The sequence below is a fragment of the Streptomyces sp. NPDC037273 genome (genome assembly GCF_055603625.1).
Genome location: NZ_JBVJVO010000007.1, coordinates 1 through 114,069 on the forward strand (window position 1 = coordinate 1; position 114,069 = coordinate 114,069).

Annotated in this window: 96 protein-coding genes, 3 tRNA genes and 1 pseudogene (1 of these 100 only partly in view); 55 read left to right on the forward strand and 45 right to left on the reverse strand. The window is 72.7% G+C overall.

The annotated features are described in order from the left end of the window. Window positions 1-124: 124 nt before the first annotated feature. From ACZ7G1_RS19700 to ACZ7G1_RS19710, 3 genes and pseudogenes are all read left to right on the forward strand, one after another. Window positions 125-1,480 (forward strand): annotated as a pseudogene (locus tag ACZ7G1_RS19700) (GAF domain-containing sensor histidine kinase); the annotation flags it as partial. 112 nt (window positions 1,481-1,592) lie between these two features. Then, a complete protein-coding gene (locus ACZ7G1_RS19705) occupies window positions 1,593-2,777 on the forward strand; it encodes a nitrate/nitrite transporter (RefSeq protein ID WP_470873370.1) in 1,185 nt (394 codons plus the stop codon). A 59-nt stretch (window positions 2,778-2,836) separates the two neighbouring features. Further along, window positions 2,837-4,306, forward strand: coding sequence for an acyl-CoA synthetase (locus ACZ7G1_RS19710; protein ID WP_470873278.1), 1,470 nt, complete (start codon window positions 2,837-2,839; stop codon window positions 4,304-4,306). Window positions 4,307-4,369: 63 nt separating this feature from the next. Here the strand turns inward: ACZ7G1_RS19710 and ACZ7G1_RS19715 are convergent, their stop codons facing one another. From ACZ7G1_RS19715 to ACZ7G1_RS19730, 4 genes are all read right to left on the reverse strand, one after another. Then, complete coding sequence (locus ACZ7G1_RS19715; protein WP_470873276.1) at window positions 4,370-8,053, reverse strand: S8 family serine peptidase; 3,684 nt, start codon at window positions 8,051-8,053, stop codon at window positions 4,370-4,372. Window positions 8,054-8,206: 153 nt separating this feature from the next. After that, window positions 8,207-9,469 (reverse strand): MFS transporter, encoded by a 1,263-nt coding sequence (locus ACZ7G1_RS19720; RefSeq protein WP_470873274.1) that lies wholly within the window; start codon window positions 9,467-9,469, stop codon window positions 8,207-8,209. Beyond that, window positions 9,466-9,912, reverse strand: coding sequence for a GNAT family N-acetyltransferase (locus ACZ7G1_RS19725; protein WP_470873272.1), 447 nt, complete (start codon window positions 9,910-9,912; stop codon window positions 9,466-9,468). Before ACZ7G1_RS19725 ends, ACZ7G1_RS19720 begins: the two co-directional genes overlap by 4 nt. 93 nt (window positions 9,913-10,005) lie before the next feature. Beyond that, window positions 10,006-10,488: a MarR family winged helix-turn-helix transcriptional regulator gene (locus ACZ7G1_RS19730; RefSeq protein WP_470873270.1), complete on the reverse strand. Its 483-nt coding sequence runs from the start codon at window positions 10,486-10,488 to the stop codon at window positions 10,006-10,008. Window positions 10,489-10,635: 147 nt separating this feature from the next. On the opposite strand from ACZ7G1_RS19730, the gene ACZ7G1_RS19735 reads away from it, so the two are divergent. From ACZ7G1_RS19735 to fxsT, 4 genes are all read left to right on the forward strand, one after another. Next, the gene (locus ACZ7G1_RS19735) at window positions 10,636-11,052 is read left to right on the forward strand and encodes an organic hydroperoxide resistance protein (protein WP_351191498.1); all 417 of its coding nucleotides are present in this window, start codon (window positions 10,636-10,638) and stop codon (window positions 11,050-11,052) included. 221 nt (window positions 11,053-11,273) lie between these two features. Further along, window positions 11,274-12,734 carry a VMAP-C domain-containing protein gene (locus tag ACZ7G1_RS19740; RefSeq protein ID WP_470873369.1) on the forward strand — a complete coding sequence of 487 codons (1,461 nt, stop codon included), beginning with the start codon at window positions 11,274-11,276 and terminating at the stop codon, window positions 12,732-12,734. Further along, window positions 12,731-13,825 (forward strand): AAA family ATPase, encoded by a 1,095-nt coding sequence (locus tag ACZ7G1_RS19745; RefSeq protein ID WP_470873268.1) that lies wholly within the window; start codon window positions 12,731-12,733, stop codon window positions 13,823-13,825. The genes ACZ7G1_RS19740 and ACZ7G1_RS19745 overlap by 4 nt, the downstream gene beginning before the upstream one ends. Further along, a complete protein-coding gene (gene fxsT / locus ACZ7G1_RS19750) occupies window positions 13,825-18,312 on the forward strand; it encodes an FxSxx-COOH system tetratricopeptide repeat protein (protein WP_470873266.1) in 4,488 nt (1,495 codons plus the stop codon). Before ACZ7G1_RS19745 ends, fxsT begins: the two co-directional genes overlap by 1 nt. Before the next feature lie 77 nt (window positions 18,313-18,389). Here fxsT and ACZ7G1_RS19755 read toward each other — a convergent pair whose 3' ends face one another. After that, window positions 18,390-19,736, reverse strand: coding sequence for a cation:proton antiporter (locus ACZ7G1_RS19755; protein WP_470873264.1), 1,347 nt, complete (start codon window positions 19,734-19,736; stop codon window positions 18,390-18,392). A gap of 124 nt (window positions 19,737-19,860) precedes the next feature. Between ACZ7G1_RS19755 and ACZ7G1_RS19760 the strand changes: the two genes are divergently transcribed. The 5 genes from ACZ7G1_RS19760 (at window position 19,861) to ACZ7G1_RS19780 (ending at window position 26,626) form a co-directional block, all read left to right on the forward strand. Continuing rightward, complete coding sequence (locus ACZ7G1_RS19760) at window positions 19,861-21,078, forward strand: RBBP9/YdeN family alpha/beta hydrolase (RefSeq protein WP_470873262.1); 1,218 nt, start codon at window positions 19,861-19,863, stop codon at window positions 21,076-21,078. Further along, a complete protein-coding gene (locus ACZ7G1_RS19765) occupies window positions 21,075-22,166 on the forward strand; it encodes an effector-associated domain 2-containing protein (RefSeq protein ID WP_470873260.1) in 1,092 nt (363 codons plus the stop codon). The genes ACZ7G1_RS19760 and ACZ7G1_RS19765 overlap by 4 nt, the downstream gene beginning before the upstream one ends. Before the next feature lie 98 nt (window positions 22,167-22,264). Then, entirely contained in the window at window positions 22,265-22,453 is a 189-nt protein-coding gene (locus tag ACZ7G1_RS19770) for a hypothetical protein (RefSeq protein ID WP_470873258.1), read from the forward strand. Between the two features lie 21 nt (window positions 22,454-22,474). Beyond that, entirely contained in the window at window positions 22,475-24,310 is a 1,836-nt protein-coding gene (locus ACZ7G1_RS19775) for an HEXXH motif domain-containing protein (protein WP_470873257.1), read from the forward strand. Between the two features lie 258 nt (window positions 24,311-24,568). Then, a complete protein-coding gene (locus tag ACZ7G1_RS19780; protein WP_470873255.1) occupies window positions 24,569-26,626 on the forward strand; it encodes a phosphocholine-specific phospholipase C in 2,058 nt (685 codons plus the stop codon). A gap of 61 nt (window positions 26,627-26,687) precedes the next feature. Here the strand turns inward: ACZ7G1_RS19780 and ACZ7G1_RS19785 are convergent, their stop codons facing one another. From ACZ7G1_RS19785 to ACZ7G1_RS19805, 5 genes are all read right to left on the reverse strand, one after another. Next, window positions 26,688-27,089: a hypothetical protein gene (locus ACZ7G1_RS19785; RefSeq protein WP_470873250.1), complete on the reverse strand. Its 402-nt coding sequence runs from the start codon at window positions 27,087-27,089 to the stop codon at window positions 26,688-26,690. Window positions 27,090-27,106: 17 nt separating this feature from the next. After that, window positions 27,107-27,703, reverse strand: a complete 597-nt coding sequence (locus ACZ7G1_RS19790; protein ID WP_470873249.1) for a BLIP family protein — start codon at window positions 27,701-27,703, stop codon at window positions 27,107-27,109. Between the two features lie 96 nt (window positions 27,704-27,799). Then, complete coding sequence (locus ACZ7G1_RS19795) at window positions 27,800-28,798, reverse strand: MBL fold metallo-hydrolase (protein WP_470873248.1); 999 nt, start codon at window positions 28,796-28,798, stop codon at window positions 27,800-27,802. A 214-nt stretch (window positions 28,799-29,012) separates the two neighbouring features. Continuing rightward, window positions 29,013-29,804 (reverse strand): AfsR/SARP family transcriptional regulator, encoded by a 792-nt coding sequence (locus ACZ7G1_RS19800; protein WP_470873247.1) that lies wholly within the window; start codon window positions 29,802-29,804, stop codon window positions 29,013-29,015. Window positions 29,805-29,996: 192 nt separating this feature from the next. Further along, window positions 29,997-31,649 carry a penicillin-binding transpeptidase domain-containing protein gene (locus tag ACZ7G1_RS19805; RefSeq protein WP_470873245.1) on the reverse strand — a complete coding sequence of 551 codons (1,653 nt, stop codon included), beginning with the start codon at window positions 31,647-31,649 and terminating at the stop codon, window positions 29,997-29,999. A gap of 431 nt (window positions 31,650-32,080) precedes the next feature. On the opposite strand from ACZ7G1_RS19805, the gene ACZ7G1_RS19810 reads away from it, so the two are divergent. From ACZ7G1_RS19810 to ACZ7G1_RS19835, 6 genes are all read left to right on the forward strand, one after another. After that, the gene (locus ACZ7G1_RS19810) at window positions 32,081-33,802 is read left to right on the forward strand and encodes a thiamine pyrophosphate-binding protein (protein ID WP_470873243.1); all 1,722 of its coding nucleotides are present in this window, start codon (window positions 32,081-32,083) and stop codon (window positions 33,800-33,802) included. A 2-nt stretch (window positions 33,803-33,804) separates the two neighbouring features. Further along, window positions 33,805-35,337 (forward strand): asparagine synthase-related protein, encoded by a 1,533-nt coding sequence (locus ACZ7G1_RS19815; RefSeq protein ID WP_470873241.1) that lies wholly within the window; start codon window positions 33,805-33,807, stop codon window positions 35,335-35,337. Between the two features lie 78 nt (window positions 35,338-35,415). Beyond that, window positions 35,416-36,357 carry an agmatinase gene (speB, locus tag ACZ7G1_RS19820; protein WP_470873239.1) on the forward strand — a complete coding sequence of 314 codons (942 nt, stop codon included), beginning with the start codon at window positions 35,416-35,418 and terminating at the stop codon, window positions 36,355-36,357. Between the two features lie 18 nt (window positions 36,358-36,375). Continuing rightward, entirely contained in the window at window positions 36,376-37,353 is a 978-nt protein-coding gene (gene cs1, locus ACZ7G1_RS19825) for a clavaminate synthase Cs1 (protein WP_470873237.1), read from the forward strand. 158 nt (window positions 37,354-37,511) lie between these two features. Then, window positions 37,512-38,693 carry a bifunctional glutamate N-acetyltransferase/amino-acid acetyltransferase ArgJ gene (gene argJ, locus ACZ7G1_RS19830; RefSeq protein WP_470873235.1) on the forward strand — a complete coding sequence of 394 codons (1,182 nt, stop codon included), beginning with the start codon at window positions 37,512-37,514 and terminating at the stop codon, window positions 38,691-38,693. Window positions 38,694-38,850: 157 nt separating this feature from the next. Beyond that, window positions 38,851-40,536, forward strand: coding sequence for an ABC transporter substrate-binding protein (locus ACZ7G1_RS19835; RefSeq protein WP_470873234.1), 1,686 nt, complete (start codon window positions 38,851-38,853; stop codon window positions 40,534-40,536). Here the strand turns inward: ACZ7G1_RS19835 and ACZ7G1_RS19840 are convergent. Both ACZ7G1_RS19840 and ACZ7G1_RS19845 read right to left on the reverse strand, forming a co-directional pair. Further along, complete coding sequence (locus tag ACZ7G1_RS19840) at window positions 40,512-41,927, reverse strand: LysR family transcriptional regulator (RefSeq protein ID WP_470873232.1); 1,416 nt, start codon at window positions 41,925-41,927, stop codon at window positions 40,512-40,514. The two genes, ACZ7G1_RS19835 and ACZ7G1_RS19840, sit on opposite strands and share 25 nt — an antisense overlap. A gap of 156 nt (window positions 41,928-42,083) precedes the next feature. Further along, a complete protein-coding gene (locus tag ACZ7G1_RS19845; RefSeq protein ID WP_470873230.1) occupies window positions 42,084-42,824 on the reverse strand; it encodes an SDR family NAD(P)-dependent oxidoreductase in 741 nt (246 codons plus the stop codon). A gap of 271 nt (window positions 42,825-43,095) precedes the next feature. Here ACZ7G1_RS19845 and ACZ7G1_RS19850 point away from each other — a divergent pair, with 271 nt between their 5' ends. The 4 genes from ACZ7G1_RS19850 to ACZ7G1_RS19865 are packed head-to-tail and all read left to right on the forward strand — an operon-like array spanning window position 43,096 to window position 46,804. Continuing rightward, the gene (locus tag ACZ7G1_RS19850; RefSeq protein ID WP_470873229.1) at window positions 43,096-44,271 is read left to right on the forward strand and encodes a cytochrome P450; all 1,176 of its coding nucleotides are present in this window, start codon (window positions 43,096-43,098) and stop codon (window positions 44,269-44,271) included. Then, window positions 44,268-44,483 (forward strand): ferredoxin, encoded by a 216-nt coding sequence (locus ACZ7G1_RS19855; RefSeq protein ID WP_470873228.1) that lies wholly within the window; start codon window positions 44,268-44,270, stop codon window positions 44,481-44,483. Before ACZ7G1_RS19850 ends, ACZ7G1_RS19855 begins: the two co-directional genes overlap by 4 nt. A gap of 6 nt (window positions 44,484-44,489) precedes the next feature. Then, complete coding sequence (locus ACZ7G1_RS19860) at window positions 44,490-45,833, forward strand: serine hydrolase (RefSeq protein ID WP_470873226.1); 1,344 nt, start codon at window positions 44,490-44,492, stop codon at window positions 45,831-45,833. Then, window positions 45,830-46,804, forward strand: a complete 975-nt coding sequence (locus ACZ7G1_RS19865) for an EamA family transporter (RefSeq protein ID WP_470873224.1) — start codon at window positions 45,830-45,832, stop codon at window positions 46,802-46,804. The genes ACZ7G1_RS19860 and ACZ7G1_RS19865 overlap by 4 nt, the downstream gene beginning before the upstream one ends. Here ACZ7G1_RS19865 and ACZ7G1_RS19870 read toward each other — a convergent pair. From ACZ7G1_RS19870 to ACZ7G1_RS19900, 7 genes are all read right to left on the reverse strand, one after another. Beyond that, window positions 46,759-47,775, reverse strand: coding sequence for a GNAT family N-acetyltransferase (locus tag ACZ7G1_RS19870; RefSeq protein ID WP_470873222.1), 1,017 nt, complete (start codon window positions 47,773-47,775; stop codon window positions 46,759-46,761). The two genes, ACZ7G1_RS19865 and ACZ7G1_RS19870, sit on opposite strands and share 46 nt — an antisense overlap. A gap of 232 nt (window positions 47,776-48,007) precedes the next feature. Beyond that, window positions 48,008-49,690, reverse strand: coding sequence for an ABC transporter substrate-binding protein (locus ACZ7G1_RS19875; RefSeq protein ID WP_470873221.1), 1,683 nt, complete (start codon window positions 49,688-49,690; stop codon window positions 48,008-48,010). After that, on the reverse strand, window positions 49,687-50,802 hold the full coding sequence (locus tag ACZ7G1_RS19880) for a GNAT family N-acetyltransferase (RefSeq protein WP_470873220.1): 1,116 nt from the start codon (window positions 50,800-50,802) through the stop codon (window positions 49,687-49,689). The genes ACZ7G1_RS19875 and ACZ7G1_RS19880 overlap by 4 nt, the downstream gene beginning before the upstream one ends. Continuing rightward, entirely contained in the window at window positions 50,799-52,127 is a 1,329-nt protein-coding gene (locus tag ACZ7G1_RS19885; protein ID WP_470873218.1) for an ATP-grasp domain-containing protein, read from the reverse strand. The genes ACZ7G1_RS19880 and ACZ7G1_RS19885 overlap by 4 nt, the downstream gene beginning before the upstream one ends. A gap of 274 nt (window positions 52,128-52,401) precedes the next feature. After that, window positions 52,402-52,478 (reverse strand) — tRNA-Ile (locus tag ACZ7G1_RS19890). 162 nt (window positions 52,479-52,640) lie between these two features. Further along, a tRNA-Asn gene (locus tag ACZ7G1_RS19895) sits at window positions 52,641-52,716 on the reverse strand. 5 nt (window positions 52,717-52,721) lie between these two features. Continuing rightward, window positions 52,722-52,794: transfer RNA gene (locus ACZ7G1_RS19900), tRNA-Asn, on the reverse strand. A gap of 135 nt (window positions 52,795-52,929) precedes the next feature. Here ACZ7G1_RS19900 and ACZ7G1_RS19905 point away from each other — a divergent pair. The 4 genes from ACZ7G1_RS19905 to ACZ7G1_RS19920 all read left to right on the forward strand — a co-directional run bounded on the left by ACZ7G1_RS19905 (window position 52,930) and on the right by ACZ7G1_RS19920 (window position 58,521). Further along, window positions 52,930-53,241, forward strand: a complete 312-nt coding sequence (locus ACZ7G1_RS19905; protein ID WP_470873217.1) for a YtxH domain-containing protein — start codon at window positions 52,930-52,932, stop codon at window positions 53,239-53,241. Between the two features lie 50 nt (window positions 53,242-53,291). Next, complete coding sequence (locus ACZ7G1_RS19910) at window positions 53,292-54,731, forward strand: FGGY family carbohydrate kinase (protein WP_470873216.1); 1,440 nt, start codon at window positions 53,292-53,294, stop codon at window positions 54,729-54,731. A 116-nt stretch (window positions 54,732-54,847) separates the two neighbouring features. Beyond that, window positions 54,848-56,581 (forward strand): ABC transporter ATP-binding protein, encoded by a 1,734-nt coding sequence (locus tag ACZ7G1_RS19915; RefSeq protein WP_470873215.1) that lies wholly within the window; start codon window positions 54,848-54,850, stop codon window positions 56,579-56,581. Further along, window positions 56,581-58,521, forward strand: coding sequence for an ABC transporter ATP-binding protein (locus ACZ7G1_RS19920; RefSeq protein ID WP_470873213.1), 1,941 nt, complete (start codon window positions 56,581-56,583; stop codon window positions 58,519-58,521). Before ACZ7G1_RS19915 ends, ACZ7G1_RS19920 begins: the two co-directional genes overlap by 1 nt. A 76-nt stretch (window positions 58,522-58,597) precedes the next feature. On the opposite strand, the gene ACZ7G1_RS19925 is transcribed toward ACZ7G1_RS19920, so the two are convergent. The 6 genes from ACZ7G1_RS19925 to ACZ7G1_RS19950 all read right to left on the reverse strand — a co-directional run bounded on the left by ACZ7G1_RS19925 (window position 58,598) and on the right by ACZ7G1_RS19950 (window position 65,910). Further along, window positions 58,598-59,548 (reverse strand): RNA polymerase sigma factor, encoded by a 951-nt coding sequence (locus ACZ7G1_RS19925; RefSeq protein WP_470873367.1) that lies wholly within the window; start codon window positions 59,546-59,548, stop codon window positions 58,598-58,600. A 168-nt stretch (window positions 59,549-59,716) separates the two neighbouring features. Then, window positions 59,717-61,606, reverse strand: coding sequence for a DNA primase (gene dnaG, locus ACZ7G1_RS19930; RefSeq protein ID WP_470873211.1), 1,890 nt, complete (start codon window positions 61,604-61,606; stop codon window positions 59,717-59,719). 17 nt (window positions 61,607-61,623) lie between these two features. Further along, the gene (locus ACZ7G1_RS19935; protein WP_470873209.1) at window positions 61,624-62,883 is read right to left on the reverse strand and encodes an NAD(P)/FAD-dependent oxidoreductase; all 1,260 of its coding nucleotides are present in this window, start codon (window positions 62,881-62,883) and stop codon (window positions 61,624-61,626) included. Window positions 62,884-63,029: 146 nt separating this feature from the next. Beyond that, the gene (locus ACZ7G1_RS19940; protein WP_470873207.1) at window positions 63,030-64,346 is read right to left on the reverse strand and encodes a deoxyguanosinetriphosphate triphosphohydrolase; all 1,317 of its coding nucleotides are present in this window, start codon (window positions 64,344-64,346) and stop codon (window positions 63,030-63,032) included. 35 nt (window positions 64,347-64,381) lie between these two features. Continuing rightward, entirely contained in the window at window positions 64,382-65,119 is a 738-nt protein-coding gene (locus ACZ7G1_RS19945; RefSeq protein WP_470873205.1) for a sirohydrochlorin chelatase, read from the reverse strand. An 89-nt stretch (window positions 65,120-65,208) separates the two neighbouring features. Beyond that, window positions 65,209-65,910: a hypothetical protein gene (locus ACZ7G1_RS19950; protein WP_470873203.1), complete on the reverse strand. Its 702-nt coding sequence runs from the start codon at window positions 65,908-65,910 to the stop codon at window positions 65,209-65,211. Window positions 65,911-65,985: 75 nt separating this feature from the next. On the opposite strand from ACZ7G1_RS19950, the gene ACZ7G1_RS19955 reads away from it, so the two are divergent. The 3 genes from ACZ7G1_RS19955 to ACZ7G1_RS19965 all read left to right on the forward strand — a co-directional run bounded on the left by ACZ7G1_RS19955 (window position 65,986) and on the right by ACZ7G1_RS19965 (window position 69,626). Then, window positions 65,986-66,708 (forward strand): aquaporin, encoded by a 723-nt coding sequence (locus tag ACZ7G1_RS19955; RefSeq protein ID WP_470873201.1) that lies wholly within the window; start codon window positions 65,986-65,988, stop codon window positions 66,706-66,708. Window positions 66,709-66,746: 38 nt separating this feature from the next. Beyond that, window positions 66,747-67,430 (forward strand): SanA/YdcF family protein, encoded by a 684-nt coding sequence (locus ACZ7G1_RS19960; protein WP_470873199.1) that lies wholly within the window; start codon window positions 66,747-66,749, stop codon window positions 67,428-67,430. Window positions 67,431-67,544: 114 nt separating this feature from the next. Beyond that, a complete protein-coding gene (locus tag ACZ7G1_RS19965) occupies window positions 67,545-69,626 on the forward strand; it encodes a molybdopterin oxidoreductase family protein (protein ID WP_470873198.1) in 2,082 nt (693 codons plus the stop codon). A gap of 3 nt (window positions 69,627-69,629) precedes the next feature. Here the strand turns inward: ACZ7G1_RS19965 and cutA are convergent, their stop codons facing one another. The 4 genes from cutA to ACZ7G1_RS19985 are packed head-to-tail and all read right to left on the reverse strand — an operon-like array spanning window position 69,630 to window position 74,621. Continuing rightward, a complete protein-coding gene (gene cutA, locus ACZ7G1_RS19970) occupies window positions 69,630-70,358 on the reverse strand; it encodes a divalent cation tolerance protein CutA (RefSeq protein ID WP_470873197.1) in 729 nt (242 codons plus the stop codon). Continuing rightward, window positions 70,355-72,223: an ABC transporter ATP-binding protein gene (locus ACZ7G1_RS19975; RefSeq protein WP_470873195.1), complete on the reverse strand. Its 1,869-nt coding sequence runs from the start codon at window positions 72,221-72,223 to the stop codon at window positions 70,355-70,357. The genes cutA and ACZ7G1_RS19975 overlap by 4 nt, the downstream gene beginning before the upstream one ends. Window positions 72,224-72,260: 37 nt before the next feature. Further along, on the reverse strand, window positions 72,261-73,994 hold the full coding sequence (locus tag ACZ7G1_RS19980; RefSeq protein ID WP_470873193.1) for an ABC transporter ATP-binding protein: 1,734 nt from the start codon (window positions 73,992-73,994) through the stop codon (window positions 72,261-72,263). A 12-nt stretch (window positions 73,995-74,006) separates the two neighbouring features. Further along, a complete protein-coding gene (locus ACZ7G1_RS19985; protein WP_470873191.1) occupies window positions 74,007-74,621 on the reverse strand; it encodes an NADPH-dependent FMN reductase in 615 nt (204 codons plus the stop codon). A gap of 67 nt (window positions 74,622-74,688) precedes the next feature. Between ACZ7G1_RS19985 and ACZ7G1_RS19990 the strand changes: the two genes are divergently transcribed. The 3 genes from ACZ7G1_RS19990 (at window position 74,689) to ACZ7G1_RS20000 (ending at window position 76,937) form a co-directional block, all read left to right on the forward strand. Next, entirely contained in the window at window positions 74,689-75,450 is a 762-nt protein-coding gene (locus tag ACZ7G1_RS19990) for an aminotransferase class IV (RefSeq protein ID WP_470873189.1), read from the forward strand. Window positions 75,451-75,718: 268 nt separating this feature from the next. Next, the gene (locus tag ACZ7G1_RS19995; protein WP_470873188.1) at window positions 75,719-76,231 is read left to right on the forward strand and encodes a hypothetical protein; all 513 of its coding nucleotides are present in this window, start codon (window positions 75,719-75,721) and stop codon (window positions 76,229-76,231) included. A gap of 88 nt (window positions 76,232-76,319) precedes the next feature. Then, the gene (locus ACZ7G1_RS20000; protein ID WP_470873186.1) at window positions 76,320-76,937 is read left to right on the forward strand and encodes a class F sortase; all 618 of its coding nucleotides are present in this window, start codon (window positions 76,320-76,322) and stop codon (window positions 76,935-76,937) included. Between the two features lie 16 nt (window positions 76,938-76,953). Here the strand turns inward: ACZ7G1_RS20000 and ACZ7G1_RS20005 are convergent, their stop codons facing one another. From ACZ7G1_RS20005 to ACZ7G1_RS20015, 3 genes are read right to left on the reverse strand one after another with little or no spacing between them, the layout of a single operon-like run. Then, window positions 76,954-77,739: a sulfite exporter TauE/SafE family protein gene (locus ACZ7G1_RS20005; protein WP_470873184.1), complete on the reverse strand. Its 786-nt coding sequence runs from the start codon at window positions 77,737-77,739 to the stop codon at window positions 76,954-76,956. Window positions 77,740-77,785: 46 nt separating this feature from the next. After that, window positions 77,786-77,965, reverse strand: coding sequence for a hypothetical protein (locus ACZ7G1_RS20010; protein ID WP_470873182.1), 180 nt, complete (start codon window positions 77,963-77,965; stop codon window positions 77,786-77,788). Beyond that, window positions 77,958-79,406 (reverse strand): ferredoxin reductase family protein, encoded by a 1,449-nt coding sequence (locus ACZ7G1_RS20015; RefSeq protein ID WP_470873181.1) that lies wholly within the window; start codon window positions 79,404-79,406, stop codon window positions 77,958-77,960. Before ACZ7G1_RS20015 ends, ACZ7G1_RS20010 begins: the two co-directional genes overlap by 8 nt. A gap of 197 nt (window positions 79,407-79,603) precedes the next feature. Between ACZ7G1_RS20015 and ACZ7G1_RS20020 the strand changes: the two genes are divergently transcribed. The 6 genes from ACZ7G1_RS20020 to ACZ7G1_RS20045 all read left to right on the forward strand — a co-directional run bounded on the left by ACZ7G1_RS20020 (window position 79,604) and on the right by ACZ7G1_RS20045 (window position 86,555). Beyond that, the gene (locus tag ACZ7G1_RS20020) at window positions 79,604-80,797 is read left to right on the forward strand and encodes an NAD(P)/FAD-dependent oxidoreductase (protein WP_470873180.1); all 1,194 of its coding nucleotides are present in this window, start codon (window positions 79,604-79,606) and stop codon (window positions 80,795-80,797) included. After that, window positions 80,797-83,337, forward strand: a complete 2,541-nt coding sequence (nirB, locus tag ACZ7G1_RS20025) for a nitrite reductase large subunit NirB (protein WP_470873178.1) — start codon at window positions 80,797-80,799, stop codon at window positions 83,335-83,337. Before ACZ7G1_RS20020 ends, nirB begins: the two co-directional genes overlap by 1 nt. Beyond that, complete coding sequence (nirD, locus tag ACZ7G1_RS20030) at window positions 83,337-83,690, forward strand: nitrite reductase small subunit NirD (protein ID WP_470873176.1); 354 nt, start codon at window positions 83,337-83,339, stop codon at window positions 83,688-83,690. Before nirB ends, nirD begins: the two co-directional genes overlap by 1 nt. Window positions 83,691-83,733: 43 nt before the next feature. After that, window positions 83,734-84,318 (forward strand): TetR/AcrR family transcriptional regulator, encoded by a 585-nt coding sequence (locus tag ACZ7G1_RS20035; RefSeq protein WP_470873174.1) that lies wholly within the window; start codon window positions 83,734-83,736, stop codon window positions 84,316-84,318. Window positions 84,319-84,405: 87 nt separating this feature from the next. Continuing rightward, complete coding sequence (locus tag ACZ7G1_RS20040) at window positions 84,406-85,770, forward strand: MFS transporter (protein ID WP_470873172.1); 1,365 nt, start codon at window positions 84,406-84,408, stop codon at window positions 85,768-85,770. A gap of 23 nt (window positions 85,771-85,793) precedes the next feature. Continuing rightward, window positions 85,794-86,555, forward strand: a complete 762-nt coding sequence (locus tag ACZ7G1_RS20045) for an SDR family NAD(P)-dependent oxidoreductase (RefSeq protein WP_470873170.1) — start codon at window positions 85,794-85,796, stop codon at window positions 86,553-86,555. A gap of 12 nt (window positions 86,556-86,567) precedes the next feature. On the opposite strand, the gene ACZ7G1_RS20050 is transcribed toward ACZ7G1_RS20045, so the two are convergent. Both ACZ7G1_RS20050 and ACZ7G1_RS20055 read right to left on the reverse strand, forming a co-directional pair. Further along, on the reverse strand, window positions 86,568-86,981 hold the full coding sequence (locus ACZ7G1_RS20050; RefSeq protein WP_470873168.1) for a VOC family protein: 414 nt from the start codon (window positions 86,979-86,981) through the stop codon (window positions 86,568-86,570). An 89-nt stretch (window positions 86,982-87,070) separates the two neighbouring features. Continuing rightward, the gene (locus tag ACZ7G1_RS20055) at window positions 87,071-87,520 is read right to left on the reverse strand and encodes a group III truncated hemoglobin (RefSeq protein WP_470873166.1); all 450 of its coding nucleotides are present in this window, start codon (window positions 87,518-87,520) and stop codon (window positions 87,071-87,073) included. A gap of 184 nt (window positions 87,521-87,704) precedes the next feature. Here ACZ7G1_RS20055 and ACZ7G1_RS20060 point away from each other — a divergent pair, with 184 nt between their 5' ends. Continuing rightward, complete coding sequence (locus ACZ7G1_RS20060; protein WP_470873164.1) at window positions 87,705-88,862, forward strand: alkaline phosphatase PhoX; 1,158 nt, start codon at window positions 87,705-87,707, stop codon at window positions 88,860-88,862. 76 nt (window positions 88,863-88,938) lie between these two features. Here the strand turns inward: ACZ7G1_RS20060 and ACZ7G1_RS20065 are convergent, their stop codons facing one another. The 4 genes from ACZ7G1_RS20065 to ACZ7G1_RS20080 form a co-directional block, all read right to left on the reverse strand. Next, entirely contained in the window at window positions 88,939-89,970 is a 1,032-nt protein-coding gene (locus ACZ7G1_RS20065) for an ArsR/SmtB family transcription factor (protein WP_470873162.1), read from the reverse strand. Between the two features lie 590 nt (window positions 89,971-90,560). Continuing rightward, window positions 90,561-93,272, reverse strand: a complete 2,712-nt coding sequence (ppdK, locus tag ACZ7G1_RS20070; protein ID WP_470873160.1) for a pyruvate, phosphate dikinase — start codon at window positions 93,270-93,272, stop codon at window positions 90,561-90,563. Between the two features lie 357 nt (window positions 93,273-93,629). Further along, entirely contained in the window at window positions 93,630-94,766 is a 1,137-nt protein-coding gene (gene dusB / locus ACZ7G1_RS20075) for a tRNA dihydrouridine synthase DusB (RefSeq protein WP_470873158.1), read from the reverse strand. Window positions 94,767-94,809: 43 nt separating this feature from the next. Beyond that, window positions 94,810-95,691 (reverse strand): MmyB family transcriptional regulator, encoded by an 882-nt coding sequence (locus ACZ7G1_RS20080; RefSeq protein WP_470873365.1) that lies wholly within the window; start codon window positions 95,689-95,691, stop codon window positions 94,810-94,812. Between the two features lie 113 nt (window positions 95,692-95,804). Here ACZ7G1_RS20080 and ACZ7G1_RS20085 point away from each other — a divergent pair, with 113 nt between their 5' ends. From ACZ7G1_RS20085 to ACZ7G1_RS20100, 4 genes are all read left to right on the forward strand, one after another. Beyond that, entirely contained in the window at window positions 95,805-97,277 is a 1,473-nt protein-coding gene (locus ACZ7G1_RS20085) for an MFS transporter (protein WP_470873156.1), read from the forward strand. A gap of 63 nt (window positions 97,278-97,340) precedes the next feature. Then, window positions 97,341-98,369: an aldo/keto reductase gene (locus tag ACZ7G1_RS20090; RefSeq protein ID WP_470873154.1), complete on the forward strand. Its 1,029-nt coding sequence runs from the start codon at window positions 97,341-97,343 to the stop codon at window positions 98,367-98,369. A 16-nt stretch (window positions 98,370-98,385) separates the two neighbouring features. Next, window positions 98,386-98,979, forward strand: a complete 594-nt coding sequence (locus ACZ7G1_RS20095; protein ID WP_470873152.1) for a TetR/AcrR family transcriptional regulator — start codon at window positions 98,386-98,388, stop codon at window positions 98,977-98,979. Window positions 98,980-99,097: 118 nt separating this feature from the next. After that, window positions 99,098-99,799 (forward strand): VC0807 family protein, encoded by a 702-nt coding sequence (locus ACZ7G1_RS20100; protein WP_470873150.1) that lies wholly within the window; start codon window positions 99,098-99,100, stop codon window positions 99,797-99,799. A gap of 88 nt (window positions 99,800-99,887) precedes the next feature. On the opposite strand, the gene ACZ7G1_RS20105 is transcribed toward ACZ7G1_RS20100, so the two are convergent. Then, window positions 99,888-101,270: a glycine--tRNA ligase gene (locus tag ACZ7G1_RS20105; protein WP_470873148.1), complete on the reverse strand. Its 1,383-nt coding sequence runs from the start codon at window positions 101,268-101,270 to the stop codon at window positions 99,888-99,890. A 165-nt stretch (window positions 101,271-101,435) separates the two neighbouring features. On the opposite strand from ACZ7G1_RS20105, the gene ACZ7G1_RS20110 reads away from it, so the two are divergent. The 4 genes from ACZ7G1_RS20110 (at window position 101,436) to ACZ7G1_RS20125 (ending at window position 104,595) form a co-directional block, all read left to right on the forward strand. Then, complete coding sequence (locus ACZ7G1_RS20110) at window positions 101,436-102,416, forward strand: metal ABC transporter substrate-binding protein (protein ID WP_470873146.1); 981 nt, start codon at window positions 101,436-101,438, stop codon at window positions 102,414-102,416. Window positions 102,417-102,442: 26 nt separating this feature from the next. Then, a complete protein-coding gene (locus ACZ7G1_RS20115) occupies window positions 102,443-103,207 on the forward strand; it encodes a metal ABC transporter ATP-binding protein (RefSeq protein ID WP_470873145.1) in 765 nt (254 codons plus the stop codon). 2 nt (window positions 103,208-103,209) lie between these two features. After that, window positions 103,210-104,103, forward strand: a complete 894-nt coding sequence (locus ACZ7G1_RS20120; RefSeq protein WP_470873143.1) for a metal ABC transporter permease — start codon at window positions 103,210-103,212, stop codon at window positions 104,101-104,103. Between the two features lie 81 nt (window positions 104,104-104,184). Beyond that, window positions 104,185-104,595 carry a Fur family transcriptional regulator gene (locus ACZ7G1_RS20125; protein ID WP_055643557.1) on the forward strand — a complete coding sequence of 137 codons (411 nt, stop codon included), beginning with the start codon at window positions 104,185-104,187 and terminating at the stop codon, window positions 104,593-104,595. Between the two features lie 73 nt (window positions 104,596-104,668). Here the strand turns inward: ACZ7G1_RS20125 and ACZ7G1_RS20130 are convergent, their stop codons facing one another. From ACZ7G1_RS20130 to recO, 4 genes are all read right to left on the reverse strand, one after another. Then, window positions 104,669-105,181, reverse strand: coding sequence for a YcxB family protein (locus tag ACZ7G1_RS20130; protein ID WP_470873142.1), 513 nt, complete (start codon window positions 105,179-105,181; stop codon window positions 104,669-104,671). 28 nt (window positions 105,182-105,209) lie between these two features. After that, window positions 105,210-106,034, reverse strand: a complete 825-nt coding sequence (locus ACZ7G1_RS20135) for an isoprenyl transferase (RefSeq protein ID WP_470873140.1) — start codon at window positions 106,032-106,034, stop codon at window positions 105,210-105,212. A 75-nt stretch (window positions 106,035-106,109) separates the two neighbouring features. Beyond that, complete coding sequence (locus ACZ7G1_RS20140; RefSeq protein WP_470873138.1) at window positions 106,110-107,546, reverse strand: RodZ domain-containing protein; 1,437 nt, start codon at window positions 107,544-107,546, stop codon at window positions 106,110-106,112. 131 nt (window positions 107,547-107,677) lie between these two features. Further along, window positions 107,678-108,427 (reverse strand): DNA repair protein RecO, encoded by a 750-nt coding sequence (recO, locus tag ACZ7G1_RS20145; protein WP_470873136.1) that lies wholly within the window; start codon window positions 108,425-108,427, stop codon window positions 107,678-107,680. Window positions 108,428-108,582: 155 nt separating this feature from the next. Between recO and ACZ7G1_RS20150 the strand changes: the two genes are divergently transcribed. Together ACZ7G1_RS20150 and ACZ7G1_RS20155 are read left to right on the forward strand one after the other, a co-directional pair. After that, the gene (locus tag ACZ7G1_RS20150) at window positions 108,583-109,056 is read left to right on the forward strand and encodes a carboxymuconolactone decarboxylase family protein (protein ID WP_470873134.1); all 474 of its coding nucleotides are present in this window, start codon (window positions 108,583-108,585) and stop codon (window positions 109,054-109,056) included. Between the two features lie 100 nt (window positions 109,057-109,156). Then, window positions 109,157-110,119 carry an RNA polymerase sigma-70 factor gene (locus ACZ7G1_RS20155; protein ID WP_470873132.1) on the forward strand — a complete coding sequence of 321 codons (963 nt, stop codon included), beginning with the start codon at window positions 109,157-109,159 and terminating at the stop codon, window positions 110,117-110,119. 80 nt (window positions 110,120-110,199) lie between these two features. On the opposite strand, the gene ACZ7G1_RS20160 is transcribed toward ACZ7G1_RS20155, so the two are convergent. Both ACZ7G1_RS20160 and ACZ7G1_RS20165 read right to left on the reverse strand, forming a co-directional pair. Beyond that, entirely contained in the window at window positions 110,200-110,415 is a 216-nt protein-coding gene (locus tag ACZ7G1_RS20160; protein WP_470873130.1) for a hypothetical protein, read from the reverse strand. Continuing rightward, the gene (locus tag ACZ7G1_RS20165) at window positions 110,412-110,633 is read right to left on the reverse strand and encodes a hypothetical protein (RefSeq protein WP_470873128.1); all 222 of its coding nucleotides are present in this window, start codon (window positions 110,631-110,633) and stop codon (window positions 110,412-110,414) included. Before ACZ7G1_RS20165 ends, ACZ7G1_RS20160 begins: the two co-directional genes overlap by 4 nt. A gap of 132 nt (window positions 110,634-110,765) precedes the next feature. On the opposite strand from ACZ7G1_RS20165, the gene ACZ7G1_RS20170 reads away from it, so the two are divergent. From ACZ7G1_RS20170 to ACZ7G1_RS20195, 6 genes are all read left to right on the forward strand, one after another. Beyond that, window positions 110,766-111,599 carry a helix-turn-helix domain-containing protein gene (locus tag ACZ7G1_RS20170; RefSeq protein WP_470873127.1) on the forward strand — a complete coding sequence of 278 codons (834 nt, stop codon included), beginning with the start codon at window positions 110,766-110,768 and terminating at the stop codon, window positions 111,597-111,599. Beyond that, the gene (locus ACZ7G1_RS20175; RefSeq protein ID WP_470873125.1) at window positions 111,581-111,850 is read left to right on the forward strand and encodes a DUF397 domain-containing protein; all 270 of its coding nucleotides are present in this window, start codon (window positions 111,581-111,583) and stop codon (window positions 111,848-111,850) included. Before ACZ7G1_RS20170 ends, ACZ7G1_RS20175 begins: the two co-directional genes overlap by 19 nt. Continuing rightward, window positions 111,847-112,137, forward strand: coding sequence for a hypothetical protein (locus ACZ7G1_RS20180; protein WP_470873123.1), 291 nt, complete (start codon window positions 111,847-111,849; stop codon window positions 112,135-112,137). The genes ACZ7G1_RS20175 and ACZ7G1_RS20180 overlap by 4 nt, the downstream gene beginning before the upstream one ends. Beyond that, the gene (locus ACZ7G1_RS20185) at window positions 112,134-112,358 is read left to right on the forward strand and encodes a hypothetical protein (RefSeq protein WP_470873121.1); all 225 of its coding nucleotides are present in this window, start codon (window positions 112,134-112,136) and stop codon (window positions 112,356-112,358) included. The genes ACZ7G1_RS20180 and ACZ7G1_RS20185 overlap by 4 nt, the downstream gene beginning before the upstream one ends. A 24-nt stretch (window positions 112,359-112,382) precedes the next feature. Next, window positions 112,383-113,186 (forward strand): hypothetical protein, encoded by an 804-nt coding sequence (locus ACZ7G1_RS20190; RefSeq protein WP_470873119.1) that lies wholly within the window; start codon window positions 112,383-112,385, stop codon window positions 113,184-113,186. A gap of 98 nt (window positions 113,187-113,284) precedes the next feature. Further along, a protein-coding gene (locus ACZ7G1_RS20195; RefSeq protein ID WP_470873117.1) for a hypothetical protein crosses the window boundary here: on the forward strand, window positions 113,285-114,069 show its 5' portion. The gene runs 28 nt beyond the window's last position; only the first 785 of its 813 coding nucleotides appear in the window; the start codon lies at window positions 113,285-113,287; its stop codon lies off the right edge, out of view.

Sequence of the window (114,069 nt, forward strand, 5' to 3'; positions counted from 1 at the left end):
TCGCCGACACCTGCCGTGCCCTGCCCTTCCACTCCACGCACCATGCCGCCCCCCCCCCCCCCCACCCCCACACCCCCCCCCCCCCCCCCCCCCCCCCCCCCCCTCCCCCCTCCCTCCCCCCCCCCCCCCCCGCCACCGGATCACCGAGCTCTTCACCTCCGGCATGACGGACGAGGAGCGGCGGCGCATCGGCCGGCTCCCCGACGGCCGCACCGGGCTCCTCGGCGTCCTCGTCCAGGAGCCCCAGTCGCTGCGGCTCGACGATCTGACGGCCGATCCGCGCTCCGCGGGCGTGCCCGAGGGCCACCCCGCGATGCACTCCTTCCTCGGGGTCCCGATCCGGGTCCACACCGAGGTGTTCGGGAACCTCTACCTGACCGAGAAGCGCGGCGGCTTCACCGAGGAGGACCTCGCCCTGCTCCGGGTCCTCGCCTCCCAGGCGGGCATCGCCATCGGCAACGCCCGGCTGTACGAGACCGCGCGCCAGCGGGAGCGGTGGATCGAGGGGGCCGCCGCCGTGACGACGGCGCTGCTCACCGGCGAGTCCGCCGAGGACGCCCTGACGACCGTCGCCGAGCGGGCCCGCATCCTCGCCGGCGCCTCGGCCGGTGTGGTCCTCCAGCCGACCGAGGAGGGCGGGATGGAGATCGTCGCCGCCTCGACCACCGACGACCCCGGCGACCTGGTCGGCACGACGATCGTGCCGGGCTCCCCCGTCCTGGTCCAGCTGCTCGGCGGGGAGCCGGTGTTCATCGAGGACTCGGCGACCGATCCGCGGATGACCACGGCCGTCCGGTCGCGTTTCGGCCCGTCGATGATGCTGCCGCTGCAGAGCGGCGGGAAGCTCATCGGCACCCTCGCCCTGCCCCGGCGGCGCGGCGACCCGCCGTACTCGGCGGTGGACCGGCTCCTGGCCTCCCAGTTCGCCTCGCAGGCGGCCCTCGCGCTGGTCCTCGCGGACGCGCGGCACGACCGCGAGCGGCTCGCCGTGTACGAGGACCGGGACCGGATCGCGCGGGACCTGCACGACCTGGTCGTCCAGCGGCTCTTCGCCACCGAGATGATGCTGGAGTCCACCCGGCGCCGGGCGTCCGGCTCGTCGGACGAGAGCGCGCTGCTCGGCCGGGCGGTGGACGAGCTGGACTCGACGATCCAGGAGGTCCGTACGACCATCTTCGCCCTCCAGCAGCCGCCCGCCGACGCGCCCGCCTCCTTCCGGGGCCGCGTCCTGCGCGAGACCGGCGGCGCCTCGGCCCTCCTCGGCTTCCAGCCCTCGGTGCACTTCTCCGGCGCCGTCGACACGCTCGCCGACGAGGAACAGGCCGCGAAGCTGCTCTCCACCCTCCGCGGCGCCCTGGCGGCGGCGCACCGGCGCTCCGGCGTCACCGCCATCACCGTCGAGGTCTCGGCCGGCCCGGACGGGCTGCGCCTGCGCGTCGAGGACGACGGCACCCCGCCGACGACGGTGACCTGGCCGTGAGGAACCCCCGGAAGGAGCAGTCCGGCGCGCCGAGGCCCCCCTCCGGATCTTGACTGGGGTGGTGGACACCGACACCAAGCCCCCGACCGCGGCGGCCTACCGCAATCTGGTGATGGCCACCGTCGGCTTCGCGCTCACCTTCTGGGCGTGGGACCTGATCGCGCCCCTGGCGAGCTGGTACGGCGACCGGCTCGAACTCAGCTCGTTCCAGCAGTCGCTGCTCGTCGCGATCCCCGTCCTGGTCGGCTCGGTGGGCCGGGTCCCGGCGGGCGCGCTGACCGACAAGTACGGCGCGAAGCTGATGTTCCCGCTGGTCTCGGCGCTGACGATCATCCCCGTGCTGCTGCTGATCGTGGTGAAGGACAGCTACGGCCTGATGCTGGTCGTCGGCTTCCTCCTGGGCCTCGGCGGCACGACGTTCGCCATCGGCATCCCGCTGGTCAACTCCTGGTTCCCGCCCGCCAAGCGCGGTCTGGCGCTCGGCGTGTTCGGCATGGGCATGGGCGGTGTGGCGCTCTCCGGGTACTTCACGCCGCGGATCGCGAAGCACGGCGAGAACCTGCCGTTCATCGTGGTGGCGATCGCGCTCGCGGTGTACGCGGTGCTCGCCTCCTTCCTGATCACCGACCGGCCCGACCGCCCGGTGCCCACCGCGTCCCTCGCGAGCCGGCTCGGCTCGGCGGGGCGGCTGCGGGTGACCTGGGAACTGTCGGCGCTGTACGCGATCGGCTTCGGCGGCATCGTCGCGTTCGGCGTCTACCTGCCGACGTACCTCAAGACCTGGTACGAGCTCGACCCCACCGACGCGGGCACCAAGGCGGCCGGCTTCGCCCTGGTCACCGTCGTCTTCCGGCCGATCGGCGGCTGGCTGTCGGACCGCGTCCACCCGGCGCTCGTCACCGCGGCCGCGCTCGGCGTCGTCGCCCTCCTGGCCATCGTCCAGGCCTTCGACCCGCCGCTGAACCCGGGCGGCACCACCGCCCTGCTCATCATGGCGGCCGGTCTCGGCACCGCGAGCGGCTCGGTCTTCGCCCTCGTCTCCCAGGTCACCCCGCAGGCCAAGGTCGGCAGCGTCACCGGAATCGTCGGCGCGATGGGCGGGCTCGGCGGCTTCCTCCCGCCGCTCGTGATGGGCGCGATCTACAGCGCCAAGGGCTCGTACTCGATCGGCTTCATGCTCCTCTCGGACCTGGCGCTGGCGGGCTGCGTGTACGCGTACGGGCGGATGCGCGGCATCCGGCCGGGCGGCGAGGAGCCCGAGCCCGAGGCGACGAAGGTCACCGTCGGCAGGTCCTGACGCCCCGGCAGAATGCCTCCCGGCGACCTTCGCCCTCGACGACCCGAGGAGTCCGACCGGTGAGTGCGTTCTTCCCGGCCCTGGCGGCCGGAACCGATCCCGAACGGCCCGCGCTGAGGTTCGGCGCGGAGACCCTGACGTACGGCGGCCTCGCCCGGGCCGCCGGGGCGCTGGCCGGCCGGCTCGCCGGAACCTCCCGGGTCGCGGTCTGGGCCACGCCGAGCGCGCACACGGCGGTCGCGGTGGTCGGCGCGCTCCTCGCGGGCGTCCCCGCCGTACCGCTGAACCCGCGCACGGGCGAGCGGGAGCTGGCGCACATCCTCGGCGACAGCACGCCGTCCGCCGTGCTCGCCGGGCCCGCCGACGTGCTGCCGGCCGGGCTCGCGGGGCTCGACCGGATCGACGTGGACCTGGCCGCGGGCGGCTCCGGGCCGGTGCCGGCCGCCGTGGAGGGCACCGGCCACGACCCCGAGGCCCCCGCGCTGATCGTCTACACCTCCGGCACCACCGGCCCCCCGAAGGGCGTGCTGCTGTCCCGCCGGGCCGTCGCCGCCTCGCTCGACGCCCTGGCCGGCGTCTGGTCGTGGACGGCGGACGACGTCCTGGTGCACGCGCTGCCGCTGTTCCACGTGCACGGGCTCGTGCTCGGTGTCCTCGGACCGCTGCGGCGGGGCGGGGAGGTGCGGCACCTGGGGGCGTTCTCGGTGGAGGGCGTGGCCCGGGAGCTGGGGGCCGGCGGCGGGACGATGCTGTTCGGGGTGCCGACGATGTACCACCGGCTCGCGGACGCGCTCGACGGGGACGAGCCGCTCGTGGCGGCGCTCGCGGGCGCCCGGCTGCTCGTGTCGGGCTCGGCGGCGCTGCCGGTGCACGACCACGAGCGGATCGCGGCGGCGACGGGGCGGACGGTCGTGGAGCGGTACGGGATGACCGAGACGCTCATGAGCACCAGCGTCGTGCCGGGCGGCGAGCCCCGCCCGGGGACGGTCGGGATTCCGCTCGCGGGGGTGGCGCTGCGGCTGGTGGACGAGGACGGTTCCGTCATCGTGGAGCTCGACGGGGAGACCGTGGGCGAGGTCCAGGTGCACGGCCCGAACCTGTTCTCCGGCTACCTCGGCCGGCCGGACGCGACGGCGGCGGCCTTCGACGGCGAGTGGTTCCGCACCGGCGACATGGCCGTCCGCGAGGCGGACGGATCGGTGCGGCTGGTGGGCCGCAAGGCGACCGACCTGATCAAGAGCGGCGGCTACAAGATCGGGGCGGGCGAGATCGAGAACGCGCTCCTCGACCACCCGGGCGTCCGCGAGGCGGCCGTGACGGGCGAGCCCGACGCGGACCTGGGCGAGCGGATCGTGGCCTGGGTGGTGCCGAAGGACGGCGAGAAGCCCCCGGCGGAGGCGGAGCTCGCCGACCACGTGGCCGCGCTGCTCGCCCCGCACAAGCGCCCCCGCGTGGTGCGCTACCTGGACGCGCTCCCCCGCAACGACATGGGCAAGGTCCTGAAGAAGTCGCTGCCGGGCGCCCGTTGAGGCCGGACGCGGGAAAGCCGGGCCCCTTCCCGGCGAGGAGGGGGCCCGGCTTTCCCGCGCGTACTACTTCACGCCCACCGCCCGGATCAGCTCCTGGGTGACGGAGCCGCCCCGGTCGTCGGTCGCGCCGGCCCGCAGCGAGACGGAGCCCGCGCCGGCCGGGACGCGGAGCTCACCGGTCCAGGAGGCGCCGCGCCCGGACTTCCTGAGCGCGACCTTCGTCCAGGTGGCGCCCTCGTCGTAGGAGACCTCCAGGGTGCCGCCGGTGACGGTGCCGGTGCCGGCCGCGCGCTCCACGTACTCGGCGGAGATGCCGACGGGCATCCGGGCGCCGGCGCGGACGTCGCCGTGGAGGTCGGTGTCCAGGTCGAAGCCGAGGTTGAGCAGCGGCAGGTAGGTGACGCGGTCGTCCGGGGTCTCGGCCGAGCGGAAGGTCCACTCGCTGTGGCCCTTGGTGGCGAGCCGCCAGCGGTCGGCGTCGAGCGCGGTGTCGGTGACCACCTTGTAGGTCGCCTCCTCCGCCGGGGCGTCCCAGGCGTAGGCGCCGGAGCTCTTCTTCCGGTCGACGCGGACGCCGTTGACGTACACCTCGGTGTACTGGGTCATGGTGTCGTCGCCCCAGACGTTGCCGAAGCCGGTGTGGTCGCTGCCGGAGTCGCCCCAGCCGGGGGTGTTGAAGCGGAGGTCGTTTCCGGTGCGCTGCTGGCCCCAGCCGAGGCCGGTGCCGAGCCAGGGGTGCCAGACGGGGCCGAACCAGTCGAGGTCGGTGCGGCTGCCGCCCCGGTACGAGGGGGTTCCGCCGCGCTCCTCGAGGGAGTCGCCGAGGTCGACGGACTCGTGCCAGCGCTGGCCGGTGCCGGTGGAGACGTACTCGGTGCGCTCGGCGGGGAAGGCGATCCACTCCTTGAAGCCGAAGCCGATGGGGAAGGTGTCGGTGATCGAGTAGCGGAACTCGCCGCCGAGCTCCGCGCGCTTGGTCGGCGCGTGGAAGGTGGAGCGGATCGTGGCGAGTTCGTCCGCGCCGGGCCGGAAGACGAGGTCGGTGCCGATGGCGCCGGGGTGGCCCTCGGAGAGGTCGTAGGTGTACGGGGTGAAGCGGGTGCCGGTCAGGTCGGCGCGCAGGCCGCGGGCGGCGCCCGCGGCGAGCCGGCGCGCGTCGGCGGTGTTCACGGTGGCGACGGCGAGCGGCCGGTCCTCGTAGTCGGCGGTGCCGAACCACTTCATGAGGCGGCCCGGCCGGTCGTCGGTGACGAACAGGGCCTTGGCGCCGGCGTCCTGGGCGGTCTGGGCGAGCAGGGCCGGGTCGGCGCCGTCGGTGAGCCGGACGAGGACGGCCTTGCCGGTGACGTCCTTGCCGCCGTACTCGGCGGGGGTGCCGGTGCCCGCGTCGACGAGGCCGAGGCGGTGGCGTCCTTCGAGGAGGGTGCCGCCCGCCTGCGGGGTGGCGCCGGAGAGCCGGACGCCGTCGACGGCCGTCTCCAGGAGGGGCTTGCCGAGGCGCCAGACCGTCCGGTACTCGAAGGTGCCGGTGGCGGGCCTGCGGGTGGGCGCGGCGAAGATCGAGTCGTACGCCGCGGGGACCTGGACGGCTCCGCCGTAGGAGGCGCCGTTGGCCTCGCGGTCGAACTCCATCAGGAGCTGGCGGGTCTCGGTGCGCTTGTCGACCTCGGCGCGGATCTCCCGGAGCCGGCGGCCGTCGAGGGTGATCTCGCGGTCGCGGTCGAGGGTGATCTCGGGTTCGGTGAGGAAGCCGAGGCCGAGGGAGTCCGCGCCGTGCGAGCCGCGCACGTCGAGGAAGGTGTCGACGGTGTACGTGCCGGGCTTGAGGCGCAGTTCGAGCGTGCCGGACTCGCCGACGGCGGCCGGGAACGGGTCCGTGTCCTCGGCGAGCCGCTGGACGCCGAGGTGGGCGGGGACGGGGGCGCCGTCGCGGTCCTTGACGTGGACGGTGAGGGTGTAGCGCTCCTCCTCCTTGGTGAGGCCGAGCGCGGTGTGCGCGACGGGCGTGCCGCCGGCGGTGGCGGTGATCCGGCCGGAGGAGACGCCGACGGGCGCCGCGGTGCCGTCGCCGGTGACGGTGGTGCTCGCGGTGCCGTGGGCGGGGACGGTGAGGGCGGTGTCGGCGAGGGTCGCGACTCCGGCGGGCATGCCGTCGACGGCGAGGTTCAACTCGACCGGCCGGTCGGACGCGTTGGTGTAGGTGACGGTCCTGGTGACCGGCTTGTTCTCCGCGTAGGGCCAGGAGACGTAGCCGAGGTCGGCGGAGCCGGTGGCGGTGAGGTCCGCGGTGATCGCGGCGGCCACGTCGACGCGGCCCGCGCCGAGTTCGTACGCGGTGGCGTCGAGCGTCTTCGACGAGGACATCAGGGCGTCCTTGAGCCGGGCGCCGGTCCAGTCGGGGTGCCGCTCGGCGAGCAGCGCGGCGACGCCGGCGACGTGCGGGGTCGCCATCGACGTACCGCTCATGGAGGTGTAGAGGCCGCTGCCCGCCACGAGCTGGGAGCGGGCGGCGAGGATGCTCACGCCGGGTGCCGACACGTCGGGCTTGAGTGCCTGGTCGCCGTGGCGGGGGCCCTGGCTGGTGAAGTAGGCGGCGCGGTCCTGGGAGTCGACGGCGCCGACGGTCAGCGCGGAGTCGGCGGCGCCGGGCGAGCCGATGGAGCCGGGGGCGCCGGAGTTGCCGGCGGCGATGACGAAGAGGGCGCCGGTCTCGGCGGAGAGCGTGTCGACGGCCTGGGCCATCGGGTCGGTGCCGTCGCTGGGTTCGCGGGAGCCGAGGCTCATCGACACGATCTTCGCGTCGATGTCCTTGGCGGCCCACTCCATGCCGGCGATGATCTGCGACTCGGTACCGGAGCCCTCGTCGCTGAGGACCTTGCCGACGGCGAGGGTGGCGCCGGGGGCGACGCCCCGCTCCTTGCCGCCGGAGCCGGCTCCGCTGCCGCCGACGGTGGAGGTGACGTGGGTGCCGTGCCCGTCGCGGTCGGCGACCTCCTGGCCCTCGATGAAGGACTTCGTCTCGGCGATCCGGCCCACCAGGTCGGGGTGGGCGAGGTCGGCGCCGGTGTCGAGGACGGCGACCTTGACACCCTTGCCGGTGAGCCCGGCCTCCCAGGCCTTCGGGGTGCCGATCTGCGCGTTGGACTCGGCCATCGCGGCCTTCACGCGGCCGTCCAGCCACACCTTGGCGGGGGCGGCGGCCCGGGCCGTGGCGGGGGCGGTGAAGCCGCGCCAGAAGGCGGCCGGGTCGGTGGCGGTGACGGCGGCGCCGCCGATGCTGGGCAGGGCGCGGACGGTCTCGGTGCCGCGCGGGGCGGCGGCGGTCCTGGCGCTCCTGGCTCCGTACGTGACGATGAGGGGCAGTTCGCCGGTGACGCCCTGCTCGACGAGGCCGGTGACGTCGAAGAGCCGAGGGTCGAGCGTGCCGGAGTCGAGGTAGGGGCGGGCCTCGTCGGGGACGACCGTGACCCGGCCGCCGGAGATCCGGGTGCGGACGGCTCCGGTGGCGCCCTGCGCCCGGTCGACGGTGACGGTCCGCTGTCCGCCGCCGAGTTCGGTGAGGGTGACGCGGTCTCCGGTGACCAGGGTGACGGTGCTGCTCGTCGCGGACGCCCTGAAGGTGTCCGGCACGGCGGAGGCGGTGGTCCCGGCGGCGGCGGTCTGCCCGGCCGAGAGCATCACGAGGGCCGCGCCCGCGGCGAGCAGCCCGGCCCTCCCTCTGTCGAAGGGTGTGGTCCTCGACGTCATCGCTCGTACTCCTCGCGGACCCGGGGTCGGGGGTGTTCCGGGTGCCGCGAGGAGTCTTGGCCTGTGGGGCGGGAGTTGACCCCTGCTCCTCCTGGCGGTTATGTGCCGTGGCGGCCAACCGCCAGGAGGGAACGGGATGTTAGGGGTGAGGGGTCACGGAGTCGGATCGAGCGCGTCATAGCGGCGGAATCCGCGCCCGTACAGGGCGAGGACTCCGACCGCGAGGACGCACGCGATGCCGCCGCCGGTGATCGCGACCGCGGGGGAGGTCAGGTCGGCGACCGAGCCGGCGAGGAAGTCACCGAGCCTCGGGCCGCCCGCGACCACCACGATGAAGACGCCCTGGAGCCGGCCGCGCATCTCGTCGGGCGCCGCGACCTGCATCATCGTGTTCCGGAAGATCATCGAGACGGTGTCGGAGTAGCCGGCGACGGCGAGCAGGAGCAGCCCGAGCCACAGGTTCCGAGTGAGCCCGAAGACGGCGATCGCGGTGCCCCAGCAGGCCACCGCGAGCAGGATCGCCTGCCCGTGGTGGCGGATGCGGCCCTGCCAGCCGGAGAGGACGCCGCCGAGGAGCGCCCCGCAGGCGGGCGCGGCGACCAGGAGGCCGGTGGTCTTGGCGTCGCCGCCGTACCAGAGGACGGCGACGGCGGGGAACAGGGCGCGGGGGTGGGCGAGGATCATGGCGCAGAAGTCCGAGAAGAACGTCATGCGCAGGTTGGGGCGGGTGGCGAGGAAGCGCAGCCCGTCGAGGACCGAGGCCCTCTTGGTCCCCGTCCGGTCCGGGAGCATCGAGGGCAGCCGCCACATCGCGTACAGGCTCGCGGAGAAGGCGACGGCGTCCACGAGGTACGCGGCCTGGTAGCCGGCGAGGCCGACGATCAGGCCGCCGAGGCTGGGGCCGACGAGCATGCCGAAGGTCATGACCATCGAGTTGAGCGCGTTGGCGGCGCGCAGCTGCTCGGCCGGCAGGAGCCGGGGGATCATCGAGGAGCGGGCGGGCGAGTTGAGCGCGGCGCACACCGCCTGCAGGGCGACGATCCCGTACAGGAACCACACCACGTGGAAGCCCGCGATCGCGGCGCCGGCGAGGGCGATGGACAGGACGGCCGAGCCGCAGGCGCTGACCAGGCCGAGCTTGCGGCGGTCGACGGTGTCGGCGATCGCCCCGCCGTACAGGCCGAACGCGACCAGCGGGACGAGCGAGAAGAGCCCGACGAGGCCGACGGAGAACGGCGAGCCGGTGATGTCGTACACCTGGAGGGAGACGGCGAGCGACGTCATGCCCTGGCCGACCCAGGAGACGGTGCTGCCGAACCAGAGGCGGCGGTAGTCCGCGGAGGTCCGCAGCGGGGTGAGATCGGCGAAGACCCTGCGACGAGTCTTCTCTTCCTTCTGTTCCTCGGCCGTGGTCACGCGATGTCGTACCGCAGCTCGGGGCGCTCCCAGTGGATGCGGCCGGAGGGCGGGACGGCGCCGGTGCGGACGGCTCCGGTCCGCAGGTAGAACTCCTCGGCGGGCGGATGCGCGACGACCCGCACGGCGGTGAGCCCGGCGGCCCTCGCCTGGCCGGTCATGTGCTCCATGAGGAGCCGGCCGATCCCGAGGCCCTGGGCGGCGTCGGCGACGAAGGCGAGGTCGAGCTCCTCCTCGTCGACGAGGAGCGCGTAGAAGCCGAGGACCTTGTCGGTCCCGTCGACGGCGACGAAGACGGGGTGGTGCTCGATGTACGCACCACCCACCTGGTAGCCGTCGACCATGGCGGCGTAGTCCCCGCGGTAGGCGCGGGAGCCCCGGACCAGCCGGGTCAGCCGTCGGGAGTCGTCGGCGGTGGCACGCCGGATGGTGATGTCGGACATGGGGCGAGTATAGGACCGGACCTCGGTGATGATCCTTACAATTCCGTGAAGCGCGGCGCCCGACCCAGCCGCGCCCGGCCAGCCGCGCCCCGCTCAGCCGCAGGCGCCCAGGGCCTCCGGGTCGACGGCGTCGAGCCGGACGGCCAGCGCGTCGAGCCGTTCCCGCAGGTCGCGGATCTCGCCGACCTCCATGCCGGTGGCGGCGGCGATCTTCCGGGGCACGCCGAGGGCCTTCTCGCGCAGGGCGGACCCCTCGGCGGTGAGCCGGACGGTGACGGACCGCTCGTCCTGGGGGCTGCGGCGGCGCTCGACGTATCCGGCCGCCTCCAGGCGCTTGAGCAGCGGCGACAGGGTGCCGGAGTCGAGCCGCAGCCGCTCGCCGATCCCCTTCACGGGCAGCTCGCGGTGCTCCCAGAGCACGAGCATGACGAGGTACTGGGGGTAGGTGAGCCCGAGCTCCTTGAGCGCCTCGCGGTAGACGCCGTTGAAGGCGCGGGTGGCCGCGTGCAGCGAGAAGCAGATCTGGTGGTCGAGCCGGAGGAAGTCGTCGTCCGGGATCGTGTCGAGCGTCTCCATGCCTCCAGGATACGCGAGACCCCTCACGCACGATTGAGTTGTGCACAACTGAATCGTGCGCTATCAATAGAGAGCGCCACCTCGGCGCCCCACCAACGACCGGGCCCACCCAGGACCGGGACTCACCCCAGGACAGGACGGAAGACCATGGACGCGATCTACACCGCAGTCGCCACCGCCAACGGCCGCGAGGGCCGCGCCGTCAGCTCCGACGGCCACATCGACCTCCCCCTCGCCCACCCGCAGGCCCTCGGCGGCAACGGTCAGGGCACCAACCCCGAGCAGCTCTTCGCCGCCGGGTACGCGGCCTGCTTCGCCAGCGCCATGGGTGTCGTGGCCCGCCAGGAGAAGATCGACATCTCCGAGGCCTCCGTCACCGCCGAGGTCTCCATCGGCAAGGACCCCGCCGACGGCGGCTTCGGCCTCGCCGTCGTGATGCGCGCCGAGTTCCCCGACCACCTCCAGGGTGAGGCCGGCCTCACCCTCCTGAAGAAGACCCACGCCTTCTGCCCCTACTCGAAGGCCACCCGCGGCAACATCGAGGTCGAGCTGGTCGTCGAGTAGGCGGCCGATCGACCGCGCCCGGCGGAACGTGACCGAGGAACCCGGCCCACGGGGTGGCGACGCGTCAGCACCCCGGCATACCCTGGACCGTGGGCGGCGGCGCCCGGACTACCCATGCCCGATCAGGAGTTGGGACCAGCGGAGCCGTGACGGGGGGGCTTTTGTTCCATGGCAGCCATGGCGCTCATGCACCGGAATTCACGCATGAGCTGGTGGACCAGATGTGTGCGGTGACGGGCCTCGACGCTCCCAACGAGCGCGGCCTGCTCATCAGCATGCTGGCAAGCCGGTTACCCGAACTGGGCAACATCCGGCAGCACGGCCGGACCCGTTCGGACGTCCTGGAGATCGTCCAGGCCTGCCTGCGGGAGCCGCGCGGACTGCCCGAACTCATCGACGTCCTGCACGTCTACGCTCCCGGCTCCCCGCCCGTGCGGCGGATCCGGGAGCTCGTCGCCACCCCGCCGGTCCTCGCGGTCCTGCCCGAACCGGAGTTACGCGAAGTCCGGACGCTCCTCGCCGGACTCCCCCACCTCGACGCACACGGACTGCTGTACGCGGCAGCCGGCGACGTCCCCCTCCCGCACCCCCCGGTGGCCACCCTCGGCGAGGCCTTCGACTTCCTGTCCAGGGTCAACGCCCGCCCCGACGGCCTGCTCCCCCTGATGGTCCTCGTCGAGCACGTGATCGCCGCCCTCGCCGGGGCCGACGCCGACCAGCAGGTCCTCACCGGACTGCGCAAGTGGAACGGCTCCCAGGCCGCCCGGCTCGGCCTCGCGGCCCAACTCGAAGCCGTGCGTACGGAGACCTCGGGGGACCCGACGGCACAACCAGCTCCGGCCTGTCTCGTTGTCCAGTTGGACAGATACGGAATGGACCCGAACCGGTACCTGCTCTCGCACTGGCGTCAGATACGCCCGGGTCCCTGGCGGCCCCAGCGCGGAGAGGACGAGGTGGTGTCCTTGGGCGAGGTGGAGGCCACCGTGGAGCGGCTGGTCTTCGAGGCCGAGAAGGACTGGGCGGGACGGCCCGGCAATCCGGTGCTCGAATTCATCCTCCCGATGCACCTGCTCAACCGGCCCATGGAGTGGCTGCCGATGGCGTCGGACTCGCCCTTCGCCCCCGCCCTCTGCCTGAGCTATCCGGTGGTGCTGCGCAGCCTGGAGCGCATGCGGGCGCCGCACTTCCACCGCCGCTGGCACAACCGCTGGCAGGCGGTCCTCGACGCGCAGGACACCGTCTGCCACTGGGACACGGCGGGCCGCCGCGGCCACGACCCCGTCCAGTGGAACAGCAGGCTCACCGCCGACGAACGGCTGGTCTCCGTCGCCCTCAACGCCCCGCCGCTGCCCGGCCCCGACGGCAGCCTGGCCTCCCTGGAGACCGCGCTGCGCGCCGGGGTGCCGATGGCGGTCTGGGACCGCCGCAGGACGGGGGCGTCCGGCGATTTCCGCCGCAGGACGAAGAAGCTCATGAAGGGCAGGGCCATCGAGCTGCCGCAGCGGGTCCAGCGGTTGCGCAACGAGGCCGCCACCGCCGCCGCGGCCCAGCGGGACGAGCACGTGGGACGGCATATCGCGATCCTCTTCGACGATCCCCATCGCATCGTCGACTGGTCCGGATCGCCGGGGACCGCCACCGCGCGCGTACGGGGCGGACACGACGACGAGGGGGAGACATGAGCGGTGTCCATCATCCGGTCGAGAACAGCCGGAACGGAGGGCACGTCACCAGCCGCAGCTGGTGGATCTACCGGGGCACGGGACAGCCGCTGACCGACATCCGCCTCGGCGACATCCTGCCGCCACCGCCGGGCTGGCGGGACTTCGACGGCGGCCCGGTGCTGCCGCCGGTGCCGGCGGAGAGCGCCGAGACCGACCGCAGGCTCGGCGCCGTGGGCCGCGCCACGCCGCGGCAGGACGCGCACGACATCGACATGATCAACACGGCCCTGCTGCTGCGCAGGCCCCTGCTCGTCACCGGCCGCCCCGGCATCGGGAAGTCCACCCTGGCCTATCTCGTCGCGCGCGAACTGGGCCTGGGCCGCGTCCTGCACTGGGGCATCACCTCCCGCAGCACCCTGCGCTCCGGGCTCTACGAGTACGACGCGATCGGCCGCGCCCAGGCCTCCCTCGGCCGTGACCGCGCCGGGCTGCCGGCGCCGGCCGGGGAACCGGACGAGGCCGGGAGCCGGCCGAAGATCGGGGACTTCGTGCGGCTCGGCCCGCTGGGCACCGCCCTCCTGCCGTACGAACTGCCCCGGGTGCTGCTCGTCGACGAGCTCGACAAGAGCGACATCGACCTGCCGAGCGACCTGCTGCACGTCCTGGAGAACGGCTCGTACGAGATCCCCGAACTGGTCCGCGCCCGCCACCAGGAGGGCGCGGCCGAGGTGTTCACGGACGACCCCGACCAGCGGGTCACGGTGACCGACGGACGGGTGCGGTGCCGGGCCTTCCCCTTCATCGTGATCACCAGCAACGGCGAGCGGCAGTTCCCGCCGGCGTTCCTGCGCCGCTGTGTGCGGCTCGACGTCTCCCCGCCCCGCGAGGACCAGCTGGCCGCCATGATCGCCACCCACTTCCGGGACCAGGGCGGGCGGCACGACGCCATGATCCGGGCGTTCATGGAGCGCAGCAGGGAGAACGGCGGGCTGGCCACGGACCAGCTGCTCAACGCCGTGTTCCTCCGGTCGGTGGGGGCCAGGGAGGACGAGGAGGCCTGGAGCGAACTGCTCGACGCGCTCTGGCGTGAGCTCTCGGGATCACCCTGATGGACGACGACTCCCCTTCGTATCCGGAGGCCTTCGAAGTCGCGGAGGCACTGTGGCTGCACGCGTACCAGACGCTCGCGGCCCGGCTGCCCCCGTCGACCGAACCGCCCCGCTCCCGGCCGGCGCCCCCGCCCGGGCTCCCCGGCCTGTCCGAGGACGCGTGGCCCCACCCGGACACCCCCCTGCGGTCCGAGCAGCCGCCGTACACGTCCCCCACCCCGACCGACCCCACCACGGGCTCCCCCGGCGGCGGTTCCGGGGAGTCGCCGCGCGGCACCTCGTACCGGGTGCCGTTCCGGCTGCTGCCCGGGGGCGCCGTGCTCGGCGACGCGCCCGGGACGGCGGAGGAGGTCCAGGAGGGGTACGTCAAGGCCGAACCGCTGCCGGAGCTGCGCGACGCCCCGGGGATCGCCCGGCGGCTGCGGCCGCTGAAGAAGCTGGTGCCCTCGGCGTACGACATCGAGCTCGACGAGGAGGCCACCGCCGAGCACGCCGCGGAGGACGGCCTGTGGCTGCCCTACACCCGGCCGGCCGGCGAGCGCCGCTTCGACCTCGTCCTCGTCGTCGACGACCACGCGACGATGGCGATCTGGGAGCAGACGATCGCCGAGTTCACCACCCTGGTCGGGCAGTTGGGGGCCTTCCGGGACGTACGGGTCCGCCGGCTCGCGGTCCGCGACACCCCGGACGGGGAGGAGGCCGTGCTGCGCGGCCCGCACCCCGGGCACGGCGGCACCGGGGTTCCCGCCGAACTGGTCGACCGGACCGGGCGCCGGATCGTGCTCGTCCTCACCGACGGCCTGGGGCCTTCCTGGCGGAGCGGGGCCGCCCTGAAGGCCCTGGAGCTGTGGTCGTCGGCCGGACCGGCGGCGGTGGTGCACCTGCTCGCCCAGCGGGACTGGCACCGCACCGCCCTCACCCCGTGGCGGGTGCGGCTGCGCGGTCCGCGCGCGGGCGCCCGCAACACCGACCTGTCCGTGGTCATCCCGCCGGAGGCGCGGGACCCGTTCGATCCGCCGCCGGACACCTGGCGGGTGGCCGTCCCGGTCCTGGAGCTGGAGGCCGACTGGCTGGGCCGGTGGGCGGCGGTGGTGTCCGGCGAGGAGCCGGGCTGGGTCGACGCCTCCGTCCTGCTGCTCGGCGCCCCCGACCGGGCCGAGGAGGACGCCGCCGGGGAACCGGAGGCGCTGCCCGAGCCCTCGGTGCAGGAGCGCATCCGCCGCTTCCGCAGCCACGCCACTCCCACCGCCTTCCGCCTGGCCACCCATCTGGCCGCGGCGATCCTCGAACCGCGGCTGGTGCGGGACGTCCGGCGCACGCTGGTGCCGGAGGCCCAACCGGTCCATGTGGCCGAACTGTTCCTCAGCGGCCTCGTCGAGGAATCCGCGCCGGACGAGCTCCCGGGCTCCGTCCCCGAGGCACCCCTCGACTTCGTCGACGGCGCGCGCGAGGCGCTGCTCGCCGGCGCGATGCGGGCGGACACCGCGCGGGTCGTGCGCTCGGTGTCCGACTTCTACGGCGACCGGTTCGAGGCGGCCCGCGGGCTGCACGGCGCCCTGCTCGCCCCGGAGGAGGTGCCCGACCCGCCGCTGACCGCCGAGAGTCTGCCGTTCGTCCGCGTCGAGCTGGCCGTCCTCCGTGCCTTGTCCGGGCCCTATCTGCACCGGGCCGACCGGATCAGTGCGGCCCTGGAGGGCAGTTCGCCGGGAGAGTCGCACATACCCAACGATGCGCCATTGGTCCACGATATCCGCAATGCACACGAAAATTCCGACACGGGCGGCTCTTCCATGACCGACACCACTGCCAGTCAGCACCAGCGCAAGGACGGAGGGCCCCTGAACGGGACCTCGGTCCAGTCGATTCCGGCCGCGAGTCCCGACGGGCTGCCAGGCACGGGCGTGCCCCTCGCGGCGAGCGCACCGGACCAGACCCCGCCGACCGGCACACCGATCCCGGGCCCGGCCGCCACGCAGCCGCCGTCCCACCCCCGCTCCGCCGTGCCCGCCATCTGGGGCAACATCCCGCCGAACAACCCCAACTTCGTCGGCCGCGAGGACGTCCTCGCGCAGGTCCGCGAGCAGCTCCTGACCGGCGACACCTCGGCGGTGCTGCCGCACACCCTGCACGGCATGGGCGGTGTCGGAAAGTCCCAGATCGCCATCGAGTACGTCTACCGGTACGCCGCCGACTACGACGTCGTCTGGTGGATCCCCTCCGAGCAGCCGACGATGATCCTCACCGCGCTCACCGAACTCGCCCAGCGGATGGGCCTGAACGTGAGCAACGAGGCCAACCGGGCCGTCCCCGCCGTCCGCGAGGCGCTGCGCAGGGGCGACCCGTACAGCAGGTGGCTGCTCGTCTTCGACAACGCGGAGAACGTGGAGGCCGTCCGCCCCTACTTCCCGACCGGCGGCACCGGCAAGATCCTCATCACCTCCCGCAACCAGGAATGGGACCGGGTGGCGCGGACGCTGTCCGTGGACGTCTTCACCCGCGAGGAGAGCAAGGCCCTGCTGCGGCGGCGCGCCCGCGACCTGAGCGACACGGACGCCGACAAGCTCGCCGAGGCGCTGGGCGACCTGCCGCTCGCCATCGAGCAGGCGGCGGCCTGGCAGGCCGTCACCGGCATGGCCGTGCCCGAGTACCTGCGGCTGATCAACGAGAAGATCGCCGAGCTGATGCTCGAACTCGTCCCCTCGCCCGACTACCCGATGTCGGTGGCCGCCGCCTGGGACGTCTCGCTGCGCCAGCTCGAACAGCGCAACCCGGCGGCGCTCCAACTCCTGCAGGTCTGCTCCTTCTTCGCCCCCGAGCCGATCTCCCGCTCGCTGTTCAACAACTCTCGGAGCACCACGATCGCCCCCGAGCTGGACGACGCGCTGCGGCACCCGATCAAACTCGGGCGCGCGATCCGCGAGATCAACGTCTACGCCCTGGCGCGGATCGAGCACCGGCACGACACCATCCAGCTGCACCGTCTGGTCCAGGCCGTGCTGGTCAACCGCATGTCTCCGCAGCAGCAGGCGGACATGCGGCACGGCGCGCACCTGCTGCTCGCCGACGCCAACCCCAACAGCCCCGGTTCCCGCGAGCTGTGGCCCCGCTACCAGGCGCTGCTGCCGCACGTCGTGGTGTCCCGGGCCGTCGAGTGCGAGTCCCCCTGGGTGCGCGGCCTGGTCCGCGGCATGGTCGAGTTCCTCTACGTGTGGGGCGACCACAAGAGCTCGGCGGCGATGGCCAGGGAGGCCCTGGACATCTGGACCGAGAAGTTCGGCGCCGAGGACCAGCAGACGCTGGAGATGGCGAAGTGGCTGGCCTTCCTGCTGCGCGTGCTCGGCGAGTACCAGGAGGCCGCCGCGATGATGGAGCGCACGGCCGACATCTACATCCGGACCGCGGGCGAGGAGGACGAGGGCACCCTCGACGCCCTCATCCAGCTGTGCAGCGGTCTGCGGCTGCGGGCCGAGATGGCCCGTGGCCTGGAGATCAACCGGTCGGTGTACGAGCGCTCCCTGCGGACCTTCGGCGAGGACGACCCGGCCACCCTCCGGGCCGCCCACAGCCTGGGCGTCGGCCTGCGCCTGATGGGCCTGTACCGGGAGGCGCGGGCGCTCGACACCGAGACGGCCCGGCTGCGCGCCCTCAACCTGGGCGAGAACCACCTGGACACGCTCAACACCCGCACGGGCCTCGCCATCGACATCCGGGAGGACGGCGACTACCTGGAGGCCGCCGACCACCTGGAGGACGTCTACTCGCGCTACCTCTCCGCCTTCGGCGAGGACACCCCCGTCAGCCTCGGCTGCGCCCGCGTCCTCGCGGTGTGCCGCCGCCGCGCGGGCAACCACGAGGGGGCGCTGGCCCTCGGCGAGACGGTGTGGACGAAGTTCGTGAACCGTTACGGCCCCGACCACCCGGACGCGGTCGCCTGCGCGGCCAACCTGGTCGTCGAGTTCCGCCAGGACGGGCAGCTGCGGCGCTCCAGGGAGCTCGGCGAGGCGACCGTGGAGCGCTACACGGCGAAGCTCGGCGCCGCCCACCCGTACACCCTCTCGGCCCGCACCAACCTGGCGATCACCCTGCGCCAGCTGGGCGATCCGGAGGCCGCCGCGGAGCATCTGGCGGCGGCGCTGCCGGGTCTGCGGGACGCGCTCGGCGACGAGCACATCCTCACCCTGACGGCGGCCGTCGGCACGGGCAGCCTCCGTGCCGAGGAGGGCCGTCACGCGGAGGCCCTGGAGATCGACCAGGAGACCCTGGAGATCCTGACCCGGGCTCTGGGCGCCGACCACCCGACCACGCTGGCCTGCGCCACCAACGTCGTCCTTGACCTGCGCGCCCTTGACCGCGACACCGAGGCCACGGCCCTGCACACCGAGACCCTGGCGCACTTCCGCCGCAGGCTCGGCGCGGACCACCCGGCCACCGTGGCCTCCGCCAGCGGCCGCCGCGCCGACGTCGACATCGCCCCGGTGCCCTTCTAGGGCCCGAGCGGGGAGACACGAGAGCCGGCCGGGTCCCGAAGGAACCGGCCGGCTCTCGTATGTGCGGGACCAGGGGGCTAGGGCTGCGGCGCGGCTTCCGTGTCGGCGGCGGGGACGCGGCCGGAGTCCGCCACGGGCCGGGGTTTGGGGGCTTCCCCGGTGCCGGCCACGAGGTCGACGGGGACGGCGGGCGGGCCGTCGGAGGGCCGGCGCAGGGGTCTGATCAGCGGGCCGGTGGCGGCCGTGGTGAGGAGGGCCATGACGACGAGGAGCGCGTACAGGCGGGGGCCGATGAGGCCGGCCTGGAGGCCGACGTTGAGGACGATGAGTTCGGTGAGGCCGCGGGTGTTGAGCAGCACGCCGATCAGCAGGGAGTCCCGCCAGGGCAGCCGGGAGCCGCGGGCCGAGAGGAAGCCCGCGGCCACCTTGCTGACCACGGCCGCGCCGCATATCACCGCGAGGAGCGCCAGGTCGGACGCGCGCAGTCCGCCGAGCTTGACGGCGAGACCGGAGACCGCGAAGAACACCGGGAGCAGCAGGCCGCCGATGTCCTGGAGCGGGCGGAGCAGCCGGCCGTCCGGGGAGCCGTCGGGGCGGCGGGGCATGACGACCCCGGCGAGCAGCGCGCCGAAGATGACGTGGAGGCCGAGCGCGTTGGTGGCCCAGGAGGAGGCCAGGGCCAGGGTGACGGCGACCGGGAGGTGGGCGGAGACGGCCGTGCCGGGGCGGCGCGTCCACCGTTCGAGGGCGGGCCGGACGGCGAAGAGCATCACCAGGACGTACAGGACGAGCAGGGCGGCCTTGACGATCCAGTCGCGCACCGAGCCGTGCTCGCCGCCGACCAGGACCACGGCGAGGACGGGCCAGCTCAGCGCGTCGATGATGCCGGCGGATGCCATCGCGATCGTGCCGGGGCGGGTGCCGAAGAGGCCCTGGTCCCTGATGATGCTGGCCAGGACGGGCACGGCCGTGATGGACAGGGCGATCGCCATGTAGAGGACGAAGGTGGCGTCGTCGACCGGACGTCCGCCGTTGACCGAGGCGAACGGTCCGGGCAGGAGCAGGACGATGCCGGCGCCCGTCAGCATGGGCAGGGCGAAGCCGCTGAGGGAGACGGCGGTGACGGCCCGCTGGCCGCGGAGCATGCGCAGGTCCAGTTCGTACCCGACGACGAAGAGGAAGAGCACCAGGGCCACTTGGGCGAGCGAGGTGAGGATGGGCTGGATCTGCGCCGGGAACAGCGTCTCGTACGCCTGCCCCGGCACCAGGCCGAGGAGGCTCGGTCCGAGTGCGATGCCCGCGAAGAGCTGTCCGACGACCGGCGGCTGGCCGAGTCTTCGCGCCAGCGCGCCCAGCGCGTACGAGGCCGCGATCACGACCGCGAGGGCCGCGACGACATGCGTGACGACGGACTCAGAGCTCACCGGCGTTCCCCTTCCGGCAAGTGCCGCCCAGTGAGGCACAGCCCCTACGGATTGTATCCGCTGTGGCCGCAAGTGCCCTATCGTGAAAGCCATTTGGCGTAGCGTCACGAACGGGGGGCGAGCAGTGACGACGGTGCTTTTCGTCCATGGCACGGGGGTGCGCGAGCCGGGGTTCACCGCCTCCCTCGCGCGCGTGCGGGAGGGCCTGCGGCCGCTGCGGCCGGAGGTCGCCGTGCTGCCCTGCTACTGGGGTGGCGCGGCCGGTTCCGCGCTCCGCTCGCACGGGCTCTCGGTGCCGGGGTACGGGACCGGGCGGGGCCCCGAGGGGCCGGGAGCGGAGGCCGGCGAGGCCGACGAGGAGGTCGAGCTCTGGGGGCTGCTCTATGTCGACCCGCTGCTCGAACTGCGGTTCGCCTCCGAGGAGTCCACGGGCCGTACGGAGCTGGCGCCGGGCGCGCGGCCACCCGGCGAGGCGCTCTCGTCGGCGGCCCTGGCCCTGCCCGGGGACGCCGGGCTGCGGGGGCTCCTGGACACCGCGGGCATCGGCGAGGAGTTCGCCGCCGCGGTGGCCGCCGTCCTCACCACGCCGGAGTGCCGGGGGTTCCTGCGCGCGCCCTCCGCGTACGCCGGTACGACCGAGCTGGCGCGCGCGTTCGTCGCCGAGGCGGTACGCCGGCAGGCCGGGCGGGACGGGTCGGCGCCCGCCTTCGACGGCACCGCCCGCGACGAGGCGGTCGCCCGGATCACCGAGCTGCTCCCCGGCGATCCGCCGGGCGGCGAGGGGGCGGGGACGCACCGGGGTCCGGTGACCCGGCGGGTCAAGCGGCTGGCCGGGCGGCTCGCGCTCGGCATGGCCTCCGCGCAGGTGGTGAAGCGCCGTTCGGCGCTCACCGACGCGGCGCATCCGGCGGCCGGGGACGTACTGCTCTACCTCTCCCGGGGGGAGGCGATCCGCGAGGCCGTCCTCACGGCCGTGCGGGCCGCCGAGCCGCCGGTCGTGCTGCTCGCGCACAGCCTCGGGGGCATCGCCTCGCTCGACCTGCTCGTGCTGCGGGAGCTGCCGGAGGTGGCGCTCCTGGTCACCGTCGGCTCGCAGGCGCCGTTCCTGTACGAGCTGGGGGCGCTGCCCAGTCTGGAGCACGGCGCCCCGCTGCCCGCGCACGTGCCGCGCTGGCTGAACGTGTACGACCGGCGGGACCTGCTGAGCTACGTCGGCGCGGGCGTCTTCCCCGGCCGGGTCGACGACGTCGCCCTGGACAGCCGCCAGCCGTTCCCGCTGTCCCACAGCGCCTACTGGAGCAATCCGGAGCTGTACCGCCTGCTCGCCGGGGAGCTGCCGTGAACCTCGCCCGTCCCGACCGTACGTACGCCGTCGTCGTGGGCGCCGAGCGGTATGCCGCCGGATCGTCCTGGGACCTGCCGGGCCCGGCGGCGGACGCCCGGCGCTTCACCGCCTGGCTGCGGGGGCGCGGGGTGCCCGCGTCCCACATCTCCCTGCTCGTGGATCCGCTGCCGGGAGCGGGCGGGCCGCCGGTCGACGTCGCGGAGGGCGGCGCGGGGCGGGAGGCCGTGCAGGAGGTGCTGACGCGCCGGCTTCCGGCGCTCGAAGGGGACCTCCTCTGGGTGTTCTGGGGCGGTCACGGGGTGACCGACCCGCAGGGGCACCGGCGGCTGTTCTACGCCGACGCCTCGGCGGGCGAGCGGCGGAATCTGGACCTGGACGCCTGGCTGACCGCGTTCACCACCGACCTCCTGCCGGGTTTCCGGCGCCAGATCTGGCTGGTGGACTCCTGCCAGACCTTCGTCGAGGACCTCGGGTTCGCCCGCACCCTGCCCGTCGAACTCCCCTCGGGCGGGGACCGGTTGCCGGGGCGGGAGCAGTTCGTCCTGCTCGCGTCCGGCGCGGGGCAGCGGGCGGCGAACGACCCGGTCGAGCAGACCGGGGCCTTCTCGCGGGCGGTGCTCGCGGAGCTCGGGGCCTCGGACGCGGCGGTGTGGCCGCCCGACATGAGCGGGATCGCGGACCGGGTGGTCGCCGGGTTCGGCGCGGGGGAACAGCGGCCCACCTCGCTCTGGTACCGGTCGTGGGCGGGCGACGAGCGCCGGCTCGTGTTTCCGCGCCCGGCGCGCCGGATCGAGGAGCCGGTGCCGGACGCGGGCCTGAATCTGCTCATCGGTCTGCTGGCCGGCTGGCCGAGCATGACGGACCAGAACCAGCGCCAGCTGGTGCTCGGGATGCTGCCCGCCGATCTCGCCGGGTCCATTCCGCGGATGGGTGCGCCGCGCCCCGACATCATCAGCATCGTGCGCACCTGCCGTCGCCATCCGGGCGGTCTCGCGGCCCTCGTGGAGGCGATCGCGCTGCTCGAACCGGGCTCGCTGGAGCAGGAGGAGTTGAGGAAGTGGGCGGATCGCTGGCTGACTCCGTGAACAGGCGGGTGAGCGGCTGATCACGCCCTTCCCGAACCCTCCTGCCTGCGTCATCATGAGAGCCAACGGGGTTCTGGGCAGGGCAAGGGGGATGTCGAATGCACACGTCCGACGAGTACATGGGATCCGAGCTGGTCGATCTCAGCGACGTCTCCCTGTCCGTCCTCCGGGAGCAGGACCCGGGCGAGCACGCCCACTCCCTCGAACGGCTGCTGCGCCAGGTCGAGCGACCCCGGGTGAACTTCTCCACCGGCAGCGGCGACGGCCCGCCCGGGCGGGCCGACTGACGGATTCCCGGGAGGAGATCCGTGCAGACCGACGGACGTCACGAGCCCGCCCGTACCGTGCACCATCTCATTCCCTCGGCGCATTTCGACGCCCTGGCCGCGGGGCGGGGCGGCCCCGACACGATCCGCTTCCTGCGGACCGGCGAGTACAGCAGACGGCTTCTGCTGCTGCGCGCCCTGCTCGACGCGGTCGCGGCCACGCCGGGGGCGCTGGGTCCGCTGCCGGCGGTGGACAGCGCGTGGGACGTGCTGACCGCCGTACAGGAGCAAGCACCTGACGAGTTCCGGGAGTTGCTGCTCCATCCGCAGGTCGGCGTGTGGCTCGGGCACAGCCTGCGGCGGCTGCGGCACACCGCGTGGGGCGACGGCCCGCTCTGGACGGACCTGGGCCATCTGCACGCGGTGTGCGCCGTCGCCGCGCTGCGCGCCGGGGTACCGCTGCGCACCACCGTGCCGCTGCGGGACGGGACCGCCATGTTCCCCACCCTCGGCCTCGCCCGGCTGCCGGGGCATCCGCGCTGGGGGACGGCGGAGGTCGTCGTGGAGGCGGGCACGCTGCGGATCGACCCGCACGGCGCGTGCGTGGGCCCGCCCGGTCCGCCCACGGGACCGGACGGGGAAGGGGACGGGGACGCGCCCGGCTGGCAGGGGCTGCGGCTGCTGCGCGCGCGGGCGGCGGGCCGCGCCGGGGAGGTGTGGCTCGACGACATCGATCCCTACCGTGACCTCAGCGAGCCGCTGGCCCCGCGCCGGCTCGACGCGGAGGAGACCGCGGCCTGGCGGGAGCGGTTCGCGCTGTCCGTCGACCTCCTGGAGGACAGCGACCCGGAGTCGGCGGCGGCGCTGGTGGAGGGGTTACGGAGCCTGACGGCGCTGGCGCCGTCGTCGACCGGGATCGTCCTCAGCGCGTCCTCCGGCGATTCCTTCGGCGGCCTGCTGACCTCGTTGCCGCCGGATCCGGTGACCATGGCGGTCACCCTGGTCCACGAGTTCCAGCACACCAAGCTGGGCGCGCTGCTGCACCTCCTGACGCTGGAGCGGGACGACGGGGTGGAGCGGCACCACGCGCCCTGGCGGGACGATCCCCGTCCGCTGAGCGGTCTGCTGCAGGGCGCGTACGCCTTCCTCGGCATCACCGACTTCTGGCACCGGTATCTGGACCGGGCGCCCCGGGCGGGGCGGGCGACGGCCGAGTTCGAGTTCGCGCTCAGCCTGCGGCAGACGCGGGAGGCGGTGGGGACGCTGAGCGCCGATCCCGCGCTGACCGCGCACGGGCGGCGCTTCCTGCGGGGGATGGCTTCGCGGCTGCCGGAGTGGACGGCCGACCGCCGGGTCCGGCCGGGTGTCGACGCGCTGGCCTCGTTCGCCGCCACCGATCACCGCACCGGCTGGCGGATCCGGCACCTGGTCCCCGCCCCGGACGACGTACGGGCGCTGGCCAGGGCCTTCGCCACCGGGGCGGCGGCGGACTGCCGGGTCGCCCCCTCCACCGTCGTGCCCGATCTCGCGGACCGCTGGCCGCATGCCAGGACCCGGCTGATCCGGCAGGTCCTGGTCGCCTCGCCGGCCGTCGCGTTACCGGCCGTCTCCCCCGCCGACCGCGCCCTGGTGGGCGGGGACCCGGCGGCGGCGGGGGCGTACGCGCGGCTGCTCGCGGACGATCCGGAGTCGGCGGAGGCGTGGAACGGCCTGGTCCTGGCGCTCGCCTCCGGCGATCCGTCCGCGCGGCCGCTGCTGCGGCGCCCGGAGCTGCCGCGGGCGGTGCACCGCGAGCTGCGGGCGATGGGGACGCCGGCCGATCCGCGGCGGGTGGCCCGCTGGCTCGCGGCCGGGAAGGCGGTCGGACCGGCGGGGTGAAGGGCGTTGCTTACTCCGGGGCCGCCTTGTGTGGGATCACGTACGGTCCTGTGGGTCAACAGGCCGCCAGGGCTGTTCGGTTGTGAGTTTTCACGTTCGGGCACGGGGGATTCGCCTGCCGTACGACGGGCAGTCATGGGACGGCCGCCGGGTGGTGGCCCACGGGCGCTCTCCTTGGGGCGCCCGTCGGCCGGTCCACCCGGCCGCACCCGCACCCGCACCCCCTCGTCCGTACACACACCGGAGGAAAATCCCCCCATGGCCGACCTCAATCGCCGCCGGTTCCTGCAGCTGACCGGCGGTGCCGCCGCGTTCACGCTGCTCTCGGAGAGCATCGCGCGCGCCGCGTCCATCCCCGCGCAGGGCTCCACCGGGACGATCCAGGACATCGACCACATCGTCGTCCTGATGCAGGAGAATCGTTCCTTCGACCACTATTTCGGCGCGATGAAGGGCGTACGCGGCTTCGGCGACCCGCGCCCCGTGACCCTGCCCAGCGGCAAGTCCGTCTGGAACCAGTCGTCCGGCGGCCAGGTCACGCTCCCCTTCCGCCCCACGAGCGACAAGCTCGGCATGGAGTACCTCCAGGGCCTCAACCACGACTGGGCGGGCGGCCAGAGCGCGTTCAACAAGGGCAAGTACGACAACTGGATCCCGGCCAAGACCAAGGCCACGATGGCGTACCTCAACCGCGAGGACATCCCCTTCCACTACGCCCTCGCCGACGCGTTCACCATCTGCGACGCGTACCACTGTTCGTTCATCGGCTCGACCGATCCCAACCGCTACTACCTGTGGAGCGGTCACACCGGCAACGACGGCACGGGCGGCGGCCCCGTCCTCAACAACGCCGAGGCGGGCTACGGCTGGACCACCTACCCCGAGCGCCTCCAGGCGGCCGGCGTCTCCTGGAAGATCTACCAGGACATCGGCGACGGCCTGAACGCCGCCGGCTCCTGGGGCTGGATCAACGACGCCTTCCGCGGCAACTACGGCGACAACTCCCTGCTCTACTTCAACAACTACCGCAACGCCCAGCCCGGCAACCCGCTCCACGACAAGGCCCGCACGGGCACCAACGCCAAGGCGGGCGAGGGCTACTTCGACATCCTGCGCGCCGACGTGCAGGCCGGCCGGCTGCCCCAGGTCTCCTGGATCGCCGCCCCCGAGGCCTTCTCGGAGCACGCCAACTGGCCCTCCAACTACGGCGCCTGGTACATCGCGCAGGTCCTGGACGCGCTGACCTCGAACCCGGACGTGTGGGCCCGTACCGCCCTGTTCATCACGTACGACGAGAACGACGGCTTCTTCGACCACGTGGTCCCCCCGTACGTCCCCGGCTCGGCGGCGCAGGGCCTCTCGACGGTCTCGACCTCCCTGGACTACTTCGGCGGCAAGACGGGCTACACGGCCGGCCCGTACGGCCTCGGCCCCCGCGTCCCGATGATCGTCGTCTCGCCCTGGTCGACCGGCGGCTACACCTGCTCCGAGACCTTCGACCACACCTCGGTCATCCGCTTCATGGAGTCCCGCTTCGGCGTCCGCGAGCCCAACATCTCGCCCTGGCGCCGCACCGTCTGCGGCGACCTCACCTCGGCGTTCGACTTCACCCGTACCGACACCCAGCCCGCCCCGCTCCCCCCGACGGCCGGCTACTACCCGCCGGACAAGAACCGCCACCCCGACTTCCTGGCCACCGCCCCGGCCGTCGGCACGATGCCCCGCCAGGAGCCGGGCGGCAAGCCCACCCGCCCGCTCAAGTACGCCCCCTACGTGGACGGCTCCGCCGACACCACCGCGGGCACCTACCGCCTCACCTTCGCCGGCGGCCCCTCGGCCGGCGCCCAGTTCTACGTCACCTCGGCCAACCGCACCGACGCCCCCTGGACCTACACGACCGAGGCCGGCAAGTCGATCGCCGACACCTGGAACACCAAGTACTCCAAGGGCGTCACCGACCTCACCGTCCACGGCCCCAACGGCTTCCTCCGCCGCTTCCGCTCCCCCGGCAAGACCGCCGTCCCCGAGGTCACCGCCCGCCACAACGCCACCACGGGCGGCCTGGACCTCACCTTCACCAACGCGACGACCTCCACCGTCCAGCTGACGGTCACCAACGCCTACGGCGGCGCCACCACCAACATCTCCGTCCCGAACGGCGCGACGGTGACCCACTCCGTCGCCCCGGCCGGCGCGGCCCGCTGGTACGACGTGACCGTCACGACCCCGTCCCACGCCGACTACCTCCGCCGCCTCGCCGGCCACGTCGAGACCGGCGCGACGGGCATCTCGGACCCGGCGATCCTGACGTACTGACCCACCCGAAAAACCGTAGGGGCGGACGAGCACACGCTCGTCCGCCCCCGCGGCACCCGCCTCAGCGCCCCGGCCGGTCCGTACGGCTGAGCACCCCGACGATGGTGCTGGAGAAGGGCTCCCGCCGCGTGCGCGGCAGCGGCACCTCGACCAGCCGGCCGTCGTAGAGCATCCACAGCCCGAAGCAGGAGTCGTCCTCGTCCCGCACCAGAACCTGCACCGACCACGGGTTCGGCCAGGGCAGCGATTCCAGGTGCGACAGAAGGCCGGTCCAGTTGCGACGGATGAACTGGATGACCCAGGCGTAGCACTCGTCGGTAGCGGAGGTTTCCCCGGCGAACATGCCGTCGTCCACCCGTGTGAAGCACTGACGCCACTCCCGGTTGTCGTCGGGCTTGGTCAGCGGCTCCATCACCTCTTCGGCTTCCCGCGCCAGGACGATGACCTCTGTGTATCGGCTCATGCGGGCAAAGTACCCGGTCAGCTCAGGGCGCGCTGGAACTTGTAGGTGACCTTGCCGTCGGTCAGGTCGAAGTAGGCGACCGGGGGGAAGAGGCCGGTGGAGGCGTCGCACTTGTAGCCGAGTTTGTGGGCGGTGGTGGCGGGCCAGTTGGGGTAGGCCTCTTCGTCGACGATGCAGGTGTCGCGGGGGACGATGGACCAGAACTGGGTCTCGGTCATGCCGAGTTGGACCTTGTTGTAGCGGGCGAGGGTCATGGAGGGGGTCTTGGGCTTGAAGAGGAACTCGTTCTGCTTGGAGACGAGGATGCCGGCGGAGTTGAAGTTGAAGTTGCCGTACGGGGTGTAGTCGCCGCTGCCGGTCAGACACTGGATGGTGGAGCCGCTGTCGGTGCACCAGCCGCTCGCGGAGCCGGGCGGGGGTGACTGTGCGGCGCCGACGACGGTCTGCCAGACGGTGGCGCGGTCCGTGCCGAACGGGACGGCGAGGTACTCCTCGGCCGTGAAGCTGAAGCCGGCGTCCGCGCCCGCCGGTGCGGCGTGCGCGGCGCCGGCGCCGGTGGACAGCGCGGCGACCGCCGCGACCCAAGTGGCCGCCGTGCGCAATGCCTTGCTCATGCCTTTACGCCCTTCCTGTCGGATCTGCCCGGTTGCCTGGCCATCCTTTCCGACGGTGCTCTCCGGGTGATCTCTGCCGGCTCCGGGCGGCGGGGCTCAGGCGAAGGCGGTGCGCAGGTCGACGGGGCGCAGGGGGCCGGGGTCGAGGACGCGGCAGCCGGTGGGGGCCAGCCGGGTCAGCTGCTGGGCGGCGGAGGGCCGGCCGGCGTGGAGGGTGGTGGCGGGGGCGGCGCCGAGTGGGCCGGTGAGGTCGTCGTGGTGGGTGGGGATGAGCAGCGGGGGGTTGCCGGTGGCGCTCAGGAGCCGCTCCAGGTAGCGGTGGACGGCTCCGTGCGAGCTCATCGGGACGAGGGCGACGTCCGGTCGGATGCCGGTCAACTCCCGCTCGACGAAGTTGCTCGCGCCCATGAGGAGGATCCTCGGGCCCGAGTCGACGGAGACCTGATAGGCGAGCGTGTCGCCCTCGACGAGGTCGCCGAGGGTGGCGGGCCTGCGGGGCGGGGCGGCCCTGCGGCCGGGCGCGAAGGAGCCGTGGTCGGCGAGCCGGCTGTGCAGGCTGCGGAAGACCTCCACGGTGTAGCCGTCGAACTGGAGGTAGTCGCCGCCCTTGACCTGGATCACGTCGGCGACCCGGGCGGGCGGGGTCCCCATGGCGGTGAGGAGGTGGCGGACGGTCTCGTCGCAGACGGTACGGATCCGGGAGCGCGACCACTCCGGCCGGGCGAGGAGCTGGGGCACGTCCGCGATGTGGTCGAAGTGGCCGTGGCTGACCAGGATCAGTTCGGGTGCTCCGGCGAGGTGCCGGGCGGCCACCCGCTCGACGGCGGCCCGGTCGGTGCGCAGCGGCAGTCCGGGGTCGAGGGTGCCGGCGGGGCCGAGGCAGGGCATGCGGCTGAGGTAGGGGTCGAAGACGATGCTGCGGTCGCCGTCGATGACGATCTCCCAGCCGGCGACGCCGAGCCAGCGCAGCTCGACGGGGGTGGAGAAGGGGCCTCCTCTGCCGGCCGTCGGCGCCGCGGCGGTCGTGCCCGCCCCGGCGATCGCGGCGCCCGATGCCGCGAGGACTCCTTTGAGTACCGACCGTCGTTCAGCCAACGTCGTGCCCCTGCCGTGCGTGGTCCCGTGGAATGGGGCGACCATACGGGAGGTGTCGGTACGTACCGTGCTTTTCACGTCAACCCCCGCCCTTCGAACGAAGGACCGAACGTAGGGCCGGACGTAGGGCAGGAGCGGGTGACCGGGCACGCGGGCGGGCCCCCTTCCCCCCGGCGACGGCGGGGGAAGGGGGCCCGTGGGGTCCCGAGGGGCGTCAGCGCTTGACGGCGTCGACCCGCAGGAAGTGCTCGTCCTGGCGGAGAATCGCCTGCATGACCTTGGTCAGCGGGACGCCGGGGTTGATGCCGATCTGCTCGCGCAGGATCTTCTTGGCCTGATGGAAGACCTGGATGGCGTCGGCCTGCCGGCCCTCCGCGTAGTAGGCCATCATCAGCTTGACGTAGAGGTCCTCCCGGAAGGGGTCGTGGTCGACCAGTCCCGAGAGCCGGTTGATCGCCTCGGTGTAGTAGCCGAGGCCGAGGTCGGCCTGGGCCCGGAGTTCGACCGCGGCGGTACGTTCCTCCTCCAGCGACTCGGCCTTGAGGCGGAGCCTGCTGGAGGTGACGTCGGCGAGGGCGGGACCGCGCCAGAGGGCGAGCACCGCGTCGAGCCGTTCGGCCGCGTCCCGGTGCTTGCCGCGCTGGTGCAGATCGCGGGCCGCGCGCACGGCGTCGCGGAACACGTACAGGTCGATGGATTCCTGGGGAACCCTCAACTCGTAGCCCCGGTCGTGCGAACGGAGCACGTCGCGCGGCAGCCCGGCCTGGGTGAGGGCCTTGCGGACCATCCAGGCCGAGGTCTGCAACTGGCCCGAGACGGTGATCGGCGGTTCGCCGTCCCAGGAGTCCTCGATGATCGCTTCCTTGGATACGACTTGTCCGGCTCGCAGGGCGAGCGAGGCGAGGAATCGCCGCTGCCGCTGCCCCTGCATGGGAATCGGTTCGCCGTCCTGCACCAGGGCCACCGGACCGAGAAGCCGGATCGTCACCTCATTCCACGTACTCATGGCTTACTTCCCCCGTCGAAGTCGAGCCATGCCCGGCCGGAATTGGCGGACATGGCTGGATACGTTTTCGTGCAGCCGGTACTTGCCATTCCTTACTCGTGCGGGCGCTGATCCTAGGGGCTGGGGAAGAACGCGGAGAGTGCGCGGAGTGGCTGATGGCCGAAACCTCACCACGCCGAGAGCGTCCGGTCCTCATTCGGTCAGGTTCTTCAGGAACTTGGCCGCGATCGGGCCCGCGTCACGGCCGCCGGATCCGCCGTCCTCCAGGAGCACGGCCCACGCGAGGTCGCGGTCCTGCTGGTAGCCGATCATCCAGGCGTGGGTACGCGGCGGGGTCTCGGTGCCGAATTCGGCGGTGCCCGTCTTGGCGTGCGGCTCGCCCGATATGCCGCGGAGCGCTTTGCCGGCGCCGATGGTGACGGTGGCGCGCATCATGCTCCGCAGGGAGTCGGCGACTCCGGGGTCGAGGCGGGCGGGGGCCTCGTACCTCTTCTTCACGGCGTCGGGCACCAGGACGGGCTGCTTGAAGATTCCTTCCTTCACGGTGGCGGCGATCGAGGCCATCACGAGGGGGGACGCCTGCACCCTGGCCTGTCCGATGGTGGAGGCGGCCTTGTCGTTGTCGCTGGTGGAGACGGGGACGCTGCCGTCGTAGGTGATGGTGCCGACGTCCCAGGAGCCGCCGATGCCGAAGGCCTGTGCGGCGTCGCGCAGTCCGGCCTGGGGCAGTCTGGCGCGGGAGTTGACGAAGAAGGTGTTGCAGGAGTGGGCGAAGCTGTCCCGGAAGGTGGAGCCGGCCGGCAGGACGAACTGGTCCTGGTTCTCGAAACGCTGGCCGTTGACATTGGCGAATTTCGGGCAGGCGGCGGGGTCGGAGGGCTTCATGCCCTCCTTCAGCAGGGCCGCGGCGGTGACCACCTTGAAGGTCGAGCCGGGCGGGTAGCGGCCTTCCAGGGCGCGGTTCATCCCGGAGGGCATGTTGGCGGCGGCCAGGATGTGGCCGTTGCTGGGGTCGATCGCCACGATGGCGGCGTTCTTCTTGATGCCGTCGAGGGCGCCGGCGGCGGCTTCCTGGATCTTCGGGTCGATGGTGGTGCGCACCGGCTTGCCCTCGCCCTTCCCGCCGCCGGAGAGGGTCTTGACCGGCTGGCCGGACTGGCGGTCCACCACGACGACCGACTTGGCCTGGCCGGATCCGCCGGCGAGCTGCTTGTCGTAGCGGGCTTCGAGGCCGGAGACGCCCTTGCCGGTCTTCGGGTCGACGGCGCCGACGAGGGAGGCCGCGCGCAGTTCGCGGCCGTTGGCGTCGAGGACGGCGGCCCGGTCGAGGGCGTCGAGGGCGAGTGTCTGTCCCGGGACCATGTCCGGGTGGATCATCTCGGTGTTGAATTCGACCTTCCACTGCTTGCCGGTCTCGGCCACCTGGGCCTTCGACTTCCAGGAATAGGGGCCGGCGCCCGGGATGTCCATCGTCACGGTAAACGGAACAAGAACCTTCGCATCCGCTTTGCGTTCGCCCACGCCCGCGTCGATCCGCGTGGTGGTGGGCTTCAGATTGGTCATGACCGACTTGATCAACGACTCGGCGCCCTCGGGTGTGTCCGTGAGCTTCGCGGCCCGCGGCGCGTCGCCCGCCTCCCAGGCGTCGAGGAAGGCCGTCAGCGCCTTCGTCGCCTCGACGACCTTCGGGTCGCTCGTGTCCTTGTCGTCGACGAACGTGGAATATCCCCAGTAACCGGCGCCCGCGACCACGGCCAGCACCACGCAGGTCGCGATGACCGCAGGGCCGCGAGAGCGCCCCCGGCGCGATCGGGGTAAGCCGTCCTGATTTCGATAGCGTGCCATGCAGCCGAGATTATGCGGGCCGGACTTTTTCGCCACTCCCCACACACGCATTTCAGGACAGCCGCGCGCGTGAAGAAATGGTGAAAGGCGCGGGAATGGCGAACCATCCGGGCCGCCGGCGCGTGGGGGCAAAGTCCACGCAAAGCCCGGATCCGCGCCACGGCCCCCGGCAATACAGAACAAAGCAGGAGGCGAAAACGGGCATCCCGGGGGGTGCCCACTGGACTAGTCCACTGGAGTTCCTCCTGGCAGCTGCCTTCTCGCGCACGGGAACTGTCCGGATCGCACCCGGTGGTACGGGGCGGACCTCGCTCGGTTCCTTCTCCGCCCGCTCTCCGGCCGGTCCCCGCGATACGGCCGGGAGAGGGCACGAAGAGCGGGCCCGATCAGGGTGGCGGGCATCGAGCATCCGACCGACTCTGGAGACATCCATGTCCCGTGTTTCGACCGGCCCCAGCACCGAACCGACCGCCGCGCACGCGCTCCTGTCCCGGCTGCGCGAGCACGGCGTGGAGAAGGTGTTCGGAGTCGTCGGCCGAGAGGCCGCGTCGATCCTCTTCGACGAGGTCGAGGGGATCGACTTCGTCCTCACCCGGCACGAGTTCACCGCCGGTGTCGCCGCCGACGTCCTCGCCCGCATCACCGGCCGCCCCCAGGCCTGCTGGGCCACCCTCGGCCCGGGCATGACGAACCTCTCCACCGGCATCGCCACCTCGATCCTGGACCGCTCGCCGGTCATCGCGATGGCGGCGCAGTCCGAGTCGCACGACATCTTCCCGAACGACACGCACCAGTGCCTCGACCTGGTCAAGATCGCCGAGCCGATGACCAAGTACGCCGTCGAGCTCCAGCGCCCGCACGAGATCACCGACCTGGTGGACTCCGCGGTGACCGCCGCGATGACCGAGCCGGTCGGCCCGTCGTTCCTCTCCCTCCCCGTCGACCTGCTCGGCTCCAGCGAGGGCATCGACATCTCCGCGCCGAACCCGCCGGCCCGCACCCCCGTCAAGCCGATCGGCGCGGTCGCGGACGGCTGGGAGAAGGCGGCCGACGAGGCCGTGGAGCTGCTCGTGAACGCCGAGCACCCCGTCCTGGTGGTCGGCGCCGCCGCCATCCGCTCCGGCGCGGTGCCCGCCATCCGCGCCCTCGCGGAGCGGCTGAACGTCCCCGTCATCACCACGTACATCGCCAAGGGCGTCCTGCCGCACGGCCACGAGCTGAACTACGGCGCCGTCACCGGCTACATGGACGGGATCCTCAACTTCCCGGCCCTGAACACCCTGTTCTCCCCCGTCGACCTCATCCTCACCCTCGGCTACGACTACGCCGAGGACCTGCGCCCCTCCATGTGGCAGAAGGGCGCCGAGAAGAAGACCGTCCGCGTCTCGCCGACCGCCAACCCGGTCCCCCGCGTGTACCGGCCGGACGTGGACGTCGTCACGGACGTGCTGGCGTTCGTCGAGCACCTCGACACGGCCACGGCCTCGCTCGCGGCCAAGGAGCGGCACGACATCGCCCCGCTGCGCGCCCGGATCGCCGAGTTCCTCGCCGACCCGGAGGCGTACGAGGACGGCATGCGGGTCCACCAGGTCATGGACTCGATGAACACGGTGATGGCGGAGGTCGCCGGCGAGGGCCGCGGCACGATCGTCTCCGACATCGGCTTCTTCCGGCACTACGGCGTGCTGTTCGCCCGCGCCGACCAGCCCTTCGGCTTCCTCACCTCGGCCGGCTGCTCCAGCTTCGGCTACGGCATCCCCGCCGCGATGGGCGCCCAGATGGCCCGCCCGGACGAGCCCACCTTCCTCATCGCGGGCGACGGCGGCTTCCACTCCAACAGCGCCGACCTGGAGACCATCGCCCGGCTCAACCTGCCGATCGTGACCGTCGTCGTCAACAACGACACCAACGGCCTCATCGAGCTCTACCAGAACATCGGCCACCACCGCAGCCACGACCCCGCGGTGAAGTTCACCGGCGTCGACTTCGTCGCCCTCGCCGAGGCCAACGGCGTCGAGGCCACCAAGGCCACCGACCGCGACGAGCTGCTCGCCGCCCTGCGCAAGGGCGCCGAGCTGGGCCGCCCGTTCCTGATCGAGGTCCCCATCTCGTACGACTTCCAGCCGGGCGGCTTCGGCGCCCTGAGCATCTGACGATGAAGGCACCGGCGCTGCCGGCTGCCCACGGCTTCCTGGCCTCCGCCCGTTCGGGCGGGGGCCGGGCGCCCCGCGCGGCCTTCGCCGCCCACGGCAGCCACACCGACATCGACACGTCCCTGCCCGGCCGGCACCTCGCCGCGGTCCTGGTGCACGACGCCGGGGCCGTGCCCGAGGCCGCGCAGGCCCGGGACGCGGACACCGCCGTACTGCTCGCCGGCGAGCTGTACAACCGCGAGGAACTCCACTCCGTGCTGCCCCCGGGGCCGGCCCCGGAAAGCGACGCCGAGCTGCTGCTGCACCTCCTCGGCCGCTACGGCCCGCACGCCTTCCGGCTCCTCAACGGGCGCTTCGCGGCCCTGGTCTCCACCGGGCGCCGGGTCCTGCTCGCCACCGACCACGCCGGGTCCGTACCGCTGTACGCGCGCGTGACGCCCGGCGAGGTCACCGCCTCCACCGAGGCCAAGACCCTGTCGGGCCAGGGCCACCCGCGGGGCTTCCCGCTGGCGGACGCGCGGCGCGTGCCGGGCCTCACGGACGTCTACCAGGTGCCCGCGGGCACCGTGTGGGAAGCCGACCTGGAGTCCGGCACCGTCCGCACCCACCCCACCTGGCGGCCCCCGCTGTCCCGGCGGATCATGCCCGAGCAGGACGCGGTGGCGGCCGTCCGCGCCGCCCTGGAGGAAGCGGTCGCCCTCCGCGTACCGGCCGGTGAGACCCCCCTCGTGGTGCTGTCCGGCGGCATCGACTCCTCCGGTGTCGCGGCCTGCGCGCACCGGGCGGCCGGCGCGCTCGACACGGTGTCCATGGGCACCGACACGGCCGACGAGTTCGCCCAGGCACGGGCGGTCGTCGACCACCTGGGCACCGGGCACCGCGAGATCACCGTGCCCACCGCCGACCTGCTGGCCCAGCTGCCGTACGCGGTGTGGGCCTCGGAGTCGGTGGACCCGGAGATCATCGAGTACCTGCTGCCGCTGGTCGCGCTCTACCGCAGGCTCGAAGGACCGCCCCGCCGGATCCTCACCGGGTACGGCGCGGACATCCCGCTCGCGGGCATGCACCGCGAGGACCGGCTGCCGGACCTGGACACGGCGGTGGCGTACGACATGGCCACCTTCGACGGCCTCAACGAGATGTCCCCGGTCCTCTCGCTGCTCGGCGGCCACTGGACGACCCACCCGTACTGGGACCGGAACGTCCTCGACCTGCTCGTCTCCCTGGAGGCCGGGCTGAAGCGCCGGTACGGCCGGGACAAGTGGGTGCTGCGCCAGGCGATGGCCGACGCGCTGCCCGCGGAGACCGTCCACCGGCCCAAGCTCGGCGTCCACGAGGGCTCGGGCACCACGTCCTCCTTCTCCCTGCTGCTCACCGGGCACGGGGTCGCGGAGGAGTCGGTCGGCGAGGCGAAGCGGCAGGTCGTGCGCGAGCTCTTCGACCTGACCGTGGTGGCGGGCCGCCATCCCTCCGAGGTGAGCACCGCCGACGCGGTGCGGTCCGTGGTCGACCGGCTCGCGCGAGGGGTGGCATGAGCGCGAGGGGCGGACTGAGCCTGCCCGTCCGCCGGGCCCCGGTCCCGTCCGTCGTCGACTTCCAGGAGGTGTGAAGCCGTGGAGCGCATCGACTCGCACGTCTCACCCCGCTACGCCCAGATCCCCACGTTCATGCGGCTGCCGCACGACCGGGACCCCCGCGGCCACGACGTCGTGGTGATCGGCGCCCCGTACGACGGGGGTACGAGCTACCGCCCCGGAGCCCGGTTCGGCCCGCGGGCGATCCGCAACGAGTCGGGGCTCATCCACGGGGTCGGCATCGACCGCGGCCCCGGCACCTTCGACCTGATCAACTGCGTCGACGGCGGGGACATGGACCTCACCCCCTTCGACATGAACATCGCGATCGACACGGCGCAGAAGCACCTGGCCCATCTGCTGAAGGCCAACGCGGCCTTCCTGATGCTGGGCGGCGACCATTCGCTGACCGTGGCCGCCCTGCGCGCGGTCGCCGAGCAGCACGGCCCGCTGGCCGTGCTCCACCTGGACGCGCACTCCGACACCAACCCCGCCTTCTACGGCGGGCTCTACCACCACGGCACCCCGTTCCGGCACGGGATCGACGAGAAGCTCATCGATCCCCACGCCATGGTCCAGATCGGCATCCGCGGCCACAACCCGAAGCCGGACTCGCTCGACTACGCCCGTGACAACGGAGTGCGCGTGGTCACCGCGGACGAGTTCGCCGAGCTGGGAGTGCGCGGGACCGCCGATCTGGTCCGCGAGCGGATCAAGGGCCGGCCCGTCTACGTGTCCGTCGACGTCGACGTGGTCGACCCCGCCTTCGCCCCCGGTACGGGCACGCCCGCGCCGGGCGGTCTGAGCTCCCGCGAGGTGCTCGGGCTGCTGCGGTGCGTGGGGGACCTCAAGCCGGTCGGCTTCGACGTGATGGAGGTGTCCCCGCTCTACGACCACGGCGGGATCACCTCCGTGCTCGCCACGGAAATCGGCGCGGAGCTGCTCTACCAGTACGCCCGCGCCCATCGGATCCAGAAGTAGGTAAGGAGACACGGCGTCATGGCTTCTCCGATCATCGACTGCACGCCCCACCGCGACGCGCTGCTCGGCCTCGCCGGGCGGCTGCCCCGGGTGCCCCGCGCGGATCTGTACGACTTCCTCGACCAGGCGAAGGAACTGGCCGCGGAGCTGCCCGGGGAGCTGGCCTCCGCCCTCGACTCGTTCAACGCCGAGGGCAACCACGACGGCTACCTGCTGCTGCGCGGGCTGCCCGTCGACCCCTCCGAACTGCCCGACACCCCGACCACGACACCGGCGCCGCTCGACCGGCCGCTGTTCGTCATGGAGGCGATGCTGGCGCTGGCCGGGCGCCGGCTCGGTCTGCACACCGGGTACAAGGAGCTGCGCTCCGGCACGGTCTACCACGACGTGTACCCGTCGCCGGGCGCGCACTACCTGTCCTCGGAGACCTCCGAGACCACGCTGGAGTTCCACACCGAGATGGCGTACCACGTCCTCCAGCCGAACTACGTGATGCTGGCCTGCTCCCGGGCGGACCACGAGCGGCGGGCGGAGACGCTGGTCGGCTCGGTCCGCAAGGCGCTGCCGCTGCTCGACGCGGAGACCCGGGCGCGGCTCTTCGACCGGGCGATGCCCTGCTGTGTCGACGTGGCCTTCCGCGGCGGCGAGGAGGACCCGGGCGCCATCGCGGACGTGAAGCCGCTCTACGGAGACGAGCGGGACCCCTTCCTGGGGTACGACCGTGAGCTGCTCGCGCCGGAGGACCCGCGGGACAAGGAGGCCGTTGCGGCGCTCTCGCAGGCCCTGGACGATGTGACGACCGGGGTGAAGCTGACCCCGGGCGACGTGCTGATCATCGACAACTTCCGGACCACGCACGCGCGTACGCCGTTCTCCCCGCGGTGGGACGGCGAGGACCGCTGGCTGCACCGCGTCTACATCCGTACCGAGCGCAACGGTCAGCTCTCCGGTGGTGAGCGGGCGGGCGACGTCGTCGCCTTCACGCCTCGCCGGTGACCCTTCCGCTCCTCCGGGCGCGCCCCGCCGCCTCTTCGGTGGCGGGGCGCGCCCTCACACACACCCTCGATGCATAGATATGCTGAGAACCTGGAATTGATGCAGTGGGGTGCCGGACCCGCCGTCGCCCCGCCATCCGCGTGACAGGAGACGCCTTCATGTCCGAGCCCACACCGCACGCACCGCGGGGATTCGTCGTCCACACGGCACCGGTGGGACTGGCCGACGACGGCCGCGACGACTTCACCGTGCTCGCCTCCACCGCCCCCGCCACGGTGAGCGCGGTCTTCACCCGCTCCCGGTTCGCCGGACCGAGCGTCCTGCTGAGCCGCGAGGCCGTGGCCGACGGCCGGGCCCAGGGGGTCGTGGTCCTCGCGCGCAACGCCAACGTCGCCACCGGACGCGACGGCGAGGCCAACGCGCGCGAGGTCCGCGAGTCCGTCGCGCGCACCCTCGGCGTACCGGAGGGCGAACTCCTCATCGCCTCCACCGGGGTGATCGGCCGCCAGTACCCGATGGAGAAGATCCGGCAGCACCTCAAGACGCTCGCGACGCCGTTCCCCGAGGGCGGTTTCGACCGGGCGGCCCGCGCGATCATGACCACCGACACCCGGCCCAAGCAGGTCTCGGCGCGGATCGGCGAGGCCACCCTGGTGGGCATCGCCAAGGGCGTCGGCATGATGGAGCCCGACATGGCGACGCTCCTCACGTTCTTCGCCACGGACGCCCGGCTCGACGCCGAGGAGCAGGACCGGATCTTCCGCAGGGTGATGGACCGGACCTTCAACGCGGTCAGCATCGACACCGACACCTCCACCAGCGACACGGCGGCCCTCTTCGCCAACGGGCTGGCCGGCGAGGTGGACCCGGCCGCCTTCGAGGAGGCGCTGTACACCGTCGCGCTGGCCCTGGTGAAGGACATCGCGAGCGACGGCGAGGGCGCGAGCAAGCTCATCGAGGTCCAGGTCACCGGCGCCCGCGACGCCGCCCAGGCCAAGCGGGTGGGCAAGGCCGTGGTCAACTCCCCGCTGGTGAAGACCGCGGTGCACGGCAGCGACCCCAACTGGGGCCGGGTCACCATGGCCATCGGCAAGTGCTCCGAGGACACCGACATCGACCAGGAGCGGGTCACCGTCCGCTTCGGCGCCGTCGAGGTCTACCCGCCGCGCGCCGGGGGCGCCGAGGACGAGGACGCGCTGCGCGACGCCGTCGCCGAGCACCTGAAGGGCGACGAGGTCGTCATCGGCATCGACCTGGGCATCGCCGACGGGTCCTTCACCGTCTACGGCTGCGACCTCACCGAGGGCTACGTGCGCCTCAACTCGGAGTACACCACCTGATCCGCCCGGCGCGGGGCGGCGGCCACGGCCCCGCCCCGGGCCCGCCGGGATATGCCGACCCGCCCCCGGGCTATGCGTACGGTCCGCCGCACCTCCTCCCCCGCCCGCCCCCGCCCCAGGATGGGACGGACGGCATCGCGACGAAGACTGGAGGATCATGGAGACCACTCGGTCGAGGACCGCGGACCAGGGTGACGGGGAAGGCCGGGGGTTCGACGCCGCCGTACGGGGTGTCGTCGGCCCCACCGACGTCCCGGGCGGCACGCTCCGGCTCGCCCGCACGGACGACTTCGACTCGCTGGACCCCGGCAACACGTACTACGCCTACACCTGGAACTTCCTCCGGCTCGTCGGCCGGACCCTGGTCACCTTCGACACCGCCCCCGGCAAGGACGGCCAGCGCCTGGTGCCTGACCTCGCCGAGTCGCTCGGCGAGCCCTCCGAGGGCGGCCGGGTGTGGACGTACCGGCTGCGCGAGGGGCTGAAGTACGAGGACGGCACGCCCGTCACCTCCGCGGACGTCAAGTACGCCATCGCGCGCAGCAATTACGGCACCGACGTGCTCGGCGCCGGGCCGACCTACTTCCGCCACCTGCTCGGCACCGACTACGGCGGCCCGTGGCGGGAGCCCGGCACCGACGGCCCGGTCACCCTGGAGACCCCCGACGAGCGCACCCTCGTCTTCCGGCTGCTCGAACCCTTCGCCGGCCTCGACCTGCTCGCGACGATGCCCAGCACCACCCCGGTGCCCCGGGACCGGGACACCGGCGCCGACTACCGGCTCGGCCCGGTGGCCACCGGCCCGTACCGGGTCGCCTCCTACACCCGCGGACAGCTCGCCGTCCTGGAGCCCAACCCGCACTGGGACCAGGCCACCGACCCGGTCCGCGTCCGGCGGGCCGGGCGCATCGAGGTCCACCTGGGCAAGGACCCGCACGAGGTGGACCGGATGCTGCTCGCCGGCGAGGCGCACGTCGACCTGGCCGGGTTCGGGGTGCAGCCCTCGACGCAGGAGCGGATCCTCGCCGACCCGGCGCTGCGCGCCCACGCCGACAACCCGCTCACCGGCTTCACCTGGATCTACTGCCTGTCGAGCAACGTCGCCCCGTTCGACGACGTCCACTGCCGGCGGGCCGTGCAGTACGCCACCGACAAGGCCGCGATGCAGCTGGCGTACGGCGGGCCGGTCGGCGGCGACGTCGCCACCACCCTGCTGCCGCCGACCCTCGACGGCTACCGGCCCTTCGACCGCTACCCGGTCGGCCCGGACGCCACCGGCGACCTGGACGCCGCCCGCGCCGAACTGAAGGCGGCCGGCCTGCCGGACGGCTTCCGCACCCGGATCGCCGCCCGCAAGGACCGGCTCAAGGAGTACCGGGCCGCCGAGGCCCTGGCGGCCGGACTCGCCCGGGTCGGCATCGAGGCCGAGGTGGTGGACTTCCCGTCCGGCGACTACTTCGACCTCTACGGCGGCTGCCCCGCGTACCTCCGCGAGCACGGCATCGGGATCATCATGTTCGGCTGGGGCGCCGACTTCCCCGACGGCTACGGCTTCTTCAAGGAGATCGTCGACGGCCGGTCCATCAAGGAGCGCGGCAACCAGAACATGGGCGAGCTCGACGACCCCGAGATCAACGCCCTCCTCGACGAGGGCGCGCGGTCCGCCGACCCGGTGCGGCGCGCCGAGATCTGGCACCGCATCGACCGGCTGACGATGGAGCACGCGGTGATCGTCCCCTACCTCTACCCGCGCTCCCTGCTCTACCGCCACCCGGACACCCGGAACGTCTACGTCACCGGCTCCTTCGGGATGTACGACTACGTGGCGCTCGGCGCGAGCTGAGTCACCGCCCGGCCGGCCCCGGCCCCGCGATACGGCGGGCCGGAGCCGGCCGGATGGGCCCGGCACGCGACGGCCGCCTCCCGGAAGTCGGCCTCGTACCCGTCCAGCAGGCTCAGGAACCGGCGGGTCGGCCCGGTCAGGCTGGTGCCCCGCGGGCTGCGCAGCAGCAGCCGGGCGCCCAGGGCCTGTTCGAGGCGGTGGATGCGCCGGGTCAGCGCCGACTGGCTGATGGAGAGCACCGCCGCCGCCCGGTTGATGCTGCCGTGCCGCGCCACGGCCTTCAGGAGGTGGAGGTCCTCCACGTCCAGCTTCCGCCCCTCGGCCGGCGCCGCAGCGGCGCCCTCCCGCTCGCCGTTCACGGCCGGGTCGCTGTGCCGCCTGGTCTGCTCGGCGTGCCACCGGCTCCACCAGGGCTCGTCGAGCAAGTCGCGATGGTGGGCGGCGAAGCGGCGCAGATGGCCGCGGGCGATCAGGGCGGCGAGCCGGGCGGCGAGCGCGGGCGGGACGACCGTGGGGTCGGCGAGCAGACTCACCGTGCGGCGCGGTCGCTCCACCAGCGAGCGGCGCACCAGGGAGGGCGCGTGCGCGGCCGGATGGGCGGGCGAGCCGAGGCCGATCGCGTCCCCGCGGCTGAGGATGCCGCGGACCACCGAGGCGTCGGCGACCTGGAGCCGCGCGGGCGCCGGCAGACCGGCCGTCTGGAACACCCGGGCCACCAGGATCTCGGAGGCGGGCCCCGACTCCGACACCCAGGTCTCGTCCCGCAGGTCGGCGAGGGAGATCTGGGGCCGGCCGGCCAGCGGGTGGTCCCTCGGCAGGACGGCCCACAGCGGGTCGTCGAGGACCTCGTGGGTCCTGGCCGGCCGCTCCGGCGCGTGGCAGGGCGCGTCGGTGGTCCAGGTGTAGGCCGCGTCGACGAGGTAGTCGGTGAGGTGCGCGGTCACCTGGCTCGGCTCCGCGTGGCGGACCGCGAGCAGCAGGCCGAGGGTGGCAGCCGCGTCCTCCACCACGTCCTCCAGGAGCGGTGCCGTGGCGGCCAGCGAGAGGACCTCGGGGGCGTCGACGGCCTCGGAGCGGTGGCCGAGCAGCTGGGTGCGCGCGGCGAGGTCGATCCGGCGGAAGAAGCGGCGCCCGGCGACGAGCAGGCGGGAGCCCGCCGACGTCAGCCGGGCGGTGTGCAGGCCGCGGAGGGTCAGCGGGGCGCCGACGGCCCGGTCGAGCCGGTCGAGCCGGCGGTCCACCGTGCTGTGCCGGGCGCCCGCGCGCCGGGCCACCTCGGCGATGTCCCCGTACTGTCCCACCGCGGCCAGCAAGGACAGATCGTGCCGACTGATGGCGGACAGCGATTCCACCCTGTCGGCGACCGGCTCCCACTCCACCAAGAGAGACAATTTCGCTTCCCTTTTCCATCGAAGAATCGACGTCGAATTGCCCGTCGCTTTTCTGGAATTGCGGAATCGATCATGGCAGGCGGTCCTCTTCTGCCGCTCCTCGCCGCGGTGGGCCGAGAGCGCGCGGAGACCGGCGCGATAGCCGGGCGCGCCGGGTCAGGCCTGGTCGGTCGGGCGGACCAGGATCTCCTGGACGGTGGCGTGCGGCGGTGCGGTCACGGCGTAGCGGACGGCCTCGGCGACGTCGGCGGCGTGCAGCCTGCGGATCTTCCCGATCCGGTCCTCGAAGGCCGCCTTGGTCGGGGCGTGGGTGATGTGGGTGCGCAACTCGGTGTCGGTGGTGCCGGGTTCGATGAGCACCACGCGCACTCCGCGCTCGGTGACCTCCTGGCGCAGCGTCTCGCTGAAGGCGCCCACGGCGAACTTGGTGGCCTGGTAGACACCGGCGTTGCGGACGACCGTGCGGCCCGCGATGGAGGACATCTGCACGATGATCCCCTTGCTGCGCAGCAGCTGCGGCAGGGCGGCCCGGGTCATGTGCAGGACGCCGAGGACATTGGTGTCGATCATGCGGGTCCAGTCGGTGAGGTCGGCGTCCTCGATGGGCCCGAGCAGCATCAGGCCCGCGTTGTTGACCAGGATGTCGAGGCCGCCGAGCGCCTCGGCGGTGGAGCGCACAGCCTCCTCGGCGGCGGCCGCGTCGGTCACGTCCAGCTCGACGACGTGGACCTTCGCCCCGGCGGCGGTCAGTTCGTCGGCGAGCGCGCGCAGCCGGTCCACCCGGCGGGCGGCGACGGCGACGGCGGCGCCCTCGGCCGCCAGCATCCTGGCCGTGGCCTCGCCGATGCCCGAGCTCGCCCCGGTGACGAGCGCGACCTTCCCCTGCAGTGCGGCCATCGTCTCTCCCCATGTGGTCGCCGCCGTCCTGAGCGACGGAATTTCCGGCGTACGGATTTCCGGAGAATACGAAGCCGGCGGACCCCTCATGACCGTTCTGGTTATGCCTGTTCCGGCCGGGTTATGCGACCGGCGGAAGGTGCCCGGGCACGGCGTTCCGCGCTCCGGCAGATTGGCCGTACGACGACATGCCGGTCCGTGTGCACCGATTGGGCGGTGGATGATGAGCGAGGCAGCTCCTCGACAGCGACAGGAGGCGTCGGCGTACCCGATGCCCCGCGTCTCCCCGGTGGATCCCCCGCCGGGGCTCGCCGAGTTGCGGGCCGGGAGGGCCGCGAGCCGGGTCAGCCTGTGGGACGGCAGCGAGGTGTGGCTGGTGACCTCACACGCCGCCGTACGGTCCCTGCTCGGCGACCGCCGCCTCACCGCGGTCACCAGCGCGCCCGGCTTCCCGATGCTGACCCGCACCTCGCCGCTGGTGCGGGCGAACCCGAAGTCGGCCTCCTTCATCCGCATGGACGACCCGGAGCACTCCCGGCTGCGCTCCATGCTCACCCGCGACTTCCTGACCCGCAGGGCCGAGGCGCTGCGGCCCGCGGTGCGCGAACTCCTGGACGAGACGCTGGCGAAGCTGGTGGCCGGGGAGCGGCCGGTCGACCTGGTGCAGGGGCTGACCATTCCGGTGCCCTCCCGGGTCATCACCCTCCTCTTCGGGGCGGGCGACGACCGCCGCGAGTTCATCGAGAGCCGCAGCGCGATCCTCATCGACCGCGGCTACACCCCCGACCAGGTCGGCACCGCCCGTGACGAACTCGACGGCTATCTGCGCGAGTTGGTCGAGGAGCGGCTTGCCGACCCCGGCGCCGACCTGATCAGCCGGCTGGTGCTCGACCAGGTCCGCCCGGGCAACCTGACCGTCGAGGAACTGGTCCCGATGTGCCGGCTGCTCCTGGTGGCCGGCCACGGCACGACCACCAGCCAGGCCAGCCTCAGCCTGCTGAGCCTGCTGACCGACCCGCACCTGGCCGAGGCGCTCGCGAAGGACTCCGAGCTGCTGCCCCAGGCGGTGGACGAGCTGCTGCGCTTCCACTCGATCGTGCAGAACGGTCTGGCGCGGGCCGCGATCGAGGACGTCGAGCTCGACGACGTCACCATCAAAGCCGGCGAGGGCGTGGTGCTTTCGCTGTCGGCGGGCAACCGGGACGAGGCGGTGTTCCCCGACCCGGACCGCATCGACCCGCACCGCGACGCCCGCCGGCACCTCGCCTTCGGCCACGGCATGCACCAGTGCCTGGGCCAGTGGCTCGCCCGCGTCGAACTGGAGGAGATCCTCGCCGCGGTGCTGCGCTGGATGCCCGGCGCGCGGCTCGCCGTCCCGTTCGACGAACTGGACTTCCGCCACGAGGTGTCGAGTTACGGCCTCGGCGCCCTCCCCGTCACCTGGTGAGCGCCGTGGACCGGCTCACCGTCACGGTCGACCCGGAGGCCTGCTGCGCCATGGGCCGCTGCGCCGCCACCGCGCCCGCGCTCTTCGACCAGGACCCCGCCACCGGGACCGTGATCCTGCTGAACGCCACTCCCCCACCCGAGCTGCACGAGGGCGCCCGGCTGTCCGCCGAGCTGTGCCCGTGCGCGGCCATCACGGTCACCGAGGCCTGAGGAGCGATGATGAACGACGCTGCCGGTACCGCCCCGTCCGCCGCCGAGGCGGCGCTCGCCGCCGACCCCTCCGCCATGGGCGAGGCGGCCCGCTGGGCGGTCGACCTGCTCACGGCGCCCGGTCTCGCCGGCGAGGAGGCCATCGTCGGGCGCTTCGTGCCCTCCTTCCCGTTCGGACTCGGCGGGGGCTTCACCCAGCGGCTCAAGGAGTGGCGGGAGAAGGGGCCGTTCACGATCGAGGCGTACGAGCCGGTCGCCCACAAGGGCTGGGTCACGCTGAGCGGCGGCGACGGAGTACGGCAGCTGCTGTCGCTGACCCTCGACTCCAGCGGCCTGGTGCGCCTCCTCACCTTCCAGCCCGAGACGCTGATACCCGAGGTGAACAGCTGGGACGAGGTCGAGGACCTGCTGCGCACCCCCGGCGTGGACCACTCCGTGCTCGCCGCCCGGATCACCCCCGGCGGCCCGGTCGTGCTCCACGAGTCGGCCGCGAGCACCCCGATGCCCACCGGTTCGGTGTACAAGCTGTACGTGCTCCGCGCGCTGTTCGTCGCGGTCGACGAGGGCCGGGTCCGCTGGGACGACGAGGTCACCGTGACGCCCGCCCTGCGCAGTCTGCCCACCGGCGACATGCAGGAACTCCCGGACGGGGCAAGGGTGTCGGTGCGCGAGACGGCTCACAAGATGATCGCGCTCAGCGACAACACGGCCGCCGACCTGCTCATGGACCTCCTCGGCCGGCCCGCCGTGGAGGCCGCGCTCGGCCCGGCCGGGCACCACGACCCGAACCTGCTGCGCCCGTTCCTCACCAGCCACGAGGTCTTCGAGCTCGGCTGGGGCGATCCCGGGCGGCGCGCCGAGTGGGCGCGGCGGGACGAGCGGGGCCGGCGCGAGCTGCTGCGCGAGATCGCCGGACCGGTCACGGTCGGCATCGGCGACCTGGGCGAGACGGTGCACCAGCTGGGCCTGGACTGGTACATGGACGCCTATGACGTGCTGCGGGTGCTCGAGGGGCTCCGGCAGGACAGCGAGCGGGATGCCACCGGGGTCGTGGAGGAGATCCTCACCGCCTATCCCGGGGTGCCGGTGGACCGGGACCGCTGGTCGCGGGTCTACTTCAAGGCCGGTTCGAGCCCGGGGGTGATGACCTTCTGCTGGCTGGTCCAGGACCGGGCGGGCGAGGCGTGGGCGGTGGTGCTGCGGCAGGCCGCCGCCGAGCAGAAGCTCATCGGCGACGGGGTGTTCCTGCGCGGGGCGGGCCGCCGGATCATCGAGTCCGGCCTGCTCACGGCGGGCCCGGGGCCGTCCGGTGACGGTGCGGGCGAGCCCGCCGGAAGCCCCGCCCGGTGAGCGTCAGGGACCGGCTGCTCGCGGTGCTCGTCGCCGTGCTGTGGGGGCTGAACTTCCTGGCCGTACGGATCGGGCTCGACCACTTCCCGCCGGTGTTCCTCTCCGCGATGCGCTTCCTCGTCCTCGCGGTGCCCGTGGTCCTGTTCGTGCCGCGCCCCAAGGTCGCGGCACGCTGGCTGGTGATCTACGGGCTCGGCTTCGGCGTCGTGCAGTTCGCGCTGCTCTTCCTCGCCATCGACCTCGGCATGCCGTCCGGGCAGGCCTCGGTGGTGGTGCAGGCCTCGGCCCCGTTCACCATGCTGCTCGGCCTGCTGTTCGGCGAGCGGATCAGCCGCCGCCAGGTGGTCGGCATCGTGCTCGCGGTGCTCGGCATGACGGCGATAGCGGTCGAACGGGCCCGGGGCGCCGCCCTGTTGCCGCTGCTGCTCACTCTGCTCGCCGCGCTCGGCTGGGCGATGGGCAACGTCGCGAGCCGCCAGGCCCGCCCCGACCATCCGCTGCGCTTCGCGCTGTGGATGTCCGTCGTGCCGCCGCTGCCGCTGCTCGCCCTCTCCGCGCTCCTCGAAGGCCCGGCCACCGGCTGGCGGGCGCTCGGCGAGTCCTTCGGCCCCGCCGGGGCGGCCGGCCTGGTGGCGCTGCTCTACACCTCGCTCGCGGGCACGGTGGTCGGCTCCGGGATCTGGACGACCCTGCTGAAGCGGTACGAGGCGGGGACGGTCGCCCCGTTCTCCATGCTGGTGCCGGTGGTGGCCGTCGCGGTGGCGTGGATCTTCCTCGGCGAGCGGCTCTCCGTCTGGTCGGCGGTGGCCAGCGTGACGGTCGTCGTCGGCGTCCTCGTGGGCACGACGAAGGGCCGGGCCCCGGCCGGCGGGACGGCGGGGGCCCGGCCCGGTCCGCCGGGGCCCGCGGCCCCGGCGGCTCCCGGTCACTCCGGGGCGACGTCGCGGGTCCAGAACACCCAGCGGTCGTAGGGCTCGAAGCCCATCGCCGCGTTGAGGGCGATCACCGGGTGGTTGTCCTCGGCGTTGGCCGTCTCGATCAGCCGCACCCCGGGCTCGTTCCGCAGCACCTGGGCCAGGTTGGCGAGCTTGAGGAGCAGGCCGAGGCGGTGGCCGCGGTGGTCGCGGTGCACGACCGTCATGCCCTGGAGGGCGTACTCGGGGTTGCCCGAGGTCTTGGACACGCTGGTGTAGCCGGCGAGGGTGCCGCTCGCCGTGTGCACCACGCCGGTGTGGTGGGCCCGCCGGCCCCGGCCGACCCGCATGGTCTCGAACTGCCGGGCGTAGCTGGTGCGGACGTCCGCCTCGGCCGGGTCGGGGTTCGCGTCGCCCAGGGACAGTTCGAGCCGCGAGACCGGCACGGCGTGCTCGTCGGGCGTGATGGTGCCCCAGGTGACCAGGGAGTACCCCTCGGGCGTGGCGGGCACCCCGTCGGCCAGCGGGTCGTGCCGGCGCAGGTCGAGCCACTGGTGCACGCCCGCCGGCACCCCGGCCGGGCGCGCGCCCGTCGCGGCGGCGAACGCGGCGGCCGCCGGGTCCTGCGGCGGGCCGTCCGGCAGGCTCTCGACGACCGTCGCGGCGAGCGAGCTCCGCCCGTGCTTGCGGGCCAGCGAGAGCGCGTGGTCGTGCAGCGCCCGGCCGATGCCGCGGCGCCGCAGCGCGGGGTGGACGAGCAGCTGGTCCACCCGCGCGGACGGCGCGCCCTCGGGCAGCGCGAGGCGCAGGGCGCCCACCACGCGGCCCTCGCTGCGTACCACCCAGTCGTCGAGGACGGTGGCGGGCGGCGCGAACCTCAGCGAGCCGACCAGGTCCACATTGCACGGCGGCGCGGACCTCGGACCCGCGGCGGTCGCCACGGCCACCAGGTCGAGCCACTGCCCGACCGTCTCGTCGTCGTCCGCGCCGAGCGGCACGAACTCCAGGTCGCGGGGGGCGTCGGTCATTCGGCTTCCTTACGGGTGGGTGCGGAGGGGGCGTCGTGGGTAGGGCCTGTCTGACCATGCGCGTCGGATCAGGCCGGGTCGTTCGGTGCGTGCGATCGGCGTGCGGCCGAGGCGCCCTCGTTTGGGGTCTCCCCTGCTCGAGCGGAGCCGAGAGCTTGGGGAAGGAGCTACTTGGGCGTTTCGGCCGTGCGGCGAGCGTGCGTGCCGGGCGGGCCGGACCCGACGGGCATGGTCAGACAGGCCCTAGGCCCATGGCCTGGATGTCGTACAGGCCGAAGGCGGGGTGGACGTAGACGTTGGTGACCCAGGGGTTGCGGAAGTGCAGGGTCTTGTCGTGGACGAGGGGCAGCAGGACGGCGTGCTCCATGACCCGGCGTTCGACGGCCCGCCAGCGGGTGGCGCGCTCCTCCGGGTCGGTGCTGTGGAGGGTCTCGTCGATCAGGCCGTTGACGACGGGGTCGTCGAGTTCGGGGAGGTTCCAGTTGCCGCCGTTGCGCCGGATCTGGCGGCCGTCGACGAGCGGGGCGAGGAAGCCGTACTCGGTGGGGAAGTCGGCGCCCCAGTCGGTGACGATCAGTCCGAGCCCGTGCCGGCGCACGGTTCCGGGGTGTCCGGCGCCGAGGCTGAAGTACGTGGCGACGTCGAGTTCCTTGACGGTGAGCCGGATGCCGACCCGGGCCACCGACTCGGCGAGCGCGTCGGCGACCAGACGGAACTTGCCGCGCTGGGTGCCGATCACCGCCTCGAAGCCGTCGGGGAGCCCCGCGGCGGCCAGTTCGGCCCGCGCCGCCGCCAGGTCGCCGCGCAGGTCGGGTCCGGTCGGGTAGGGGTCGAGGTCCTGGTGCGCGGGCAGCCGGGGCGGGAAGAGCGCGGTGGTCAGGTCGCCGCCGGTGACCGGTCCGCCGCGGGCCTCCTGGAGCAGGATCTTGTCGGCCGCGTAGTGCACGGCCCGGCGGGCGTGCACGTCCCCGAAGGGCGGGATGTGCGGCTGGAGGGCGACGAAGTGCAGGAAGCTCGTCCGGGGGTTGTCGGTGTACGAGCGCAGCACGGCGTCGCCCGTCACCCGTTCCTGGGCCGCGTGCTGGAGGCCCCTGCCCTCCAGGTTGATGTCGAACTCGCCGTCGATCAGCCGGGCGTCGAGCTCGTCGACGTCCAGGCCGATGGCCAGTTCCACCCGGTCCGGCAGCGCGGGCCGCAGCGGGTCGGTCGCCCGGTCCCAGTACGGGTTGCGTTCGAGCCGCAGGCTCGCCCCCGGCCGGTGCTCGGCGACCCGGTAGGGGCCGCTGGAGCGCGGGTCGGCGCCGTAGTCGCCGCCGGTGTCGGCGGCCCGGGGCACCGGCGCCGTGCACGGCTGGGCCATCAGGTGGTCGAAGTCGGAGAAGGGCCGGGTCAGCCGGAAGACGATCGTGTGGTCGTCGGGGACCTGCACGGACCGCAGCGGCCGGTCCGTGCGGTACGGCCCCGGGTAGGGCCGGTCCGGGTCGTCGAGGAGCGGGATGAGGTAGGTGGGGCCGCCCGGCAGGACGTCCTGCGCGAAGACCCGCTGCACGGCGTGGCGGACGTCGGCGGCGGTGATCGGGGTGCCGTCGTCGTAGCGCAGCCCGCGCCGCAGCCGGTACGTCCAGGTCCGGCCGCCGTCGGCGACCTCCCCGGGCCCTTCGGCGAGGTCGGGGACCGGGACGAGCCCGGCGGGTCCCGCGTCGGTCGGGTAGGCCATGAGGGTCCGGTTGAGCATCCGCTGGAGCAGCCAGACCCACACGTAGTAGGTGCGGGCCGGGTCGAGCGAGTCGACGTCGGCCGAGGAGGCGAGCCGGAGCGTTCCGCCGCGCCGGTCCGAGGGGTTGACGATCCCTCCGACGCCGGAGTCCCAGCCGGCTCCGGGGCGGCGGACGGGCACGGGCCCTGGCGATGTCATCGGGGCGTCCTTTCGAGCCGGAGGAGGAAGGAGTGTTCGCGGGCCGCAAGGCAGCCCCGGGCGAGTTTGGCCTCGACGCTGCCGATCCCGGCGTGCAGGACCTTCACGCCCTGCTCGGCCGCGGCCTCCAGGACGCGGTAGTACAGGACGTCGTAGTAGAGGGGCAGCTTGCCCTGGGCCTCGTAGTCGAAGCCGGCGCGGTGGCCGAACCACTCCTCGCCGCCCCGGGCCCGGTTGCGCAGGACCATCCCGAAGCCGATGGGCACGCCGTCCTTGCGGGCCACCGACACCATGGCGTCCTCGCCCATGACCTCGCCGATCCAGCCGATGAGCCCGGCCGAGTGCTCGGGCGTGGCCGGATTCCCGTACTTGCGCAGCAGGTTGCAGTCCAGCTCGCCGAGCCGGGGCGCGAGTTCCGGGGTGATCCGCTCGATCCTGACGTCGATCCCCGCCTCGTCCAGGGCGCGGCGCTCCAGGCGGACCCGGCGCCGCCGGTGCTTGGTCATCCCGGCGAGGAACTGCTCCCAGCCGCCGGGCGGCACGGGCAGCCAGGCGTAGTGCGCCGACGGGTGCGAGCGGTAGCCGCGCTCCCGCAGCAGCTCCACCAGGCCGCTGTCCCGCTCGTCGACGTGCGGGAAGCAGACGGTGGCCGCGCCCCGGGCCCGCGCGAGTTCCTCGGCCTCTGCGACCAGGGCCGCCACGTCCTCGGGCCGCCCGTCGGCGCCCGTCAGGGGCCGGGTGCGGCCCAGGTGCCGGCCGCCGCAGACGAGGGACGGCAGCAGCGACGCGGGGTCGTCGCCGGCCGTGTCGCGGAGCCGTTCCGCCGCCTCGGGGTCCCCTTCCTCCACGCCCCGCGCCAGCATCGCGTCGGGGCGCGCGAGCAGCCACGGCACCGTGGCGTCGGCCCACGCGGTGACCAGCGCCGCCACCGGCCGCCCGGCCCTCCGGCGCACCAGGAAGTCCATGGTGGTGCCGGAGTTCCGCTCCTGTACGGCGAGCCAGCGCGGGGTCTGGAAGAAGTCCTCGGGCCCGGTCAGCTCGCCCCATCCGGCCTCGTCGAGGGCGGCAGCCCCGGCCAGCCGTTCCACTCCCGCCGGCGCGTCGCCGCTCACGGGCGCCCGGCCGCGTCCCGGCCGTCCGCCGCGTCAGGACCGTCCTCCTCGACGACGAAGTCGAGGTATCCGGCGGCCTTGTCGGCGAGCGCCTGCGCTTCGAGGCGGTCGGGTCCCGCGCAGTAGGTGAAGCCGACGCAGGAGGAGTTGTCCATCCGCTGGAGCAGGTGGTCGCCCTTCTCCACGTGCAGCAGCACCTGTACGCCGGGCACGGCGGACGCGGCCTCGATGCCGTCGACCCGGACGAGCGTGCCGCGCCGCTGCGGGTAGATCATCCGCACGGCCGCCCCGCCCCGGTGCACGACGGGCTCGATCGGCGGCGTCTCCCCGATCGTGAGCAGCCAGGCGTCCAGGATCGGGCTGCGCCCGGTGACGTCGGTGACCAGCATGGTCATGCAGCTCGACGGCGTCCGCGGGTTGGCCTCGATGACCCGCCACCCGGTCTCGGTGCGCCGCACCTCGGTGTGGCAGGGCCCGTGGTCGTAACCGATCGCCTCCAGCGTCCTGATGACGACGGAGTACAGCGCGTCGCGCTCCTCGTCGGGCAGCGGTACGGGGAAGGTGTGCCCGCACTCGATGTAGGCCGGGTCCCCGAACAGGTCCTTGGAGGTGACGCCGAAGACGTGCGTGTGCCCGTCCACGGTCATCGTCTCCACGCTGACCTCGACCCCCTCGACGTACGTCTCCAGGAGCACCTCGCCGCTCCGGGGCTGTCCCCGGAGGCTCCGCCGCACCTCGCTCAGCTCCTCGAAGGCCACTTCGAGCTGCTCCATGTCGTCGACCCGCCGGACGCCGTAACTGATGGCCTCGGCCGGCGGCTTCGCGATCATCGGGAAGCCGAGCCGCCGGGCCGCCCCGGCCAACTCCCCCCGCTCCGCGACCAGCACGTGCGGGATGTTGTACGGCACGTCCCCGAGCGCCACCCTCAGCCGGTCCTTGACGTTCGCGGTCTCCACCGCCTCCGGGTCCGGCCCCGGCAGTCCCAGCCTGCGGGCCGCCCGCGCCGCGAGCACCGTGTGATAGTCGGAGAACGACGTGAGCCCGTCGACCAGCGGCCGCCCGTCGTCCCCGGTGACCTCGGCGAGCACCGCCTCCAGGTCCGTCGTGTCGACGTCGATCACCCGGTCCACGGCCGCACCCAGCGGATGCGAGTCCCAGTCGTGCCCGTGCGTGTACCAGTCCCGGTCCCCGGTCAGCAGCCACACCTCGAGCCCGTGCTCCCGCGCCTGGCGCAGGCCCAGCACGAACGGGTGGTTCTGCATGTGCTCCACGATCGCTATCCGCTTGCCCGCGAACTTCGCGTAATCGGCCAGGGGTGTCGTCATCGAACCGCCTCCGTCGTCCCGCAGTGCAGTCGCTTCACCTTCAGTCGCTCGACTGAACCCCCAGTGGACCCCGCCCCTCCCCCACCGGTCACGGCCCCCACCCCCGGAGCGCATAGGCCACGCCCAAGGCGCATAGGAGTCACCCCGCGACCCGCCCCGCACGCATCCGGGTGAGTATCGGCGTGTCGCTGCCGTGACGTGCCTCACGCGGGGTGCACCGTGGAAAACGAAGAGCCCGTCGCCGCAGGGAAAACCTTCCTGCAGCCACGGGCTGTGGTGGGGCGGGTGGGACTCGAACCCACGGCCGACGGATTATGAGTCCGCTGCTCTAACCGGCTGAGCTACCGCCCCGAACGGTGAGGCGCGTACATGTGTGCGCGCCGTCTGCCGCAGCATAGCCGCTCATACGATCTCCTGCTCCGGAAGATCGGCTCTGCTGACGATGAAGACCGCGGTGGGCCGCCGGTGGTTCCCGGAGACGCGAAAAAGGACCCCGAAGGGTCCTTTTTCGTGTGGCTCCCCCGACTGGACTCGAACCAGTAACCCTCCGGTTAACAGCCGAATGCTCTGCCAATTGAGCTACAGGGGATCGCGCTCCCCCGACTGGACTCGAACCAGTAACCTGCCGGTTAACAGCCGGCTGCTCTGCCAATTGAGCTACAGGGGATTGCTGCGTTGCACCGAACGGACCCCGTCCGGCTGACCGGGAGGGCGCTCGCTCGCTGCGAGACATACATTAGCGCAAGCAGGGGGGTGCTCCGCCAATCGGTATCCCCAGGGCCTCCAGGGAAGGATCGCAGCCGTGCGGTACAAGCTGACGTTCGTCGTGGGTCTAGCCCTCGGTTACGTGGTGGGGACGCGGGCCGGACGCGAGCGGTACGAGCAGATGAAGAAGTCGGCGCGGGACTTCGCGCAGAACCCGGCGGTGCGCAACGCGGCCGAGTCCGCGGCGCAGACCGGACGCCAGGTGGCGGGGAAGGCGGCGCACCTGGTGGGCGACAAGGTGGGCGACCGGCTGCCGTCCTCCGTGACCGACCGGGTGCACGCGTTGCGCGAGCGCGGCCGGGCGAACGGCAGGGTCGAGGACGACGACTGGGGCACCAGCAACACCTGATCGCCGCCGGGAGGCCCGTACCGCCCGCGCGTGCGGCAGAATCATGTGTCATGGGGATAGTCGCCGGCCTGGACAGCTCTGCTGAGTTCACACGCATCGTCGTCTGTGACACGGACACGGGTGCCGTACTGCGGCAGGGATATGCCGCGCACCCCGGTGAACCCAAGGCCGTGGACGTCGACCCGCAGTCCTGGCTGCTCTCGCTCGGCGAGGCGGCCACGGGCGGGATCCTGGAAGGCGTGGAGGCCATCGGCGTCTCCGCGCAGCAGCACGGGCTCGTGCCGCTCGACGCGCAGGGCGGCCTGGTGCGGCCCGCGCTCGTCCGCAACGACAAGCGGGCCCAGGTCGCCGCCGCCGATCTCGTGGAGTCGCTGGGCGGACGCCAGGCGTGGGCCGAGGCCGTCGGGTGCGTCCCCGGCCCCGGGCAGGCCGTCGCCAAGCTCCGCTGGCTGGCGCGCACCGAACCCGAGCACGCCCGCCGGGTCGCGATGATCCTCCAGCCGCACGACTGGCTGGTCTGGCAGCTCCTCGGCCGCCCCGCCCGCCGCACCACCGACCGCGGCGCCGCCTCCGGCACCGGCTACTGGTCGGCCCGCACCGGCTCCTACCGCCCCGACCTGGTGGAGCTCGCGCTCGGCCACCAGGCCGTGCTGCCCGAGGTGCTCGGCCCGGCCGAGGCCGCCGGCACCACCCCCGAGGGCCTGCTGATCTCCGCCGGCACGGGCGAGACGATGGCCGCCGCCCTCGGCCTCGGCCTGGGGCACGGCGACGCGGTGGTCTCGCTCGGCGCGTCCGGCTCCGTGATGGCGGTGCACCACGAGGCGCTCGCCGACCCGGACGGCATGATCACCTCCTTCGCCGACGCCACCGGCATGCACCTGCCCGTCGTCCACACCTCCAACGCGGTGCGGGCGCTGCGCGGCACCGCCGAGATGCTGGGCCTCGACTCCCTGGACGAGCTCTCGGCGCTCGCCCTCAAGTCGTCCCCCGGGGCGTACGGGCTCGTCCTGCTTCCCTACCTGGAGGGCGAGCGGACGCCGAGCCTGCCGCACGCCGCGGGCACGCTCAGCGGGCTGCGGCGCGAGTCGATGAAGCCGGAGCACCTGGCGCGGGCCGCGTTCGAGGGGATGCTCTGCGCGCTCGGCGACGCCCTGGACGTGCTGCGCGGCCGTGGCGTCGAGGTGCGGCGGATCTTCCTGCTCGGCGCCGCTGCCGCGCTGCCGGCGGTGCAGGCGCTGGCGCCCGCGCTGTTCGGCGCCCAGGTCGTCGTCCCCCAGCCGGCCGACTACGCGGCGCTCGGCGCGGCCCGGCAGGCCGCCTGGGCCCTCGGCGCGGCGCGCGGCACGCTCTCCCCGTCCGCTCCCCCGGCGTGGCAGGGCGCGGCCGCGCAGATCCTGGAGCCGGGCGACGAGCTCCCGGCGGGCCAGGCGGTGCGGCAGCAGTACGCGGCGACGCGGGAGCAGATCCACCCGGGTGCCTTCGGCGGCTGACCGGGCCCCCGCTCCGGCGGGCGGTTCGTAAAGTCTTGGCCAGGGTTCGCCCCGCACCCCCGGACACGGGCTAAACCGAGTCGTAACGTCCCGGGGGCGCGGGCGATAGTGGAGCCGTGCTCATAAGACTGCTCCGAACCCATCTACGGCCCTACCGAAAACCCATCGCGCTGCTCGTCCTGCTCCAGTTCCTGCAGACCTGCGCGAGCCTCTACCTGCCGACCCTGAACGCCGACATCATCGACAACGGTGTCGTCAACGGGGACACCGGCTACATCCTGCGGTTCGGCGCGCTGATGATCGGCGTGTCCGTGGTGCAGGTCGTCTGCAACATCGGGGCCGTGTTCCACGGCGCCCGTACGGCGGCCGCGCTCGGCCGCGACATCCGCGGCGCGGTCTTCGACCGGGTCCAGTCGTTCTCGGCGCGGGAGCTCGGCCACTTCGGCGCGCCCTCGCTGATCACCCGGACGACCAATGACGTGCAGCAGGTCCAGATGCTGGTCCTGATGGCGTTCACCCTGATGGTCTCGGCGCCCATCATGTGCGTCGGCGGCATCGTGATGGCGCTCGGGCAGGACGTGCCGCTCTCGGGCGTGCTGCTCGCGGTGGTGCCGGTCCTCGCGGTCTCGGTCTCGCTGATCGTCCGGCGGATGCGCCCGCTCTTCCGCACCATGCAGGAGCGCCTCGACACGGTGAACCGGGTGCTGCGCGAGCAGATCACCGGCAACCGGGTGATCCGGGCCTTCGTGAAGGACGGGTACGAGGAGGAGCGGTTCCGCGGGGCGAACGCCCAGCTGACGGACGTCTCGATGGCGACCGGCCGGCTGATGGCGCTGATGTTCCCGGTCGTGATGACCGTGGTGAACGTGTCCAGCGTCGCCGTGGTCTGGTTCGGCGCGCACCGCATCGACAGCGGCGGGATGGAGATCGGCGCGCTGACCGCCTTCCTCGCCTATCTGATGCAGATCGTGATGGCCGTGATGATGGCCACCTTCATGTTCATGATGGTGCCGCGGGCCGAGGTGTGCGCGGAGCGCATCGAGGAGGTCCTGGCGACCGAGTCCAGCGTCGTGCCGCCGGCCGATCCGGTGCGGACCCTGGACCGCCGTGGGCACCTGGAGGTCCGGAGCGCGGACTTCCGTTATCCGGGCGCGGAGGAGCCGGTCCTCAAGGACGTCGAGCTCGTGGCCCGGCCCGGTGAGACCACCGCGATCATCGGCTCCACCGGCAGCGGCAAGTCGACCCTCCTCGGGCTCGTGCCCCGCCTCTTCGACGCCACCGGCGGCGACGTCCTCGTCGACGGCGTCGACGTCAGGAAGCTCGACCCCCAGCTGATGGCCAGGACCGTCGGCCTCGTCCCCCAGAAGCCGTACCTCTTCTCCGGGACCGTCGCCACCAACCTCCGCTACGGCAAGCCCGACGCCACCGACGAGGAACTCTGGCACGCCCTGGAGGTCGCCCAGGCCGCCGAATTCGTGCGGAAGCTGGAGGCCGGCCTGAACGCGCCGATCGCGCAGGGCGGCACCAATGTGTCCGGCGGACAGCGGCAGCGGCTCGCCATCGCGCGGACGCTGGTGCAGCGGCCGGAGATCTACCTCTTCGACGACTCCTTCTCGGCGCTCGACTACGAGACCGACGCCCTGCTCAGGGCGGCGCTGGCCCGGGAGACGGCGGACTCGACGGTGGTGATCGTCGCCCAGCGGGTCTCCACCATCCGGGACGCCGACCGGATCGTCGTCCTCGACGAGGGCCGGGTCGTCGGCACCGGACGGCACCAGGAGCTGATGGCGGAGAACGAGACGTACCGGGAGATCGTGCTCTCCCAGCTGACCGAGGCGGAGGCAGCCTGATGGCCGGTCCTGGCGGACGCATGATGGCCGGTGGCGGCCCCGACCAGCGGTCGATGGACTTCAAGGGCTCGGGCAAGCGGCTGCTCAAGCAGCTGGCGCCCGAACGCGGCACGCTCTGGGCGATGCTGATCGCCGGTGTGCTCTCGGTGGCGGCCTCGGTCGTCGGCCCGAAGATCCTCGGCAAGGCGACCGACCTCGTCTTCGCGGGCGTCGTCGGGCGCCAGATCGAGAGCGGCACCAAGGCCGAGGCGATCGCCCGGCTGCGTGCCTCGGGCGACTCCGGCATGGCGGACATGCTCTCCGGCGTCGACTTCACCCCGGGCCAGGGCATCGACTTCACCGCCGTCGGCGAGGTGCTGCTCCTGGTCCTCGGCGTGTACGTGGCGGCGGGCCTGCTCATGCTGGTCTCCACCCGCATGTCGATCAAGGTGATCAACCGGACGGTCTACCGGATGCGGGAGGACGTCCAGACGAAGCTGGCGCGGCTCCCCCTCTCGTACTTCGACAAGGCCAAGCGCGGCGAGGTGCTGTCCCGGGCGACCAACGACATCGACAACATCTCGCAGACGCTCCAGCAGTCGATGGGCCAGCTGATCAACTCGCTGCTCACCATCGTCGGCGTGCTCGGCATGATGTTCTGGATCTCGCCGCTGCTGGCCCTGGTGGCGCTGGTGACGGTCCCGGTGTCGGTGTTCGTCGCGGCGAAGATCGGCAAGCGGTCGCAGCCGCACTTCGTCCAGCAGTGGAAGTCCACGGGCACGCTCAACGCCCACATCGAGGAGATGTACACCGGGCACACCCTGGTGAAGGTCTTCGGGCGGCAGGAGGAGTCCGCGAAGGACTTCCGCGAGCAGAACGAGGCCCTCTACGAGGCCGGGTTCAAGGCGCAGTTCAACAGCGGCGTCATGCAGCCGGTGATGCTCTTCATCTCGAACATCAACTACGTCCTGGTGGCCGTCGTCGGCGGGCTCAAGGTGGCGACCGGCACGCTCTCCATCGGTGACGTGCAGGCCTTCATCCAGTACTCGCGCCAGTTCTCGATGCCCCTCACCCAGGTCGCCTCGATGGCGAACCTGGTCCAGTCGGGCGTCGCCTCCGCCGAGCGGATCTTCGAACTGCTCGACGCCGAGGAGCAGGAGCCGGACGCCCCGAAGAGCCAGGCGCCCGCGGACCTCGCGCCGGCCGACCTCAAGGGCAAGGTCGCCCTGGAGGACGTCTCCTTCCGCTACGAGGCCGACAAGCCGCTCATCGAGGACCTGTCCCTCAGCGTCGAACCGGGCCAGACGGTCGCCATCGTCGGCCCGACCGGCGCCGGCAAGACGACCCTCGTCAACCTGCTCATGCGGTTCTACGAGGTGACCGGCGGCCGGATCACCCTCGACGGCGTCGACATCGCCCGGATGCCCCGCGAGGAGCTCCGGGCCGGCATCGGCATGGTCCTCCAGGACACCTGGCTCTTCGGCGGCACCATCGCGGAGAACATCGCGTACGGCGCCACCCGCGAGGTCACCCGGGAGGAGATCGAGGCCGCCGCGCGCGCCGCGCACGCCGACCGGTTCATCCGTACCCTGCCGGACGGCTACGACACCGTCATCGACGACGACGGCGCCGGGGTCAGCGCGGGCGAGAAGCAGCTCATCACCATCGCCCGGGCGTTCCTGTCCGATCCGGTGATCCTCGTCCTCGACGAGGCCACCAGCTCGGTCGACACCCGTACCGAGGTGCTCATCCAGAAGGCCATGGCCCGACTCGCCCACGGCCGCACCTCGTTCGTCATCGCCCACCGTCTCTCCACCATCCGCGACGCGGACGTCATCCTGGTGATGGAGAACGGCTCGATCGTCGAACAGGGCACCCACGAGGAGCTGTTGTCCTCCGGCGGCGCCTACTCCCGCCTCTACGCGGCCCAGTTCGCCCAGGCGGTCGCCGAGGTCGACTGACCCCGGCGTCCGCCCGCGAAGCGACCCGTGCCGCACCTCGTGCGGCACGGGTCGTGCCGGTTCTGCCGGACAGGCCCTAGTCGAGGTAGCCGCGCAGCTGGTCGGCGTAGGCGTGGTCGCGGAGTTTGGTGAGGGTCTTGGACTCGATCTGGCGGATGCGTTCGCGGGTGACGCCGAAGATGCGGCCTATCTCCTCGAGGGTGCGGGGGCGGCCGTCGTCGAGGCCGTAGCGGAGCTGGACGACCTTGCGTTCGCGTTCGCCGAGGGTGGAGAGGACGTCTTCGAGGTGGCGGCGGAGCAGGAGGAAGGCGGCGGACTCGACGGGTGAGGCGGCGTCGCCGTCCTCGATGAGGTCACCGAGGGCGACGTCGTCCTCCTCGCCGACGGGGGCGTGCAGCGAGACCGGTTCCTGGGCGAGGCGGAGGACTTCGCCGACCCGCTCGGGGGCCAGGTCCAGCTGGGCGGCGACCTCTTCGGCGGTGGGTTCGTAGCCGCGTTCCTGGAGCATGCGGCGCTGGACGCGGATGACCCGGTTGATGAGTTCGACGACGTGCACGGGGACGCGGATGGTCCGGGCCTGGTCGGCGAGGGCCCGGGACATGGCCTGGCGGATCCACCAGGTGGCGTAGGTGGAGAACTTGTAGCCGCGCGCGTAGTCGAACTTCTCGACGGCCCTGATGAGACCGAGGTTCCCCTCCTGGACGAGGTCGAGCATGGTGAGGCCGCGGCCCACGTACCGCTTGGCGACGGAGACGACGAGCCGGAGGTTGGCCTCGATCAGCTTCCGTTTGGCCATCCGGCCGAGGACGACGATCCGGTCGAGGTCGCCGGCGAGCCGGGAGTCCAGGTCGGGGGTGTTGGCGAGCTTCTCCTCGGCGAACAGTCCGGCCTCGACGCGGCGGGCGAGTTCGACCTCCTCCTCGGCGGTGAGCAGCGGGATGCGGCCGATCTCGCGGAGGTACTGGCGGAAGAGGTCGGAGGAGGGCCCGTTGCCGCCCAGGTCGGTCCGGCGCCGCTGGACCGGTATCTCGGGGAGGTCGGCCTGCTCGTCCGGTTCGGTGGTCTGGATCTCGGTCTGCACGGCGGGCGACCTCCAGGGAGGGGCGGAACGGCACCGTCATCCAGTGTGGGGTACGACACAGCTACGCCACGAGGGGCGTGCGGTGACTTTTTGAGTTCGGACCGTGACCGACCGTCAGAGCGCGGCGGCGCCGTTGTTCCGGAGGGACTGCCCGTACTGGGTGAGCACCCAGAGTTCGTTCTGGACGGCCGCGAGCTGCTCGGGGTCGCCGTTCGCGCCGAGCCGGGCGAGGGTGCCCTGGACCTCGCGGATGCGGCGGTCGACGGCGCGGAGCCGGACGGTGACGAGTTGGTCGCCGGCGTAGGCCTCGTCGACGTTCTTGGCGAAGATCGTCTCGACGGCGAGTTCGGTGACGAGGGCGCGGACGGTGTCGTTGGGCGCGGCCTCGCGGACGGTGTCGAGGTAGTCGGAGGGGGCTCCGGTGGCGCCGCCCGCGTCCTGGACGCACTGGCGGACGGCCGCGTAGGGCGGGGCGGTGAACTCGTCGATGCCGTACGCGTCGAAGGCCGGGGAGACGAGTTCCGGGCGCTGGAGGGCGAGCTTGAGGAGTTCGCGCTCGGTGCGGTGGGCGGGGCTGCGCAGGTTGAGCGCGGGCCCGGCGGGGGCGGCGGCGGGGGCCGGGGTGTCGTAGCCGCGCTGCGGGGTCTGCTGCGCGGGGCCCTTGCCGCCGCGGTCGCGGGCCCAGCGGGCGAGCTGGGCGACCCGCTTGACGACGAACTGGGTGTCGAGGATGCCGAGCATGCCGGCGAGCTGGACGGCTACCTCGTGCTGGGCGCCGATGTTCTTGATGCGGGCGACGACGGGCGCGGCCTCGTCGAGCGCGGCGGCCCGGCCGGCCGGGGTCTCCAGGTCGTAGCGGCCGACGATCTGGCGGAGGGCGAACTCGAAGAGCGGGGTGCGGGGCTGGACGAGGTCGACGACGGCCTCGTCGCCCTTGGCGAGCCGCAGGTCGCAGGGGTCCATGCCGTCGGGGGCGATGGCGATGTACGTCTCCGCCGCGAACTTCTGGTCGTCCTCGAAGGCGCGCAGGGCGGCCTTCTGGCCGGCGGCGTCGCCGTCGAAGGTGAAGATGACGCGGGCCGAGCCGTTGTCCATCAGGAGCCGGCGGAGGATCTTGATGTGGTCGCCGCCGAAGGCGGTGCCGCAGGTGGCGATGGCGGTGGTGACGCCGGCCAGGTGGCAGGCCATGACGTCGGTGTAGCCCTCGACGACGACGGCCCGGCTGACCTTGGCGATGTCCTTCTTGGCCAGGTCGATGCCGTAGAGCACCTGGGACTTCTTGTAGATCGGCGTCTCGGGCGTGTTGAGGTACTTGGGGCCGTTGTCGTCGTCGCGGAGCTTGCGCGCGCCGAAGCCGACGACCTCGCCGCCGACGTCCCTGATCGGCCACATGAGGCGGCCGCGGAAGCGGTCGATGGGGCCGCGGCGGCCGTCCTGGGAGAGGCCGGAGAGGATCAGTTCCTTGTCGGAGAAGCCCTTGCCGCGCAGGAAGCGGGTGAGGTGGTCCCAGCCGGCCGGGCTGTAGCCGACGCCGAAGTGTTCGGCCGCGGCCTGGTCGAAGCCGCGCTCGGCGAGGAACTTGCGGCCGATCTCGGCCTCGGCGGAGCCGAGTTGGTCGGCGTAGAACTGGGCGGCGACCTTGTGCGCCTCGACCAGGCGGATGCGTTCGCCGCGCTGGTGGCCGGGGTTGTAGCCGCCTTCCTCGTACCGCAGGGTGATGCCCGCCTTCGCGGCGAGGCGCTCGACCGTCTCCGAGAAGGAGAGGTGGTCGATCTTCATCACGAAGGCGATGGTGTCGCCGCCTTCCTGGCAGCCGAAGCAGTGGAAGAGTCCCTTGCTGGGGCTGACCTGGAAGGACGGCGACTTCTCGTCGTGGAAGGGGCAGAGGCCCTTGAGGTTGCCGCCGCCCGCGTTGCGCAGCTGGAGGTACTCGGACACGACGGCGTCGATCGGGACCGCGTCCCGTACCGCCTTCACGTCGTCATCGTTGATCCTGCCTGCCACGCAGGAAGTCTACGGGTTCACCCAAGCGATTCGAGGGGCACGGAGGGGTCGCAGAGGGCGTCCGGGTCCACGGCCGTACGGGATCGGATGAGGTCCTGGATCGGGCCTGTGACGTCCCACACATTCACGTTCATGCCGGCGAGGACGCGGCCCTCCTTGAGCCAGAAGGCGATGAACTCGCGCTTGCCGGTGTCGCCCCGGACGACGACCTGGTCGTACGTCCCCGGGGGTGCCCAGCCGGAGTACTCCATGCCCAGGTCGTACTGGTCGGAGAAGAAGTACGGCACGCGGTCGTAGGAGACGTGCTGCCCGAGCATGGCGCGGGCGGCGGCGGGGCCGCCGTTGAGGGCGTTGGCCCAGTGCTCGACGCGGAGCCGGTGGCGCAGGAGCGGGTGGTGGGCGGCGGCGACGTCGCCGGCCGCGTAGATGTCGGGGTCGGAGGTGCGCAGCGACTCGTCGACGGCGATGCCGCCGCCGTCGGCGCGGTCGACGAGGGCGAGCCCGGAGTTCTCGGCGAGGGCGGTGCGGGGGGCGGCGCCGATGGCGGCGAGCACGGCGTGCGCCGGGTGCTCCTCGCCGTCGTCGGTGCGGACGGCGAGGACCATGCCGTCCTGGCCGACGATCTCGGTGAGCCGGGCGCCGAAGTGGAAGCGGACGCCGTGGTCGGTGTGGAGGTCGGCGAAGAGCTGGCCGAGCTCGGGGCCGAGGACCCGGTGCAGCGGGGTCGGGTCGGCTTCGACGACGGTGACCTCGGCGCCGTAGCCGCGGGCGGCGGCCGCGACTTCGAGGCCGATCCAGCCGCCGCCCGCGATCACCAGGTGGCCGTTGTCCCGGCCGAGGCCGGCGAGGACCTGGCGGAGCCGGTCGGCGTGGGCGAGGCGGCGCAGGTGGTGGACGCCGGCGAGGTCCGTGCCGGGGACGTCCAGGCGGCGGGGTTCGGCGCCGGTGGCGAGGAGCAGCTTGTCGTAGCGGATGACGGTGCCGTCGCCGAGGCGGACGGTGCGGGCGTCGCGGTCGACGGCGGTGACGGACTGGCCGAGGTGCAGTTCGACGTCGTTCGCCGCGTACCAGGCGGGCTCGTGGACGAAGACGCTGTCGCGTTCCTTGGCGCCGGTCAGATAGCCCTTGGACAGGGGCGGCCGCTCGTAGGGGTGGTCGCGTTCGTCGCCGATGAGGATCACCCGGCCGTTGAACCCCTCGGCGCGCAGGGTCTCCGCCGCCTTGGCCCCTGCCAGGCCCCCGCCGACGATGACAAAGGTCTGATCTGCGTCGACCACGTCGTTTCCTCCTCTTTGCGACCGGTTCCAACCTACGCCCCCGGGCGTTCGTCCCGTCGTACCGCTCCGGGCCGTGCCTGCGAGGGTCCCGTACGGAGGGGGACGACGGAAGAGGGCCGCACCCGCCGGGCGGCCCCGGGCGCTGCCTAGCGGTGGGGCCGGAGGCGGGTGTGGAGGGCGCGGGCGGAGGCGTCGGTGAGGCCGGCGATCTGGTCGACGATGACCCGCTTGCGGGCCCGGTCGTCCCGCGCCGCGTCGAACGCGGCCCGGAACTGCGGTTCGAGCCCGTCGGGAGCGCGGGCGACGAGCGCCTCGGCGAGCTCGGCGACGACGATCCGCTGGTCGGCCCTGAGCGCCTCCTGCTCGGCCCGCTGCATCACGTACCGGTCGGCGACCGCCTTCAGGACCGCGCACTCGTCGCGGGTGGCGCGCGGCACGACGAGCTCCGCGCCGTACCGGGTCAGCCGCCCGGCGCCGTACTCCTGCCGGGTCGCGCCCTCGGCGGCCAGGCAGAACCGGCCGATGAGCTGGCTGGTGGCGTCCTTCAGCCGCGCCTGCGCCCGCGCCGACCCGTCGTAGCCGTGCGGCCACCACTCCTGGTCGACCAGCCGGTCGAGCGCCTCGGCCAGCTCCGCCGGGTCCGTGTCCTCCGGTACGTACCTCCCGATGGCCACCGCGAAGATGTCGGCCCGCTCCGGCTCGGCGAGCAGCAGGTTCGGGTCGATGTGTCCCGCGTGCAGCCCGTCCTCGAAGTCGTGCACCGAGTACGCCACGTCGTCCGACCAGTCCATGACCTGTGCCTCGAAGCACTTCCGGTCGGCGGGCGCCCCCTGCCTGATCCACTCGAAGACCGGCAGGTCGTCCTCGTACACCCCGAACTTCGGCGAACCGGGGTCCGTGGGGTGACCGCCCCTCGGCCACGGGTACTTGGTCGCCGCGTCCAGCGCCGCCCTCGTCAGGTTGAGCCCGACGCTCACCGGCTCCCCGTCCGCGTCCTTCACGAACCGCTTCGGCTCGATCCGGGTCAGCAGCCGCAGCGACTGCGCGTTCCCCTCGAAGCCCCCGCAGTCCTTCGCCACGTCGTTCAGCGCCTGCTCGCCGTTGTGCCCGAACGGCGGGTGCCCCATGTCGTGCGACAGACACGCCGCCTCCACGAGGTCAGGATCACAGCCGAGCGCCGCCCCGAGCTCCCGGCCCACCTGCGCGCACTCCAGCGAGTGCGTCAGCCGCGTGCGCGGGCTCGCGTCCCAGGAGTGGCTGAGCGTGCCCGGCGTGACCACCTGCGTCTTCCCCGCCAGCCTCCGCAGCGCCGCCGAGTGCAGCACCCTCGCCCGGTCGCGCTGGAAGGCGGTACGGCCGGGGCGCTTGTCGGGCTCCGCCGCCCACCGCTCGGTCGCCGCGGAGTCGTAGCCGGGGGTGTCCGTGATGTCTGCGCTGCCCTTGGTGTCCTCGATGCCTTCCATGCCTCGAAGGTAACCGGAGGGACCGACAGAAGGCCTCAGATGACGGCGAGTTCCCGCCTGGGGGTGGCGGTACGGGTCACCAGGGCGCGGTCGTAGCGGTGCAGGACCAGGCGGGCCAGGGCGGGGTGGGGGCCGAGGGGGGCGGAGGCGATCCAGGGGGCGTGGGCGGTGGCGCGGGTGGCGAAGAGGCCGGGGGCGGTGAAGCAGGAGGCGATGGCGATGCGGTGGCGGCCGGAGGCGGTGAGGGCGCGGACGGCTTCGGGGACGGTGGGGGTGGCGGCGGAGGTGTAGGCGGGGAGGACCGGGGTGCCGTCGAGGCGCTCACTGAGGAGGGCGGCGATGCGGCGGGTCTCGGCGCCGGAGCGGGGGTCGCGGGAGCCGGCGGAGGCGAGGACGACGCCTTCTCCCCTGTCGGGGGTCCAGCCGGCCTCGGTGAGGCGGTCGGCGAGCGCTTCGACGAGGAGGGGGTGGGCGCCGAGCGGGGCGGCGACGCGGGCGCGGAGGGCCGGTACGGCGGCGACGGCGGCGGGCAGGTCGTGGGTGACGTGGTGGCCGGGGGCGAAGAGGAGGGGGACGAGCACGGCGTCCCGGCCCTCGCGGGCCAGGTCCGCGAGGGCCTCGTCGAGCAGCGGCGCGTTCAGTTCGATGTGCGCGAGCCGGACGTCGAGCCCGGGGCGCAGCTCGCGGACCCGGTCGAGGAGGCGGCCGAGCGTGGCCCGGGCCCGGCGGTCCCGGCTGCCGTGGCCCACGGCGACGAGGGTGGGAGCGTTCATGCGTCGATGGTGGGGTCGGCACGTTGCCTCCCCGTTGCGCGAGGGTCACGCCTGTTTTCGGTGACCTCACGGGCGCCGGGCCCGTACTGTCAGGCGCTCAGCCAGACGCGGAGGGGGCCGATCGTCTCGAAGCCGGCGGCGAGGGCGGGGGGCAGGTCGTCGCCCGACTCGTAGCCGACGAGGGGGCGGTCGGCGGGGGCGGAGGCGAGGGCGCCGGCCCAGATGGACGAGGGGTCGGTGTCGCCCGTCGTGAAGAGGTTGGAGACGCCGGTGACGCGGGCGCTCGCGCTGAGCACCGCGCCGCCGAGGATCGTGCCCTCGGGGGAGTACCCCGCGACGATGGTCGTGGCGGGGTCGGCGAGGAGTTCGGGGCGGAAGAGCGCCGCGTCGTCGGCGTCGTCGCCGCTCCAGGCGAGGGCCCAGGCGGCGAGCTCCTCCGGGGTGCGGACGGGGCGCCAGTCGCCGGCGGCCGAGGGCGCGGGAAGGCCGGCGGGGCGGGCGATCCACTGTGCCTCGAAGAGCAGCCGGAAGCCCTTGGGCTCCAGGTCGAGCCGTGCGTGGCTGTCCTTGACGGAGGCACCGGGGGCGGTGCGGTCGATGACGTCGAGGAAGTCCTCGGCCGCCGTGTCCTCGGCCAGCGTCACCGCGTCCGGGTAGTAGAGCGGGGTGCGGGTGGCGCTGGTCCAGGCCCGGGGTCCGAAGGTGCCGGAGAGGCCGTGGGCCCGGCACATGGCCTCGCACCACTCGGCGTTGTTGCGGACCGCGTCGTCCAGGACGTCCTTGTTGATCATGCGCGGATCGTACGGAGCGATCCGTCTGCCCCGCCCCTCTTTTTTCGTTCCGAATCACGGAATATCTTTTCCACTATGAGAATGTCCCCGCCCGCACTCCCCCGGCGCGCCGCCGCCGAGTTCATCGGTACGGCGGCGCTGGTCGCCGTCGTCGTCGGTTCCGGCATCCGGGCCGACGCCCTGAGCCAGGACATCGGCGTCCGGCTGCTCGCCAACGCCGCCGCGTCCGCCATCGGTCTCGGCCTGCTCATCGCGCTGATCGGCCCGCTGTCCGGGGCGCACTTCAACCCGGTCGTGACGCTGTCCGAGTGGTGGTCCCGAAGGGGGGCGGGCAAGGGGCGCGAGGTGTTCGTGTACATCGCCGCGCAGCTCGCGGGGGCGGTGGCGGGCGCCCTGCTGGCGGAGGCGATGTTCGGGCGGGCGCCGGGGGCGTGGGCGACCGAGCCGCGGTCGGCGCTGCACCTGCTGCTCGGGGAGGCCGTGGCGACCGCGGGTCTCGTCCTCGTGGTGCGGGGCCTCGGGCACATCGGCCGCCCGGGGCTCGCGCCGGTCGCCGTCGCCGGGTACATCGGGGCGGCGATCTGGTTCACCTCCTCCGGCTCCTTCGCCAATCCGGCGGCCACCCTGGGCCGGGCGTTCTCGGACTCGTTCACCGGGATCGCGCCCGCGTCCGTGCCCTCGTACGCGGCCGCGCAGCTGCTCGGGATGCTGCTCGGGATGGGCCTCGCGAGTGTGCTGTACGGAACAGACAAGGCGGCCGGTGAACCGAACGCGGCCGAAGCGCGTCGGACGGGGTGACGGATCGGCAGCGGTCCGCTTACCTCGGAGGTTCCCGCATGCCGGCACGGCTCACCCGGTTGATCCCGCGCACCACCCGGGCCCGCCGCCGGACCGTGCAGGCCCTGATGGCGGGCGCGGTCCTCGCGCTCGCGCCGGCGACGTGGATGCACACGGCGGCCGCCGGGAAGCTCCGTACCACCGCCGACGTACCGGCGAGGGACGTCGCCGTCGTGTTCGGCGCCGGGCTGTGGAACGGGCGCCCCACCCCGTACCTCGCGCACCGGCTCGACGCGGCGGCCGAGCTGTACCGGACGGGCAAGGTCCGGGTCCTGCTCGTCACCGGCGACAACAGCAGGACCGCATACGACGAGCCGAGCGCCATGCGGACCTATCTGACCGAGCGCGGAGTGCCGGACGGCCGGATCGTCAGCGACTACGCGGGCTTCGACACCTGGGACTCCTGCGTCCGGGCCCGCAGGATCTTCGGCGTCGACCGGGCGGTCCTCGTCACCCAGGACTTCCACATCAAGCGCGCGGTGGCGCTGTGCGGGCGGGCCGGGGTCGACGCGTACGGGGTCGGGGTCCCCGAGCCGCACGACAGCGTCTGGTACTACGGCACCACCCGCGAGGTCCTCGCGGCCGGCAAGGCCGCCCTGGAGGCGGCCCTCCGCCCCGACCCGCACTTCCTCGGCCCGGCCGAGGACGGCGTCACCAAGGCCCTGGCCTCACCCCCACACTGAGAACGAACGGAGGGCTCGGCCTCACCCTCGTCCCGGGACCGCGCGGAGCGGAGAGCACCGCGGTCGTAATACGGGGCGCGGCCCGGCGTAACACGGCGGACGCAGGCTGGCCGCATGTCCGACGCCGCCACCGTGCCCACCCACTGCCCCTACTGCGCGCTGCAGTGCGGGATGTCGCTGCGCGCCACGGGCGCCGCGGAGCTGCCCGCCGAGGTGGTCGAGCGGACCGACTTCCCCGTCAACCGGGGCGCGCTGTGCGGCAAGGGCCGCACCGCCCCCTCCGTACTCTCCTCCCGGGTCAGGCTCACCGAGCCCCTGGTCCGATGCCCTGACACGGGGGTCCTGCGGCCCGCGTCCTGGGAGGAGGCGCTCGCCGCCGTCGCCGACGGACTTCGTCTGACCCGCGCCGACCACGGTCCCGATGCCGTGGGGGTCTTCGGCGGCGGCGGTCTCACCAACGAGAAGGCGTACACGCTGGGCAAGTTCGCCCGGCTGGTGCTCGGCACCTCGCAGATCGACTACAACGGCCGCTTCTGCATGTCGTCGGCGGCCGCCGCGCACCAGCGGGCCTTCGGGCTCGACCGGGGGCTGCCGTTCCCGCTGGAGGACATCCCGAAGACGGGCTGTGTGATCCTCGTCGGCTCGAACCTCGCCGAGACGATGCCGCCCGCGCTGCGCTACCTCACCGAGCTGAGGGAGAACGGCGGGAAGCTGATCGTCGTCGACCCGCGCCGCACCCGCACCGCCGAGCAGGCCGATCTGCACCTGGCCCCGCGCCCCGGCACCGACCTGGCGCTCGCCCTCGGCATGCTCCACCTCGTCGTGGCCGAGGGGCGGGTGGACGAGGAGTTCGTGGCGGGGCGCACCGACGGCTGGGAGGCGGCCCGCGCCGGGGCGATGGCGCACTGGCCCGAGCAGGTCGAGCGGATCACCGGGGTGTCGGTGCCGCGCCTGCGCGAGGCGGTCGCGATGTTCTGCGACGCGGGCAGCGGCATGGTGCTGACCGCGCGCGGCCCCGAGCAGCAGTCGAAGGGCACCGACACCGTCGGCGCCTGGATCAACCTCTGCCTCGCCACCGGCAGGGCGGGCCGGCCGCTGAGCGGCTACGGCTGCCTCACCGGCCAGGGCAACGGCCAGGGCGGCCGCGAGCACGGCCAGAAGGCCGACCAGCTGCCCGGCTACCGCAAGCTGGACGACCCGGCCGCCCGCGCGCACGTCGCCGGCGTCTGGGGGGTGCCGCCGGAGTCGCTGCCGGGGCCGGGGCGGAGCGCGTACGAGCTTCTCGACGCGCTCGGCGGCGACGTGAAGGCGCTGCTGCTCATGGGCTCCAACCCGGTGGTGTCGGCGCCGCGCGCCGCGCACGTCGAGGAGCGGCTGCGGTCGCTCGACTTCCTCGCCGTCGCGGACGTGGTGCTCTCGGAGACCGCCGCCCTCGCCGACGTCGTCCTGCCCGTGACGCAGTGGGCGGAGGAGACCGGCACGATGACGAACCTGGAGGGCCGCGTGCTGCTGCGCCGCCGCGCCCTCACGCCACCGGCCGGGGTGCGCAGCGACCTGGAGGTGCTGCACGCGCTGGCCGGGCTGCTCGGCTGGGAGAAGGGCTTCCCGACGGACCCGGAGGAGGTCTTCGGGGAGCTGCGGCGCGCGTCGGCCGGCGGGCCCGCCGACTACGCGGGCATCAGCTACCGGCGGATCGAGGAGGAGCAGGGCGTCTTCTGGCCCTGCCCGGACGAGGGTCACGCGGGCAGCCCGCGGCTCTTCCTCGACCGGTTCGCGACGCCGGACGGGCGGGCCCGGTTCGTGCCGGTGGTGCACCGGGCGGCGGCCGAGGAGACGGACGCCGACTATCCGGTCGTCCTGACCACCGGCCGGGTGGTGTCCCAGTACCAGTCGGGGGCGCAGACCCGCCGGGTGGACGAGCTGAACGCGGCGGCGCCCGGCCCGTTCGTGGAGCTGCACCCGCGGCTCGCCGAGCGGCTCGGGGTGGCCGAGGGCGAGCGGCTCGCGGTGGTCTCCCGGCGCGGCCGGGCCGTCGCGCCCGCCCGGATCACCGCGTCGATCCGCCCGGACACCGTCTTCATGCCGTTCCACTGGTACGGGGAGGGGCGGGCGAACACGCTGGTGAACCCGGCGCTCGACCCGGTCTCCCGGATGCCCGAGTTCAAGGTGTGCGCGGTCCGCCTGGAGCGCGTCTAGTCGCTACGGCCGGCTGAACCAGTCGCCGCTCTCGATGACCGGGCCGAGGGGCGCGTCCGGGGCGGCGAGGAACACCCAGGCGGAGACCCGCGCCCCGTCCCATACCCGTACGACGTCCATCGCCGTCCGCTCGTAGCCGACGGGCAGCTCAAGGCGGTCGAGCAGGCCGAAGAGTTCGAGGTAGTCGCCGGACGTGGGGGTGAGGAGGGTGCCGACGACCTGCCCGGCGGCGGCCGGGACGACGTACGGGTAGCCGGGGCCGTCGTGCAGGACGGCCCCGTGCAGGACGGCGTCGTCCTCGGTGCCGATCCGGCCGGCGAGGAACCGGTCGTGGTTGTACGCCCCCGGGCGCAGCGTGCCGTAGACGAAGAACGGGCGCTCCTCGTGGGCCGGCGTCAGGTTCTCGACCGCCGGGGCGGCGGCGGAGGTCTCGCGCTCGACCCAGCGGGCGTAGTCCTCGCTGACGCGGGTCACCCGGGTGGCGAGGATCTCGGGGGTCTCGTAGTCGTGGGCGGCGAGGAGGTGGGCCTCCAGGACCGGGTAGCGGGCCTCGGTGGTCTTGAACACGACCTGCCACTCCTCGGTGGTCTCGATCGCGTCGCGCCAGTGGTAGACGGAGGTGACGGGCCCGGAGATCTGGGCGCAGGCGGCGAGCCGGGCCTCGACGGCGCCGCGCGCCAGGGCGTCGGCCTTGGCGCGCGTGTCGGTGGTGGTGCGGACGGTGACGATCACGCCCCCACCGTACGGGCGAACTGGGCGGCGTGCAGCCGGGCGTAGGCCCCGCCGGCGGCGAGGAGTTCCTCGTGGGTGCCCTGCTCGGCGATGGCTCCGCCGTCCATCACCAGGATGGTGTCGGCGTCGCGGATCGTGGAGAGCCGGTGGGCGACGACGAAGCTGGTGCGGCCCGCGCGGAGCGAGGCCATGGCCTGCTGGACGAGCAGTTCGGTGCGGGTGTCGACGGAGCTGGTGGCCTCGTCGAGGACGAGGATCACCGGGTCGGAGAGGAAGGCGCGGGCCAGGGTGACCAGCTGCTTCTCGCCGGCGCTGAGGCCTCCGCCGTCCTCGTCGAGGACGGTGTCGTAGGCGTCGGGGAGGGTGCGGATGAACCGGTCGGCGTGCGCGGCCCGTGCGGCGGCGACGATCCGTTCCCGCGAGACCTCGCCGGGCACCCCGTACGCGATGTTGTCGGCGATGGTGCCGCCGAAGAGCCAGGTGTCCTGGAGGACCATGCCGATGCCGGAGCGCAGCTCCTCGCGGGTCATGTGCGCGATGTCGACGCCGTCGAGGGTGATCCGGCCGCCGGTGACCTCGTGGAACCGCATGAGCAGGTTGACCAGGGTGGTCTTGCCGGCGCCGGTCGGGCCGACGATGGCGACGGTCCGGCCGGGCTCGACGGTGAGGGACAGGTCCTCGATGAGCGGCTTGCCGGGCTCGTAGCGGAAGGCGGCCTTCTCGAAGGAGACGCGGCCGCGGAGTGCGGCGGGCCGCTCCGGGTCCGCCGGGTCCGGGGACTCCTCCTCGGCGTCGAGGAGGTCGAAGACCCGCTCGGCGGAGGCCACCCCGGACTGGAGGAGGTTGGCCATGGCGGCGATCTGGTTGATGGGGCCGTTGAAGTCGTACGAGTACTGGACGAAGGCCTGGACGTCGCCGACGGTCAGGGTGCCGCTCGCGACCCGCAGGCCGCCGACGACGGCGATGACGACGTAGTTCAGGTTGCCGACGAGGGTCAGGGCCGGCTGGATGAAGCCGGAGACGAACTGGGCCCGGAAGCTCGCCCGGTAGAGCTCCTCGCCGAGCTCGTCGAAGCGGCGGACGGCCTCGGCGCGGCGGCCGAAGGCGACGACCTCGGTGTGGCCGGTGATCATCTCCTCGACGTGGCTGCCGAGCCGTCCCGTGACCGCCCACTGCTGCACGAACTGCGGCTGGGCGCGCCGGCCGACGTAGGCGGCGACGGCGACCGAGACGGGCACGGTGGCGAGGGCGACCAGGGCGAGGACCGGGGAGATCCAGAACATCATCACGAGGACGGCGACGAGGCTGAGCAGGGCCCGGACCATCTGGCTGAAGGCCTGTTGGAGGGTCTGCGTGATGTTGTCGATGTCGTTGGTGGTGCGGGAGAGGACCTCGCCGCGGGGCTGTCCGTCGAGGTACGTCAGGGGCAGCCGGCCCAGCTTGTGCTGGGCCCGTTCCCTGAGCCGGTGGCCGGCCCGCTGGACGACGGTGGTGGCGATCCGCAGCTGGAGCCAGGTGAACAGCGAGGAGCCGGCGACGACGGCGACGGAGACGGCGAGGATCCGGCCGACGGCGGCGAAGTCGACCCCGCCGCCGGTGGCGCCCTTCACCACGAGGTCGGTGGCCCGGCCGAGGAGGAACGGGCCGCTGACGGACAGGACGACGGCCGTGAGCCCGGCGGCGAGGACGGCGAGCAGCCGGGCCCGGTCGGGGGCGAGGGTGCGCAGCAGCCGGAGGCCGGAGGAGCGGAAGGACAGTGAGCGTTCGAGGGAGGGGGTCGCGAGGCCGGGGCCGCGCTGGGGCGGCGGCCCGCTGCGGGCGGGCGTGGTGGGGTGCGGGGGGCGGGTCGCCGTGGCCGTGCTCATGCGGCTTCCTCCTGGGCGGGCCGGGAGAGGACGGGGCTCATGCGGCTTCCTCCTCGGTGAGCTGGGAGAGGACGATCTCCCGGTAGGTGGCGTTGTCCCGCATGAGGGACGTGTGGGTGCCGGTGCCGACGGTCCGGCCCCGGTCGAGGACGACGATCCGGTCGGCGTGCCGGATGGTGGAGACGCGCTGGGCGACGATCACCACGGTCGAGTCCGCCGTCTCCTCGCGCAGGGCGTCCCTGAGCAGGGCGTCGGTCCTCGGGTCGAGCGCCGAGAAGGAGTCGTCGAAGAGGTAGAGGCGGGGGCGGGCGACGAGGACGCGGGCGATGGCGAGGCGCTGCCGCTGTCCGCCGGAGAAGTTGGTGCCGCCCTGGGAGACGGGAGCGTCGAGCCCTTCGTCGAGTCCCCGCACGAAGTCGGCGGCCTGGGCGACCTCCAGGGCGTGCCAGAGTTCCTCGTCGGTGGCGTCGGGCTTGCCGTAACGGAGGTTGGTGGCGACGGTCCCGGAGAAGAGGTACGGCTTCTGGGGGACGAGGCCGACGGTCCTGGCCATCAGCTGGGGGTCGAGCTTCCTGACGTCGACGCCGTCGACGAGGACGTCGCCGCCGGTGGCGTCGAAGAGGCGGGGCACGAGCCCGAGGAGGGTCGACTTGCCGCTGCCGGTGGAGCCGATGATCGCGGTGGTCTCACCGGGCCGCGCCACAAGCTCGACGTCCTTGAGGACCGGCTCCTCCGCGCCCGGGTACCGGAAGCCGACGCCCTCGATGTCGAGGCGGCCGGGGCCGGGGAGGGTCCGGACGGGGTCGGCGGGCGGGGCGACGGAGGGCCGGGTGTCGAGGACTTCGCGGACGCGCTCGGCGCCGGCCTCGGCCCTCGGCATGTGCATGAGCAGGAAGAGGACCATCATCACGGACATCGAGGTCTGGAGCAGGTAGCCGAGGAAGGCGAAGAGCCCGCCGGGCTGGAGGGCTCCGGAGTCGATGCGGTGGGCGCCGACGTACACGAGGACGACGGTGGTCAACTGCCAGACGATCAGGACGGTCGGGAACATCAGGGCCTGGAGCCGGCCGGCCCGGAGGCCGACGCCGAGCAGCTCGTCGTTGGCGGTGGCGAACCGTTCCCGCTCGTGCCGGTCGCGGACGAAGGCGCGGACCACCCGGACGCCGGTGATCTGCTCCCGCAGCACCCGGTTGGCCCGGTCGACGCGCTCCTGCATGCCCCGGAAGAGGGGCCGCATCCGCAGCACGACGGTGCCGACGGCGCCCGTCATCACCGGCACGAACAGCAGCAGGACCAGGGCGAGCGGCACGTCCTGGCGCAGCGCCATGGCGATCCCGCCGACGCACAGCAGCGGCGCGGCGACCAGCATCGTCAGGGCGAGCACGGCGAACGTCTGGATCTGCTGGACGTCGTTGGTGGTACGGGTGATCAGCGAGGCGGCGCCGAAGCGGCCGCGCTCACGGGCCGAGAAGTCCTGCACCCGGCGGAAGACCTCGGAGCGCAGGTCGCGGGCGACGCCCATGGCGATCCTGGCGCCGGTGTAGGTGGCGGCGGCCGCGGCGGCCGCCTGGAGCAGGGTGACGCCGATCATGGCGGCGCCGCCGCCGAGGACCCGGCCGGTGTCCCCGCGCAGCACGCCGTGGTCGATGACGCCGGCGTTGAGGGTGGGCAGGGCGAGGGAGGCGAGGGACTGGACGAGCTGGAGGGCGACGAGGAGGACGAGGAGCGGCCGGTAGGGCCTGAGGCGGGGGACGAGGAGGCGGGTCAGCATGGCGGCGGGTCCTCACGAGCCGTACGGGCGGAGGGACTTGGCGTCCTTGAGGGCGCGTCCCCACCAGCCGAGCTGGTCGAGCAGCGTCTTGGCGGCGCCCTCGGCGGCGGCCGGGTCCTTGTGGCCGCCGTCCGCGTCGAACTGGCCGTGGGCGTGGTGGAAGGAGACGCCGTCGCGGACGGTGACGGCGTGCAACTCGGCGAAGATCTGGCGGAGTTGTTCGACGGCCCGCAGGCCGCCGGAGATGCCGCCGTAGGAGACGAAGCCGACGGGCTTGGCCTGCCACTCGGTGTAGTGCCGGTCGATGAGGTTCTTGAGGGAGGCGGGGAAGGAGTGGTTGTACTCGGGGGTGACGACGACGAAGGCGTCGGCCTCGGCCAGGGCCGGGGTGACCTTGGCGAGTTCGGCGCGGACGGCGGGCGACGGGTCGTACGAGAGGGAGGTGGGGAGGTCGATCCCGGCGAGGTCGACGACGGTGACGGTGAAGTCCTCGCGCTCGGCGAGCCGGGCGCGGAACCAGTCGGCGACGACGGGCCCGAAGCGGCCTTCGCGGTCGCTCGCGACGATCAGGGCGAGGGTCAGGGGGGCCGAAACGACGGCGGGGGAAGTGGAGTTCGTGAGGTCCATGCGGATGATCGTGGTACCTCAAGTTTGGTTGAGGTCAAGCGCCGATTCCAGGTCGTACGGTGTGGGCATGACGACTCCTCCCGCACACATCGAGTTCGACGGCGTCCCGGTGACCGACCCGGCGCTCCTCTCGGCCGTCATGACCGGCTACGGCCACTTCACGGCGATGCAGGTCAGGGACGGCCGCGTGAAGGGGCTCGACCTGCACCTCGCCCGCCTCGACCGCTCCACCCGCGAGCTCTTCGGCGAGGGCCTGGACGGCGGCCGGGTGCGCGCCCTGGCCGCCGGCGCCCTGGAGAAGGCCGGGCGGCGGGACGTCTCGCTGCGGGTGTACGTGTACCCGGGCGTCCGGATCGCGGTGACCGTCGCCGATCCGGCCCCGGACGGCCTGGCCGCCCCGCAGCGACTGACCACCGCCGAGTACTGGCGCCCGGCCGCGCACATCAAGCACCTGGGCGGCTTCGGGCAGAGCTACCACCGCGAGGCGGCCGTACGGGCCGGCTTCGACGAGGCGCTCCTCGTCTCCCCGTACGGCGAGATCGCCGAGGGTGCCGTCACCAACATCGCCTTCTGGGACGGCGCCTCCCTCGTCTGGCCGTCCGCCCCCTGCCTCGAAGGCATCACCATGGGGCTCCTCGCGCCGCTGACCCCGTCGGTCCGCCGCCCGGTCACCCTGGCCGACCTTCCGGACTTCCGGGCCGCGCTCGTCACCAACTCCCGCACCATCGCCGCCGTCACGGCCGTCGACGAGCTCGCCTTCGCGGTGGACGAGGCGCTGATGGAGCGGGTGCGCGCGGCGTACGACTCGGTGGCGGCCGAGGCGCTGTAGGCGCGCCCCGGCGGGCGGCCGGGGCCGGGGGGACCCCTCCGTCACCCGTTCGGCACGGAGTGTCAGGTGACGCCTCATAATCCGGTCTGACCTGCGGAAACGTTGACGATCCAGTCGACACTCCGTATCGGAAGGACCAATCCTGATGCCCCATCAGCAGGCGGGGGGCGTGGCGCGGCCTTTATCTCGGTCACAGAAGGTCCGTTTCCGGGTGTCCCTCCCGGGAGGACCGCCCGGCATGACCGCACGCGCGCCCCGGAGGATCCCCATGCGCACCACTGCCCGCCTGTTCACCGGTACCGCGCTGACGGTCGTCGCGCTCGGGGCGTTCGCCGCCCCGATGGCGTACGCGAACAACGAGAACTCCGAGTCGCTGGAGATCTTCCCGTGGTCCGCGTCGCCGGGCACCACGGTCACCGTCAACACCCTGGCCTGCGGAAAGCACGGGCACGGGGTCGGCGACGCGAACTCGCTCGGCGCGGGCGAGTTCCAGCTGAACCCGAGCACGCACAAGGAGGTCGTGGTCGGGCAGTTCACCATTCCGGAGCACGCCAAGGCCGGTACGTACTGGATCAGTGTCGCCTGTGACAACGGGCGGACGGCCCGGGGCGAGCTGACCGTGAAGCACCGGAGCCCGAGCGGGCACGTACAGACCGGTGTCGGGGGCAGTGTGGGCCCCGACACCGCCCAGGTCACGGCGGGCGCGGCGGTGCTGGCCGCGGCTGCCGTCGGCGGTGTCCTGCTCCTGCGCCGCCGGGCGAGCGGCGCGCAGGGGCACTGAGACCACCGCCTGTCCTGCCCCCGCCGCGCGCCCGTACACGGCCCGGCGGGGGCAGGGCCACCTCCGCGAACCGACCGAGGGAACCCAGGTGAGCAACAGGAGCAAGGGCTGGGGCATAGCCGTGGCCGCCTTCGCCGGGCTCTGGCTCGTCCAGAACGGCTCGGAGCACGTCACCCCGCCCGTGCCGTCCGCCGCCCAGGCCTTCGCCGCCGGTCCGAGCGTGCACACGGACGCGGCCGCCGACCCGCTGCCGCCGTCGGCGCCGGTCCGGCTGCGCATCCCGGAGACCGACGTGGACACCCCGATGATGCGGCTGGGCCTGGGCGCGAACGGCGCCCTGGAGGTGCCGCCGGCCGGGAACCGCAACCTCGCCGGCTGGTACGGGGACGGCACGGCGCCCGGGGCGAAGGGCACGGCCGTGATCGCGGGCCACGTGGACAACGCCGACGGCCCCGCCGTCTTCTACACGCTGGGCGCGCTGAAGAAGGGCCACCGGATCGAGGTGGACCGGCAGGACGGCCGTACCGCCGTGTTCACCGTCGACGCGGTCGAGGTCTACGACAACGCGCACTTCCCCGACCGCAAGGTGTACGACGAGGCCGGCCGCGCCGAGATCCGGGTGATCACCTGCGGTGGCGGCTTCTCGAAGAAGAACGGCTACCAGGGCAACGTGGTCGCCTTCGGCCACCTCATCGGGGTCAGGTAGCGGAGAGCGGGCCGCGTCACGCCCACTGGTCGAAGGCGAGCTTCGCGACCAGCGAGAAGACCACGACGAGCAGCACCCCGCGGACGAACTCGGCGCCCCTGCTCAGCGCCATCCGGGCCCCGAGCATCCCGCCCGCCAGGTTGAAGACCGCCATGACGCCGGCGAGCTGCCAGTAGACGCTGCCCTGGTAGGCGAACATGGCGAGCGCGCCCGCGTTGGTGCAGACGTTGACGATCTTGGCGGTGGCGGAGGCGGTCACCAGGTCCAGGTGGAGCACGGCGGTGAGCGCGAGGACGAGGAAGGTCCCGGTGCCGGGGCCGAACAGGCCGTCGTAGAAGCCGATGCCGCCGCCGACGAGCACGATCGCGGTGACGATCCTGGCCCGGGTCAGCGGCGCCCGGTCCTCCCCCTCGGGCCGCACGCCGAAGGACGGCCGCAGCATCACGAACGCGGCGACCGCCACCAGCACCGCCATGATCACCGGCCGCAGCACCTCGCTGCTGATGCCGGCCGCGAAGAAGGCTCCGCCCATCGAGCCGGCGAGGGCGGCGAGCCCGATCCGTACCGCCGTTCCCACCTGGACGGGCGCCTTGCGGAGGTAGGTGATCGCGGCGCCGGTGGTGCCCACGATCGAGACGGCCTTGTTGGTGCCGAGGACGTGCGCGGCCTGGACGTGCGGGAGCCCGAGCAGCAGGGCGGGCAGCTGGAGCAGCCCCCCGCCGCCCACCACGGCGTCGATCCAGCCCGCCACGAGCGCGGCGAGACACAGCAGGACAAGGGTGGTCAGCGATATCTCGGGCATGGCCGTGACCCTACGGAGGAGATCGTTGCCCCGTCCATCGATCACCTCATCGTTGAGCCAGTTCTGAGGTTGCGGCGCCCGGCTCCCGGTCCGGGGCGGGCGGCGCGGCCGGGGTGACGACCGCCGTGAGCAGCGTCGCGGCGAGCGCTCCGGCGCCGGCGAGGGCCGCGGCGAGCCGCCGCCTGGCGAGCTCGGCCGGGGGGCGGCGCGCGCTGTGTCTAGCCATGTCCGAAGTCCTCGCTGTGGATGCGGGAGGCCGGCACCCCGGCCCGGGTCAGGGAGTCGCTCGCGGCCCTGGCCATGCCGGGCGGGCCGCACAGGTACACGTCGTGGGCGGCGAGATCGGGTACGAGCTCCCGCAGCGCGCGCGGCGCCAGGGGGTCGAACGCGCCGTCCGAGGGTCCGAGCAGGAAGTGCAGGGCGGCCTGCCGTGCGCGGGCGATCGTCTCCAGTTCGGCGCGCAGGACGAGGCCGGTCTCGTCGGACGCGCGGTAGAGGAGGGTCACGTCCCCCGGCCCGCCGGGCAGCGTCTCGAAGAGGGCCCGCAGCGGGGTGATGCCGACGCCGCCGGCGAGCAGCAGGACCTTGCGGCGGGTGCGGCGGTGGGCGGTGAGCGCGCCGAACGGCCCGGCGGCGAGGACCCGGGTGCCGGGGCGCAGCCGCCGGACGCGGCGGGTGTGGTCGCCGAGCGCCTTGACGGTGATCCGCAGGGTGTCGTCCTTGACCGGCGCGGAGAGCGAGAAGGGCAGGGCGGTCGCCCAGAGGCCGGGGCGCAGGAAGCGCCAGCGGAAGAACTGGCCGGGTTCGGCGTGGAGGCGCTCGACTCCCCTGCCGCGGACGAGGACGGAGACCACGCCGGGCCCTTCGTCGCGGACCTCGACGACCCGCAGTTCGTGCCGGAGCGCCGCCCGTACGGGGACGGCGAGGCGGTACCAGAGGAGGAGGACGGCGACGGTGGCGTGCGCCATCGCCCACAGCCAGCGGGTGACGGGCCCGCCCGCCAGGTCGGGTCCCGCGAGCTGGTGGACGAAGCCGAGCGCGGCGGCGAGCAGGGCGCCGAGGTGGACCGCCCGCCAGGTCTCGTGCCCGACCCGCTTCCGTACGCCGCGCGCGGAGGTGATCCCGACGGCCGTGAACAGGGCGGTGCCGGCGGTGGCGGCGGCGATGGCCCCGTAGGACAGCAGGTCCCCGGTGGCGGTGACGAGGTCGGTACGGGTGTGCACGGCGTATCCGCACAGCGCGAGGACCGCGTGCGCCGCGATGAGCCCGAGGACGTACCGGCCGCCGAGCGCGTGCCACCGGGCGAGCCGGTCCGCGCCCACCCCGTGCTCGACGGCCGGGACGCGGGCCATGAGCAGCAGCAGGACGAGCACGCCGTACCCGGCGAGCAGTCCGGTGAGGTGCGCGCCCGTCGCGAAGAACGCGTCGAGCCGTGCGGACGGCCGCGCCTGTACGCCCCAGAGGAGGGCGAGCGCCCCCGCGCCGCCGACGATCCCGTTCCGCAGCCGCTCGGGGGCGAGGCGCGGGGGCGGGGGCGGGGTCGTGCTCAGGACCGGGCCGGGTATCGCGTCCCGGGTGGAGGTCGGGGCCGCCCGCTCGGTGGGGGTGGGCCGGGACAGGGGTACGTAGAGGGGGTGGGGGCGAGCCTCGGTGGTCACATCCGGCACCCTAGGGCGGCCCGTATACGGGAATCGGCGGCTTCGTCCGCTCCCCCGCATCCTTAAGCCGGGCTTGAGCCGAGGCTGATCGCCGGTTAACCCTCCCCGGCCCTCACAGCGCACCGGAGCCGCGGCTGAGATCAGCGTTCCGTACGGGAAACAGTCGGGATGCCGTCGGGAAACACCCGCCGCGCACTCTTCCGGGTATGAGTACACGGATCGTGGTGGTCGGGGGCGGAACGGCGGGCGCCCGGCTCGCCCAGCGCCTGCCCGTCACCCTCCTCGGCGAGGAGCCGCACGCCCCCTACAACAGGGTGCTGCTCGCCGACGTCCTCGCCGGGCGGTACGCCCCCGAGGTCGTCGCGCTGCCCGGGACCCGCGAGCCGGCCCGCCTCGGGGTGCGCGCGGTGCGGATCGACCGGGCGGCCCGCACGGTCGAATGCGCCGACGGCACCCTCGTCGGCTACGACCGGCTCGTCCTCGCCACCGGCTCCAACCCGGTGCTTCCGCCGCTGCGCGGACTGCGCGGCGCGGAGCTGCCGGCCGGCGTGCACCCGTTCCGCACCCTCGACGACTGTCTGGCGCTCCGCTCCCTCGTCCGGCCCGGTGTCCGTGCCGTCGTCATCGGCGGCGGCCTGCTCGGCGTCTCGGCGGCCCGCGCGCTCGCCGCGCTCGGCGCCGAGGTCGTCCTCACCCAGCAGGGCGAGCGGCTGATGGAGCGTCAACTCGACGTGCACGCCTCGGCTCTGCTCCGCGAGCACGTCGAGTCCCTCGGTGTCGAGGTGCACACCGAGTGCCGGGTCAGCGGCCTCCGCCGGCGGGACGGGGCGGTCACCGCGGTCGAACTCGCCGACGGTTTCGTCCTGGACGCCCAGGTCGTCGTCCTGGCCTGCGGGGTCCGCCCCCGGGTCGCGCTCGCCCGCGAGGCGGGACTCGCCGTCTCCACGGGCATCGTCGTCGACGACGAACTCCGCACCTCTGACCCGTACATCCACGCCATCGGCGACTGCGCGGAGCACGAAGGACGGAGCTACGGCCTCGCGGGGCCGGCGCTCGAACAGGCCGACGTCCTGGCGGACCTGCTCGGCACCGAGCTCGGCGGCGCCCGCTACACCGGCACCCGCGCGCTGACCCGGCTGACCCTCGGCGGCGCGCAGCCGCTGGACCTCGCCGCGTTCGGCGAGGTGACGGCACGCCCCGGGGACGACGTCGTGCAGCTGACCGACGCGACCCGCAGCGCTTATCGGAAGGTCGTCGTCCGCGGGGACCGGCTCGTCGGGGGCGTCCTCCTCGGCGATCTGGCCGCGGTCGGCGCGCTCGCCAGAGCCTGGGAGGGCGATGAGGCCCTGCCCGACGAGGCTCCCCTGCTCCACCTGCTCACCCACGACGGAGGCTCCTGATGACCACCCCCACCATCGTTCTGGTCGGCCACGGAATGGTCGGCCAGCGGTTCCTGGAGGCGCTCGCCGACCGTGGCGTCACGGAGCGGGCCCGGATCGTGGTGCTCTGCGAGGAGCCGCGTCCGGCCTATGACCGCGTGCAGCTGACCTCGTACTTCTCGGGGAAGACGCCCGACGACCTGTCGATGGTCGAGGCCGGCTTCATGGCGAAGCACGGCATCGAGCTGTACGTGGGCGACGCGGCCGAGGCCGTCGACCGGGAGGCCCGTACCGTCACCGCCCGCTCCGGCCGGGTCTTCGCCTACGACACCCTCGTCCTGGCCACCGGCTCGTACCCCTTCGTGCCGCCCGTCCCGGGCAAGGACGCCAAGGGCTGCTTCGTGTACCGGACGATCGAGGACCTGCTCGCGATCGAGGAGTACGCCAAGACGGCGACGACCGGCGCGGTGGTCGGCGGCGGTCTGCTCGGCCTGGAGGCGGCGGGCGCGCTGAAGGGGCTCGGCCTGGACACGCACGTGGTGGAGTTCGCGCCGCGGCTGATGCCGGTGCAGGTCGACGAGGGCGGCGGCGCGGCCCTGCTCCGTACGATCGAGCGGATGGGTCTGACCGTCCACACGGGCACCGGCACCCAGGAGGTCGTGACGGCCGACGGTTCCGTGACGGCGATGAAGCTGTCGGACGGCTCCGAACTGGCCACGGACATGGTGGTGTTCTCGGCGGGTGTACGGCCCAGGGACCAGCTGGCGCGCGACTGCGGCCTGACGGTCGGCGAGCGCGGCGGCATCGCGGTCGACGAGCTGTGCCGGACGTCCGACCCGGCGGTGTTCGCGATCGGCGAGTGCGCGCTGGCCTCGGACGGCCGGGTGTACGGCCTGGTGGCGCCGGGTTACGAGATGGCGCAGACGGCGGCGGCGGCGATCGCCGACGAGACGGTCGACGGCTTCACGGGCGCCGACATGTCGACGAAGCTGAAGCTGCTCGGCGTGGACGTGGCCTCGTTCGGTGACGCGCACGGCACGGCCGAGGGCTGCCTGGACGTCGTCTACTCGGACTCCCGCTCGGGCGTCTACAAGAAGCTGGTGATCTCCGGCGACGGGGTGCTGCTCGGCGGCGTCCTGGTCGGCGACGCCGAGCAGTACGGGCTGCTGAGGCCGCTCACGGGTTCCGTGCCGCCGGTCTCCCCCGAGCAGCTGGTCCTGCCGGCGGGCGCGGGCGCGCCGGTGGCGCTGGGCCCGTCGGCGCTGCCGGACGACGCGGTGATCTGCTCCTGCCACAACGTCACGAAGCACGCGATCGGCCAGTGCGAGACGCTGGCCGAGGTGAAGAAATGCACCAAGGCCGGTACGGGCTGCGGCAGTTGCGTGAAGGTGATCGAGAAGCTGCTGCCGGCCGCGAAGGACAAGGGGCTCTGCGGCTGCTTCTCGTACACCCGCAGCGAGCTGTACGAGATCGCCCGCACCCTGCGGGTGACCTCCTTCGCCGCGCTGCTCGACTCGCACGGGCGGGACGGGGCGAAGGGCGGGGAGGGCTGCGAGGTCTGCAAGCCGACCGTCGGCTCGATCCTGGCCAGCCTCGCCCCGACATTGGGCTTGGGCGGCTACATCCTGGACGGGGAGCAGGCCTCCCTCCAGGACACCAACGACCACTTCCTCGCGAACATGCAGCGCAACGGCTCCTACTCGGTCGTGCCGCGCATCCCGGGCGGCGAGATCACCCCGGAGAAACTGATCGTGATCGGCGAGGTGGCACGGGACTTCGGGCTCTACACGAAGATCACCGGTGGCCAGCGGATCGACCTCTTCGGCGCCCGGGTGGACCAGCTCCCCTCGATCTGGACGCGCCTGGTCGACGCGGGCTTCGAGTCGGGGCACGCGTACGGCAAGTCGCTGCGCACGGTGAAGTCCTGCGTCGGGCAGACCTGGTGCCGTTACGGCGTCCAGGACTCGGTGAAGATGGCGATCCGGCTCGAACTGCGCTACCGGGGCCTGCGCGCCCCGCACAAGCTGAAGTCGGCGGTCTCGGGCTGCGCCCGCGAGTGCGCGGAGGCCCAGTCGAAGGACTTCGGGATCATCGCGACGGCCAACGGCTGGAACCTGTACGTCGGCGGCAACGGCGGTGCGACCCCGCGCCACGCGGACCTGCTCGCGCAGGACCTGTCGGACGCCGAACTGGTGCGGCTCATCGACCGGTTCCTGATGTTCTACATCCGGACGGCGGACCGCCTTGAGCGGACGTCGACGTGGCTGGAGCGGCTGGAGGGCGGGCTCGACCACCTGAAGGACGTGGTGGTGCACGACTCGCTGGGGCTGTGCGAGGAGCTGGAGGCGCTGATGGCGGCGCACGTCGAGGGCTACCAGGACGAGTGGGCGCAGACCCTGGACGATCCGGACCGGCTGCGCCGCTTCGTCTCCTTCGTGAACGCCCCGGACGCGCCGGACCCCTCGGTCCGCTTCGTGCCGGAGCGCGACCAGATCAAGCCGGACCTCACGATCCTCACGCTCGGACCGACGATCAGCACGCTGGAAGGGGCTTCCTCCTGATGACGACTCTCACCGACCGCACCGTGGCCATGCTCGAACTCTCCCCCTCCCCCGGCACCTGGATGACGGTCTGCGAGGAGGCCCGGCTGACCCCGGGGCGGGGCATGGCGGCGCTCCTCCCGGACGGCCGGCAGGCCGCGGTCTTCCGGGACCGGGCGGGGCGGGCGTACGCGATCGACAACCGGGACCCGTTCACGGGGGCGCAGGTGCTCGCCCGTGGTCTCGTGGGCTCGGCGGACGGCCGGCCGTTCGTGGCCTCGCCGCTCCTGAAGCAGCGCTTCGACCTGGAGACGGGCCGCTGTCTGGACGACGACGAGGTCGCGGTGGCGGTCTACCCGGTGCGTACCGCCTAGAGAGATCTTGACCGATCGTTCCAGTAAGTCGTACGGTCTTCTCGTGGCCAGGACCAAGGAATTCGATCCGGACGCCGCGCTCCAGGCAGCCCTCGAACTGTTCTGGGCGCGCGGCTACGAGGCGACGACGATGGCGGACCTCGTCGAGCACCTCGGCGTCGGCCGCGCGAGCATCTACGCCACCTTCGGGAACAAGCACGACCTGTACCTGAAGGCGATGGACCGCTACCTGGAGACCCGGGACCCCCGGCTCGTCGAGGAGCTGTCCGCGCCGGGCCCGGCCCTCCCCGCCGTCCGGACCCTCGTCCGCCGCTTCGCCGCCGAGGCCGCGGCGGACGACGAACGCCTGAACGGCTGTTTCGTCACCAACTCGGCGGCGGAACTCGGCCCGCACGACCCGGCGGTCGCCCGTCGCGTCGAGCTCAGCTGGGAGCAGATCGAGACCCTCCTGTACGCGGCCCTCACCCGCGCCCGGGCCGGCGGCGAACTCCCGGACGGCCGCGACCCGCGCACCCTCGCCCGCATGCTGCTCGTCCTGCTGCAGGGCATCCGCGTCGTCGGCAAGGCGTCCAGCGACCCGACCCGGGTCAGGGACGCGGCGGAACAGGCCCTGACCCTGCTGGACTGAGGAACGAACGGGGCGCCCACGAGGGGCGCCCCTTTCTTCGGCGCTCATTTTGGAACGTACGGTCAAGTTCACCACCAGGGGGATGGCATGACGACGACAGCGACAGCGAAGACCCGGAGGGCACCGGAAGCCCGCCGGACGGAGACCCGACGGGGCTTCGTCCTCCTCGGCGCCGTGCAGACGACGCTCATCTTCACCCTCGCCTCCCTCGCCGTCCCCCTGCCCCGCATCGGCGCCGAGTTCCACCTCGACCGCGCCCAGCTGATCCTGCTGAGCGCCGCCTACGGCCTGACCTTCGCCGGGCTGCTCCTGCTCGGCGGCCGGCTCGCCGACCGCCACGGCGGACGCCGGACCCTCACGGCGGGACTCCTCGTCTTCGGCGCCGCGTCCGCCGCCGCCCCGCTCGCCCCCGGCCACGAGGCACTGCTCGCCGCCCGGTTCGGCCAGGGCGTCGGCGCGGCCCTGGTCGCCCCGGCGGCGATGGCGCTGCTGCGGGCCCTGTTCCCCGAACCGGCCGCGTACGGCAGGGCGATGGCCGGCTGGGGCGGCCTGTCCGTCCTCGGCGCGACCGCAGGCAACCTCCTCTCGGGGGTGATCGCGGTCGCCACCTCCTGGCGCGGCACCTTCGCCGTACCGATCGCCGTGAGCCTCGCCGCCCTGCTCCTTGCGCCCCGGCTGCTGCCCGCCACCCCGCCGGACGCGGGGCGGTCCCTGGACCTGCCCGGCGCGCTGCTCGCCACCGCCGGGATCACGCTGACCAGTTACGGTCTCGTGCTCACCGACGCCCACCCGTGGGGCTCCGCCCCGGTCCTGGGGCCGCTGCTCGCCGGGCTCGTCCTGCTCGGCGCCTTCGGGGTCGTGGAGCGGCGGACGGCCGATCCGCTGCTGCCGCCGGACTTCCTGCGCGACGGCCGCCACGCCCTGGGCCTCGCGGCGATCGGGCTCACGGCGGCCGGCACCGCCACCGTCTTCGTCCTGCTCTCGCTGGCCCTGCAGCAGCAGCGCGGCTGGTCCGCCCTGGCCACCTCCGCCGCCTTCGTGCCGTTCGCGGTCTCGCTGCTCGGCGCGGGCCGGTGCGCGGGCCCGCTGATCGGGCGGTTCGGCCCCGGCCGGGTGACCGCCGCCGGGCTCGGTACGGCCGCCGCCGGGCTCGGGCTGCTCGCCGCGACGGGCTTCGCGCCCTCCGTCCCGTACGCGTACGGGCTGCTGCCGGGGCTGCTCCTGCTGCCGGCCGGCGGCGCGCTGTCCTTCGCGGGCGCCGCCGTCCTCGCCACCGACGGGGTCCCGGCACATCGCGCGGGCCTCGCGGGCGGCGTCCTGAACACGGCGATGGAGCTCGGGCCGACCGTGCTCTTCGCCGCCCTGCTCACCCTCGGCGGCGACGCGGTGTCACTGGCGGCCGCGGCCGTCCTGTTCACCGCCCTCGCCGCCCTCACCCACCGCGTCAAGTAACCCGGACCACAAGGGAGTCACTCATGTCCGCACGTTTCACCGGCCGCACCGTCCTCGTCACCGGAGCCGGTTCCGGGCTCGGCCGGGCCATCGCGCTCGCCTTCGCCGCCGAGGGCGCGAGGGTCGTCGCCGCCGGCCGCACCGCCGAGCCGCTCGACGCGACCGTCGCCCTGATCGAGGCGGCCGGCGGGACCGCGGCGGCGGTGACGGCCGACGTGTCGAGCGCGGAGTCCACGCGGGAGCTGGTCCGGCGCACGGTGGAGGTCTTCGGCGGTCTCGACGTCGCCGTGAACAACGCGGGGGTGTTCCGCGGCGGGCACAGCGCGGCCGACTTCCCCCTGGAGGACTGGCGGACGCTGCTCGACATCAACGTCACGGGGGTGCTGCACGCCCTCCAGGCCGAGGTGGCCCACATGCGGGCGCACGGCGGCGGGGCCATCGTGAACATCGCCTCCAACCTGGGCCCGCACGTGCGGATCCCGGGGGTCTTCGGCTACCAGGTCTCCAAGGCGGCCGTCTCGGCGATCACCAGGGCCGCGGCCCTTGACCACATCGCGGACGGCGTCCGGATCAACGCGGTCAGCCCCGGCGCCTCGGAGTCGGCGATGTCGCTGCTGCCCGGCGAGTCGGAGGCCGAGCGGGAGGTCCGGATGAAGGAGCAGTCGCCGCTGGGCCGCATCTCCTCCGCCGCCGAGGTGGCGGCGGCGGTGCTGTACCTCGCGTCGGACGACGCGGCCTCCGCCGTCGGCACGGACCTGGTGATCGACGGCGGCGTCTCGGCCTGACGTACGGCTCGCTCAGCCCTGGGCGGCCTTCTCGTCCATCCAGAAGACCTCCCAGTGGTGGCCGTCCAGGTCGGTGAAGGAGCGGCCGTACATGAAGCCCATGTCCAGCGGCTCCTTCGCCTTGCCGGCGCCGGCGGCGAGGGCCGCGTCGGCGAGCTCGTCGACCTTCTCGCGGCTCTCGGCGCTCAGGGTGACGAGCACCTCGGTGGCCTTCGTCGCGTCGGAGATCGCCTTGCCCGGCGCGGTGAAGCTCCGGAACTTCTCCTCGGTGAGGAGCATCGCGAAGATCGTGTCGCTGATGACGACGCACGCGGCGGTCTCGTCGGTGAAGTGCGGGTTCGACCGATACCCGAGCTTCTCGAAGAACGCCTTGCTGGCGTCGAGGTCCTTCACCGGCAGGTTCACGAAGATCATCTGCGGGGCCATGGTGTGCTCTCTTCTCTCGTGCGGTGCTTTCGAGAGGTAGGACGGACCCGCCTCCGGAAACTCATCGCTCCCGGAAGAAACTTTTTTCCTCAGGCCGCGGAGCGCAGCTCCAGGGCCGCCAGCGGGACGAACCCGCCGCCCCCGCCGCCGGTCGCCGCCTCCGGTCCCGCGAGCCGCCGCAGCATGGCGACGGCGATCCGCTCGCCCTGGCCCTTGGCCCGCTCCGCCAGCGGTCCCTGGTGCAGCCCGTCCAGGGTCGCGTGCCACAGCTGCACCCACCGGCCGAAGTGCGCGGCCGTCAGCGGCCTCGCCGCGTGCAGGGCGGCGTGCGGCCCGAAGGCGTCCCGGCCGTACTCCGCGCTGCGGAGGAGCGCCCGCTCCCAGAAGTCGCCGATCCTCGGCAGGTGCGTCTCCAGGTCCGTCCCGGCGATCCGCGTGAAGAACGGTCCGATCAACGGGTCGGCGAACGCGGCGCCGTAGAACCGCCGCAACACCACGTCGATGTCGGCACGGTCACGGATGTCCCGGGAGGCACTCATGTCGCCCAGTGTCCCGCGGCCGGCGCCGCCGCCCCAGGGACGAAGGTCCCGCCCGTTGCGCGCCGCTTCCCCTTCATCGCTTGTTGATGCACTGTCAACACCGTACTTCTAGGTTCCGGAAGCGCGCGACCCCGTCGCCGACCGGCATGGCGGGGCGGTTCACCATCCTTCTCGGGAGTCAGACGTGGAGCGACGCAGTTTCCTGCGCGGAGCGGTCATCGGCACCTCGGCGGCGGCCTTCGGCGGCAGCCTCTGGCAGAGCGCCGCCTTCGCCGCGCCCGCCCAGCCCGGCGCCGGCCCGTACGGGGCGCTCGGGGCGGCGGACGCGAACGGCATCCAGCTGCCCGCCGGGTTCACCAGCCGGGTCATCGCCCGGTCCGGCCAGACCGTGACCGGCACCTCGTACGCCTGGCACAGCGCCCCCGACGGCGGCGCCTGCTTCGCCGACGGCACCGGCTGGATCTACGTGTCGAACTCGGAGATCAACCCCAGCGGCGGCGCGAGCGCGGTGCGGTTCGACGCGGCGGGCACGATCACCGGGGCGTACCGCATCCTCTCCGGCACCCGCCAGAACTGCGCCGGCGGCAAGACCCCGTGGAACACCTGGCTGTCCTGCGAGGAGGTCTCCCTCGGCTACGTCTACGAGACGAACCCGTGGGGCGGCACCGCCACCCGCCGGGACGCGATGGGCCGGTTCAAGCACGAGGCGGCCGCGGCCGACCCGGTGCGCCAGGTCGTCTACCTGACCGAGGACGAGACGGACGGCTGCTTCTACCGCTTCATCCCCACCACCTGGGGCAACCTCTCCTCCGGCACCCTCCAGGTCTTCAAGGCCTCCACGGCCACCTCGGGCACCTTCACCTGGCAGACCGTGCCGGACCCGGACGGCTCGCCGACCACCACCCGCAACCAGGTCTCCGGCGCCAAGCGCTTCAACGGCGGCGAGGGCTGCTACTACGCGAACGACACCGTCTGGTTCACCACCAAGGGCGACAACCGGGTCTGGCAGGTCGACGTCGCCGCCGGCACCTACGAACTGGCCTACGACGACTCGCTCGTGGTCGGCGGCGGCGCCCCGCTCACCGGCGTCGACAACATCACCGGCACCTCCTCCGGCGACCTGTTCGTCGCCGAGGACGGCGGCAACATGGAGATCTGCGTCATCACGCCGGACGACGTCGTCGCGCCCTTCCTGCGGATCACCGGCCAGTCCTCCTCCGAGATCACCGGACCGGCCTTCTCCCCCGACGGCACGCGCCTCTACTTCTCCAGCCAGCGCGGCACCAGCGGCAGCTCCTCGGGCGGCATCACCTACGAGGTGAAGGGCCCGTTCCGGGCGTGACCGCGAGGCGACGGGCCCGCTCCGCGGCTGGCTGCTCCGCGGGTGGCTACTCCGCGGGTGGCTACTCCGCGGGTGGCTACGACGTCACCCCGTTCCGGGCGTAGCTCCCCGCGTAGCACCGCAGGTCCACCGTTCGCTGGGCGCCGCCGAGGAGGGCGGCGCCCAGCGGCGTCAGGGTGTGCAGGACCGCGTTGCCGTTGCGGAGGGTGGCGATGAGCCCGGCCTCCCGCAGGACGCCCGCGTGCTGGCTGGCCGAGGCGAGGGAGACCCCGGCCCGGCGGGCCAGCTCGCTCGTCGTACCGCCGTCGCCGATGGCGTGCAGGACCGCCGAGCGGGTCTGGCCGACCAGCTTGGCGAGCGAGGAACCGCCGGGCGAGCGGACGGTCGGCGCCTCGCCGTGCGTGACGGGGTAGACGAGGACCGGCGGCAGCCCGGGATCGCGCAGCACGACCGGGGTCCCCCGGCAGAAGTACGAGGGCTGGAGCAGCAGCCCCCGCCCGTCGAGGTGGACGTCCCGGTCGACCGGGTAGTCGGCTTCCAGGACGGGCGCGCGCCAGCGCAGCATCGGCGGCAGCGAGGCGAGGAGTTCCTCGGCCCCGCCGTCGAGCAGGGCGCGCCCGCGCCGGGCCCGGTCGGCCTCGACGCGCGCCCTGATGTGCGGCCAGTAGGGCTCCACGGCGGCCCGGTGGTAGCTGCGCAGGGCCCCCACGAGCCGGTCGAAGGGCTCCGCGCCGCCGTCGGCTAGGGCGCGCAGCGAGTGGGGCACGGTCCGGGCCCCCGAGCGGTCGGCGGCGAGCAGGGAGAGCTCGTCGCGGAGCCTCCCGGTGCCGGTCGCACGGATCGCCTGGAGGCCCTCGTCGAGCCCGTGGACGCCTTCGGCGGGCGTCAGGAAGTCCGGAAAATATCCCCGGCTCGGGACCAGCGCGGCAAGCAGCCTGGTCTCACCGCCGAGCCTCATCCGCGCTTCCGAGCGCCATTCCCCGTAGACCACGGGTCCGCGCCGGTCTCTTAAACGGTGAAAACTCAGAATCGTTTCCCACAGAACGTCAGGACGGGCGGCCGTCCGCACCCCCGCCAAGTCGCTTCCGGTGAAATGAATCCGCAGCATGACGTCCCCACCTGTGCACTCGCAACCACCCCCGACGACGAGTATGCACAGCATCACTGCACGTTACCAGGGTGTTTCAGCCACAGTTGAAAAGCATCGCGGCAATCAGGGGGGAAACGAAAAGCTGTGCGGGTCGGACAGGAAACCTTCAGGACCGAGGTGACGTGGCGAAGACCGTGGGGGGCTTTGCGCGTCTGGCGGCGGTCGGCGAGGGTTGCGGCTCACCTGCCCGGCATCGGTAAAGGGCGCGGCCTCCGGGTGGGGATCCGGGGGTCGCGCCCGCTCCGTTCTTTGCGCCGAGGAATCAAAGAAGTTCAATAACCAATGATTCAATCCGCCGCAATTGAACATTGACCCACATCCGTCCGACGCACAAACAACGGGACGGACACCTCCGCACAAAGGTGTCCGTCCCGTCTCTTTTGTGAATCCGGAGCCGCGGCCCGTCGGTGAGGGTGTGAGTGACCGGCGGCGGCCCCGGTGGCTGTGGTTCCGCTGCTGAACCGGGGTTCAGGAGGGCCCGACCGCCACTCCTGAACCCCGGTTCAGCAGGACTCGGGGGTCACTGCTGAACCGTCGTTCAGCAGGGCTCAGCGGCTGTCGCTGCCCTTCGCCTCGGCCGCCGCGCGGCCGGCCTCCAGGCGCGCCACCGGGATCCGGAAGGGCGAGCAGGAGACGTAGTCGAGGCCGACCTCGTGGAAGAAGTGCACCGACTCCGGGTCGCCGCCGTGCTCGCCGCAGACACCGAGCTTGATGTCGGGGCGGGTGGCGCGGCCGGCCTGCACGGCGCTGCGCACGAGGGCGCCGACGCCGTCCTTGTCGATGGTCTCGAAGGGGCTGACGCCGAAGATGCCCTTCTCCAGGTACGCGGTGAAGAAGGAGGCCTCCACGTCGTCGCGGGAGAAGCCCCAGACCGTCTGCGTCAGGTCGTTGGTGCCGAAGGAGAAGAACTCCGCGGCCTCGGCGATCTGACCGGCGGTCACGGCGGCGCGCGGCAGCTCGATCATGGTGCCGAGCGCGAGCTTGAGCTCGACGCCGGTCTGCGCCTGGACCTCGGCGATGACCTGCTCGGCCTCCTCGCGGACGATCTCCAGCTCCTGGACGGTGCCGACGAGCGGGATCATGATCTCGGCGCGCGGGTCGCCCTTGGCGTCGATGCGGTGGGCCGCGGCCTCCGCGATCGCCCGGACCTGCATGGTGAACAGGCCGGGGATGACCAGACCGAGGCGGACACCGCGCAGACCCAGCATCGGGTTCTGCTCGTGCAGCCGGTGCACGGCCTGGAGCAGGCGCAGGTCGTTCTCGTGCGGCTCCTTGCGGGACTCGGCGAGGGCGACGCGGACCGACAGCTCGGTGATGTCGGGCAGGAACTCGTGCAGCGGCGGGTCGAGCAGCCGGACCGTGACGGGCAGCCCGTCCATGGCCTCGAAGAGCTCGATGAAGTCCTGCTTCTGCAGCGGGAGCAGGGCCTTCAGCGACTCCTCGCGCTCGGCGTCCGTGTCGGCGAGGATCAGGCGCTCGACGTACTGGCGGCGCTCGCCGAGGAACATGTGCTCGGTGCGGCACAGGCCGATGCCCTGGGCGCCGAAGCGGCGGGCGCGGGAGGCGTCCTCGGCGTTGTCGGCGTTGGCGCGGACGCGGAGCCGGCGGACGCGGTCGGCGTAGGCCATGATCCGGTGCACGGCGGCGACGAGCTCGTCGGCGTCGTCGGCGCCGGCGTGCATGCGGCCCTCGAAGTACTCGACGACCGGGGACGGCACGACGGGTACCTCACCGAGGTAGACCTTGCCGGTGGAGCCGTCGATGGAGACGACGTCGCCCTCCTCGATGACCGCGCCGGAGGCGGTGGTCATGCGGCGGCGCTTGGTGTCGACCTCGAGCTCCTCGGCGCCGCAGACACAGGTCTTGCCCATGCCGCGGGCGACGACGGCGGCGTGCGAGGTCTTGCCGCCGCGCGAGGTCAGGATGCCCTCGGCGGCGATCATGCCGTCCAGGTCGTCCGGGTTGGTCTCGCGGCGGATCAGGATGACCTTCTCGCCGGAGCGGGACCACTTGACGGCCGTGTACGAGTCGAAGACGGCCTTGCCGACGGCCGCGCCCGGGGAGGCGGCGATGCCGCGGCCGATCTGCTCGACCTTCGCGTCCTCGTCGAACTTCGGGAACATCAGCTGGGCGAGCTGGGCGCCGGTGACGCGCTGGAGCGCCTCGGCCTCGTCGATCAGGCCCTGGTCCACGAGCTGGGTGGCGATGCGGAAGGCGGCACCGGCGGTGCGCTTGCCGACGCGGGTCTGGAGCATCCAGAGCTGGCCGCGCTCGATGGTGAACTCGATGTCGCAGAGATCCTTGTAGTGGGTCTCCAGGGTGCTCATGATGTGCATGAGCTGGTCGTACGACTTCTTGTCGATCGACTCGAGGTCGGCGAGCGGCACGGTGTTGCGGATACCGGCGACGACGTCCTCGCCCTGCGCGTTCTGCAGGTAGTCGCCGTAGACGCCGGCGTGGCCGGAGGCGGGGTCGCGGGTGAAGGCGACGCCGGTGCCCGAGTCGGGGCCGAGGTTGCCGAAGACCATCGAGCAGACGTTGACGGCGGTGCCGAGGTCGCCCGGGATGCGCTCCTGGCGGCGGTACAGCTTCGCGCGGTCGGTGTTCCAGGAGTTGAAGACGGCCTCGATGGCGAGGTCCATCTGCTCACGCGCGTCCTGGGGGAAGTCGCGGCCGGTCTCGGTCTTCACGATCTTCTTGAAGTGCTCGACGACCTTGCGCAGGTCGGCGGCGTCCAGGTCGGTGTCGCTGGCGACGCCCTTGGCGGCCTTGGCCTCGTCGAGGGCCTCCTCGAAGAGCTCGCCGTCGACGCCGAGGACGGTCTTGCCGAACATCTGGATCAGGCGGCGGTACGAGTCCCAGGCGAAGCGCTCGTTGTCGGCCTGGGCGGCGAGGCCGGCCACGGACTCGTCGGAGAGGCCGATGTTCAGGACCGTGTCCATCATGCCGGGCATGGAGAACTTGGCGCCCGAGCGGACGGAGACGAGCAGCGGGTCGTCGGCCTGGCCGAGCTTCTTGCCCATCTGGGTCTCGAGGGCGTCGAGGTGGGCGGACACCTCGTCGCGGAGCTCGACCGGCTCCGAGCCGCTTTCGAGGTAGACCTTGCACGCTTCGGTGGTGATCGTGAAGCCCGGAGGCACCGGGAGACCGAGGTTGGTCATCTCGGCGAGGTTGGCGCCCTTGCCACCGAGCAGGTCCTTCAGGTCCCTGTTGCCCTCGGTGAAGTCGTAGACGAACTTCTGATCATTGTTTTCCGACACGGGTCCCGACTCCTCGATGACTCGGTTGGCTGCCCTGACGGCGAGGAACATACCCAGATCGAAGGCTTCTGGGGAGGTACGCCTAGCGGACACCCGGTCTTAACCACCCGTCCGCCAGCACTTCGAAAGTTACCGAGCAAAACATTCACCTTTCACGGTCCGAAGCCCGATCTCCCCCGAACTCGCCAAAAGCCGCTCAGATGAGCGCTTGATCGGCCACTTGCGTTCAACTCTTGAACGCAAAAGGGGTGGCACCCAGTGCCACCCCTTCAGGCGGTGCATCCGCACGTATACCGCTCATGTGAGCACCACCCCCCTCAGAGGTGGCGAGGATCACTCCCCCGGAAAGGCCGAATCTCAGCCGCCGGACGTGTCCAGCTCGGCGTCCTCGCTCACTCCGGCGCAGTCGTACGGGTCCTTCAACCAGCCGTCCGGCAGGACAACACGGTTGTTTCCGGACGTACGGCCCCGGGGGCCGTCCGCGCCCACCGGCCACGGCTGGTCCAGGTCCAGCTCGCTCAACTGAGCGCGCAGTTCGTCCAGGGACGAGGTGATGGCCAGCTTCTTGCGCATCTCGGAGCCGACCGCGAAGCCCTTCAGGTACCAGGCCACGTGCTTGCGGAAGTCGATGACACCCCGTGCCTCGTCGCCGAGCCACTCGCCGAGCAGCCGCGCGTGCCGCACCATCGCGTCCGCGACCTCGCGAAGGCCCGGCTGCGCGTACTGACCCGTGCCCTCGAAGCCCGCCACCAGGTCGCCGAAGAGCCACGGCCGGCCCAGGCAGCCGCGCCCGACGACGACGCCGTCGCAGCCGGTCTCGCGCATCATCCGCAGCGCGTCGTCGGCCGACCAGATGTCGCCGTTGCCGAGCACCGGGATCTCCGGCACGTGCTCCTTGAGCCGCGCGATGGCGTCCCAGTCGGCCGTGCCGCCGTAGTGCTGGGCCGCCGTCCGGCCGTGCAGGGCGATCGCGGTGACGCCCTCCTCGACCGCGATCCGGCCCGCGTCGAGGAAGGTGATGTGGTCGTCGTCGATGCCCTTGCGCATCTTCATCGTGACCGGCAGGTCGCCCGCGTTGGTCACGGCCTCGTGCAGGATCGCGCGCAGCAGCGGCCGCTTGTACGGGAGGGCCGAGCCGCCGCCCTTGCGGGTCACCTTGGGGACCGGGCAGCCGAAGTTCAGGTCGATGTGGTCGGCGAGGTCCTCGTCGACGATCATCCGCACGGCCTTGCCGACGGTCACCGGGTCCACTCCGTAGAGCTGGATCGAGCGCGGCCTCTCCGTCTCGTCGAAGCGGATGAGCTGCATCGTCTTCTCGTTGCGCTCGACCAGGGCGCGCGTCGTGATCATCTCGCTCACGAACAGCCCCTTGCCGCCGGAGTACTCGCGGCAGAGGGTACGGAAGGGGGCGTTGGTGATGCCGGCCATGGGGGCGAGCACCACCGGCGGCTGCACGATGTGCGGGCCGATGGCGAGAGGGGAGAACGCGGTCATGCGCCCCATTGTCGCGCACCCCGGAGGTCTTTAGTCAGCCGAACTATCCGTTCATGGCCGAGCTCACAGCCCCGGCGCCCGCCTCCTCCAGGAGCACGGCGTCGAGCAGCCGCTCGATCCCGGCCCGCGTCTCGTCGTCCACGGGGACGTACGTGACGAGGTGCGGGCCCGAGTTCGGGCCCAGCCAGAGGTTGGTGTGCTCGAACCTGAGCACCCCGACCAGGGCGTTGTGGATGACCTTGGTCCTGCCCCCGGGCGCGACCACGTCGTGCCGGGCCCAGATCTCCCGGAACTCCGGCGACACCGCTTCGAGCCGCCGCACGAGCTCCTTCCACGCGGGCTCGGCCAGGTGCTCGGCCATCGAGGCGCGGAACTTCCCGGCGAGGATCGGGAGCAGGTCCGGCAGGTCGGTCGCCGCCGCCCGGAAGTCGGGGTTCGTGAAGGCCAGCCAGAGCGAGTTGCGGTCCTCGCGGGGCAGCGCGTCCAGATCGCAGAAGAGCCGCCCGAAGGTCCGGTTGTGGGCGAGGAAGTCGAACCGGCTGTTCTGCACCGCCGCCGGTACGGGCTCCAGCTGCGCCAGGAGCGTCCGCAGCGCGGGCGTCACGGCCGAGGAGGGCGCGCCGGGGTGCGGGTCCGCCTGCCCGGCGAGCGCGAAGAGGTGGCTCCGCTCGGTCGGGTCGAGGAGCAGCGCGTCGGCGAGCGCGTCGAGCACCTGCGGGGAGACCTGGATGTCCCTGGCCTGTTCGAGCCAGGTGTACCAGGTGACGCCGACGGCGGAGAGGTGCGCGACCTCCTCGCGGCGCAGCCCCGGCGTCCTGCGCCGTCTCCCCCGGGGCAGCCCCACCCGCTCGGGGCTGATCCGCTCGCGCCGGCTGCGCAGGAACGCGGCGAGCTCGTGCCGCCGGGTCTCGGGTGCCTCCGTCATCGCTGTCGTCACGCTCCCAGGGTGCCGGGGCCGCGAGCCCGTTGCCAGGTATTCGTTCTACCAGGATAAAGACACTCTGGTACCAGGCTGAGCGGACGCGGATCGTCTGATCCATGACTTCGACCCCGACCTCGGGCCGCCCGCCGGGCGCCACGCCGACCGCCGCCCCTGGCCGCACCTCCGGCCCGGTGCGGCCGGCGGGCGCCGGCCCCCTCGGCTCCCTGGGCCTCTTCACCGTCCTGCTCGGCGCCGCGCTCCCCCTCATCGACTTCTTCATCGTCAACGTCGCCCTGCCCTCCATCGACCACGACCTCTCCGCGGGACCGGTGCTCCTTGAGCTGATCGTCGCCGGGTACGGCCTGCCGTACGCCGTCCTGCTGGTGCTCGGCGGGCGGCTCGGCGACCTCTTCGGCCGCCGCAGGCTCTTCCTCGCCGGCATGGCCGCCTTCGGCGTGACCTCGCTCGCCTGCGGGCTCGCCCCGGACGCGTGGAGCCTGGTCGGGGCGCGGGTGGCGCAGGGCGCGGCGGCGGCGCTGATGCTGCCGCAGGTGCTCGCGACCATCCACGCGGCGACGGAGGGGCCGCGCAGGGCGAAGGCGCTGAGCCTGTACGGGGCGACTGCGGGCCTCTCGATGGCGGGCGGCCAGATCCTGGGCGGGGTGCTGGTCGCGGCGGACCTCGCGGGCTCGGGCTGGCGCGCGGTGTTCCTGGTGAACGTGCCGATCGCCGTGGCCGGCCTGCTGCTCGCCCTGCGCACCGTCCCGGAGACCCGTTCGGACCGCCCGGCGCCGGTGGACGTGGCGGGCACGCTGCTCCTCGCGGCGGCCCTGCTCACCCTGCTCGCCCCGCTGACGGAGGGCAGGGCGGCGGGCTGGCCGCTGTGGACGTGGCTGTCGCTCGGGGCGTTCCCGCTGGTGGCGGCGGGCTTCTGGCGGGTGGAGCGGCGGCTCGACCGCGCGGGCGGGACGCCGCTGGTGCCGCCGAGCCTGCTCGGCCTGGCGTCGCTGCGGCGCGGCCTGGTGCTCGTGCTGCCGCTCTCGGCGGGCTTCAGCGGCTTCATGTTCGTGATCGCGGTCTCGCTCCAGCAGGGTCTGCGGCTCGGCGCGGTGGCCTCGGGTCTCGCCGTGGTCCCGATGGCGCTCGCCTTCTTCGCGGCCTCGCTCGCGGGTCCGCGCCTGATCCGCCGCTGGGGCACCCGGGTGGTTCCGGTGGGCGCCCTGCTCCAGGCCGCCGGCCTCGGCCTGATCGCGCTGACCGCGGGCCGCTCCTGGCCCGAGCTCTCGGTGGCGAGCCTGATCCCCGGCATGGCGGTCGCGGGCCTCGGGCAGGGACTCCAGCTGCCGGTGCTGTTCCGGGTGGTGCTCTCGGAGGTGCCGCCGGAGCGCGCGGGCGTCGGCAGCGGGGTCATGGTGACGACCCAGCAGGCGGCCATCACCCTGGGCGTCGCCACCCTCGGCTCCCTCTTCCTCTCCCTCTCCGCCTCGGGTTCCACGGGCACGGCCCTGACGGTGACCCTCCTCATCCAGCTGGTCATGGCCCTCCTGACGGCCCTGCTCGCCCTGCGCCTGCCGAGGTCCGTGAGCTGACCCCCGAGGGGGTTGGGGATGACAGATATTGAAATCTGTCATCGGTCATGTCATTCTTCTTGCATGACGACGACACACACCACCCCCCTCCCGACCCGCACCCTCGGCACCACCGGCCCGGCCGTCTCCGCCCTCGGCCTCGGCTGCATGGGCATGTCCGCCCTGTACGGCGAGAGCGACCGCGCCGAGTCGATCGCGACCATCCACGCGGCCCTGGACGCCGGCGTGACCCTGCTCGACACCGGCGACTTCTACGGAATGGGCCACAACGAACTGCTGATCGCCGAGGCCCTCCGTACCGCCCCGGCGGCCTCCCGCGAGCAGGCCCTCACCAGCGTGAAGTTCGGCGCGCTGCGGACCGTCGAAGGCGGCTTCACCGGCTACGACGGCCGTCCGGCCGCCGTGAGGAACTTCGCGGCCTACTCGCTCCAGCGCCTCGGCACCGACCACATCGACGTCTACCGGATCGCCCGCGTCGACCCCGACGTGCCGATCGAGGAGACCGTCGGCGCCATCGCCGAACTCGTCGAGGCGGGCCACGTCCGGCACATCGGCCTCTCCGAGGTCGGCGCCGACACCCTGCGCCGCGCGGCGGCCGTCGCCCCGATCGCGGACCTCCAGATCGAGTACTCCCTGATCTCCCGCGGCATCGAGGACAAGATCCTCCCCACCGCCCGCGAGCTCGGCATCGGCGTCACCGCGTACGGCGTCCTCTCCCGCGGCCTCATCAGCGGTCACTTCACCCGCGAGCGCGCCCTCGCCCCCGGCGACTTCCGCGGCATGTCCCCCCGCTTCCAGGGCGAGAACCTCGACCGCAACCTCGCCCTCGTCGAGCGCCTCCGCGAGGTCGCCGGGGCGAAGGGCGTCACGGTCGCGCAGACCGCCATCGCCTGGGTCCTCGCCCAGGGCACCGACATCGTCCCCCTGGTCGGCGCCCGCCGCCGCGACCGCCTCGCCGAGGCCGTCGCCGCCCTCGACGTCACCCTCACCCCCGCCGACCTCGCCGCCATCGAGGAGGCCGTCCCCGCCGACTCCGCTTCGGGCGAGCGCTACCCCGCCTCCCAGATGGCCCACCTGGACAGCGAGCACTGACGGGTACTGTCATTCCATGGCCGCCACCACCGAGACCCTGACCGCCGAGCGCATCCTCGAAGCCACCGAGGAGGTGCTGCGACGGTACGGGCCCGCGAAGGCGACGGTCGTGGACGTGGCCCGGGTCCTCGGCGTCAGCCACGGCAGCGTGTACCGGCACTTCCGCACCAAGGCGGCGCTGCGCGAGGCGGTCACCGAGCGATGGCTGGAGCGGACGATCGTCGCGCTGCGGCCGTACCTGGAGCCGGGCAGGCCCGCGGACGTCCGGCTCACCGACTGGCTCACGGCCCTCTTCGACCTCAAGCGCAAGAAGGCGGGCGGCGACCCCGAACTGATGGCGACCTTCCAGGTGCTGATCGGCGAGAACAGCGCGGTGGTCGACCGGCACGAGGAGCACCTCGTCGAGCAGATCGCCCGGATCGTGGAGGACGGTCACCGCGCAGGCCTGTTCACCGCTCCCGAGCGGGACTTCACGACGACGGCCCGCGCGGTCTTCGACGCGACCGACCGCTTCCACAACCCCGCCCACGCGGCGGACTGGTCGGCGCCGGGCGCCGAGCAGGCGTTCACCGCGGTCGTCTCGCTCGTCCAGCGAGCCCTCCGGGCCTGACGGCCTCACAGCCTCACGGCCGCCATTTGGAGATCATTTGGCCTGGACTTTCCCCTTCCCTGTCCGGTGCATGACTACCGTTCTCCCGCACCTCGACCGTAGAAGCACAGGGGGAACCATGTCCGCACCCGACAGACCACCGGCCCGCTCCGGCGGCGCCTCAGCGATCGGCTGGGTCCTCACGATCGGCCTCAACGTCGTCGCGCCGATCCTCACGTACAACATCCTGACCGAGGACCACGGCTGGTCCGAGTTCTCCGCACTGCTCCTGAGCAGCGCGTGGCCGGTGCTCGACACCGCGATCATGGTGGCCTGGCGGCGCAAGGTCGACGAGTTCGCCATGGTCACCCTGGTCTTCCTGGTGATCACGGCCGTGGTCTCGCTGGTCGGCGCGCACACCGCCCGCGCGCTCCTGATCAAGGACTCGTCGGTGACGGGCCTGTTCGGCCTGCTGTGCCTGGCCACGCTGCTCGCGCCGCGCCCGCTGATGTTCTACTTCGGCCGCAAGTTCGCGACCGACGGCACCCCGGCGTCCACGGCCTGGTGGAACGGCATGTGGCAGTACGAGGGCTTCCGCTCCACCATGCGCACGATGACGCTGGTGTGGGGTGTGGCGTACGTGACCGAGGCACTGGTCCGCATCGGCCTCGCGTACGTCCTGCCGACGAAGACCATGGTCACCCTCAGCCCGGTCATGATCTACACGGTCCTCGGCGCCCTCGGCGTCTGGACGGCCTGGTTCGGCAAACGCCGCGCGGCGGAGGGCGCCCGCCGCCAGGCGGAGGCCGAAGCGGAAGCGGCGGCCGCGGCGACCGCCTGACACCGGCACCCGCACGGCACGGGAAAGCCCCCGGCTCCTCCGAGGAGGAACCGGGGGCTTTCCCGTACGTACAGCGGGTCGAGCGGACTCAGCAGCCGAGCAGGCGGCTGCCCAGGTAGCCCTGGATCTGGTCCAGGGAGACGCGCTCCTGCTTCATGGTGTCCCGCTCGCGCACGGTCACCGCGTTGTCGTCGAGGGTGTCGAAGTCGACGGTGACGCAGAACGGGGTGCCGATCTCGTCCTGGCGACGGTAGCGGCGGCCGATGGCGCCGGCGTCGTCGAACTCGATGTTCCAGTTCTGGCGCAGGTCGGCCGCGAGGCCCTTGGCCTTCGGGGACAGCTGCGCGTTGCGGGACAGCGGCAGGACGGCGACCTTGACCGGCGACAGGCGCGGGTCGAGGCGCAGCACGGTGCGCTTCTCCATGACGCCCTTGGCGTTGGGGGCCTCGTCCTCGATGTACGCGTCGAGCAGGAAGGCGAGGAGCGTACGGCCGAGGCCGGCCGCGGGCTCGATGACGTACGGGGTCCAGCGCTCGCCGGCGTCCTGGTCGAAGAAGGTCAGGTCGGCGCCGGAGGCCTTGGAGTGGGCCTTCAGGTCGTAGTCGGTGCGGTTGGCGACGCCCTCGAGCTCGCCCCACTCGCTGCCGCCGAAGGAGAAGCGGTACTCGATGTCGGCGGTGCGCTTCGAGTAGTGGGAGAGCTTCTCCTGCGGGTGCTCGTACCAGCGCATGTTCTCCTCGCGGAGACCGAGGCCGGTGTACCAGTTCCAGCGCTGCTGCATCCAGTACTCCTGCCACTCCTCGTCCTCACCCGGCTTGACGAAGAACTCCATCTCCATCTGCTCGAACTCGCGGGTGCGGAAGATGAAGTTGCCCGGAGTGATCTCGTTCCGGAAGGACTTGCCCATCTGCGCGATGCCGAACGGGGGCTTCTTGCGCGCGGTGAGCTGGACCTGGGCGAAGTTGGTGAAGATGCCCTGCGCGGTCTCGGGGCGCAGGTACGCGACAGAGCCGGAGTCCTGGGTCGGGCCGAGGTGGGTGGAGAGCATGCCCGAGAACTGCTTGGGCTCGGTGAAGGTGCCCTTGTTGCCGCAGTTGGGGCAGTTGAGGTCGGTGAGGCCGTTCTCGGGGAGGCGGCCGTGCTTCGCCTCGTACGCCTCCTCCAGGTGGTCCGCGCGGAAGCGCTTGTGGCAGGAGGTGCACTCGGTCAGCGGGTCGGTGAAGGTGGCGACGTGGCCGGAGGCCTCCCAGACCTCGGGAGCCAGGATGACCGACGAGTCGAGGCCGACGACGTCCTCGCGCGAGGTGACCATGTAACGCCACCACTGGCGCTTGATGTTCTCCTTCAGCTCGACACCCAGCGGCCCGTAGTCCCAGGCGGCACGCTGACCGCCATAGATCTCGCTGCACGGGTAGACGAAGCCACGGCGCTTGCTCAGGCTGACGATGGTGTCGATCTTGTCGGCGGCCACGGTGCTCTCTTCATTACGACGACGAAGTGCGAATGCCTCAGGTTACCGGCGCCCGTACCCCCCGCATCAAATCGGTTCCCCGGCCCGGGGGCGGGAGGGCGGGGTGGGCGGGGACACACGTATGGCAATTGACAACCGTTTCCAGTTTTGTTGAAAATGAGTGTCATGAACGTACGTCGCCTGATACCCGCCACCGCCCTCACCGGAGCCGTCGCGCTCGGTCTCGTCTCCCTCTCCGCCTGCGCCGGGACCTCCGACGCGGCCGACAAGGGAAGCGGCGGCAAGCTGGACGTGGTGGCGTCGTTCTACCCGATGCAGTACCTGGCGGAGCAGATAGGCGGCGGGCACGTCGCCGTCAACACGCTGACGAAGCCCGGCGTCGAACCGCACGACCTGGAGCTCAAGCCGAAGCAGATCGGCGAGCTCGGCGACGCGGACGTCATCCTCTACCTCAAGGGCATCCAGCCCGCCGTCGACGAGGCCATCGCCCAGGCCGGCGTGAAGAACACGGTCGACGCCGCCACCCTCACCCAGCTCGAAGAGCACGGCCAGGAAGTCGGCCACGAGCACGGCGCCGAAGAGGCCGGCCACGACGACCACGGCCACGACCACGGCTCCGAGGCCGGCGCCGACCCCCACGTCTGGCTCGACCCCGTGAAGTACGCCGAGGTCGCCAAGGGCGTCGGCAGCGCCCTCTCGAAGGCCGACCCGGACCACGCCGCCGACTACGCGAAGAACACCGACGCGCTGGTGAAGAAGCTCGGCGACCTGAACACCGAGTTCGAGACCGGCCTGAAGAACACCGCCACGAAGACCTTCATCACCACCCACTCCGCCTTCGGCTACCTCGCCGAGCGCTACGGCCTGGAGCAGGAGGGCATCACCGGCATCGACCCCGAGTCGGAGCCGAGCCCCGCCCGCATCAAGGAACTCCAGGACATCGCGAAGAAGGACAAGGTCTCCACCGTCTTCTTCGAGACCCTCGCGAGCGACAAGACCGCCAAGACCCTCGCCGGCGACACCGGTCTGAAGACCGACGTGCTCGACCCGCTGGAGGGAATCACGGACAAGTCCAAGGGCGATGACTACATCGAGGTCATGCGGTCCAACCTCGCCGCGCTGAAGAAGGCGCTCGGCGCCAAGTGACCACGGCAGCACAGCAGGAGGCACTCATGAGCGACGAGCCCGTCATTTCCGTCCGCGGAGCCACGGCGGCGCTCGGCGCCCGGCCCGTCCTCCGGGGCGTCGACCTCACCGTCCACCGCGGTGAGGTCGTCGCGCTGCTCGGCGCCAACGGCTCCGGCAAGTCCACCGCCGTCCGCGCCGTCATCGGCCAGGTGCCGCTGACCGGCGGCACGATCGAGCTGTTCGGCACCGAGCGGAAGCGGTTCCGCGACTGGGCCCGCGTCGGCTACGTCCCCCAGCGCACCACCGCCGCCAGCGGCGTCCCCGCCACCATCCGCGAGGTCGTCTCCTCCGGCCGGCTCGCCCGCCGCAAGTTCGGCTGGACGACCAAGGCCGACAAGGCGGCCGTCGAGCGGGCCATCGAGCTCGTCGGCCTCGCCGACCGCGCCAAGGACTCCGTCGCCGCGCTCTCCGGCGGCCAGCACCAGCGGGTCCTGATCGCCCGCGCGCTCGCCTCCCAGCCCGAACTGCTGATCATGGACGAGCCGATGGCCGGCGTCGACCTCGCCAGCCAGGAGATCCTCGCCTCGACCCTGCGCGAGCAGGTCGCGGGCGGCACCTCCGTCCTGCTCGTGCTGCACGAGCTCGGCCCCCTGGAGCCGCTGATCGACCGCGCGGTGGTGCTCCGCGACGGCTGTGTCGTCCACGACGGCCCGCCGCCCGAGGCCCTCGGCCAGCACGCGCTGCCCGGCCACGACCACGTACATCCGCACGCGGCCGGCGAGCCGCTCCGCACGGGACTGCTGACCTGATCATGGACTTCCTCGAACCTGCCTTCATGCAGCGGGCGCTCCTCGCGGCCGTCCTCGTCGGCATCACCGCCCCCGCCGTCGGCATCTACCTCGTCCAGCGCCGCCAGGCCCTGATGGGCGACGGCATCGGGCACGTCGCCATGACCGGTGTCGGCCTCGGCTTCCTGCTGAACTCCAGCCCGGTCTGGATGGCGACCCTCGTCGCCGTCGCCGGCTCCGTCGCCATGGAACTGATCAGGGCGTACGGCAAGACCCGCGGCGACCTGGCGCTCGCCCTGCTCTTCTACGGCGGCATGGCCGGCGGCGTGCTCCTCATCAACCTCTCGCCGACCGGCTCCAACGCCAACCTCAGCTCGTACCTCTTCGGCTCCCTGTCGACGGTGTCGAACGAGGACATCACCGCCATCGCGCTCCTCGCCGCCTTCGTCGTCCTCGTCACGGTCGGCCTGCGCAAGCAGCTCTTCGCCGTCAGCCAGGACGAGGAGTTCGCCCGGGTCACCGGCCTTCCCGTGCGCGCCCTGAACCTGCTGATCGCCGTCACGGCCGCGATCACGGTCACGGTCGCCATGCGGGTCGTCGGCCTGCTCCTGGTCAGCGCGCTGATGGTGGTGCCGGTCGCGGCCGCCCAGCAGCTGTCGAAGTCCTTCCGCGCCACCTTCGTCCTCGCCGTGGCGACCGGCATCACGGTCACCCTGGCCGGCACGGTCACCTCCTACTACCAGGACGTACCGCCCGGCGCGACGATCGTCCTCTACGCGATCGGGATCTTCATCGTCCTGACCCTCCTCGCCACCCCGCTGGCCAGGCGCCGGGCCCGCGCCGCGGAAGCGGCCACCCGGGACTGCGACGCACCGCTTCCGGCCACCCGGCGGCCGAACGACGACGTGAAGGTCTGATCCCGGAGCGAACCGGACTGGCCTCGGGGGCACGGGGGACTGGCAGAATGGCGGGGGCGAACACATTTCAAGGAGGCCCCCGTGGTGACGGCAGGACCCCCCGTACGCGGCCGCTCGACCAAGCAGCGGGCCGCCGTCTCGGCGGCGCTGAACGAGGTGGACGAGTTCCGCAGCGCCCAGGAGCTGCACGACATGCTCAAGCACCGCGGCGACTCCGTGGGCCTCACCACCGTCTACCGGACGCTCCAGTCCCTCGCGGACGCGGGCGAGGTCGACGCGCTGCGCACCAGCGACGGCGAGACGGTCTACCGCCGCTGCTCCACCGGCGACCATCACCACCACCTCGTCTGCCGCGTCTGCGGCAAGGCCGTCGAGGTCGAGGGCCCCATGGTCGAGCAGTGGGCCGAGACCATCGCCTCGGAGCACGGCTTCGTCAACGTCGCGCACACCGTCGAGATCTTCGGCACCTGCGCCGACTGCGCCGCCAAGTGACCCGACGCACGACCTGACATACGAAAGGGCCCGCACCGATCCGATCCGGTGCGGGCCCTTCGCGTACGCGCTCTCACATCCGGGCGATGTTCCGGTCGAGGACCGCACGCAGCCGGTCCACGTCGGCGGGGTCGGCGAGGCCGCGCTTGGGCAGCGCCGCCACGCCCGCCGCGCCCTTGTCCGCGGACAGCAGGACGAACTGGGTGGGCGTCTCGACGTACCGGGCCATCAGCTGCCAGCGGCCCGTGAGCTCACTGTCCCGGGTCACCCAGCGGACCCCCTGCTCGTCGACGCTCGCCCGGTGCTCCCCCTGCCGTTCGATCATCGGGTACGTCATCCGGGCGGCGAGCCGCGGCACGAGCAGCGGCAGGACGGCGGCGAGCAGCCCCAGCGAGGTCATCAGCGCCACCGGCCCTGCCTCCGCCCCGCCGGGCCCGGTCAGCATCAGGGCCACGGCCAGGAACGCCAGACCGGCAGCGAACGGCAGCACCCACCGCAGCAGCCGGAACGCGCCGTGCCGCAGCTGCACCCGCACGGCGTCCAGGACGTCCCCACGCGTGGGCGTGTACACCAGCTCCATCTTCATCCCCCGGCCCCCAGCCCCCGGTCCCGGCTCAGGCCTTGTCGAGGACGGCCAGGTCCGCCGGGTCGACGCCGCCGAAGCGGCGGTCGCGCTGGGCGTACTCGACGCAGGCGCGCCACAGGTCGCGGCGGTCGAAGTCGGGCCACAGGACGTCCTGGAAGACCATCTCGGCGTACGCGCTCTGCCAGATCAGGTAGTTGGAGGTGCGCTGCTCGCCGCTGGGCCGCAGGAAGAGGTCGACGTCCGGCATGTCCGGGTAGTACAGGTACTTCTGGATCGTCTTCTCGGTGATCTTCGACGGGTCGAGCCTGCCGGCCTTCACGTCCTCCGCGAGCGCCTGCGCGGCGTCCGTCAGCTCCGCGCGGCCGCCGTAGTTCATGCAGAAGTAGAGCGTGAGCTTCGTGTTGTCCTTGGTCTGCTCCTGCGCGACCTGGAGCTCCTTCGCCACCGACTTCCACAGCTTCGGCATCCGGCCGACCCAGCGGACCCGGATGCCGAGCTCGTCGAGCTGGTCGCGGGTCTTGCGGATGAAGTCGCGGTTGAAGTTCATGAGGAAGCGCACCTCCTCGGGCGAGCGCTTCCAGTTCTCGGTGGAGAAGGCGTACAGCGAGATCGCGCCGACGCCCATCTCGATCGCGCCCTGGAGCACGTCGAGCACCTGCTCGGCGCCCACCTTGTGACCCTCGGTGCGCGGCAGACCGCGCTCCTTCGCCCAGCGGCCGTTGCCGTCCATGACGATCGCCACGTGCTCCGGCACGAGCTCGGACTGGAGCTTCGGCGGACGCGCGCCGGACGGGTGCGGCTCGGGGGTCCGGTATTCCCGGCGCTGGCGCCCGAGGAGTCGTGCGATGGCCATGGCGATGGATCTCCTAAGAGGTGGTGCCGTACTTCACGCGTAGTCGAGTTTCCCACGGCGGCCGAGCCGCCCTTCCTAGTCGCCCCTGCCGTAGCGGAGGCGTTCGACCTCACCGGGCTGGAACTCGTCCTCGACCTGCTTGCCGTTCACGACGAGCCGGACGGCACCGGCGTTGCCCAGGACCAGGTCGATCTCGTCCCCGTCCGTGAACGTCCTGGTCTCGCCGGCCTCCAGCAGCCCCTCGTACAGCAGGTCGCCGTTCCGGCCCTTCGCCGACACCCAGCTCCTCTCCCCCTCGCCGGTCACGACGACGGTCACCCGGTCCTTCGGCGCCGCGCTGTTCGCCGGGGGCGAGGTCGGCGGCGATGACGGTGGCGTGGACGCCGATGTGGACGACCCTGAGTGCGTCGCGGTGACCTTCGGGGCCGCGCCCTTCTTCTCGTCCCCCAGCCACGAGTAGGCGAGAAGGCCACCCCCGAGCGCGCCCACCACGGCGACGGCCACGATCACCCGGGTGACGACCGGCGACCTGCCCGAGGCCCCGGCCGGAACGGGCCCCGCCCGTCCGGGGGCGGTGAGCGTGCGAGCGGCGGGATCCGGTACGGGGACGGGGCTCGGGGCCGGGCTCGGGGCCGAGACCGGGGTCCCGCTCGCTGCCGGGCTCGGAGCCGGGACCGCGCCCGCGTCCGGGACCGTGGCCGGGCCCACGGCCGGGACCGCGTCCGGCTTGAGGGCGTGCAGGAGCGTCTCGGGGGTGGGGCGGTCGGCCGGGTCCTTGGAGAGGCAGGCGGCGACCAGGGGCCGAAGATCCGCCGGGAGGGCGGAGACGTCGGCGGGCTCGTGCACCGACCGGTACATCAGGCCCATGGGCGTGCCCTCGCCGAAGGCACGGCCTCCGGCGGCGGCGACGAGGACGGCGCCGAGCGCGAAGACGTCGGCGGCGCCGCCGACCTCGTCGCCCTGTGCCTGTTCGGGCGCGAGGTAGCCGGGGGTGCCGAAGGCCGCGCCGGTGGCGGTGAGCCGGGTGGACTCGACGGCCCGTGCGATGCCGAAGTCGAGGACGCGGGGTCCGTCGTCGGCCATGATGATGTTGCCGGGCTTGAGGTCCCGGTGGACGAGCCCGCAGGCGTGGACGGCTTGGAGCGCCTCGGCGAGGGCCGCGCCGAGGGACCTCAACCGCGCCTCGTCCATGGGGCCTTGGCGTTCGACGAGCTCGGCGAGGGTGGGCCCGGGGACGTAGGCGGTGGCCAGCCAGGGCACGTCTGCGTCGGGGTCGGCGTCCACGACGGGGGCGGTGTGGAAACCGCCGACCCTGCGGGCCGCCTCCACCTCCGCGCGGAACCGTCTGCGGAAGTGCGGGTCGGCCGCGAGTTCCGGGCGGGCCACTTTGACCGCGACGGGCCGGCCGCCCGGCGACCGGGCGAGGTAGACCGTCCCCATGCCGCCCGAGCCGAGCGCGCGCTCGACCTCGTAGACACCGATCCGCCGCGGCAGGTCCGCGCCGTTGCCCATCGTCCGCACTCCTCCCCCGCGCACGGTGGTCGCCCGTGCGTGACACCGTCGAGCAGCGTAGACGACGACACCGCGGCCGGACCGTGGACCGGAGGCGTCCGGCCTCCGCCACGCGCCGTGGACCGGAGACGTCAGCCCTTCTCCACGTACCGCAGGGAGCGCAGGCCGCGCTCCAGGTGCCAGTGCAGATAGGCGGAGACGAGTCCGCTGCCCTCCCTGACGTGACGGGGCTCGCACGCGTCCGCCGTCGCCCAGTCGCCGGTGAGGAGGGCGCTGAGCAGGCCGATGGCCTCGGCGGAGGGTACGACGCTGCCGGGCACCCGGCAGTCGCCGCAGATGACTCCGCCCGCCGCGACCGAGAAGAACCGGTTGGGGCCGTGGATGCCGCACTTCGCGCAGTCCTCGAAGCTGGGCGCGTAGCCGTTCACGGCGAGGGAGCGGAGGAGGAAGGCGTCGAGGATGAGGTGCGGCGCGTGCTCGCCCCTGGCGAGCGTCCGCAGACCGCCCACGAGCAGCAGGTACTGCTGCACGGCGGGCTCGCCCTCGTGGTCGGTGAACCGTTCCGCCGTCTCCAGCATGGCCGTGCCCGCGGTGTACCGCGCGTAGTCGGTGACGATGCCGGAGCCGTACGCGGCGATGGTCTCGCTCTGCGTGCAGAGCGGCAGCCCGCGTCCGACCAGCTCACTCCCCCGGGCGAAGAACTGCACGTCCACGTGCGAGAAGGGTTCGAGCCGCGCCCCGAACTTCGACTTCGTCCGCCGCACCCCGCGCGCCACCGCGCGCACCCGTCCGTGACCGCGGGTGAGGAGCGTGATGATGCGGTCCGCTTCACCCAGCTTCTGGGTGCGCAGCACGATGCCGTCGTCGCGGAACAGACTCATGCGCCCCATTCTCCCGTACGGCACCGACAGCCGGGCCCGCGACGGACGACCACCCCTTCAGGTGACGCGGGTCACATCCGGCCGTGTCACAGGGCTCAGGGCCATCTCGTCTCAGGGGTTGTAAGCAGCGAGCGACACCCACGAAGGAGCACCCCATGGACGCGCGACTCAACCTCTTCGCCAGCCCCGTCGCCGGCAAGGCCTTCAAGCACCTCCTGGCGGCGGGCAAGGCGGTCAAGGAGTCGACCGTGCCGGCCGCGACCCAGGAGCTGGTCGCGCTCCGCGTCAGCCAGATCAACGGCTGCGCCGTCTGCATCGACATGCACACCAAGGAGGCCGCGCACGCCGGCGAGACCGCGGTGCGCATCAATCTGGTGGCGGCCTGGCGCGAGGCCACCGTCTACACCGAGGCCGAGCGCGCCGCGCTCGAACTCGCCGAGGAGGGCACCCGTACCGCCGACGCCGCCGGTGGCGTCAGCGACGAGGTCTGGGAGCGGGCCGCCCTCCACTACGACGAGGACCAGCTCATGGCACTCGTCCTCCACATCGGCTTCATGAACCTCGCCAACCGCCTCAACGCGATCACCCGCCAGCCCGCCGGCGACTACGTGCCCGGCCAGTTCCACTGACAGCGCCCACGCATCTGGATGATCATGGTGCGTCCGCGTCACCCGGCGCGGACGCGGACGCACCGTAACGGCAGCGGGGAAACGGGGAGAGGAAGCCGAAATGAGCGAGGACGACGTCACGAGCAAGGCCGAGGAGAAGGCCGAGGAGTTCGAAGAGCTGCGCCCGCTGCTCTTCTCCATCGCCTACCGCATCCTGGGCAGCGTCAGCGAGGCCGAGGACGCCGTGCAGGAGACCTGGCTCCGCTTCGACGCCTCCCCCACCCGCCCCACCTCCACCAAGGCCTTCCTCTCCACCACCATCACCCGCCTCTCCATCGACGTCCTCCGCTCCGCCCGCGTCCGCCGCGAGGAGTACGTCGGCCCCTGGTTCCCCGAACCCCTCCTCAACGACCCCTACCAGGACCCGGTCCGCTCGGTGGAACTCGCCGACTCCGTCTCCATGGCCGCGCTCCTCCTCCTCGAACGCCTCAGCCCCCTCGAACGGGCCGTCTTCCTCCTCCGCGAGGTCTTCGCCTTCGACTTCGAGGACATCGCCGCCGCCGTCGACCGCTCCGAGGCCGCCTGCCGTCAGCTCCTCGTCCGCGCCCGCCGCCACATGCACGAGGGCCGCCCCCGCTTCGAAGCCGACCGCCAGGAACGCCAGGAACTCGCCGAGCGCTTCTTCGGCGCCCTCCAGACCGGCGACGTAGGCGGGCTCCAGGCCCTCCTCTCCGCCGACGTCCAGCTCGTCGGCGACGGCGGCGGCAAGGCCCCCAACCTCGCCCGCACCATCCACGGCGCCGACAACGTCTCCCGCCTCCTCGGCGCCACCTTCCCCTCGCTCCTCGCCCTCGGCATCACCTCCGAGCTCCGCGAGATCAACGGCCAGCCCGGCGCCATCTACCGCGACGCCCACGGCCGCGTCCTCCAGGCGATCGTCCTCGACGTCCTCGACGGCCACATCCAGACCATCCGCGCCGTCCTCAACCCCGACAAGCTCGCCCACCTCGGCCCCGTCGCCGACGCCTGGGCCATCACCCGCGAAATCCACCAGCTCCGCCGCGACACCCGCCCCTCCTCCTGACCCCCGCCGCCCCGCACGAGAACGGGCCGGTACGCACAGTGCGTACCGGCCCGTTCCGTTTCCCGTGGGTACGGTCCCCCTCAGGGCACCTCTCCCCTGCTCCGCGCGTTCGCGTGCGCCGTCGCCGCGCTCAGCCGCTCCGACGACGTCGCCTCCCTCACCTCCCCCGGCTCCACGTCCCACTCCCGCCCGCCCCCCAGCGGCCGGACCTGGACGTACGGCCCCTCGTGCCCCATCACCCTCCCCACCCTCCCCGTGCGGATCTCCACGACATACGACCCGATGGGCAGCGTCACGTTCGACTCTCCTCCCTCGGCAGTACGGCGGCCGCGAGCAGCCGAGCCGTTTCCACCGTGCAACAACCCAATTCCACGAGCGGCCTCGGCGGCTCGGCCGCGAGCGTGACGACGTCGAGCCCCAGCGACGGCAACCTGATTCCTGCCCTCGCCAACGCCTCGCGCAATTCCGCCACCGCCTCCCGTGCGGCTCCGACTGCCCCCGTGGTCGTCTTCATGATGTCTTCCTTCACCAACGTATGCCTTTCTGAATCCATTTCCCGCTTCGCCTCTCCAGGGTGCGGGCAGATCCGTAGAATCGGCAGACTCGCAGGCCATACAACTGCGGCGTAGGGTTGGGGAGTTAAGCCATGGCCAAGACCAGGCGCAACGAGGCATGGGAGTACTTCGGCGAGGTCCTGAAGGAACACCGGGAGACCGCCGGACTCACACAGACCGAGCTGGGCGACCGAGTGTTCGTTTCAGGCGCCTATATCGGACTGTTCGAGCAGGGAATTCGAAAGCCACAGCTGGACGTGGCGAAGCGGATCGACACCGCCCTACAAACCGGTGGTTTTTTCGAACGAACGGTACGGCAACTCATCAACAAGTCGCCGTACGCCTCCTATTTCCATGAGGTGGCGGAGCTGGAGGCGCTGGCGACGCGGATCTGCGAGTTCGCACCGACGGTGATCCCGGGCTTGCTGCAGACCGCCGCGTACGCCCGCGCCGTGACCCTGGCCGCCAACCCCTTCGCGGCGGAGGAGTACATAGAGGAGAAGGTCACCTCACGGATGGACCGCGCGAAGATCCTCACGGACGCTACAAGGCCCGAGTATTGGGTGATCCTGCACGAGAACGCGGTCCTCGTCCCCGTCGGCGGCGCCGAGGTCATGGCCGCCCAACTCGACCGCATCGTGTCGCTGATCCGGCAGCGCTGCGTCCTGGTGAGCGTCGTGCCCCGCTCCGCCGGAGCACACGCCTCCATGAACGGCATGCTGCAGCTCATGGAGTTCGATGACCAGCCGCCAACGGCCTATACAGAGACCTCGTTTTCGGGGACTTTGCTCGACGATCCGGCGGTGGTGAAGCGCGCACAGCGCGCCTACGATCTGCTCAGGGTCGCCACCTTGTCGCCGGAGGCGTCCCTGGCCCTGCTCGAATCGGCGGCGGAGGACTTCAGACGATGCGCGCGTACGACCTGAACAACGCCCACTGGTTCAAGAGCTCCTACAGCAACGGCGAGGGCGGCAGCTGCGTCGAAGTCTCCTACGACTTCACCGGCGCCGCCTGGCGCAAGAGCTCCTACAGCAACGGCGAGGGCGGCAACTGCGTCGAGGTCTCCCCCGACTTCCCCGGCATCGTCCCCGTCCGCGACAGCAAGGTCACCGACGGCCCCGTCCTGGTCGTCGCCGCCGCGGCCTGGTCGGCGTTTGTCACCGGCATCTCGGCGTGACACCTGCCAGAACCGTCCTGGCCGTCCTCGCGGTCGTCGTCGCACTCAGCGCGACGGCCGGAGCGGCCGGCGGATGGCCGTACGCGGGACTGGCCCTCGCCCCCATGCCCTTCGCCGCCCTAGGCGCCGCGATCGCGGGCTTCCTCGGCCGCGGCCTGTACGAGCAGTGGGCGTACGCCAAGCGTGGGGGCACGGTCGTGGCGGAGTTCTCGCACTACGACAGCAACAGCAGGGTGTACCGCGAGGGGATCGGACTCCGCTTCATGGCCCAGGCGTTCACCGGATGACGCGTCCCCTGGAGGAGCGCGCGAGCCGCCTGGTGGCGCTGCTGAAGCGGACGTGCGTGGACTGGGCCGTCTTCGTCTGCATGGTCGTGACCGCGGCCAGGTGCAAGAGCCCGATCGCGACCGGTCTCTGCGCGGTCTTCGCCCTCGCGGTGGCGGTCGTCGCCGCCCGCGCGACCTGGCAGGTGGCGAAGTCGACCGGCACCGGTCCGAAGCGCTCGTGACCTGCGCCGCCTACGATCACCCGCATGCCGACCTCGCCCTCGCTGCCCACTCTCGTCCTGCGCGGCCGTGACGGCGCCGTACTCCGTTGCGGGGAAGGCGCGGTGACGCTTCGCCGGGCGGGGACGGAGTACGCGATACCGCTGGCGGCGATAGGGCGGGTCCGGGCGGAGAGGCGGACGGTCGAGATCGCGCTCAGCGCGCCCGAAGGGGCGGAGCCGACGGCGTACCGGGTGGCGGACGTGAGCGAGGCGGCCGCGACGGCGTTCGCGGAGGCCGTGAACGGCGCGCTGCCCGAGCGGACGGGAGGGGCGGTCGACGGGGCCGCGCTCGTCATCACCCGCGTCGCCGAGGCGCCGGGCATGGGCCGGCGGAAGGCGGTCGTGCTGGGGGCGGCCGTGCCGGTCGTGGCCCTGGACGTGTTCGTCGGGGTGGCGGGCCGTGGGGAGTACGCGGTGATGTTCGGGCTCGCGGTCCTGGTGGTCGCCGTCGGCGGGTTCCTGGTGGGGGTCGTGGGGCGGGGGCTGTACCGGATGTGGTGGCTGCCGAGGCACGGGATCACGGTGGTGGCGGAGCTTTCGCATCACACGAACAGCACGCGGGTGTACCGGTACGAGGACATGGCGGGGAACGGCCACACGTACACGGACCCGGTGGGCGGGGAGCGGATCGAGCTGGCCTACGACCCGCGTGACCCGGGGGTGGCGATCCGGCCGGAGGGGCTGTACGTGCGCTGCATGATGGCGCTGATGACGGTGGTCGGCTGCGGTCTGGTGGGCGGCGGGGTGTACGGGGCCGGGCTGCTGGTCGTCAGGACCCTGGTCGACTGACGGACTGACGGGCTGACGGGCTGACGGGCTGACGGGCCCTGGGGATCCCGTACCGAAAGGGGTTCTCCCGGGCGGGGGCACGGCCCTACGATCGCGCCATGTCGATCATGCCGCCGATACCGGCCCTGCGGGGGCCCGAGGGTACGGGCCTGCGGGCCGAGGGCAGGGCTTTGTGGTTGCGCCGCAGGCACGAGGAGATGCACATCCCGCTGGAGGCGATCGGGGAGGTGCGCGCCGAGGGGCGGGCGGTGGCGATCGAGCTGACGGCGGCGCCGGGGGCGGTGCCGGTGGTGGTGCGGCTGGAGGACGTGGAGGCGGCCGAGGCAGTGGGGTTCGCGGAGGCGGTGAACGCGGTGCTGCCGGAGGAGCGGGAGCAGGTCGACGGGACGCAGCTCACGACGGGGGAACGCCTGGGTGATCTGTACACCGTGGCGCACTTCCGGCGGGTCAAGCGGTGGTCGCTGTACGGGCTGCTGGCGATCGTGGTGCTGTCGGTGCTGGTGAGCGTGACGGGGCATCCGGCGGGCATGGTGGGGATCATTCCGGCGGGGTTGTTCGGGCTGTTCTTCCTGGCGCTGGCGGGGGCGGTCGCGTACATGCCGTACGAGGAGTGGTACCTGCGCAAGCACGGTGTCACGGTCGCGGCGGAGCGGGTGCCGGGCGTTCCCGGGCAGTTCACGTACCCGGATCCGGTGGGGCTGCAGCGCAACGTGAAGAGCTTCGCGCACGCGTGGACGATCGACGTGGCCTACGATCCGCGGGATCCGGGGCGGGTGGTGGTCCTGCGGTCGCGGGCGCGGTGGTGGACGGATGTCGTGCTGATGGGGTCGGGACTGTTCATCGGGTTCCTGGGCGCGGCGGGGGCGGTCGCGGTGGCGGTCCT

Coding starts and splice junctions, on each gene's coding strand:
- ACZ7G1_RS19705 (WP_470873370.1), top strand. CDS start 1,593: ATGGCCACCGTCGGCTTCGCGCTCACCTTCTGGGCGTGGGACCTGATC.
- ACZ7G1_RS19715 (WP_470873276.1), bottom strand. CDS start 8,053: ATGACGTCGAGGACCACACCCTTCGACAGAGGGAGGGCCGGGCTGCTC.
- ACZ7G1_RS19725 (WP_470873272.1), bottom strand. CDS start 9,912: ATGTCCGACATCACCATCCGGCGTGCCACCGCCGACGACTCCCGACGG.
- ACZ7G1_RS19730 (WP_470873270.1), bottom strand. CDS start 10,488: ATGGAGACGCTCGACACGATCCCGGACGACGACTTCCTCCGGCTCGAC.
- ACZ7G1_RS19735 (WP_351191498.1), top strand. CDS start 10,636: ATGGACGCGATCTACACCGCAGTCGCCACCGCCAACGGCCGCGAGGGC.
- ACZ7G1_RS19740 (WP_470873369.1), top strand. CDS start 11,274: ATGTGTGCGGTGACGGGCCTCGACGCTCCCAACGAGCGCGGCCTGCTC.
- ACZ7G1_RS19745 (WP_470873268.1), top strand. CDS start 12,731: ATGAGCGGTGTCCATCATCCGGTCGAGAACAGCCGGAACGGAGGGCAC.
- fxsT (WP_470873266.1), top strand. CDS start 13,825: ATGGACGACGACTCCCCTTCGTATCCGGAGGCCTTCGAAGTCGCGGAG.
- ACZ7G1_RS19770 (WP_470873258.1), top strand. CDS start 22,265: ATGCACACGTCCGACGAGTACATGGGATCCGAGCTGGTCGATCTCAGC.
- ACZ7G1_RS19780 (WP_470873255.1), top strand. CDS start 24,569: ATGGCCGACCTCAATCGCCGCCGGTTCCTGCAGCTGACCGGCGGTGCC.
- ACZ7G1_RS19785 (WP_470873250.1), bottom strand. CDS start 27,089: ATGAGCCGATACACAGAGGTCATCGTCCTGGCGCGGGAAGCCGAAGAG.
- ACZ7G1_RS19790 (WP_470873249.1), bottom strand. CDS start 27,703: ATGAGCAAGGCATTGCGCACGGCGGCCACTTGGGTCGCGGCGGTCGCC.
- ACZ7G1_RS19800 (WP_470873247.1), bottom strand. CDS start 29,804: ATGAGTACGTGGAATGAGGTGACGATCCGGCTTCTCGGTCCGGTGGCC.
- ACZ7G1_RS19805 (WP_470873245.1), bottom strand. CDS start 31,649: ATGGCACGCTATCGAAATCAGGACGGCTTACCCCGATCGCGCCGGGGG.
- ACZ7G1_RS19810 (WP_470873243.1), top strand. CDS start 32,081: ATGTCCCGTGTTTCGACCGGCCCCAGCACCGAACCGACCGCCGCGCAC.
- ACZ7G1_RS19815 (WP_470873241.1), top strand. CDS start 33,805: ATGAAGGCACCGGCGCTGCCGGCTGCCCACGGCTTCCTGGCCTCCGCC.
- cs1 (WP_470873237.1), top strand. CDS start 36,376: ATGGCTTCTCCGATCATCGACTGCACGCCCCACCGCGACGCGCTGCTC.
- argJ (WP_470873235.1), top strand. CDS start 37,512: ATGTCCGAGCCCACACCGCACGCACCGCGGGGATTCGTCGTCCACACG.
- ACZ7G1_RS19835 (WP_470873234.1), top strand. CDS start 38,851: ATGGAGACCACTCGGTCGAGGACCGCGGACCAGGGTGACGGGGAAGGC.
- ACZ7G1_RS19845 (WP_470873230.1), bottom strand. CDS start 42,824: ATGGCCGCACTGCAGGGGAAGGTCGCGCTCGTCACCGGGGCGAGCTCG.
- ACZ7G1_RS19850 (WP_470873229.1), top strand. CDS start 43,096: ATGCCCCGCGTCTCCCCGGTGGATCCCCCGCCGGGGCTCGCCGAGTTG.
- ACZ7G1_RS19860 (WP_470873226.1), top strand. CDS start 44,490: ATGATGAACGACGCTGCCGGTACCGCCCCGTCCGCCGCCGAGGCGGCG.
- ACZ7G1_RS19870 (WP_470873222.1), bottom strand. CDS start 47,775: ATGACCGACGCCCCCCGCGACCTGGAGTTCGTGCCGCTCGGCGCGGAC.
- ACZ7G1_RS19875 (WP_470873221.1), bottom strand. CDS start 49,690: ATGACATCGCCAGGGCCCGTGCCCGTCCGCCGCCCCGGAGCCGGCTGG.
- ACZ7G1_RS19885 (WP_470873218.1), bottom strand. CDS start 52,127: ATGACGACACCCCTGGCCGATTACGCGAAGTTCGCGGGCAAGCGGATA.
- ACZ7G1_RS19910 (WP_470873216.1), top strand. CDS start 53,292: ATGGGGATAGTCGCCGGCCTGGACAGCTCTGCTGAGTTCACACGCATC.
- ACZ7G1_RS19920 (WP_470873213.1), top strand. CDS start 56,581: ATGGCCGGTCCTGGCGGACGCATGATGGCCGGTGGCGGCCCCGACCAG.
- ACZ7G1_RS19940 (WP_470873207.1), bottom strand. CDS start 64,346: ATGGAAGGCATCGAGGACACCAAGGGCAGCGCAGACATCACGGACACC.
- ACZ7G1_RS19945 (WP_470873205.1), bottom strand. CDS start 65,119: ATGAACGCTCCCACCCTCGTCGCCGTGGGCCACGGCAGCCGGGACCGC.
- ACZ7G1_RS19950 (WP_470873203.1), bottom strand. CDS start 65,910: ATGATCAACAAGGACGTCCTGGACGACGCGGTCCGCAACAACGCCGAG.
- ACZ7G1_RS19955 (WP_470873201.1), top strand. CDS start 65,986: ATGAGAATGTCCCCGCCCGCACTCCCCCGGCGCGCCGCCGCCGAGTTC.
- ACZ7G1_RS19960 (WP_470873199.1), top strand. CDS start 66,747: ATGCCGGCACGGCTCACCCGGTTGATCCCGCGCACCACCCGGGCCCGC.
- ACZ7G1_RS19965 (WP_470873198.1), top strand. CDS start 67,545: ATGTCCGACGCCGCCACCGTGCCCACCCACTGCCCCTACTGCGCGCTG.
- ACZ7G1_RS19975 (WP_470873195.1), bottom strand. CDS start 72,223: ATGAGCACGGCCACGGCGACCCGCCCCCCGCACCCCACCACGCCCGCC.
- ACZ7G1_RS19980 (WP_470873193.1), bottom strand. CDS start 73,994: ATGCTGACCCGCCTCCTCGTCCCCCGCCTCAGGCCCTACCGGCCGCTC.
- ACZ7G1_RS19985 (WP_470873191.1), bottom strand. CDS start 74,621: ATGGACCTCACGAACTCCACTTCCCCCGCCGTCGTTTCGGCCCCCCTG.
- ACZ7G1_RS19990 (WP_470873189.1), top strand. CDS start 74,689: ATGACGACTCCTCCCGCACACATCGAGTTCGACGGCGTCCCGGTGACC.
- ACZ7G1_RS19995 (WP_470873188.1), top strand. CDS start 75,719: ATGCGCACCACTGCCCGCCTGTTCACCGGTACCGCGCTGACGGTCGTC.
- ACZ7G1_RS20005 (WP_470873184.1), bottom strand. CDS start 77,739: ATGCCCGAGATATCGCTGACCACCCTTGTCCTGCTGTGTCTCGCCGCG.
- ACZ7G1_RS20010 (WP_470873182.1), bottom strand. CDS start 77,965: ATGGCTAGACACAGCGCGCGCCGCCCCCCGGCCGAGCTCGCCAGGCGG.
- ACZ7G1_RS20020 (WP_470873180.1), top strand. CDS start 79,604: ATGAGTACACGGATCGTGGTGGTCGGGGGCGGAACGGCGGGCGCCCGG.
- nirB (WP_470873178.1), top strand. CDS start 80,797: ATGACCACCCCCACCATCGTTCTGGTCGGCCACGGAATGGTCGGCCAG.
- nirD (WP_470873176.1), top strand. CDS start 83,337: ATGACGACTCTCACCGACCGCACCGTGGCCATGCTCGAACTCTCCCCC.
- ACZ7G1_RS20040 (WP_470873172.1), top strand. CDS start 84,406: ATGACGACGACAGCGACAGCGAAGACCCGGAGGGCACCGGAAGCCCGC.
- ACZ7G1_RS20045 (WP_470873170.1), top strand. CDS start 85,794: ATGTCCGCACGTTTCACCGGCCGCACCGTCCTCGTCACCGGAGCCGGT.
- ACZ7G1_RS20050 (WP_470873168.1), bottom strand. CDS start 86,981: ATGGCCCCGCAGATGATCTTCGTGAACCTGCCGGTGAAGGACCTCGAC.
- ACZ7G1_RS20055 (WP_470873166.1), bottom strand. CDS start 87,520: ATGAGTGCCTCCCGGGACATCCGTGACCGTGCCGACATCGACGTGGTG.
- ACZ7G1_RS20065 (WP_470873162.1), bottom strand. CDS start 89,970: ATGCTGCGGATTCATTTCACCGGAAGCGACTTGGCGGGGGTGCGGACG.
- dusB (WP_470873158.1), bottom strand. CDS start 94,766: ATGACCGCGTTCTCCCCTCTCGCCATCGGCCCGCACATCGTGCAGCCG.
- ACZ7G1_RS20080 (WP_470873365.1), bottom strand. CDS start 95,691: ATGACGGAGGCACCCGAGACCCGGCGGCACGAGCTCGCCGCGTTCCTG.
- ACZ7G1_RS20085 (WP_470873156.1), top strand. CDS start 95,805: ATGACTTCGACCCCGACCTCGGGCCGCCCGCCGGGCGCCACGCCGACC.
- ACZ7G1_RS20090 (WP_470873154.1), top strand. CDS start 97,341: ATGACGACGACACACACCACCCCCCTCCCGACCCGCACCCTCGGCACC.
- ACZ7G1_RS20095 (WP_470873152.1), top strand. CDS start 98,386: ATGGCCGCCACCACCGAGACCCTGACCGCCGAGCGCATCCTCGAAGCC.
- ACZ7G1_RS20100 (WP_470873150.1), top strand. CDS start 99,098: ATGTCCGCACCCGACAGACCACCGGCCCGCTCCGGCGGCGCCTCAGCG.
- ACZ7G1_RS20110 (WP_470873146.1), top strand. CDS start 101,436: ATGAACGTACGTCGCCTGATACCCGCCACCGCCCTCACCGGAGCCGTC.
- ACZ7G1_RS20115 (WP_470873145.1), top strand. CDS start 102,443: ATGAGCGACGAGCCCGTCATTTCCGTCCGCGGAGCCACGGCGGCGCTC.
- ACZ7G1_RS20120 (WP_470873143.1), top strand. CDS start 103,210: ATGGACTTCCTCGAACCTGCCTTCATGCAGCGGGCGCTCCTCGCGGCC.
- ACZ7G1_RS20130 (WP_470873142.1), bottom strand. CDS start 105,181: ATGAAGATGGAGCTGGTGTACACGCCCACGCGTGGGGACGTCCTGGAC.
- ACZ7G1_RS20135 (WP_470873140.1), bottom strand. CDS start 106,034: ATGGCCATCGCACGACTCCTCGGGCGCCAGCGCCGGGAATACCGGACC.
- ACZ7G1_RS20140 (WP_470873138.1), bottom strand. CDS start 107,546: ATGGGCAACGGCGCGGACCTGCCGCGGCGGATCGGTGTCTACGAGGTC.
- recO (WP_470873136.1), bottom strand. CDS start 108,427: ATGAGTCTGTTCCGCGACGACGGCATCGTGCTGCGCACCCAGAAGCTG.
- ACZ7G1_RS20150 (WP_470873134.1), top strand. CDS start 108,583: ATGGACGCGCGACTCAACCTCTTCGCCAGCCCCGTCGCCGGCAAGGCC.
- ACZ7G1_RS20155 (WP_470873132.1), top strand. CDS start 109,157: ATGAGCGAGGACGACGTCACGAGCAAGGCCGAGGAGAAGGCCGAGGAG.
- ACZ7G1_RS20165 (WP_470873128.1), bottom strand. CDS start 110,633: ATGAAGACGACCACGGGGGCAGTCGGAGCCGCACGGGAGGCGGTGGCG.
- ACZ7G1_RS20170 (WP_470873127.1), top strand. CDS start 110,766: ATGGCCAAGACCAGGCGCAACGAGGCATGGGAGTACTTCGGCGAGGTC.
- ACZ7G1_RS20175 (WP_470873125.1), top strand. CDS start 111,581: ATGCGCGCGTACGACCTGAACAACGCCCACTGGTTCAAGAGCTCCTAC.
- ACZ7G1_RS20185 (WP_470873121.1), top strand. CDS start 112,134: ATGACGCGTCCCCTGGAGGAGCGCGCGAGCCGCCTGGTGGCGCTGCTG.
- ACZ7G1_RS20190 (WP_470873119.1), top strand. CDS start 112,383: ATGCCGACCTCGCCCTCGCTGCCCACTCTCGTCCTGCGCGGCCGTGAC.